Below are 115,343 nucleotides of genomic sequence, written 5' to 3'. Positions count from 1 at the left end.
AGCAAGGCCGCAGGAAGACTTCACGTCTTTCAAGGACTTGCGACAAAGTAGCCCGTGCAAATCAGGCCGACCATTGCGGCCATATTAATGGATCCTGACCCTAGGCATAACAGCGCCGCGCAGAGACCTGCGCGGCGGCATGCCGACTTGGCGGGCGCTATCTATTGATGGGCCAGGCCCTGCCCCTGATAGGCAGAAGGCGGGGGTGTCATGCGATGCAACTCACCCTGCAGAAGCTCGAAAATGTCCATAGCGAGCCGCAGGTTGAAACGCTTGTCGTCGAAGAACATGCCGTAGCGGATCTCGAGCCCGCCCGGAATGACCTCGACACAGTCTTCATGCAGCGCCGGATTGCCATCGAAAACGAAACCCGGCAGCGGTGAGACCGCAGCCCCGTTGGCGACCAGCTTCATGGCGTTGGTGATGTCATCCACCTCGCCGATCACGTCATAGGAAACACGGCGATGGCGGAGCCATTCGCGGGCGACAATGCCGAGCGGCGACTGCGGATTGGTCAGCACCACCGGTATGGAGCCGCTGTTTCGCTTGGTCTGTTCGGCCAGCTCGCGCGAGCCCATCCACCGCATCGCATATTCGCTGATCAGATCCGGCCCCATTTCATTCGGGTAGAGCGCGCGGAAAACGGCATCCACCTGCCCCAGATCGTACATCTCTTCAAGCCGCCTGGAATCGGCGATGCGCCAGCTCACGCTTTCCTTGATCTTGCCAAGCCGCCCGAGCCCGGCAAGCAGCAGCGGCGCGGTGTAGGTGCAGATACCGACCTTCAGCTTGGAAACATTCTTTTCATAGCCCACCGTGCGCAGCCGCCGCTCAAGATCGAGCATCTGGCGGATAAGCCGGGAAATCTCTTCCTTCACGATGATCCGGTTGCCGAGTTTCTTGATCAGCGGCGTGCCGATCGCCTTCTCAAGACGCCCAGATGCATACTCACTGCCGGCTGGCTGATGCCCAGCTTCTGCGCCGCGCCGGTCAGGCTGCGCGTGTCGATGACCGCTTCGGCAGCCCGCAAAGTTGCAAATGAAAGTCCATCCTGTCTGTGCATGCCCATATGCTCTACGCCTCGCTTCATAAGAGGTGGGAATCTGACCTGAAAGACGCTGCCGCGAACGCGGCACACAACGCTCCTGCAAGACGGCAATAACCGTCCGTCCGCATCACACGGTTCACCCGAGCGATGCAGTTTCACGATGCGCTCTGCACCGTTCTGCATCAGCCACGCCAAGCGCTGCCGATGCGACGCCAACTCATCAGCCCGGACCCGAATGACCCGGAAAACCGATCAAAGCGGCGCTACAAACATGTCCGCTGAAACATAAGTACCCCCGGAATTCCGACGTACCCTGCTCGATACAACTTCTGAACGATATCGGATTCAGATTACATATACAACCTGTAATGGATTATGTGGATATCTATGCAACCTTTGAGGAATCAATATCGGGAAAATCCATATTTTTCATAAGGATACTCGGTTATCAACATCGATAAGTGATAAACAAGAAATACAACTTATACACTAAATTCCACGTATAATTATGCGTATACAACCCCGTAAAAAAGCCGGCCACGAGGGCCGGCTTTTGCCGATTCTGAAGGGAGCGAAAAAGCGTCGAAGCCGACGGCTGCTCCACCAATATTCCAGACCGCCTCTTGAGCGCCCGAACGCTCGCAGGACGATCTAACGCTCCATGCGGAAGCCCAGAAGCCTCAGCGCATTCAGCGTCACCAGAACGGTCGCGCCGGTGTCTGCAAGGATTGCGATCCAGAGCCCCGTGACGCCCAGCACCGTGGTGACCAGGAACACCGCCTTGAGCCCCAGCGCGATGGCGATATTCTGATGGATATTGGCCATCGTCGCACGCGCCAGCCGCACCATGCCGGCGACATCACCCACACGGTTGCGCAGAAGCGCGCCATCGGCCGATTCGAGCGCCACATCGGTGCCCGAGCCCATGGCCACGCCAACATTGGCGGTGGCCAGCGCCGGCGCGTCGTTGATGCCGTCGCCAACCATCATCACCGTGTTCCGACCGGTCAGCTCACGGATCGCGGACACCTTGTCATCGGGCAGAAGCTCGGCGCGATACTCCATCGAAAGGCGTCCCGCGATGGCTTCCGCCGTGCGCGCATTGTCACCGGTGAGCATCATGGTGCGCACGCCGAGCGCCTTGAGCGCCTGCATGGCGGCGGCGGCATCCTCGCGCGGCTCGTCGCGCAGGGCGATCACGCCTGAAAGCGCACCGGCGCGGAAAACGGCGGCAACCGTCTTGCCCTCGGCCTCGAGAGCCTCAATGCGGCTCCTTGCCAGCGCGGTCATCGCGCCTTCTTCCTCGGCATGGCGCGGCGAACCAACGAACACGGTCTCACCACCCACGCGCGCTTCCACACCGCGGCCGGGAATGGCGCGCGCATCCCTGCCCGCCTCATAGGAAACGCCAAGGCTCTCGGCATGGGCCAGAACGGCCTCGGCCAGCGGATGGCTGGAACCGGCTTCAACGCCGGCAGCCAGCGCCAGAACACGCGCCTCATCGCCATCGGCCGCCCACACATCCGTCACCGCCGGACGGCCGACCGTGAGCGTGCCGGTCTTGTCGAAGGTCACGAGATCGGTCCGGGCGGCAGCCTCGATAACGGCTCCGCCCTTCAGAAGCAGGCCACGCCGCGCACCGGTGGAGAGTGCGGAGGCGATGGAAGCAGGAACGGAGATCACCAGCGCACAGGGGCAGCCGATCAGGAGCAGCGCCAGCGCGCGATAGATCCAGACATCCCAGGCAGCCCCCGCCGCAAGCGGCGGCACGATGGCGACCAGCAGGGCGAACCCCACCACTGCCGGCATGTAGTAACGGCTGAACCGGTCGATGAAACGCTCCGTTGGCGCACGCGCATCCTGCGCTTCCTCGACCAGACGAATGATGCGCGCAATGGTGTTGTCCTCCGGCGCGCGCGTCACGCGCACACGGATCGCCGCATCGGTGCTGATCGAACCGGCAAAGACGTCTTCGCCCTCGCCCTTCGTGCGCGGCACGGATTCGCCCGTCACCGGCGCTTCGTCGATGCCGGCAATGCCGTCGACGATCTCGCCATCGGCAGGAATCCGGTCACCCGGCCGCACCATGACGATCTGGCCGATTTTCAGCTCTGCGGCCTGCACCTTGCGGGTCTTGCCGTTTTCCTCAAGCAGCGCGGTCTTGGGCACCAGATCGCCCAGCGCCCGGATGCCGGCGCGCGCGCGGTTGGCCGCCACACCTTCCAGCACTTCGCCCACCGCGAACAGGAAGACGACAAGCGCCGCCTCCTCGGCAGCGCCAATGAACAGGGCACCGGCGGCGGCCACCGTCATCAGCATCTCGATGGTGAAGGGCATGCCTGCACTCAGCGCGGCAAAGGCCCGGCGGGCGATGGGCGCAACGCCGATCAGACAGGCCGCAACGAAGGCCCACATGCCGAGTTCACCCGGCAGCAGGAATTCCGCACCCCAGGCGGCGACCAGAAGAAGTCCGGTCAGGATCACGAGACGCCCCTTGCCGGTCTGATACCAGCTGCGGTCGCCATCATCCGCGCCGTGCACATGACCGGCAACGCCATGTCCCGGATCGGCGCGCTCAACTTTAGAACCCTGCCCATGCGTGTGGTCATGCCCACTACAACAGGACCTCTGCGCGACCGTAGCCGTTTCGGCCGCTTCCCCGCGCTGACGCGGTGCAATCGAATAGCCGAGTTTCTTGACCGCACGCTCCACCTTGTCGCGCCCGGTCTTGTTTTCATCCAGCGACAGGGCCAGCGTCTCGGACATCACCGAAACACTGACATCACTCACACCGGGAAAACGCTCCACGGCTGTGCGGATCTTGTTCGCACAGCTTCCACAATCCATACCGCCCACCTTCCAGGAATAGGGGTTTGCGGCGCTATCATCCTGTTTCAAGGACACGATGATTCTCCTTACAGACTTTCAACGCCTGCAAGGATAGGATCTCTAGTCACTAGAGCTTCAAGAGGGAAAATGCGCGAACTCGATCAACCGGCCTGATGCACGGGTTCGCCGCCGATCCAGGTGGAGACAACGCCGAGATCATCGTTCAGAACCACGAAATCGGCGTCCCTGCCAGCGCCAAGGCGGCCCTTGGCGTGATCGAGCCCGATGGCCTGCGCCGGATAGACGCTTACCATGCGAAGCGCTTCCTCGAGCGGCAGCCCGACCGTGCGGTGCAGATAGGCAACCGTCGCAATCATGTCGATATCGGCGCCGGCCAGCGTCCCGTCTTCCAGCGTCAGCCGGCCGTTTTCACGCATGATCGTGCGGCCGTTCAGCGTGAAGGATTTCAGATCGGTGCCGATGGTCGACATGGCGTCCGTCACCGCGAAAATGCGGGCCGGGCCATTCTTGCCGCGCAGGGCAACGCCAATCGCCACCGGATCGACGTGAACACCATCGGCAATGATGCCAACCCACAGACGGCCACTGTCGAGCGCAGCGCCAACGACACCCGGCTCGCGATGGGCAAGCGGGCTCATGGCATTGAAGAGATGGGTTATCAGCGATGCGCCCGCCTCGGCATAGGCCAGCGCCGTGCGGCAGCTCGTGTCCGTGTGCCCGAGGCTCACCTTCACACCGCCCCCGACCAGCGCCTTCACCTGTTCAGCCGTCGCATTTTCGGGCGCCAGCGTCACCATCAGCGCCGGCAGCTCCCGGCGCGCCTCGATCATGGCGGCGAGATCGCCATCCTCCAGCGGACGGATCAGCGCCGGATCATGCGCGCCCTTGCGCGCGATGGAAAGGTGCGGTCCTTCCAGATGCAGGCCGAGAAAGCCGGGCATCTTCATCCGCGCCGCTTCAACACCGGCGGCAATCGACGCTGCGGTCGATTCACGCGTATCGGTGATCAGCGTCGGCAGAAGCCCGGTCGTGCCGAATTTCGCATGCGCGCTGCAGATTTTCTGCAGTCCCCCGACCCCGCAATCGCCGTCGAACATCACGCCGCCGCCGCCATTGACCTGCAGATCGATGAAGCCCGGCACGACCATCGCACCGCCCGCCTCGCGCCGTTCGCAGTCGGGAGCAAGCGCGTCCAGCGGCTCGATCCCGGCAATCCGGCCGTTCTCGACGATCAGCGCCCGGTTATCCTGCCAGGCGTCTCCATCAAAGATGCGCGCGCCGACGAGTGCGAAAGAAGACATGTCTCGGTTCCGATTTTCTGGATTACATCAACGTTCCGGGATCTTCAGCTCGGCGACGAAATCATAGGCGTCGCCGCGATAGATCGAACGGGTGAATTCAATGACCCGGCCATTGGGCAGGTAGGAAACGCGCTCGATATAAAGCGCGGCCTCACCGGGCGCGACCTTGAGAAGCTTGGCCTCGCGCTCATCCACATTGCGCGCGGAAATGCGCTGCGTGGCGCGGCACGGCCGGGCAGAACGCATGTCCAGCGCATCATAGAGCGAATCCGTGACCGATGCCGGATCGGGAAGGAAGCTGCCGATGATGGATGCCCGCTCGATGGCCATGGGCACATCGTCGGCGATGCGCAGGCGCTCCAGCCGGGAGACCGTATCTCCCACCGAAAGCCCCAGCACCATCATTTCGTCAGGAGACGGCGCGACAACCACCCGCTCCAGCCACTCGGAGCGGGCAGACAGTCCGCGCCGCGCCATGTCCTCGGTGAACGAGGTCAGCAGCGAGAGAGACTGCTCGACGCGCGACACCGAGGGCGCAACGAACGTGCCGGAACCGTGGCGGCGAATGAGACGCCCCTGCTTCACCAGATCATCGACGGCGCGGCGCACCGTGACACGGCTCAAGCCCGTCAGTTCGGCAATGTCGCGCTCGGTCGGCAGGGCCGCGCCCTCGCCCAGCACGCCGCCGCTGATCGCATCTTCAAGAAGGCGACGCAGGCGCACATAAAGCGGGCCGGACCCCATGGCCGCAACGCTCTCTTCGGTGAAGAGTTTCGATACGCTCATCGTCGCACCTCCCCTTCCATGGCCGGCGGGAACGCGCGCAGCGCAAGCTGCACCGCACCACCCAGCGCGTCGGCCAGTGGCTCTTTCAGGATCGCCTGATGCCGCGGCTCAAGCCGCCCGGCATAGAGCGCCCCGAGACCACCCAGAAGGCAGAGGCGTTCGCATCCGTCAAAAACGACCGTGTCGAGCGTCTCGGTGATATCGCGCACCGTGTCGCGCAGGATGCGTCCGGCCAGAGGGTCGCCCTGATCGTCGTACTCGAAAACCATCGGCGCGAAGGAGCCATAATCGGCCGGCCGCGCATTCTGCTGCGCGAACTCCACCATCGCTTCCGGATTGTTCTGGAAATGCGCCATGACGGCGCGGCTGAGCGGCGTGTGTTCGCGAATGCCGTCATGGGCGAGCAGGGTCTGCTGAAGCAGCGTGCGGCCAAGAACCGCGCCACTGCCCTGATCGCCGATGGCGAAACCCCAGCCGCCCACATTGCGCAGCTTACCACCGGATCGCGCCACATAGGCGGAGCCGGTGCCCAGAATGGCCATGACGCCGTCATTGTCGCCCAGCGCGCCCTGAAGCGCGATCAGACCGTCATGCACGAATTGTGTGTCGGCAAATGGCAGTGCCCGGGCAAGCGCCCGCTGACGCTCACCCACATTGATGCCCGCAAGCCCCAGATAGGCCGGAATGCCGGAAAGATCGAGCGCATCGAGCCCTGCATCGTGGAGCGCCTCACGGGCGGCCATCACGATGTTCTCGCCAATCGCGTCCGACGCGGTAAAAATATTGGCGGAGCCGCGTTTTCCGCGCCCGAGAACATTGCCATGCCGGTCGGCCAATGCGGCCCGGCAGCTCGTTCCCCCACCATCGATTGCAATGACAAATTCGCTCATGATCACTCCTCGCAATCATGATACCAAAAAGATACCTCTAGGAAACAAGAAAAAACAGAGCGCCGATAATTTAACGCATCCATCTGTTTTTGCTTCATAAAAATCTGCGCTACTCAAAAAACCGTTCGAAGATGAAAGATTCACCTCTGGACAAATGGTATTTTTTTGGCCTTTAATTTCTCCATTGGAGGAGCAGAGGGGTCCGGGGAGCGGAGCGCACAAGGCACACAAAGAAGCGCCAGTGCGTGACCAGAAAACCGGAAATGCCGGCCGGGCTCAAGAGCCGGCTACCAAAAAGAACCTCCATAGGAACAGTTCAGCAGCGCTCCGGGCGCCGTTGCGACCTGTCGTGCAGGCGCGGCTGCGATGCCCCGGGGCAAACCAGGGAGAAGACCATGATGAAATCCACCAAACTGGCGTTACTCGCCGCAACCATGCTCGGCGCGTCCGGCGTGGCGATGGCGCAGGATGCCGAGCTCACCATCGAAAGCTGGCGCAATGACGACCTGACCATCTGGCAGGAAAAGCTCATCCCGGCTTTCGAAGCCAAGAATCCCGGCATCAAGGTCAAGTTCGCGCCGAGCGCGCCGACCGAGTACAACGCGGTCCTCAATTCCAAGCTGGACGCCGGCACGGCTGGCGACCTGATCACCTGCCGTCCGTTCGACGCATCGCTCAGCCTCTACCAGAAGGGTCACCTGTCGGCGATCCAGGATCTGGAGAACATGGCGAACTTCTCCGACGTGGCGAAGGCCGCATGGAGCACGGATGACGGCGCGGAAACCTTCTGCGTGCCGATGGCGTCCGTGATCCACGGCTTCATCTACAATGCCGACGCTTTCGAAGAGCTGGGCATCGAGCCGCCGAAGACCAATGAAGAGTTCTTCGCCGTTCTCGAGAAGATCAAGGAAGACGGCACCTACATTCCCATGGCCATGGGCGCCAAGGACCAGTGGGAAGCCGCCACGATGGGCTACACCAATATCGGCCCGAACTACTGGAAAGGCGAAGAAGGCCGTCTGGCGCTGATCAGCGGCGAGCAGAAGCTCACCGACGACCAGTGGGTCGAGCCCTTCCGCCAGCTCGCCGCATGGGCGCCCTATCTGGGCGACGGCTATGAGGCGCAGGCCTATCCCGACAGCCAGAACCTGTTCACGCTCGGCCGCGCGGCGATCTTCCCCGCCGGTTCGTGGGAAATCTCGATCTTCAACGACCAGGCCGACTTCAAGCTGGGCGCATTCGCACCGCCAGTGCAGAACGCCGGCGACGAGTGCTACATCTCCGATCACACGGATATCGGCATCGGCATGAACGCCAAGACCGAGAATGCGGAAGCCGCCCGCACCTTCCTGAACTGGGTCGGTTCGGCTGAGTTCGCCTCGCTCTACGCCAACTCGCTGCCGGGCTTCTTCTCGCTCTCCAGCGAAACGGTCGAGATGGAAGATCCGCTGGCGCAGGAATTCGTTTCCTGGCGCGAAACCTGCAAATCCACCATCCGTCCCGCGCATCAGATCATCTCGCGCGGCACGCCGAACCTCTGGAACGAGATGTGGAACGTCTCGGCCAATGTTCTGCGCGGCGCACAGTCGCCCGAGGATGGCGCGAAGCAGCTTCAGGACGGCCTGGCAGGCTGGTACGAGCCGCAGCAGTAAATCCTGATCCTTTGAACAGGAAGCCGGGTCCGCCACCTGCGCGGGCCCGGCGCCATAGAGCCTTTTCCGATCAGATGAAATCACCTGATCGGCAAGAAATGGCTCCAGATTCAATAAGTTGAGCAGTTCCTTTTCCATCGCATTGGTTCATTCCGAACGGGAAATGCTCTAGAGAGACGTTCCATGGCCCAAGCCACCAAGAAGCCCATACGCTGGCATATCGCCGTGTTTCTGGCGCCCGCCGTGCTGATCTACACGGCCATCATGATCATCCCGCTGTTCAGCACACTGCAGCTGGCCATGTACAGCGACGTGGAAAACAGCCAGGTCTATGTGGGCCTGCAAAATTTCCGCGCCCTGTTCGGCGATCCGCAATGGTCGGATCAGTTCTGGAACGCGCTCAAGAACAACATCTGGTTCTTCATCGTTCACATGATCGTGCAGAACCCGATCGGCATTCTTCTGGCTGCGCTGCTTTCAAGCCCGCGCCTGCGCATGCGCTCCTTCTATCGCACGGCCATCTTCATCCCGACGATCCTTTCCTTCGTCATTGCAGGCTTTGCGTGGAAACTCATCCTGAGCCCGTTATGGGGCGTGGCCCCCAACCTGCTCGACATGGTCGGCCTGAAAAGCCTTTTCCAGCCCTGGCTCGGCAAGGAAGCCTACGCGCTGACGACGCTGGCGCTGATTTCGGTGTGGCAGTTCGTCGGCATTCCGATGATGCTGATCTATGCCGCGCTGCTCTCCATCCCGGACGAGCTTCTGGAAGCCGCCGAGTGCGACGGCATCACCGGCATGGCGCAGTTCTGGAAGGTCAAACTGCCGCTTATCCTGCCCGCCATCGGCATCATCTCGATCCTCACCTTTGTCGGCAATTTCAACGCGTTCGACCTGATCTACGCCACGCAGGGCGCGCTGGCGGGACCAGATTTCTCGACCGACATTCTGGGCACGTTCATGTTCCGCACCTTCTTCGGCTTCCAGCTTCAGCTGGGTGACCCGAACCTGGGCGCGGCCATCGCCACCGCCATGTTCGTCATCATTCTCATCGGCGTGTCGATCTATCTGTTCGGCATCCAGCGGCGGCTGCGCCGCTACCAGTTCTGAGCGGGAGGACACAGACATGAGCATGGCAAGACACTCCCCCGCCCGCTCCATCGCCGCCCATGCGGTGCTGGCCACCTACACGATCATCGCACTGTTCCCGGTGTTCGTGATCGTCATCAACGCCTTCAAGTCGCGCAAGGCCATCTTCCGCACGCCGCTGGAGCTGCCCAATGCGGAAAGCTTCAGCTTGGTCGGCTTCGAAACCGTTCTGAAACAGGGCGACTTCCTGCTCTATTTCCAGAACAGCTTCATCGTCACCGTCGTGTCGCTGTTCATGGTGCTGCTGTTCGGCGCCATGGCCGCCTTCGCGCTTGCCGAATACCGCTTCAAGGGCAATTCGCTGATGGGCCTTTACCTGGCGCTCGGCATCATGATCCCGATCCGGCTCGGCACCGTGGCGATCCTGCAGATGATGGCCGCCTCCGGCCTCGTCAACACACTGACCTCGCTGATCCTCGTCTACACGGCGCAGGGCCTGCCGCTGGCCGTCTTCATCCTGTCGGAGTTCATGCGACAGGTATCCGACGACCTGAAGAACGCCGGTCGCATCGACGGGCTCAGCGAATACCGCATCTTCTTCCGCCTCGTCCTGCCGCTGGTGCGGCCGGCCATGGCCACGGTCGCGGTCTTCACCATGATCCCGATCTGGAACGATCTGTGGTTCCCCCTGATCCTCGCCCCTGCCGAGGAAACGAAAACCATCACGCTTGGCGCACAGGTCTTCATCGGCCAGTTCGTCACCAACTGGAACGCGGTTCTGGCGGCCCTCTCGCTCGCCATCCTGCCGGTGCTGATCCTCTATCTGATCTTCTCGCGCCAGCTCATCCGCGGCATCACCTCGGGAGCAGTGAAATGAGTGCGCAGGAGACGCCCGTGCGGGTGCTGGTCGCAGGCCTCGGCAATATGGGAATGAGCCACGCGCTCGCCTATCACGCCAATCCCGGTTTCGAGATCGTCGGCCTTGTCAGCCGCTCGAAGCCGGACCTGCCGGATGCGCTGAAAGCCTATCCGCACTTCACCGGCTATGAGGAAGCGCTGGCCGAAACCCGGCCGGATCTCGCCTCCGTCAACACCTATTCCGACAGCCATGCGGCCTACGCCATCGCCGCGATGGAAGCCGGCGCACATGTGTTCGTGGAAAAGCCGCTGGCCACCAATGTCGCAGATGCAAGGCGCGTGGTGGAAACGGCAAAGGCCCATGGCCGCAAGCTGGTCGTCGGCTACATTCTGCGTCACCACCCCTCCTGGGTGCGGCTGATCGAGGAAGCGCGCGGGCTCGGCGGGCCTTACGTGTTCCGGCTGAACCTGAACCAGCAGTCCTCCGGTCCGAGCTGGCACACACACAAGCAGCTGATGGAGACCACGCCGCCCATCGTCGACTGCGGCGTGCACTATGTGGACGTGATGTGCCAGATCACCGACGCCAAACCGGTGAAGGTGCGCGGCATGGGGGTCCGGCTTTCAGACGAAATCGCCCCGGATATGTACAATTACGGACATTTCCAGGTGATGTTCGAAGACGGTTCAGTCGGCTGGTATGAAGCCGGCTGGGGGCCGATGATGTCGGAAACCGCCTTCTTCGTGAAGGACATCGTGTCGCCGAATGGCTGCGTCTCCATCGTCATGGACGAGGGCGCGAAATCGGACGACATCGACGCCCACACGAAAACCTCACGCATCCGCATCCACAGGGCCGAAACCAATGCCCAGGGCCGCTTTGCCAATGAGGACACGCTCCTCTCCATGGAAGGCGAGCCGGGCCATCAGGAGCTGTGCGACCGCGAACAGGCCTTCGTTCTCAAAGCCATCCGCGAAGACATCGATCTCTCGCGGCACATGAACGATGCCGTGCAATCTCTCAACATCTGCCTCGCCGCCGACGAAAGCGTGCGAAGCGGCAAAGAAGTAGAACTGTAGGACGAAACCGTGGGCTCACTCGCACTCAAGAACATCACCAAGTCGTTCGGCCAGGTAGACGTCATCAAGGGCGTGGACCTGGAGGTTCAGGACGGCGAACTCGTCATCTTCGTCGGCCCGTCGGGCTGCGGAAAATCCACCCTTCTGCGCATCATCGCCGGGCTGGAGGACGCCAGCGGCGGCCATGTCGAAATCGACGGCGCCGAAGTCAACACAACGCCGCCCTCCAAGCGCGGCATCGCCATGGTGTTCCAGACCTACGCGCTCTATCCGCACCTCACCGTGCGCGACAATATGAGCCTCGGCCTGAAACAAGCGAAACACCCGGCCGCGCACATTGCCGAACGTGTCGATTTCGCTTCGAAAATGCTGTCGCTCGAGCCCTATCTCGACCGCCGGCCGGCAGAGCTTTCGGGCGGCCAGCGCCAGCGCGTCGCCATTGGTCGCGCGGTGGTGCGCAAGCCCAAGCTCTTCCTGTTCGATGAACCGCTTTCAAACCTCGATGCGGCGCTGCGCGTCAACACGCGTCTGGAGATCGCGCGTCTCCACCGCGAACTGGGCGCGACCATGGTCTACGTCACCCATGACCAGACCGAAGCCATGACGCTGGCCGACCGCATCGTCGTTCTGAATGCCGGCAGGATCGAGCAGGTCGGCACGCCGATGGAACTCTACAACGATCCGGCCAATCTGTTTGTCGCCGGCTTCATCGGGTCGCCGCAGATGAACTTCATCGAGGCTGCACGGCTTGGCCGCGACGATGCGAAAACCATCGGCATTCGTCCCGAACACATCTCCATTGTTGCCGAAGGCGGCGATATCGAAGGCCGTGTCTCTCACATCGAGCATCTGGGTGCAGACACCAATGTCTATCTGGACTGCGGCGAATCCGGCCTCGTCTGCGCGCGCCTGTTCGGCGAGCAGAACTTCGAGATCGACAGCACTCAGCAGGCAAAGTTCGACGAGAACCGCGTCTTCCGCTTCGACGACGAGGGCAAGGCCATCCGCCGGAACGGCTGAACAGGCTCCACTCAATATCGCAGGGGGCGCGGGCAGGTTTCATGTCTGCGCCCCTCCCTGCCCACTCCTGCCCTCCCTGTTCCCCCTGCGCCAAAACGCGCCGCAACCATTGCTTAGTCTATCCTTAACCCGTCCACCGGAAGCTGTTATCGTGCGTTTGATACGGACAGGAGGTTGGATTGGCCATGGATAGCGGATTTGTCCCGGTCTCCCGACGCGTCACCATTCAGGACGGCGTCTACCAGCAGCTTCGTCATGCGCTCATGGTCGGTCGTTTCGATCCCGGCCAGACACTCACAATTGCATCGCTCGCGGAGACTTTTGGCACCAGCCACATGCCGGTGCGCGAAGCCCTTCGCCGGCTTGCTGCCGAGAACGCGCTCGAAATCGCCTCAAACGGCTCCGCCCGCATCCCCGCCATCAGCATCGCAAGGCTCGATGATCTGTGCCGCGCCCGTGTCGCAGTGGAAGGACTTGCCGCAGAGCTCGCCTCCACCCAGGCGACGGACGAGGCCATCGGCACGCTCGAGCGCCTCACCACCGCACATGACGCCTCAAGCGGCGAGGAGAGCATCTACGAGATGCTCGTGAAAAACCGTGATTTCCATTTCACGCTTTATCGCTGTTCCGGTTCGGACGTGCTGCTGCAAATCGCGGAAACCTTATGGCTCCGTTTCGGCCCTTACATGCGCCTTCTCTCACGCCACCTGGAGCAAATTCTGCGCTCGCCGGAAGGCAAGAACTTCACCCGCCATCATCACGACGCCATCGCCGCCCTGCGCAGACAGGACGGCATTGGCCTGCGCCAGGCCATCAATGCCGACATTGGCGCAACACAGGCCCTGCTGCGTCCGCTCTGCAAGTGAGGTGCGATCCGCTTGGTGCCCCGCGCCCTCGTGGTTCGACAGGCTCACCATGAGGGCTGTTGGACTGCCGAGGGCGGTGTAATGCGCTGAATTGCGCTTTCTGAACATGTGAGGCAGAGCATTTTCAATGCCTTGCGCCGGCCTCCAGTATAGCCCTCATGGTGAGCCTGTCGAACCACGAGGGCGCTCGGCGCAACCGGCTGATACTCCCGGCTACTCCGTGGCAGGCGGCTTGTTCCAGTGAATGTGCTCCAGCGCCTGAATGCGGCTGCGCGCGGCGTCCCAGTCCCGGTGCGTCACACGGTCGACAATGGCTTCCGCCAGCGCCATCAGCACGACCCCGGAATCCCAGGTTCGGCCGGAATCGATGGCGCAGGGCAGAACCACCCGCGCGTAATGTGAGATCGGCGAAAGCCAGGTGTCGGTGATGAGCACAATGCGCGCCTTGCGTTCGCAAAGAAGCTCACTCAGATGCACGAGGTCGCGCTGGTAGCGGCGAATGTCGAACAGCACCACCACGTCCCCTGCCCTCACATCCAGCAACTGATCGTCCCAGGTGGAGGTCTGGTCCTGAAAGCGGCGCACATTGGGCCGCACGATGCGCAGATGCGCCGCCATGTAGCGCGCAATGGCATCGCTGAAGCGCCCGCCAAGCATGTAGCAGGCCGATTTGTGATCTGAAAGCAGCGCGCAGGCAGCCTCGAACTCGCTTTCGGGAATGGCGTCGAGCGTCGCCTGAATGTTGGCGGTCGCCCGTGCGAAGTATGACCCGAGCGCTGAGCCATCCGCGCTGCGCGCCGGCGAGGTGTCGCCTTTTTCCAGCGGCGAGAGAAGCTCCGCCTGGATCTCCGTGCGCAGCAGGCGCTGAAACTCCGGATACCCGGAGAAACCCAGCCGCGAGACGAAGCGCAGCACGGTCGGCGCGCTGGTTCCGGCAAGAGCGGCGAACTCGGCAACCGTCGACAGGCCGCTGCTCGGATAGTTGGCGAGAAACGCATGCGCCACTTTGCGCTCTGCGCCCGTCATCTGGCCGAGCGCTGCGTGAACCTGTTCTTTCATTCCCAAACGCGTTTCTCCAAAAGGCGCTGCCCCATTCCGTAACAAAAATTACACGATTGACAAATGAGCGGCAATGCTAATCAATATTACAGAGCCGTTTCAGGGGATCGTTCCACTCAAAAAACAACAAGGGAACGGACGGCTTGTGTGGAGGTTTGATGGTCAGGGCATTGCTTGCTCCATCCGAGGGACAGCCATTCGAGATCGAGCGCGCAGACGGGCAGTCGCCGGTCATTCTCGTGTGCGAGCACGCTTCGCGCTCCATCCCGCGCGCGCTTTCAACGCTTGGCGCAAAGCCGGAAACGCTGGCAAGCCACGCGGCCTGGGACATCGGTGCGCTGGCCACCGCGCGCAGGCTCTCGGCCCTGCTCGACGCGCCACTGATCCATCAGCGTTTTTCGCGCCTCGTCTATGACTGCAATCGCCCGCCGGAGGCGATGGACGCAATCCCGGAAATGAGCGAAGTCCACGCCATTCCAGGCAACCGCAACCTTTCCGACGATGCCCGGCGCGAGCGCGTCGCGGCAATCTACGAACCGTTTCGCGATGCGCTGGCGGAGCTGATCGCCAGCCGCACCGGCCCGGAGAAACTGCCGGTCATCGTCACGATCCACTCCTTCACGCGCGTCTATTTCGGCATCGCCCGCCATCGCGCCGTCGGCATTCTGCATGACCGCGACCGGCGGCTGGCCGACGCCATGCTTCAGCACGCCGAGGAGGAAGGCGTCGCCAATGCGATGCGCAACTATCCTTACGGGCCGGATGATGGCGTCACGCACACGCTGCGCCTCCACGCCATCCAGCACGGCCTCCTGAATGTCATGATCGAATATTGCAGCGACCTGATTGCCGACGAGGCGGGGCAACAGGAATGGGCGGAGCGCACTGCGCGGCTGCTCGAAGCAGCGCTGGAGCGCTTTCACATCGACATACACGCAGCCGGCCCAAAGCAGAACTGACAACAAAAACAGGGCTGGCGGCGAAACCAGAACGGGGAACGAGGGAGAGAGGAATGGGAGACAGGAGCCGATGCCAAACGCCATAAGGCGCTATGTGCGCCTGATCGACCGGACGAACCATTATGTCGGCCTGGTGGTCATGTACATGATCTTCCTGATGATCGGCATCCTGCTGTACTCGTCGATCATGAAGACCGTGTCCATTCCGCCGCTGTGGACGCTGGAAATGGCGCAGTTCGCCATGGTCGCCTACTACATGGTCGGCGGCGGATGGGCGCTGCAGAACGATTCCCACGTGCGGATGGACGTGATCTATGCGCGGTGGTCGCCGCGCACCAAGGCCATCGTCGATTCCATCACCATCCTGTTCCTGATCTTCTACCTGTCGCTGCTCCTTTACGGCGGCTTTTCCTCCACGTCCTACGCGCTGAAATACGGCGAAACCAGCTACTCGTCCTGGTCGCCCTACATGGCGCCCATCAAGATCATCATGTGCATCGGCATCGCGCTGACGCTGCTTCAGGCGGTGGCCCAGCTCTTCAAGGATCTGGCGCGGGTGCGCGGGGAGGAACTCACTTGAGCTACGAACTCACCGCCATCCTCATGTTCACGGGCATGATGGGCCTGCTTCTGACCGGCCAGCGCGTGTTTGGCGCCATCGGCTTCATCGCCGTGGTGTTCGCGCTTCTTCTGTGGGGCACGGGCGGCTCCGAGATCGCCTTCTCGGCCGCCATGAAGCTGATGAAATGGTACGCGCTGCTAACGCTGCCGCTGTTCATCTACATGGGCTACATGCTGTCGGAATCGGGCATCGCCGACGATCTCTACAAGATGTTCCATGTCTGGTTCGGGCCGGTGCGCGGCGGGCTTGCCATCGGCACCATCGCCCTGATGGTCGTGATCTCGGCCATGAACGGACTGTCGGTCGCCGGCATGGCCATCGGCGCGACCATCGCGCTGCCCGAGCTGCTCCGGCGCGGCTATGACAAGATCATGGTGACCGGCGTCATCCAGGCAGGCTCGTCACTGGGCATTCTCGTGCCGCCAAGCGTCGTGCTCGTGCTCTACGCAATGATCGCGCGCCAGCCGGTCGGCCAGCTTTGGCTTGCCGGCGTGTTTCCGGGTCTCCTGATGGCCGGCCTGTTCATCGTCTACATCGCCGTGCGCTGCTGGCTGCAGCCCAATCTCGGCCCCGTCCTTCCGGCGGAAGAGCGGCGCATTCCGATGTCGGAAAAGATCAAGCTCCTGTCGGCCGGCATCCTGCCCTTCATGATCTTCTTCCTGATGACCGGGCTCTTCGTCATGGGCATCACCAGCCTCGTGGAAAGCTCCGCCATCGGCGCGGTTTCGGCAACGGCGGCTGCCGCCATCCGTGGCCGGCTGACGCTGAAAGTGGTGCACGACACGGTGCGCAAGACGCTCTCCGTCTCATGCATGTTCATGTGGATCATTCTGGCCGCGCTCTGCTTCGGCGCGGTGTTCGACGGGCTCGGCGCGGTCAAGGCCATCGAGGGCTTCTTCCTCGACCAGCTCGGCCTGTCGCCCTGGGAGGTGCTGATCCTGATGCAGCTCTCCTATCTCATCATGGGCATGTTCCTGGACGACACGGCCATGCTGGTCATCGTCGCGCCGCTCTACGTGCCGCTGGTCAAGCTGCTCGGCTTCGACCTCATCTGGTACGGCGTGCTCTACACGATCACCTGCCAGATCGCCTACATGACCCCGCCCTTCGGCTACAATCTGTTCCTGATGCGCGCCATGGCGCCGCCGGAAATCAAGCTCGGAGACATCTACCGATCCATTGTGCCCTTCGTGGCGGTGATGGTGTTCGCGCTCATCATCGTCATGGTCTTCCCGCAGATCGCGCTGTGGCTTCCCCAGCACGTCTACCTTCGCTGACACGCCAAAAACCCAAGGAGGTCACGACCAGAAAAGCCTGCGCCAATGCCCGGCATCAACGACCGGGACAACAACCAGAGGAGTGAACAGAGATGCAAAACAGACGCGACTTTCTGAAGAAAGCGGGCATGGCATCGGCGGCGGCCGCTGGCACCACGGCCCTGGCAACGCCTTATGTTCGCGCGCAGAGCCCGATCCGCTGGCGGCTGCAGACCTATGCCGGACCGGCGCTCGCAGAGCATGTCGTCAAACCCGCCATCGACGCTTTCAACAAGGCGGCCAATGGCGAAATGGTGATCGAGCTCTACCACGCCGACCAGCTGGTTCCGACGGGCGAGCTTTTCCGCGCCATGCAGAACGGCACGATCGATGCCGTGCAGTCGGATGACGATTCCATGGCCGCTCCGGTCGATGTGTCGGTGTTCGGCGGCTACTTCCCCTTCGCCACGCGCTATTCGCTGGACGTGCAGGCGCTGTTCTACAAGCATGGCCTGGCCGAGATCTGGGAAGAGGCCTATGGCGAGGTGGAAGGCGTGACCTGGCTTTCCGCCGGCTCCTGGGATCCGTGCCACTTCAACACCAAGGAACCGATCAAGAGCCTGGAAGACCTGAAGGGCAAACGTGTCTTCACCTTCCCAACAGCCGGCAAGTTCCTTTCCCGCTTCGGCGTCGTGCCCGTCACCCTGCCCTGGGAAGACGTGGAAGTGGCGGTGCAGACGGGCGAGCTCGACGGCATCGCCTGGTCGGGCATCACCGAGGACTACACGGTGGGCTGGGCCGACGTCACGCCCTACCTGCTCACCAACAATATCTGCGGCGCGTGGGTTGGCTCCTTCTTCGCCAATTCCGACCGCTGGAACGAAGTGCCGGACCATCTCAAGCAACTCTTCCGGCTCGCCATGGACTCGTCGCACTATTACCGCCTGTACTGGTACTGGGCGGGCGAAGCAGATCTGCGCGTCAATGGCGGCAAGATGGAACTCACCACCATTCCCGATGCCGAATGGGCGACGGTGGAAGCCGAGGCCGAAAACTTCTGGGACGAGATCGCTGCCGAAGGCGGTCGCAAAGAGCGCGTGGTCGAGATCCTGCGCAACTACCGTTCCCTCATGCAGAAGGCCGGTCCGCCCTATCGCTACGGCTGAGCGCAACGCGACTTCATGGCCCCGGGGCGTTCGCGCCGGGGCCATATCCCGAAGCATCGGACAGAGCCGCGAAAGCGGTTTTCCTTTGTCCCGGTGCTCAATCCGCAAGTCAGATCACCGTTTGAGCGTCCGGATGACGCGCGGCGATCGGGAACCACCGACAGGACGAATTGAATGGCGGGCAAACTGACACTGGAAAGCCTCAGAGCAGCGGCAGAGGCCGGCGAGATCGACACCGTGCTCGTGGCGCTGGTCGACATGCAGGGGCGCCTGATGGGCAAACGCTTCCATGTGGAATATTTTTTGGAAAGCGCCTTTGAGGAAACCCATAGCTGCAACTATCTGCTCGCCACCGACATGGAGATGTTCACCGTCGAGGGCTACCACGCGACGAGCTGGTCGGCGGGCTATGGCGATTACACGATGAAGCCGGACCTCTCGACCATGCGCCGCATTCCCTGGCTGGAAGGCACAGCGCTGGTTCTGTGCGACGTGCTCGACCACCACACCCATGAGGACGTGCCGCACTCGCCCCGCGCCATCCTGAAAAAGCAGGTCGCGCGGCTGGAAGCCATGGGCATGAAGGCGATGATGGCCTCGGAACTGGAGTTCCACCTGTTCCGCGACACGTTTGAGGAAGCCGCCGCAAAGGGCTATCGCGGGCTGGAGCGCATCAGCGCCTACAACGAGGATTATCACATCTTCCAGACCACCAAGGAGGAGGATGTGATGCGGGCGATCCGCAACGGCCTCCATGGCGCGGATGTGCCGGTGGAGAACTCCAAGGGCGAGGCGGATGCCGGACAGGAAGAAATCAATGTCCGCTACACCGACGCGCTGACCATGGCCGACCGCCATTCAATCGTGAAGAATGGCTGCAAGGAGATCGCGTGGAAGGCCGGGCGCGCCGTCAGCTTCATGGCCAAGTGGGACGACAGCGCCGCCGGCAATTCCTCCCATGTCCACCAGTCTCTGTGGACGCTCGACGGCAAGCCGCTTTTCTTCGATCCGGCGGGCGAACACGGCATGTCCCCGCTCATGCGGCACTACATGGCCGGGCTTCTCGCCCATGCCGGCGAGATCACCTGTTTCCTCGCGCCTTATATCAATTCCTACAAGCGCTTTGCAGCCGGAACCTTCGCCCCCACCAAGGCGATCTGGTCGTTCGACAACCGCACGGCGGGCTACCGCGTCTGCGGTTCGGACACCAAGGCGGTGCGCGTGGAATGCCGGGTCGGCGGCGCCGACCTGAACCCCTATCTGGCCTTCGCCGCGCTGATTGCGGCGGGCATTCACGGCATCGAGAACAAGACCGGGCTGGAGCCGGCCTTCGTTGGCGATGCCTATGAAGGCCAGGGCGTGCGCGAAATACCGAAAACCCTGCGCGACGCCACCACCGCACTGGACGGTTCGGCCATGCTGCGTGAAGCCTTTGGCGACGCAGTGGTGGATCATTACGTCCACGCAGCCCGGTGGGAACAATCCGAGTATGATCGTCGCGTGACCGACTGGGAGGTCAGGCGCGGTTTTGAGAGAGCATGACATGACCAAGACACTGCAATGCATTTCCCCCATCGACGGCTCGGTCTATGCCGAGCGCGCCGTGATGGACCCCGACATGGCTTCTGCCCTTCTGGCGCGTGCGCGCCAGGCGCAAAAGGCCTGGGCCGCGCGTCCGCTTGATGAGCGCGTCGCGATGGTGAACGCCGGCGTCGCCCGCCTCAACGAGATGAAAGACGAGGTGGTGCCCGAGCTTGCCCACATGATGGGCCGCCCGGTGCGCTATGGCGGCGAGTTCGGCGGGATGAACGAGCGCTCCTCCTATATGGCCGGGGTCGCCGCTCGCGGCCTCGCCCCCATCGTTCTGGAGGATTCAGAGAATTTCGACCGCCGCATCGAACGCGTACCCCACGGGCTGGTCGGCGTCATCGCGCCGTGGAACTATCCCTACATGACGGCCATGAACACCATCGTTCCCGCCCTCATCGCGGGCAATGCCGTCGCCGTCAAACACGCCACGCAGACGCTGCTGGTGGGTGAGCGCATCGTGCGCGCCTTCCATGAGGCGGGCATTCCCGAAGAGCTGTTCGTCAACCTCTTCCTCGACCATGCCGGAACGGAAAAACTGATCGGCGAACGCTCTTTCGACTTCATCAACTTCACAGGCTCCGTCGGCGGCGGGCGCGCCATCGAGCGGGCGGCTGCCGGCACCTTCACCGGGCTCGGGCTTGAACTCGGCGGCAAGGATCCCGCCTATGTGATGGACGATGCGGATATCGACTGGGCGGTCGATGGCCTGATGGACGGCGCGATGTTCAATGCCGGCCAGTGCTGCTGCGGCATTGAGCGCATCTATGTGGCCGAGCGGCATTTCGACAGTTTCGTCGAGAAATCCGCCGAATGGGTCGGCAAGCTGAAGCTCGGCAACCCGTTCGATGCAGAAACCACCATCGGTCCCATGGCCAACCGCCGGTTTGCAGCCGAAGTGCGCAGCCAGACCGAAGATGCGCTGGCACAGGGCGCGAAAGCGCTGGTCGATCCGAAAGCCTTCCCCGAGGATGATGGCGGCACCTATCTCATGCCGCAGATCCTTGTGAACGTGAACCACCAGATGCGGGTGATGCGCGAGGAGAGTTTTGGCCCGGTCGTCGGCATCATGCCGGTGAAGAACGACGCCGAAGCCCTCGACCTCATGAACGATTGCGAATTCGGCCTCACCGCCTCGCTCTGGACCGCCGATCCGGACCGTGCGGCGTCACTCGGAGCCGAAATCGACACGGGCACCGTGTTCATGAACCGCGCCGATTATCTCGATCCCGCCCTGTGCTGGACCGGCTGCAAGAACACCGGGCGCGGCGGTGCATTGTCGGAAATCGGCTATCACAATCTGACCCGTCCGAAATCCTACCATCTGAGAAAGAAACAGGCATGAAGCTCGAAGGAAACTGGTCCTATCCCACCTCCGTGCGGTTCGGCGCGGGCCGCATCCGGGAACTGGCCGAGGCCTGCAAAGCGGCCGGCATCACAAGGCCCCTGCTCGTCACCGACCGGGGCCTCGCCGGCATGGAGATCACAAACAATGCCCTCGGCATTCTGGAGGAGGCAGGCCTTGGCCGCGCGCTCTTCTCGGAGGTCGACCCCAATCCCAATGAGAAGAACCTCGAAGCCGGCATCAGGGCGTTCGTGGATGGCGGACATGATGGCGTCGTCGCCTTTGGCGGCGGCTCGGGCCTTGATCTGGGAAAGCTGATCGCCTTCATGGCCGGTCAGACGCGGCCGGTCTGGGATTTCGAGGATATTGGCGACTGGTGGACCCGCGCCGACGCCTCGAAGATCGCCCCCAATGTGGCCGTGCCCACCACGGCAGGCACCGGCTCGGAAATGGGCCGCGCGGGCGTTCTCACCAATTCGCAGACCCATGTGAAGAAGATCATCTTCCATCCGAAAATTCTGCCCTCGGTGGTGATCTGCGATCCCGAACTGACCGTCGGCATGCCGAAGGCGATCACCGCGGGCACCGGCATGGACGCCTTTGCCCACTGTCTGGAAGCCTATTCATCGCCCTTCTATCACCCGATGAGCCAGGGCATTGCGCTGGAGGGGCTTCGGCTCGTGAAGGAAAACCTGCCGCGTGTCTATGAAAATGGCAGTGATCTGGAAGCCCGCGCGCACATGATGAGCGCTGCCGCCATGGGCGCGGTCGCCTTCCAGAAGGGGCTCGGCGCGATCCACGCGCTGTCGCATCCGGTCGGCGCGATCTACAACACCCATCACGGCACCACCAATGCCGTTGTCATGCCAGCGGTGCTGAAGCTCAATCGCCCGGAAATCGAGGACCGCATCGCCGCCGCTGCCGCTTATCTGAGCATTGCGGGCGGGTTCGACGGGTTCTTCGATTTCGTGATGCAGCTTCGGGCCGATCTCGGCATTCCCGACCGGCTGGGCGACATGGGCGTCGGCACGGATCGCATCGACGAGATGGTGGCGATGGCGCTGGAAGACCCAAGCGCCGGCGGCAACCCGGTCAAAATGACCGCCGCCAACACGAAAGCGCTGTTCGAAGCCTGCATCTGAGGTTCGGCGCACGCGCCCCTCATCCGCCTGCCGGCACCTTCTCCCCGTTCACGGGGAGAAGGACAGCGCGGCGATGACGGCGGAACCATTTCACCGATGCAGTGAAGGGCGCTAACACCAAAACTTCCTCCTTCTCCCCGCGCGCGGGGAGAAGGTGCCGGCAGGCGGATGAGGGGCCTGCGCCAACGCTACAAGTTTGCGCTCTCCATCCCGCCCCCGCCCTTCGCCTTTCGGCAAGCTCAAGAAGCTCAGGATGAGGGCTGTGGTTGTGCTGGCCAACAGCAAACTATGCCGCGTATGTCTGGCCTCTCCCATAATCAGGAACTCTCCAGCAGATCCCAGCTGCCCCCCCAGAAACGTCCTACCTTCGCCAATAACGAAGAGCGATACGGCTCACCCTTTGCTCACTGCCGCTTCGACCGCGTTGCCTTGCCTTTCCCTCATCCTGAGCTTGTCGAAGGGCGAGGGAAAGGGCACGCACGACCACCGCCACCGCCGCCCGCCTAGAGCTTCAGCAACATGGTGACGATCCCCGCCTCGCCGCTGTCCTTCACCACGAAACCGAAATCGCGGCACATTTTGAGCATCTTGATGTTGTCGCTCAGGACAATGCCCTCGATGGCCCCGATGCCCTCTTCCTTGCCGTAATCGATGAGCTGCTTCAGAAGCGCAAAGCCAAGCCCGTGGCCCTGAAGATCGGTGCGCACCAGAAGACCGTATTCGGCGATCTCCTTGTCCGGATCAGAGGAAAGACGGCCAATGCCCGCCATCTCGCCATCCTCCTCGCGCAGCGCGATGAAGGCCATGTCGCGCTCGTAATCGAGCTGGCTCAGCCGCTCCAGCATCTCGTCCGGGAAATGCTTGCGCGGGGCAAGGAAACGGAACCTGATGTCTTCGGGCGAAACGCGTGCGAGAAAATCAGGAAAAAGAGCCACATCCGCCGGCTTGATGGGGCGTAAATGATAGTGATGCCCCTCCAGGTCTACATCCTGTTCCCACCCGTCCGGATAGGGCCGGATGGCAAGGTCGGGGTTCGGTCCCCTGCGGTTGATCTCCGCCGGCTCGATCTCGATGCGCGCATCGAGCGCCACCACGCCGTCGGCATCGGCCAGCAGCGGGTTGATGTCCATGCCCTTGATGCAGGGAAAGTCGACGATCATCTGCGACACCGCATTGAGCGCGCCGGCAATCGCCTCGCGGTCTGCGGGGGCGCGGTCGCGATAGCCGGCAAGCAGCTTGCCGATCCGCGTCGAGGCCATCAGGTCGCCGGCCAGCACATCGTCGAGCGGCGGCAGCGCGATTGCCGTGTCCTCCATCACCTCGACAGCCGTGCCGCCCGCGCCGAACAGCACGACCGGCCCGAAAATCGGGTCCTGGCTGACGCCGAGGATCAGCTCGTGGGCATGCTTGCGCTCCACCATGGGCTGAACGACGAACCCTTCGAGTTCCTCGCGCGTGCCGGCATCCTCCAGCCGCTTGATGATGTTTTCGGCCGCCTTTTCCGCAGCCTCTCGCGTTTTCAGGCCCAGCACCACGCCGCCGACATCGGATTTGTGCGTGATGGTCTTGGAGAGAAGCTTGACGACCACCTTCTCGAATTTCTCGAAAAGCCGAGCGGCCGCCTCGCCCACATCCTGCGGCGTCTCCACGATCAGCGTCTCCGGCACGCGAATGCCGTAGGCAGCAATCGCCGCCTTGGCCTCCGGTTCCGTCAGCATGCGCCGGCCTTCGGCAGCCACTTTTTCGAGAATGGCGCGCAGGCCCTCACGGTCGCCCTGCACATCCTCGCTGCGGCTCGAAGGCACACGGGTCAGCGCCTTTTGCGCACGCGACCACTCGCCGAGATAAGACAGCGCCGCCGTGGCGCTGGACGGTGTGCTGAAATTGGCGATGCCGGATTCCTGCAAAATGCGCCGTCCCTCGCGCGCGGTCTCCTCGCCCAGCCAGCAGGTGATCAGCGGCTTGCCGTTGATCTTGCCCCGGTCGGCAAGGGCCGCAACCGCGCGGGCGGCATCGGAGGGCGAGGCAAGCCCCGTCGGGCAGTTGAAGACGAGAACGGCGTCCGTGTCTGCATCATCGGCGACCGCCAGAACCGCCTCGCTGTAACGCTCCGGCGGCGCATCACCGATAATGTCGGCGGGGTTCGAATGCGACCAGTTGGGCGGCAGCGCCCGGTCCATGCGGGCAATCGTTTCGGGCGAGAACTCGGCCATCGTGCCGCCCAGATCGTTGAGCCGGTCGACCGCCAGAACACCCGCGCCGCCGCCATTGCTGACAATGCCCACCTGCGCCCGCTGCAACGGGCGGAAGCGCGCCAGAACCTCGGCGGCGTCGAACAGTTCGCCCAGATCCAGAACCCGCAGAATGCCGGCGCGGCGCAGCGCCGCCTCGACCACGCGGTCCGCGCCTGAAAGCGCGCCGGTGTGGGTTGCCGCCGCCTGCGCCGCCTGCGCATGGCGCCCCGCCTTGATGGCGATCACCGGCTTCAGCCTTGCGGCCGCGCGCGCAGCCGTCATGAATTTGCGCGGGCTCGGGATCGTCTCGAGATACATGAGAATGCCGCGCGTGCGGCCGTCGCCCGCAAGCATTTCCAGATAGTCGCCCACATCCACGTCGGCCATGTCGCCCAGCGACACGATGTGCGAGAAGCCCACGCCCTCCGCCGCCGCCCAGTCGACCAGCGATGTGGCGATCGCGCCCGACTGCGACAGGAGCGCCAGCCCGCCGGGCTTTGCCTGCATATGCGCGAAACTGGCGTTGAAATTCATCGGCGGCACCATCAGCCCCACCGTGTTCGGCCCGATGATGCGGAAGAGATAGGGCCGCGCCGCGTCGAGCATGGCCTGCCGCAGACCGTTCTCGCGCGTCAGCCCGGCGGTGATGACAACCGCCGCACGCGTTCCCTTTTCGCCAAGCTCGGTGATGATGCCGGGCACGGTTTCCGGCGGCGTCACGATGACGGCGATGTCCGGCACACCGGGAATGTCTGCCGCGCTCCTGTAACAGGGACGGCCGTCGATCTCGCTGTATTTCGGATTGACCGCCCAGACCTCGCCGGCAAACCCGCCATCCTTCAGGTTTTGCATCACGATGTGGCCGACAGCGCCGGGCCTGCCCGATGCGCCGATCACGGCCACGGAGCGCGGGCGGGCGGCGAATTCGAGATTGCGGATCGTCATGGGCGATGACTCCGGGTTTTTCAGTGCGGAAATTTGCAGGGTCACTATAGCGGCATCCGGCAACGGAAATGCAACCCGCCACGGGCGGTTCCCCTCAGCCTATTTCGGTCAAATGCCCTAACACACAAGCCGTGGTGCGGCGGCCACGAGCGCCCGGCCCGCCTGCGACTGCGGATCTGCGATAATCTGCGGTGTCGCTCCCGTTTCGGCAATGCGGCCTGCCTCCATGATCGCCACCCGATGCGCGATGAGACGCACGACCGCCAGATCATGCGCGATGAAGAGGTAGGAGAGACCGTCGCTTTTCTGCAAATCAGCGATGAGTTCGAGAATATGGCCGCGCACCGACTGGTCGAGCGCAGAGACAGGCTCGTCGAACACGATCAGCGCGGGGCGCGCAGCCAGCGCACGGGCGATGGCGACCCGCTGGCGCTCGCCGCCCGACACTTCGTGAACGCCGCGCGCGGCATAGCCTGCGGGAAGCCCGACCCGCTCCAGCAGTGCGCCCACCCGCACCGGGCGCGCCGCACGATCCGCAAGGCCATGGATGCGCAACGGATCCGCCAGCACACCGCCGATGGTCGCGCGCGGATTGAAGGCCGCAAGCGGATCCTGAAACACCATCTGGATCGCGCGGCGGCGCGTGCGCAGCGCCCGCCCGCGAAGCTCAAGCCAGTCCTCGCCGAGAAGCCGCACCGCTCCCGCATCGGCCGGCAAAAGCCTGAGCAGCACCCGCGCGAGCGTCGACTTGCCGCTGCCCGACGCGCCCACCAGCCCCAGCGTTTCGCCCGGAGCAAGCGTCAGGCTGACATCATCAAGTGCGGTCACCCTGCGCCCCCGGCTGGTGAAGGTCTTGCAGAGGTTCTGCGCAACGAGAAGCGGCTCAGACATCGGCCACCCCGTCGATCAGGCGCGGTGTTGAAAAGTCGATCTGCGCGGCAAGAAGGCGCTTCGTACAGGCGTGCGCCGGCTGTGCGAGAACCGCCTGCGCCGCACCCTTTTCCACCAGCTGCGCCCGTTGAAACACGGCTATGTCGTCGGCAAAGCCGGAGGCGAGCGCAATGTCATGCGTGATGAAAACCAGCGTCATGCCCGCTTCGCGCACCAATTCGTCGAGCAGCGCCACGATCTCGGCCTGCACCACCATGTCGAGCGCGCTTGTGGGCTCGTCGGCGATCAGCAGCCCCGGCCGCGCCGCAATGGCGGCGGCAATGGCGATGCGCTGGCGCTGCCCGCCGGAAAACTGATGCGGATAGGCACGAAGCGCAGCCTGCGGATCTGGAATGCGCACCCGCTCAAGCAGGGCCAGCGCATGCGACCGCGCCGCGCGCCAGTCGAGCCCCAGATGACGCACCGCGCCTTCCGCCACCTGTTCGCCAATGGTCAGAACGGGGTTGAGGCTGCCGCCGGGATCCTGAAACACCATGCCGATATCGCGACCCGCAACCGGCGCTTTCGCAAGGCCCGGCCAGCCAATACTCCCCTCAATCCGCGCCTGCGGCGACAGCAGCCCGGCGAGCGCCAGCGCCAGCGTGCTCTTGCCCGATCCGCTCTCGCCGATCACCGCCAGCCGGCGGCCTTTCGCAATATCGAGATCGACGTCACGAAGCGCGAAACTTCGCGCATCATCACGCAAGTAGGAAACGGAAAGGCCCCGGATTTCGGCCAGCGGCGCGCTCATCCGCGCGCCTCACGGCCCGCCATCGCATCCGCCAGCCCCTCGCCCAGAAGATAGACGCCAAGCACGGTGGCCACGAGGCCCAGCCCCGGAACGATGGAAAGATGCGGCGCGGTGCGCAGCACATTGCGCCCCTCGGCGATCATCGAGCCCCAGGTCACCACATTGGGATCGCCAAGCCCGAGAAACGAAAGCGCGGCCTCCACCAGAACCGCCGTGGCGACGATCACCGCCGTAAGCGCCAGAACCGGCGGCAGCGCATTGGGCAGGACTTCGCGCAGAGCAATCTCGGCCGGATGCATGCCGATCACCCGCGCCGCCGCCACATAGTCGCGCTCGCGGATCGACAGGACTTCCGCCCGCACCAGCCGCGCCGGCCCGGTCCACGCACCAAGGGCAATGGCGAATATGATCACCGGAAGCGATGCCCCGGTGACGCTGACAAAAGCCAGCGCCAGAAGAAAGCCCGGCACGATCTGAAACGCATCGACCACCCGCATCAGCGCCTCGTCCACCAGCCCGCCGGCAAGCCCGGCAACCGTGCCGACAAGCGCCCCGGCGGCAAGTGCGCCCAGCGCCGTGGCGAGCCCGACCAGAAGCGATGTCTGCGCGCCATGCATCAGGCCCGCAGCCACATCCCGGCCCAACCGGTCCGTACCAAGCGGAAGCGCCGGATCGGTGAAGGGTGCAGTCATCGGCCGCCCGACAATCGTCAGCGGATCGCCCGGAAAAAGAAGCGGCGCGGCAAGCGCCATGGCGGCAAGCAGCACCAGAAGACAAAGCCCCGCCACCCCTTCGGGCGAGTGCAGGAGACGCCCTGCAACGCGGTTCATGACGACGCCTCCCCGCTGCCCACGCGCGGGTCGAGCGCCGCATAGGCAATGTCCACCAGAAGATTGACGACGATCACGAGCACCGCGCTGACGATGATGATGCCGGTCAGAAGCGGCGCATCGCGGCCTGAAACCGCTTCATGCGCAAGCCGTCCGAAACCCGGAATGGCGAACACGCTTTCCACCACCACACTGCCGCCCAGCATGGCCGCCGCCTGCAGGCCAAGCATGGTGACCAACGGCAGAAGCGCATTGCGCGCCACGTGGCGCAGCACGATGCGCCGCCGCGCCAACCCCTTGGCGCGCGCAAAAAGCACAAAATCCTGCCGCCAGGCTTCCGCCATGCCGGTTCGCATCATGCGCAGAAAAAGAGCCAGGTAAATGAAGCCGAGCGCGGAAACCGGCAGCACCAGATGCCAGGCAATGTCGGCCACGCGCGCCAGTCCGGTCTTGCCGGAAGCGATGGTTTCGATGCCGGCCGTGGGAAACCAGCGCAGATCGACCGCAAACACCAGAACCAGAACAAGGCCAAGCCAGAAGCTCGGAACCGCGTAAAGCGCCAGGGACCCGATGGAGAGCGCCCGGTCCGTCAGGCTTCCCGGCCGCGCGCCGGCAACAATGCCCAGAAACGAGCCAAGCGAGAAGGCAAGCGCCGTCGCCGCCCCCATGAGCCAGAGCGTGTTGGGCAACCGCTCCGCGATCAGATCGAGAACCGGCCGGTCGAACGTCACCGACCAGCCGAGATCGAACCGCAGCAAGGCCCCGACATAAAGCGTCAGACGTTTCAACAGCGATTGATCAAGCCCGTAGCTCTGGCGAAGCTCCGCCACGAGGCCCGCATCGCCGCCGCCCAGTGAAAGCAGATAGGCGTCCACCGCATCGCCGGGTGCTGCTTCCAGAAGCAGAAACGTGCCCACAATGACGATCAGCAGCACCGGGATGCTGCTGACGATACGCCGCCGCGTCAAAGTCAGGGCCCGGTGCATGCCAGTGCGTGTTCCTTGCGTTCTCAGGAAGCGAGTGCAGTATCAGTCCAGCTCGAAACCGGCCAGCGCGGATTGTTGCCCACATTGAGAACGGTGTCACTGGCAACCGTGGTAAAGCCCCACTCGGCCACATTGATCAGCGGCAGGTCTTCCACCACGATGCGCTGGAAATCGTTGTAGAGCGCGGTGCGCGCTTCCGTATCGATGGTCTCTGTCGCCTGATCGATGATCGTGTCGAGCTCGGCATTGGCATAACCACCCTGATTGGAAAACGGCACGCCATCCGGGATGCCCGACTGCACGAGGATCGTGGTCGAGATGGCCGGATCGCCGCGGAACACGGGCGAGCCAACGGCAATGTCGAAATCATGATCCGTGTAGACGGCCTTCAGATGCGCCGGCGTGTCGTTGTTCACCAGCGTCACGTCGATGCCCACCTTGCCAAGCGCCTGACGCAGATAGTCGCCGAACTGGCGCGTTTCGCTGAAGAAGGGCGCGGGCAGGAGGCGCAGCGAAAAGCGCTTGCCATCTTCGCCACGCGGATAGCCCGCCTCGTCGAGCAGCCTGTTCGCCCGCTCGATGTCGAAGGAGTAGGGTTTCACATCGGGATTGTAGAATTGCGGCGCGTTCTGCGGCACCGGGCCGGTGGCCGCCTGCGCATAGCCGAGAAACACCGTATCGACCACGAAATCCCGGTCGATGGCGTGCGAGATGGCCTGCCGCACCTTCTGGTCGGCGAGGATCTCGTTGCGATGGTTGATCTCCACCACAAGCTGATAGGTCAGCGCCTCATAGCCTTCCGTCACCACTTTCAGCCCCGGCACGCTGGCGATGCGTTCCAGATCCACCAGCGGCACCTGCGAGAAGGCGGCAAGCTGGATTTCGCCGGCCTCCAGCGCCGAAGCCGCCGCTGCCCGGTCGGGCAGAACGCGGAAGATGATCTCGTCCAGCTTCGGCAGCCCCTCGCCCCAATAGGCGTCATTGCGGGTCAGGCGATAATATTCGCCGGGCCTGTGCTCGGCGAATTTGAACGGCCCCGTTCCCACCGGCGCCTTGTTGGCAGGGTTGGCGGCAATGTCCGTGCCCTCATAGAGATGCTTTGGCAAAACGCTCGTCACCACCGGCAGCGCATTGCGAATGAGCTGGATGGGCGTGGGTGCGGAAAAGCGGAAAATGGCAGTGTGCGCATCGGGCGTTTCCACCGTGTCGAGATTGGCGAACACCACGCGGCCGAGATTTTGCAGCGGCTTCCAGACCTCCATCGCGGAAAAGGCCACATCCGCAGAGGTGAACGGCTCGCCATCGTGCCAGGTCACCCCCTCGCGCAGTTTGAAGGTGATGGAAAGCCCGTCTTCGGAGCCTTCCCAGCTTGTGGCCAGGCGTGGCGCAAGTCCGCCCTCGCCATCCATCATGGCTTCGGCCAGCGGCTCGATGACCTTGCTGGCGATGAAAAACACGCCATTCGACGCGACGATTGCCGGGTTCAGCGTGCGCGGCTCGGAATCAGCCGCCACAACCAGCCGTCCGCCGCGTGGCGCTTCTTCGGCCCCTGCCGCCCATGCCATGCGCAGCGGCCAGCCGGCCGCCGCCAGCGCCCCCGCGCCAAGAAGAAGATTGCGTCTCGAGATCAAAAGACCGGCCATCGGAAACCCTCGTTTTACGAGCCAACCATTTCCGGGCGGATCAGGTTCCCCGAAAACGTCATGCGCGAAGTTTAGAAGCAGCGCCTTGCACGAACAGGGCCATGAATGCGTTGCGTTGGTCCAGCCTGTTGAAGATGATCGCCTCAGAGATAAGGCGGCGTGCAGGCGGAAACGACGATGGTGCGCGTGTCGGACAGATTTTGGAAACGGTGCGGCTGGCGGCTGTCGAACAGATAGGCTTCGCCGGCCTTCAGAATGCGCATCTCATCCCCCACGGTGAGGGCGAGCTCACCCTCCACCACATAGCCGCCCTCGCTTGAGGCGTGCTGCAGCATGGTCTCGCCCGTGTCCGCCCCCGGCTCATAGACCTCGTGCAGGATCTGGAGATTGTGCAGGCGCGCATCGCCGATCTGCCGCAGGACCAGAAGCCCGCTCTCCGGCGCGCCCGCATTGATCGCCACACGCGACGTCAGGTCGATCAGCTCATCCCTGCCGAAAAAGGGACCGGGATTGTCCTCCCGCTCCGGCTCGAAGAAATCCGCCATGCTGACACCCATTCCCCCAAGCACCTTGCGCAGGGTGGAGATGGACGGGCTGATCTTGTTCTTCTCGATGTTGGAAATCTGTGCATGGGGCACGCCCGCCTGCTCGGCGAGCTGCCGCTGCGAGAGATTGCCGGCCGTACGCATGGCCTTCAGACGGGAGCCAATGTCGAAATCGTCCATAAATCCTTCGCCGCAACCTTTGCCCGTTCTGGTTTCCATCATCGCGCTCGCAGGGCCAAAACCGTGCAAACACGCTGCTATCCGCTCAAGATATTAGCCTTGAAGCGATTTCACAATGCGCAGATGCGTATAATTTTCAGTGCCTTCGAAGTCGCACCGAGAATGATCGCTCAAAATATTGAACAGAGAATTGCCTAGCTGCAAAATGAGTGCTACCGCTAGAAAAAGAGGAGAGAGGCGATGAGACAGCCTCATCCCGCAACAATACCTTCATTTCGACGCAGGACAAGCCGATGACCGACAAGCCAAATTCCCCAGAAGCGCGCGATATCGCCTATCACCTGCACCCCTATACGAACGCCAAGAAACACCTGCAGGACGGCCCGCTGATCATCGACCGCGGTGAAGGCGTGTTCGTCTACGACAACAATGGCAAGCAGTACATCGAGGGCATGGCCGGCCTGTGGAGCGTCGCGCTCGGCTTCAACGAGAAGCGCCTTGTGAAGGCCGCGACCGAGCAGATGGAAAAGCTGCCCTACTACCACACCTTCACGCACAAATCGCACGGGCCGGTGATCGAGCTTTCCGAAAAGCTGATCGGCATGGCCCCGGTGCCGATGAGCAAGGCGTTCTTCACCAATTCCGGCTCGGAAGCCATCGACACGGCGCTGAAGCTGATCTGGTACCGCTCCAACGCGCTTGGAAAGCCGGAAAAGAAGAAGATCATCGTCCGCAACCGCGCCTATCACGGCGTGACCATCGCCGGCGCATGCCTCACCAGCCTGCCGGCAAACCACAAATCCTTTGACCTGATCGTGCCGAACGTGCTGCGCATGACCGCGCCGCATTACTGGCGCGAGGCAATGCCGGGCGAGAGCGAAGAAGAATTCGCAACCCGCCTTGCCAGGGAACTGGAAGACACGATCCTGGCTGAAGGCCCGGAAACGATTGCCGCCTTCTTCGGCGAGCCGGTGCAGGGCGCCGGCGGCGTGGTCGTCCCGCCGGCCACCTACTGGGAAAAGGTGCAGGCCGTTCTGAACAAGTACGACATCCTGCTGGTCGCCGACGAAGTGATCTGCGGCTTCGGCCGCACGGGCACCATGTTCGGCTCCACCACCTATGACATCAAGCCGGACATCATGGTCATGTCCAAGCAGCTTTCGTCGTCCTACCTGCCGGCCTCGGCCCTGATGATCAACGACCGGGTGTTCGAGCCGATCATGGAAGAAAGCGGCCGCATCGGCACGCTCGGCCATGGCTACACGGCAAGCGGCCATCCGGTTGTCGCAGCCGTTGCACTTGAAAACCTCAAGATCATCGAGGAGCGCGATCTGGTGGGCAATGCCGCACGCATGGGCGAACGCCTGCGCAACGGCCTTGCCGCACTGGCCGATCATCCGCTGGTTGGCGAAGTGCGCGGCGTCGGCCTCATCGCCGCCGTCGAGCTCGTCACCGACAAGGCAAACAAGACGGCGCTCGAAACGCCCGGCGCGCTTGGCGCACTGGTCAACGCGCATCTCCAGGAAGCCGGCCTCATCAGCCGCGCCATGGCCGATGCCGTCGCGTTCTGCCCGCCGCTCATCATCACCGAGGGCGAGGTCGACGACCTGCTCGCCCGCTTCAAGACCGGCCTCGACAAGGCGCTCGCCGAACTGCCCAGGGAGGCAATGCCGGCATAACGGGCACCGCCAGCACATAATCGGAAAAGCACAATTGGAGGAGAATGCTTATGAAGATGAAGAACTGGCTTGCAATGACAGCACTTGCTGCGGTGGCGGGTTTCTCCGCCACCACGGCAAACGCACGCGACCTCACAGTCGTCTCGTGGGGCGGCACCTATCAGGACGCCCAGCGCGAGATCTACTTCAAGCCGTTTGCCGAAAAGGCCGGCAAACCGCTTCTCGACGAGGCATGGAACGGCGGCTACGGCGTTCTTCAGGCCAAGGTGAAGGCCGGCGCACCCAACTGGGATGTCGTTCAGGTCGAAGCCGAAGAGCTTGAGCTGGGCTGCGGCGACGGCCTCTTCGAGTATATCGACTGGGACAGGCTCGGCGGCGAGGACAAGTTCCTGGAAAGCGCCGTGCATGATTGCGGCGTCGGCGCAATCGTCTGGTCCACGGCAATCGCCTATGACGCCGACAAGCTGCCCGATGGCGGCCCGGCCTCATGGGCCGATTTCTGGGACACCGAAAAGTTCCCCGGCAAGCGTTCGCTGCGCAAGGGCCCGAAATACACGCTGGAGTTCGCGCTCCTTGCCGACGGCGTCGACAAGGACGAGATCTACGACGTGCTCGCCACGCCCGAGGGCATCGACCGCGCCTTCGCCAAGCTCGAAGAAATCCGCGACGATGTGGTCTGGTGGGAGGCCGGCGCGCAGCCGCTCCAGTTCCTGGCCTCCGGCGAAGTCGCCATGGCGTCCGCCTATAATGGCCGCATCACCGGCATCAACCGCACCGAAGATCGCAACTTCAAGGTCGTCTGGCCCGGCAGCATCTATGCCGTCGACAGCTGGGTGATCCTGAAGGACGCCGAGAACCGCGATGCGGGCATGGATTTCATCGCCTTCGCCAGCGAACCGGAAAACCAGAAGAAGCTGCCGGACTATGTGGCCTACGGCCTGCCCAACAACGAAGCCGCCAAAATGGTGAGCGACGCGCAGAAGGCAGAGCTGCCGACCACCGAGGAAAACCTCACCGACGCAATCGCGCTCGACGTCGATTTCTGGATCGACAATTCAGAAGCCCTGACCGAGCGTTTCAACGCCTGGCTGGCTCAATAAGAGCCAGTCGAGAGCCGCACCGGGCAAGGCGTCCATCGCCCTGACCGGTGCGGCTCTCATCGAAACGATCCATCGTTTCCGACAGCGCGACATCAAGCCAGCCGGGGGAGAGGCTCTTGAGCGAACTACGCATTCGATTTGACCGCGTGACCAAGTGTTTTGGTTCTCTTTGCGTGGTCGATGATCTTGAACTGGACATCGCGAAAGGCGAGTTCGTCAGCCTTCTTGGACCGTCCGGCTCCGGCAAGACCACGCTTTTGATGATGCTCGCCGGCTTCGAGCGCCCGACCAAGGGCCGCATCCTGGTCGATGGCGCGGTGGTGGACACGACCCCCACCTACAAGCGCGACATGGGCGTCGTCTTCCAGAATTACGCGCTCTTCCCGCATATGAGTGTCGGCGACAACATCGCCTTCCCGCTCCAGATGCGCGGCGTCGGCAAGGCCGAAATCGCCGAACGCGTCGCCAGAGCGCTCGACATGGTGCAGCTCAGCGCACTTGCAGACCGGTGGCCCGCCCAGCTCTCCGGCGGCCAACAGCAGCGCGTGGCGCTCGCCCGCGCCCTCGTTTTCGAACCCCGCGTCGTGCTGATGGACGAGCCGCTTGGCGCGCTCGACAAAAATCTGCGCGAGCAGATGCAGCTCGACATCCGCGCGCTGCACAACCGGCTCGGCCTGACCATCGTCTTCGTCACGCACGACCAGTCGGAAGCCCTCACCATGTCCGACCGGATCGCCGTCTTCAACAAGGGCAAGATCGAGCAGATCGGCACGCCTCGCGAGATCTACGACCATCCGCAGACGCGCTTCGTCGCCAATTTCATCGGCGAAACCAATCTTCTGGAAGGCACGGTCGCGGGCAGGTCCGCAGACGGTTTGCGCGTCCGCCTCGCCAATGGCGCGGAACTGACGGCCTCGGCTTCCGACAATTACACGCCTGGCGAAAACGTGCTCGTCTCCATCCGGCCGGAGCGCATTCGCCTCGACGCGCTGCATGGCGGCGACAACCAGTTTGCGGCAAAAGTTGCCGACAGCGTCTATCAGGGCAATCACCTGCGCATCCAGCTTGACGAGCAGGCGCACGACTTCGTCATCCATCTCGACCGCAAGGCCGAGCAGCATACGCCCGGCGCAGATGTCACCGCCCGCTTCCAGCCGGACGACTGCTGGGTGATCCGGCCATGAGCGGCACGGGCGGAAAAGGGCATCTGAGCGCGATCGCGCTGGTCGCGCCGCTCTTCCTCTTCATCGCGGTTTTCTTCCTGTGGCCGCTGGGCACGATGATGTCACAGGCCGTCTCCGACACCGCCGTCCTGCGCATCCTCCCGCAGACGGGGAAGGTCGCAGCCAACTGGGATCCGGAAACGCCACCGACGGCAGAGATGAAGGAGGCGCTCGCCGCCGATCTTCGCGCCGCCGATGACCGGCAGGCCGTTGGCGACATGACGCGCCGTCTCAACAGCGCCCAGCCCGGCTTCCGTACGCTGATGTCGCGCACCACGCGCGCGCTGCGCAAGGATGACGCGCCACCGCTCTCCGAGATTGACGAGCGCTGGGACGATCCCCGCTTCTGGCAGGCCATCACCGGCGCGCTTTCACCGACCACGGACCGCTATCTGCTCGCCGCCGTCGATCTGGAGCGCGATGTTTCCGGCAACATTGTCGCCATGCCCGAAGAGGCGTCCGCCAACCGCGACATCATGATCCGAACCTTCTGGATCGGCGCGCTCGTCACGCTTGCCTGCCTGGCCATCGGCTTTCCCTATGCGATGCTGATCGCCTCCACGGAAGGGTGGAAACGCCAGCTCCTGCTTGGCGCGGTGCTCCTGCCGCTGTGGACCTCGCTTCTGGTGCGCACCGCCGCGTGGTTCATCATCCTGCAGGACAACGGCCTCATAAATGCGGTCATCACCGGGCTTGGCATCTCCAGCGAACCTCTTGCCCTGATCTTCAACCGCACCGGCGTCGTGATCGCCATGACCCATGTGCTTCTGCCGCTCATGGTGCTGCCGATCTACAGCGTCCTGATCTCGATCCCGGGCAACCTGATGCCGGCAGCCGCCTCGCTCGGCGCAAATCCGCTGCGCGCTTTCGTACGGGTGCTTCTGCCGCTCAGCCTGCGTGGCGTCGCCTCCGGCTCGCTGCTCGTGTTCATGACCGCCATCGGCTACTACATCACACCGGCGCTCATCGGCGGCGCGGGCGACCAGATGATCAGTTCCGTCATCGCTTTCTACGCAACCGGTTCGGCGAACTGGGGCATGGCCGGCGCACTCGGCATCGTGCTGCTTGTCGTCACCCTCCTGCTCTACGCGGTCTACGGTCGTCTGTCGGCGGCCGAAGAAAGGAGAAGCTGACATGCTGTTGAAAAGCGCCCGGCTCACATTCGGCACGCTGGCAGTCATCTTCCTGCTCGCGCCGCTGATCGCCATCCTGCCGCTGGCCTTCACGTCCAGCCAGTTCCTCACCTATCCGATCCCGGAATTCTCGTTGCGCTGGTTCGACGAGCTGTTCACCGCCGCCGCCTGGCGTCGGGCGATCTTCAACAGCCTTGTCATCGGCGGCGGCACGACGGTGCTCGCCACCGTTCTGGGCACGCTTGCCGCGCTCGGCCTGCGCAACTGGAACCTGCCGTTCAAGGGCACGGTGCGCACCCTCTTTCTTCTGCCCATGGTGGTTCCCGCCGTGGTCATGGGCGTGGGCATGCAGGTGCTGTTCGTGCAGTTCGGCATTGCGTCCAGCTATTTCGGCGTCATCGTCGCCCACACCATCGTCGCCATCCCCTTCGTGGTGGTGAGCGTGATCGGCGGCCTCGGTGGCATCGACCGGCGTGTGGAACTGGCGGCGGCCAGCCTCGGCGCATCCCCGGTCACCGTGTTCCGGCGCGTGACCCTGCCGCTCGCCATGCCCGGCATCCTGTCCGGCGCGGTCTTGGCCTTCGCCACATCGCTGGACGAGGTGGTTCTCACGCTTTTCGTGGCAGGCCCCAACCAGCGCACGCTGGCGCGGCAGATGTTCGCCACGATCCGCGAGAACATCAGCCCGGCCATCGCCGCCGCAGCCTTCCTGTTCATTGTCGGCACCATCGCGCTCGCCATCATCGCATTGCTTGTGCGCCGGCAGATCGCCGCGCGACGGGGCGGCTAACCCCCGCAAACCAGCGCTTTCCAGCCCAAAAGCAGCCCGCAGCCGCATCCGGTTGCGGGCTGTTTTCACTCAGCAAAACAGGCTTATGTTTTTAAGTTATAATTGAGTCTGCAATTGCGATAGGACAGCGCACCTCCTGCGCTATAGGGTCGCGGAAAGCGTTCCCTATTGAGGTCCAACAGTGACAGATCAAATTCAGGAGACGCGGGAGGGTACAGGTGTGCCGATGTCCGCGCCCCAAGGAAATACGGAAAAATCAAGCCATATCAAATTCTTGATATGGGGCATTGTAGTCGCGGCCATTGTCGCCGTCTTTTTGCCGGCTCCATTGTTCGCCAGCAATCTCTCCTTCCTCTTCTACATGATGCTGTGGATCACCATGGCGACGTCGTTCAATTTCGTCGCTGGCCTGGCCGGATATATGCCTTTTGGTTATGTGGCGTTCTACGGCATCGGCGCTTACGCCACCGGCGTTCTGTACAAGACCTTCGGCCTGCCCATTCCCGTGGCGCTTGCCGGTGCGGCGCTGGCCGGTGTCACCATCGGTCTTCTGGTCGCGCCCACGCTGCGGCTCAAGGGTGTTTATTTCGGCATTGTCAGCCTCGCGCTCGCCATGGCCATGAAGCTCGTGATCTCGCTCATGCCGAGTGACATCACCGGCGGCAGCCTCGGCCTCATCCTGTCGGCGGCGAACGATCCCGTGGCCGCCTATTACGCCATGTTCGTGGTGCTGATGGGCGCTCTGGCAGCCGGCACCTGGCTTACCATGTCGCGCCTCGGCACGGCGCTGCGCGCCATCCGCGATGACAGCGAGGCCGCAGAGGTGGTCGGCGTCAACGTGGTGGGCACCCGCCTCAAGGCCTGGATCATGGCCACCATGTTCCCTGCCCTCGTGGGCGGCGTCGAGGCCTGGTACACCAATGCCATCGACCTCGATTCCTCCTTCAACCTGCTGGTGACGGCAAAGAGCATCGTCTACGCCATGGCCGGCGGCCTCGGCTTCCTGGTCGGCCCGATCATCGGCGCGTCCACGCTCTACGGCATCGACCAGCTGATCTGGCGGCATTTCCCGACCCTCAACCTGCTCATTCTCGGCGTGGTCATCATCGCACTGATGCTGCTCCTGCCGCGTGGCATCGTCGGGGCCTTCGCCCAGCGCTTCTCGCGCTTCCGGCGCTTCATTCCGTAAGACGTACAGGATTGAAACAAAGATGAACGAACTTCTGCTTCAAGGCCTCGTCAACGGCATCGTCGTCGGGCTGATCTACGCGCTGATCGGCGTCAGCCTCAACGTGATCTTCGGCGTCCTGCGCGTCGTCAACTTCGCCCATGGCGAATTCATCGTGCTGGGTGCCTATGGCGCCTATTTCGCCCAGGCCTGGCTCGGCCTGTCCCCGCTGCTCGCAATGCCGCTGATCTTTATCGTCTTCGGCATGATGGGCTACGGCCTCTATTTCGTGCTGGTTAAGCGTCTTGCGCGCTCCAACGATCCCGAGCACGCCTCGCTTCTGGTCATGTTCGGCCTGTCGCTCGTGCTGGGCGCGCTCATGCTGCTCGCCTTCGAGGCGGATGCACGCTCGCTCAACTTCACGCTCGACCCGCCCTTCCTGATGTTCGGCAACATCATCCTGCCGACCACCAAGCTGCTCGGCCTTGCGGTTGCGGTCGTCGTCACCGGTGCGCTGGCGTTCTTCCTCTACCGCACGCTGCCGGGCAAGGCGCTGCGCGCCATCATCATGAACCGTGACGCGATCCAGATCGTCGGCGTGGACCTGAACCACCTTTCGGCCCTGACCTTCGGTCTCGGCCTTGGTCTGGCGGGCATCACCGGCATCCTCGTGTCGATGATCTTCCCCTCCTTCTCCCCCTTCATCGGCCAGGATTACACCCTGATCGGCTTCATCGTGATCGTTCTGGGCGGCCTCGGCCATCCGATCGGCGCAGTCGCCGGCGGCATCCTGTTCGGCCTCGCCGAGCAGACGGCCATGGTGTTCTTCAGCGGAACCGTGGCGATGCTCCTCGGCTTCGTGCTCCTGATCGCCGTCATTCTCATTCGCCCCGCCGGCCTGTTCGGCGTGCAGAACTCGCGGTGACGTCATGTTGAAAGTCGACAAGCTCGTAAAGAAATTCGGTGGCATGACGGCGCTCGACGGCGTCAGCCTCACCCTCCCCGACCGGTCGATCCTTGGCGTTCTGGGCATGAACGGCTCCGGCAAGACCACGATGCTCAACTGCATCAACGGTCTCTATGACGCGACCGCCGGTGAAATCACGCTCGATGGCGTCAGCCTCATCGGCAAGGCCCCGCATGCGGTCTTCTCCGAAGGCGTGGGCCGCACCTTCCAGGTGCCGCGCATCTTCCCGCAGATGTCGCTCCTGGAAAATCTCTCGGTCGCACTCCTCAACAAGGGGATGAGCAACGCCGAGATCGCCGAAATCAGCGCCTACTGGCTGCAAAAGGTGGAGCTCTACCGGCTGCGCCACAACTATGCGGAAGAGCTTTCCGGCGGCCAGCAGAAGCTTCTGGAACTCGCCCGCATCATGGTGGCCAATCCGAAGCTGGTGCTGCTCGACGAGCCGTTCGCGGGCGTCAATCCGAGCCTCGCACTGCTGCTCATCAACATCATCCGCGAAATGCCGAAGGAGCTGGGCTGTTCGGTGCTTCTCGTCAGCCACGACCTCACCTCCGTCTACGAACTGTCCGACAACATTCTGGTCATGCATGAAGGCCGTGTCCTCGCTGAGGGCGACGCCGAAGCGATCCAGAAGAATCCGGACGTCATCGAAGCATACCTGGGAGCCTGACCATGCATGGCGTTGAACTGAGCATGGAGAACATCTCCGTCGCCTATAACGGAGACATCACGGTTCTCAAGGAAGTGGCATTGCGGGCAAAGCCCGGCGAGGTCACCGGCATTATCGGGCCGAACGGCGCGGGCAAGTCGACCGTGCTGAAGACCATCTTCGGCCTTCTGTCCACCAAGACCGGCACCATCACCATGGGCGGTCGCGACATCACCAATCTGAAGGCGTTCCAGCGCGCACTCGAAGGCGTGTCCTTCGTGCCGCAGAACCGCAGCGCCTTTGCGGGCCTGTCGGTCTACGACAATCTGCTTCTGGGTTGCTGGCCCTTCCGCAAGGACAAGGCCCGCATCGAACGCGCCATCGACGGCATTTTCGAGCGGTTCCCGATCCTCAAGGAAAAGCGCTCGACACTCGCCGGCTCCATGAGCGGCGGCCAGCAGCGCTTTCTGGAAATCGCCCGCGCGCTCGTCACCGAGCCGAAGGTGATCCTGCTTGATGAGCCCACGGCCATGATCGCGCCGAAGATTTCCAAGGATATCTACGCGCTCACCCGCGATCTCGCAGACCAGGGCGCCACCATCATTCTGGTGGACCAGAACGTGCGCCAGTGCGCCACGATTTCGGACCGCCTCTACATTCTGGAGCTTGGCCGCAACAAGGCGGAAGGCACCAGGGAGGATTTCGCCACCGACGGCCAGCTCAAGGAAATGGTCGCCGAGTGGATGAACTACAAGATCGACGTGTGAGGCGTCGTTTTTCCAAGATCAACAAAAGGGGAATGCCCATGTGGAATATGACCAAACGAAGCTTCATGGCAGGCACGCTGCTTGCCTGCTTTGCGCTGCCGGTCACCGGCCAGGCGCAGGAAAAGATCCGGATCGGCATGACGGTTTCGTCGTCCGGCAACTTCGCGCTCGCCTCGCAGTCGGGTGTGCGCGGCGTGGAAATCTGGGTCGATGAAGTCAACGCCAATGGCGGCCTGGAAGTGAATGGCGAGAAGCGCCTCGTCGAGCTCGTCAAGCGCGACGACCGCTCCGACAAGCAGATGGTGGCGCGCGTCTATGAAGACCTGATCGCCAATGAGAATGTCGACGTCCTGATGGCCCCGTTCGGCTCCACCCTGACGGCAGCCGCCGCCACGGTGACCGAGCGTCTCGGCAAGTTCATGGTCATCTGGTCCGCGGCCTCCGATGCACTGTATGACCAGGGCTTCAAGAACATCGTCTCGGCAACCCAGATGCCGGTGTCGCGCATGCCGTCGGCCGGTCTCGAAGCCGCCGCAGCACTTGGCAACAAGAAGGTCGCCATCGTCAATGTGGACGAGCCCTTCCCGGCCGGTCTCGCCGATGGCGCGGAAGCGATTGCCGAAAAGCTCGGCATGGAAGTGGTCCTGAAGGAAGACTATCCGAAGGGAACGAAGGATTTCAGCCTGCTCCTGCAGAAGGCGCGCGCGGCCGGGGCCGACGTGTTCTTCCCCACCAGCTATGAGGGCGATCTGATCTCCATGGTGCGGCAGATGCACCAGATGAACGTGAACTTCCCGTTCTCGTTCATGGTCTACGCCTCGACGCCGCAGTTCATCGAGATCGGCGACGATGCGCAGTACATCTACAGCCACACCAACTTCCACCCGACCATCAACTGGGAGGTCAATGCCGGCCTCGACCGTGAAGGCTTCCTGGCAGCTTACGAAAAGCTCTTCCCGGACGTCTCCTATGAGCCGGACTTCCAGACCGTTCTCGCCTATGGCGCCGCCGTCATCGCCGGCGAAATCATCGAGAACGCAGACAGCTTCGACGCCGCCGACATGAAGAAGGCGGCCATGGAACTCAGCGACAACCTGACGGTCCTCGCCGGTCCTTACGCGATCGACGAAACCGGCAAGCAGCTGAAAATGCCTTTCCCGGTCGTGCAGTTGCAGCCGGGCAAGGGGCTCGTGACCGTGTGGCCTGAAGAAGTCGCCGTTGCCGAGCCTGTGTACCCGATCCCCGGTTGGGATCAACGCGACTAGCCAACTTGCGCCCGGCTTCCGAAACGTCTCCCTCGGGGTCGGGCGCATTTTCTCAAGAAAAGAATATCATGGATCCGTCATTCGCGTCCCTCGCGGACCTCTCGAAAGCGCTGAGCGAAGGCTCGCTCACGTCCAGCACCATCACCCGGCATTTCCTGGAGCGCATCGCCAGGCATGACAAGGCTCTCGGCGCCTTCGTGCATGTCGATGCCGAGCGGGCAATGTCCATGGCGGAGGGGCTCGACAAGCTGCGCGCGTCTGGCGTGGTCTACGGCCCCCTTCACGGCCTGCCAATTGCCGTGAAGGACCTGGTCGACTGGCAGGACGAAACCTGTACGGTGGGCAGCGCCGCCTGGAAAGACCGGCGCTCAACCAGCGACGCCACCGTCATGCGCAAACTGCTTGCCGCCGGCATGATTCCGATCGGGCGCGCAGCAATGGTCGAATTCGCATTCGGAGGCTGGGGCACGAATCCGATATGCGGAACACCGCGCAACCCCTGGGACATGCAGACACATCGCATTCCCGGAGGCTCCTCCAGCGGCTCGGGCGTGGCCGTTGCCGCCGGCCTTGCGCCGGCGGCCATCGGCAGCGACACGGGCGGCTCCGTGCGCATTCCCGCCGCGCTCAACGGCATTGTGGGCCTGAAACCCACCTATGGACGGATCAGCCTGAAAGGCTGCTTCCCGCTTTCCAGCACACTCGATTCCATCGGCCCGATGACGCGCACCGTCGCCGACGCGGCCCTTCTGCTCGACGCGCTTTGCGGACCGGACGCCAGCGACCCGGCCACCCGTCTTGCACCGGCGCTGAAGCCGGGCGCATGGCAGGGCCTGCGCACGCAGGGCATGCGTGTCGCGGTTATGCGCGAAGAGGATTTCCCGATCCCGCTCGATGCCGAAAGCCAGGCCGCTTACGATCAGGCAAAGGAAGCGCTCATCAGCCTCGGCGTGACGCTGGTTCCCGCCGACCTGCCCTTCGCCTTCAACGAGCTGACGGAGAGCAACGGCCGCATCATCGCCGCCGAAGCCTATGCGATTCACCGCGATTACATCCACGACGAGAGCGTTCCCATCGGCCCCTATGTGCGCCAGCGCGTGCTCGCCGGAGCCAATGTCAGCGCCAACGACTATATCGAGACGCTCGCCGGCCACAGGCGCATGAAGGCGGTCTATGCCGATTTCATGAAGCCGTTCGACGCGCTGCTCACGCCGACGGTGCCCTTCCCCGCCATCCCCGTCTCGGAGGTGGATGAAACTGCGGTTCCGATGGCCGCCTATGGCCGCCCGGCAAACTATGTCGGCGCATGCGGCCTGGCGCTGCCGGCAGGCTTCACCGAAACGGGCCTGCCGCTCTCGGTGCAGCTCATGGGCGCAGCCTTCGCGGAGGAGCCGCTGCTTGCGCTCGGCGCAGCGCTTGAACAGCGCATCTCGACAACAGACCGGCTGCCGGACCTCACGGCAGGCTGACTCTCTACGGACAGCAAGGAGTTTCCGATGACGCAATCCACCTGCGACACGCTTTTGACAAACGCTTTGCTGTTCGATGGCCTGGGGGGGCAACCGACCCGCGGCGGCGTGGCACTCTGCAATGGCCGCATCGCCGCGGTCGGCGACGTTTCCGGCTGGCAGGCAAAAGAGACAATCGACCTCGACGGTCTCAGCCTCGCACCCGGCTTCATCGACGTTCACACCCATGACGATCTCGCCGTCCTGAACGACAGCGCGATGGAGCCCAAGATCACGCAGGGCGTGACCAGCGTGATCGTCGGCAATTGCGGCATCAGCCTCGCGCCATACGCAAAGCCCGCCGAACTGGTGCCCCCGCTCGGCCTTCTCGGCACGGCGGAAGACTATCGCTTCGGTTCCTTTGCCGCCTACCGCAAGGCGGTGGATGCAGCCGGCGTCGCCGTCAATGTGGCCGCCCTTGCCGGCCATGGCACGCTGCGCGCCATGACGCTCGAAGATACGGATGCGCCCGCCTCCGAAGGCCAGATCGTGGCCATGCGCCTCCTGCTCGAAGAAGCGCTGGAGGCAGGCGTTCTGGGCCTCAGCACCGGCCTTGCCTATCCGGTCGCCCGCCACGCACCGACCGATGAGGTCGTGGCGCTCTCACAGACACTCGCCGCCTTCCCCGGCGCGCTCTACGTCACCCATATGCGCGATGAACGCGACCGGGTGGAAGAATCCGTCGGCGAGACGATTGCCATCGGTCGGCGCGCCGGCGTCCCGGTGGTGATCTCGCACCACAAATGCATCGGCCGCCACAATTACGGGCGATCGAAGAAAACACTGTCAATGATCGACAGCGCGCTTCGCCATCAGGACATCGCCATGGATGTCTATCCCTATGAGGCAAGCTCGACCGTGCTCCTGCCGGAGCTGACCCGTCATGCGGAGCGCATTCTGGTCATCGATTCCACCGCCCATCCCGAATTCAACGGGCTGGAGCTTTCCAAAGTCGCGGAGAAAATGGGCTGTGATCAGGAAGAAGCGGCCCGCAGGCTTTCGCCCGCACGCGGCATCTATTTCCAGATGTCGCCTGAAGACATCAACCGCATCATGCAGCACCCGCGCACCATGATCGGCTCCGACGGCATCCCCGGCCCGCAGGCCCATCCGCGCCTCTGGGGCACCTTCCCCCGCGTGCTTGGCCGCTATGTGCGCGAAGATGGCGTGCTGCCGCTCGAAGAAGCCATCCGCAAGATGACATCCCTGCCCGCCCAGATCTTCGGCTTCGCCCGGCGCGGCAGGCTGCAGGAAGGCTTCCATGCCGATCTTGTCGCCTTCGATGCCGACACGGTTCTGGATCTTGCCGACTACGACACGCCAGACCGCCCGTCGGCCGGCATCGAGCATGTGTTCGTCAATGGCGTCGCGGTTCTCGCCAATGGCGCGGTCACCGGCGCGCGCGGCGGGCGTTTCGTGGCGCGTGGCGAGGCCTGACCGGCAGGAAAAGCGTCACCCCTCCCGGTGCAGTTCCTGGCAGGCCGATTTCAGAATCCTGATGAACATTTCCTCGGCGTTGGAGATCGCACGGTTCTCCGACGTCAGCGCCGTGATCGAGAATTGCAGGTTGGGCACCAGCGGGCGCAGCCGCACGCCGCGCGTGTAGCGCGCTGAAAATTCGTCCACGATGGCGCAGCCCACGCCCTGACTGACACAGGCCGCCGCCACTGAATAGGTGTGCACCGAAATCCGCGGCTCATAGGGCAGGCCCTCCTCGTCGAAGGCCGCCTTCAGGAACACGCCCACGGGCGATTCCTTCTCAAGCCCGACAAAGGATTGCATGTCGATTTCGCTCAGATGCACCGGCGAAGGATCGAACGACCTGGCGGGATCATCCGTCTCCAGATAGGTCAGGCTCATCGTGCCCACCGTGGTGGAGCTGATGCCCGGCGTTTCAACGATGTTGAAGGCCACCGCCAGATCGAGATCGAGCGCATGAAGGCGCTTCAAAAGCACGTCATAGTGATGGGTGAACAGCTCGATCTTGAAGCCTTCCCAGTGACGGGGCAGGTTCGACATCACTTTCGGCGCAAGCCCCACGCCAAGACTCGGCAGAAAGCCCACCCGCAGCACATCGTCGGGATTGCGCCCCAGATTGCGCGCGAGCGTGCGGAAACGCTCAAGCGCGCCATGCACATCCACGGCCTCGGCAAACAGAAGCTCCGCCTCGCGCGTCGGCACAAGCCGCTGCTTCACGCGATCGAACAGCTTGAAGCCGAGAAGCGATTCCGCGTGCTTCAGCGTCCGGCTGAGCGCCGGCTGCGAGACATTCAGCCTTTCAGCCGCAGCATTGATCGACCCGGCCAGACGGATCGCGTGAAAAACCTCTATGTGCCGTAGATTCATTAAGCCCGATTTGCTTCTGCGTGTTCCCATCCGCAGTCTTGTGGCTGCGCTTGCCGGCAATCATACACGCTCGCCGGAATGCCATGCACAAAAACTTTCCGGCGCAAAAGAATTCATAAACAACTTTAGGTCACACATTGGTCCCGAGTGTATTTGTATTCAACCGGGGCGCGTAATTGTCCGTGAGTGAAATCCGTCCATTGGAGCGTGATGACATTTCCGCCATTGCGGAGATGTTCCAGCGCATATTGCGCAAGGGACACGGCCCCGCGCCGCTTGGCGCGCGCGAATATCTCGAGACACTCTTTCTCGACCCGCCCTACCGCGACGACGACATCCAATCACTTGTGCATCTTCGCGAAGACGGCACGGTCAATGGTTTCATGGGTGTGCTTCCCATGCCCTTCGTCTATCAGGGCAAAACCCTGAGGAGCGCCATCGGCGGCAGCTTCATGGTGGATGGTCACGAACAGGATCCCTATGCCGGCGCGCGCCTTCTACGCGCCTTCCAGTCCGGCCCGCAGGATCTCTCACTGACCGAAACCGCCAATGATGTTTCCACGACCATGTGGCGCAAGCTGCGCGGCACGATCCTGCCGGATTACAGTCTCGAATGGCTGCGCATCCTGCGCCCGGCCGGCTTCATCGCCGCCATGGCCGCGTCCGCCTTCGCGCCTGCCGCCATCGCAAAACCGCTCGCACGGCCCTTCGACGCCCTGCTGCGGCGCCGGGGCGCACCGCCCCAATGGACCCATGTGTCGGATGCGGAATTTGCGGGCAAGACACTTGCCACCGAGGACGCCGATGCGGCTGAAACGGTGTCGCTGTTCCAGCAATTCGTCTCTGCCTTCACCCTGCATCCCCAATGGACGAAGAGCGCGCTTCAACGCATGGTGCATGAATCGCAACGCAAGGCGCATTACGGCGCGATGGTGCGCCGCAAGGTGCTCTCGCGCGGCGGCAAGCCGGTCGGCCTGTTCCTCTATTACGGCGATGCGGGCGGCATCGGACGCGTGATCCAGATCCTGTCTCTGCCCGGTCAGGAAGGCGCGGTCATCGACGCGATGCTGGCGGACGCGACCGAACGCGGGCTGGTGGCTCTGCGCGGGCGCGGACAGCCGACCCTGATCAACGCCATGCTCGGTCGCCGCTTCGCATTCATCCATGCGTCCTCCAGCATTGTTCATGCGAAAGACAAGACGCTGCTCGAACCGTTCATCAAGGGGCAGGCTTTTTTCAACGGCTTTGCGGGAGAATCTTGGACGCGGCTTCTTGGGGACCGTTTCGATTAAAGCAATTCCAGGAAAAGTGGGCACCGGTTTTCCGTCCGGAATTGCGGAAAAGCAAAAAACTGGAGCGCTTTCGCGATTCAACGAAAAGCTGCGAAAGCGGAACCGGGCCAAATGGCCCGCAGGGGTGGTTTGTAAATGTGCGGAATAGCGGGTTATTGCGGAGCGGGTCTTCACCCGCAGGAAGCTGAAAGGCTTCTTGCGGCCATGTCCGCCACAATCGCCCATCGCGGTCCGGACGAAGCCGGCATCCATGTGACAGAAGATATGGGCCTTGCCCATCGCCGCCTTTCCATTGTCGATCTGGCGGACGGCCAGCAGCCCATGACGAGCGCTGACGGGCAGCTCCACATCACCTATAATGGCGAGATCTTCAATCACGTCGAACTGCGCCGGGACCTTGAAAGCCGCGGTCATCGCTTTCGCACATCGAGCGACACCGAAGTCATTCTGCACCTCTACGAGGCGTTCGGGCCGGATTGCGTTGAGCAACTCAATGGCGACTTCGCCTTCGCGATCCATGATGCGCGCCGCAAGCGCCTTTTCCTAGCCCGCGACCGCATGGGCGTGCGCCCGCTATACTACACATGGCGTCAGGGCCGGTTCCATTTCGCGTCCGAGATCAAGGCGCTCCTGACCGTTCCCGGCATGGAGGCGCGGCTCGACCCCTTCGCGCTCGACCAGATTTTTACGCTCTGGGCTCCCATTCCACCGCGCACAGCGTTTGAAGGCGTCAGCGAACTGCCGCCAGCGCACTGGATGATCGTCGAGAATGGCGCGGCCCGCACGCAACGCTACTGGGATCTGAATTTCTCCGATGTCCGGCACGACCGTACCGGGGCAGAGCTGGCGGAGGAGACCCGTGCGCTTCTGGAAGAGGCAACGCGCATTCGTCTGCGCGCCGATGTGGAGGTGGGAACCTACCTGTCGGGCGGGCTCGATTCCTCCATCATCGCCGCACTCGCCAAGCGCATGGCGCCCGCCGGCCTGACCAGTTTCGCCGTCACCTTTTCCGATCCTGCCTTCGACGAAAGCGCATTCCAGAACGAGATGGTGCGTGCGCTCGGCACGGAGCATCACACTGTCGATTGCGACATGGACGAGATCGCCACCGTGTTTCCGCAGGTCATCCGCCACACGGAGCAGCCGATCCTGCGCACCGGTCCCGCACCACTCTACCGGCTGTCCGGTCTGGTGCGCTCGAAAGGCATCAAGGCGGTCCTTTCCGGCGAAGGAGCAGACGAGGTCTTTGCCGGTTACGACATTTTCAAGGAGGCGCGCATCCGGCGCTTCTGCGCGCGCCAGCCGGGCTCGCAATTGCGGCCGCACCTGTTCCGCCGCATCTATCCCTATCTCTCCAATCTGAAGCGCCAGACACCGGATTATCTCGCCGCCTTTTTCGGCGTTGCCAGCGACGATCTAAACGATCCGCTGTTCTCGCATCGTCCCCGCATGCGCAGCACCGCAGGCGCGAAGCTCTTCTTCTCCGATGCACTCAAGGCGACGCTCGGCGACTATGATGCGGCAGACGAACTCGCCGCCACACTGCCCGACGCCTTCAGCGAATGGCACCCGCTGCATCAGGCACAGTATCTGGAAACCCGCTTTCTCCTGCCCGGCTACATTCTCTCCAGCCAGGGCGACCGCATGGCGATGGCGCACGGGATCGAAACACGCTTTCCCTTCCTCGACCACCGGCTGGTCATGCATGCCGCGCAGATACCGGCAAGCATCAAGCTCAGAGGGCTCAGGGAGAAGCATCTTCTGCGCGAGGCAATGCGCGATGTCGTGCCGCCACAGATCGCCGACCGGCCCAAACAGCCCTATCGCGCGCCAGAGGCCAGCGCCTTCACCGATCACACGCAGGCCTATGTGGAAGAAGCATTCGAGAAATCGGCGCTGGAAGAAAACGGAAACTTCCACGTTGAAAAAACAGCCAGATTGTATAAAAAAAGCCGGCTAAATAGTTTCACCGGTTTTCGAGACAACGCAGCATTCGTCGGCATTCTGTCGACACAGCTTTGGTCCCAGCAGTTCGCCAGGCCGGTTCGGATAACGGATCAACCTCTGGCGGTTCGTGCCTGACCGTGAAAGGAAGCACCATGCCCCAGTCCATCAATGCCGATATCCGCGCCTTCATTATCGAGAACTTCCTGTTCGGCGATGAAGCAGACGCCCCGGAAGACGATGTATCTCTGATCGAGAACGACATTGTCGATTCCACCGGCATTCTGGAGATGGTCTCGTTTCTCGAGGAGCACTTCGCCATCGATGTCGCCGACCCGGAGATCGTGCCGGAAAACTTCGACACGATTGCCCGCTTAAGCGCCTTTGTCGCGGGCAAGAAGAAGGCCAGGGAGACCGCGCCAGCCGGCGCATAGGAGCGACGCAATGCGCGTTGAGACCTTACTGAAAGACCGTGCAGGGCTTGCCCCCTCCGCCACCGCGCTTGTCACGGGGCCGGACCGGTTAAGCTACGCCGATTTCGACCGTTTGGCCGACCGTCTGGCCGGGGCCTTATGCGCCCACGGGGTCGAGCCCGGCGACCGGGTTGCGCTTTGCATGGACAATTGCCGGGAGATGGCCATCGCCATATTTGCCGGTCTCAGGGCCGGCGCGACGGTCGTTCCGGTCAACCCCGGCGTCAGGGCCGAGGGCCTCGCCCAGATCTTAATGGACTGCACGCCAAAAGCCCTCATTCATGAGGCCAGGCATGGCGGCCTGTGCCATGAGGCGATTGCTGCGGCGGGCCACACGCCCCTTTCCATCGTCGCCCGGACGGACATCGTCACCCGGAAGGACAGGGCCACGCTCAGCGACGCCATCGCCTTCGACGCCTGCCTCGATTTAGAGGCGCCCTTACCCGCCCGGCAGGAAAACGACCGGGATCTCGCCTTTCTGATCTACACCTCCGGCTCATCCGGCAGGCCGAAGGGCGTGATGATGAGCCACCGCAATGTCGATGCGGCAGCGGCGATGATCGCCGATTATCTGGAAAACGACGACAGGGACGTGGTGCTTTCCGCACTGCCGCTGTCCTTCACCTACGGGCTGTATCAGCTTCTCGTAGCCGCGCGCAGCGGCGCAACGCTCGTTCTGGAAAAGAGCTTCGCCTTCCCCCACGCGGTTCTCGAAAAGGCGCATGCCGAAGGCGTTACCGGGTTTCCCCTCGTGCCAACCATGGCGGCCATGCTCGCCACGCTCGAAGGGCTCACGCCCGACCGGCTACCGCCGCTGCGCTACATCACCAATGCCGCAGCCCACCTGCCGCCCGCCCACATTCAGGCGCTGCGCGCCCTTTTCCCGGCAGCGCGCATCTACTCCATGTACGGTCTCACCGAATGCGCGCGGGCAAGCTTCCTTGCACCGGAAGAGCTCGACCGTCATCCCACCTCCGTCGGCAAGGCCCTGCCGGGCACCGAGGCCCTTGTCGTCGATGAAGACGGCAACGAAGCCGAGGCGGACGTCACGGGCGAACTCGTCATCCGCGGACCGCATGTCATGCAGGGCTACTGGAACAATCCGGAAGCAACCGCGCTTGCGCTGCGCAATGCGCCCGATGGCAGCGGTCGAAGGCTCCACACGGGCGACCTCTTCAAACGCGATGCGGAAGGCTTCCTCCATTTCGTCGGCCGCCGGGACGAGGTGGTGAAGATCCGCGGCGAAAAGGTTTCGCCCAGACAGGTGGACGCCGTTCTGGCCGCCTGTCCCGGCGTGCGCGAGGCGCTTTCCTTCACCACGCCCGATCCCGTCTTCGGCCACCGGCTCGACGCGCTGATCGTCGCCGACGATCCCGGTCTCACCGGACGCATGCTCGCCCGGCACTGCAAACACCGCTTACCGGACACGATGGTCCCGAAGTCATTCATTTTCCAGGCGGAACTGCCGAAAACGGCAAACGGAAAACCCAGCCGCCGCCTCGCCGCCATGGAGGCCCTGAAAGCATCATGAACGACATGAACATCAGCTTTTCCATCGACGATCTGAAGATCGATCCCGCCGCTGAAGCCCAGCGCATCGTCACGGCGCTGCGCAGCCAGCTGCGCAGCAGGCTGCGCAAGCGGGGATTAGTGCTCGGCCTGTCCGGCGGCATCGATTCCAGCGTCTGCGCGGCCCTTGCCGCCCGTGCGCTCGGGCCAGACCGCGTCTTCTGCCTGTTCATGCCGGAATATGATTCCGACCCGGAGAGCCTGCGGCTCGGCCAGGAAGTCGCAACGACGTTCGGTCTCTCCAGCGTGATCGAGGATATCGGCCCGTCGCTTGCCGCCATGGGCTGCTATGAGCGCCGCGACGCCTTCATTCGCCAGGTCGTGCCGGACTATGGCGCAGGCTGGTCGATGAAGATCGCCATCGCCAATGCGCTCACCACCAAGGCCTACAACATCTCCTATCTGGTGGTGCGGCGGCCCGACGGCACGGTCGAGAAGCACCGGCTCCCGCCAGAAGTCTATCTCGGCATCGTCGCCGCCACCAACATGAAGCAGCGCACCCGCAAACAGCTCGAATATTACCATGCCGACCGGCTGAACTATGCGGTCATCGGCACGCCCAACCGGCTGGAATATGATCAGGGTTTCTTCGTGAAGAACGGTGACGGCGCAGCCGATGTGAAGCCCATCGCTCACCTCTACAAGTCGCAGGTCTACCAGCTCGCGAAATATCTCGGCGTGCCCGCCGAAATCCGCCGCCGCATGCCCACGACAGACACCTATTCGCTCGCCCAGTCACAGGAGGAGTTCTATTTCGCGCTCCCCTATCGCGAGATGGATCTGTGCCTCTACGGGCTCGACCACGCCATTCCGGCCAAGAAGGTCGCCTGCGCCACCGGTCTCAGCGAGCGGCAGGTGGGGCTTGTGTGGCGCGACATTGCTGCAAAACGCAAGGTCGCCCACTATCTGCACCTGCCGCCGCAGTTGGTCGAGGAGATCGACGCCCCCTGATCAGCCAGTTTTTTTGGCCGCGAGCAGCGAAGAGCCGGGGAAACGCAGAAGCATGCCGAAGAGATCGCGCGGTTCATCGGGGTCGGCCAGAAGGTCGAGTTCGATGAAGTGATCGGTCTCGCGCACGCGGTCATAAACATAGCGCAGCGCCGAGAAATCCTCCGTCGCGAAACCGACGGAATCGAACAGCGTGATCTGGCGCGGCTCGCGACGCCCCTTCACCTTTCCGGCAATCACCTGCCACAGCTCTTCCACCGGGTGATCCTCCGCAAGCTGCTGGATCTCGCCCTCGATGCGGGTCTGCGGCGGATACTCCACGAAAATGTCGGAGCGGGTGAGAATGTCGCGATGCAGCTCGGTCTTGCCGGGACAGTCGCCGCCCACCGCGTTGATGTGCACGCCGGAGCCAACCATGTTGTCGGTCAGGATCGTCGCATATTGCTTGTCGGCGGTCGCGGTGGTGATGATGTCCGCGCCTTCCACCGCTTCTTCCGGCGTCTTGCAGGCGGTCAGCTCGAAACCCAGCCCTGAGAGATTGCGCAGGCACTTTTCCGTCGCGCCGCCATCAACGTCATAGAGCCGCAGCCGGTCGACGCCGAGTGCCGCCTTGAAGGCCATCGCCTGAAACTCGGACTGCGCGCCATTGCCGATAAGCGCCATGGTGCGCGAGCCCTCAGGCGCAAGATACTTCGCCGCCAGAGCAGATGTCGCCGCCGTGCGCAGCGCCGTCAGGATCGTCATTTCGGTGATCAAAAGCGGATAGCCATTGCCCACATCGGCATAGACGCCGAATGCCGTCACCGTCTGCCGTCCCTCGCGGGTGTTCTTGGGATGACCGTTCACATATTTGAAGCCGTAATGCTTGCCATCGCTCGTCGGCATCAGCTCGATCACGCCTTCGCGGCTGTGCGCGGCCACACGCGGCGTCTTGTCGAAATCCTCCCAGCGGAGAAAATCTTCCTCAATGTAATTCGTCAGTTCCGCCAGAAAGCGCTCCACGCCGATTTCCAGCACCAGCTCCATCATGTGATGCACACTGACGAAGGGAACGAGGTTCAGCTTGTCGATCGAAGGGGTATAGGTCATCGTCAATGGCTCCTGGTAGGCCGATCCATGATGCGCCGGCCAAGCAGACTGGCTGTGAGGTCGACAAGCAGGGTCGCCGTGCGACCGCGCTCATCGAGGAAAGGGTTGAGTTCCACGAGGTCGAGGCTGGTGACGAGACCGCTGTCGTGCAGCATCTCCATCGCCAGATGGGCCTCGCGGAAGGTTGCGCCACCGGGCACGGTGGTGCCCACCGCCGGCGCAATGGCGGGATCGAGAAAGTCCACGTCGAGGCTCACATGCAGGCGTCCGCCCTCGGCGGCCACCCGCTCCAGAAAAGCGCGCAGCAGCGGCGCAATCCCATGCTCATCGATGGCGCGCATGTCATGAACGGTTACGCCCGCCCCGCGCAGCGCGGTGTGCTCCGCCGGGTCCACGCTGCGCAGCCCAAGGGTGCAGATGCGGGTGGGTTCGATGGGTGTGTGAAGGCGCGGAAAGAAGCCGTCAAAACCCGCCTGCCCGCTGGCATAGGCGAGCGGCACGCCATGCAGATTGCCGCTGGCGGTGGTGTCGAGCGTGTGAAAGTCCGGATGCGCATCGAGCCAGAGAACGAAAAGCGGCCTGTCGGCCTCCGCCGCCCGGCGCGCCATCCCGGCAAGGGTGCCAGCCGCCATGCTGTGGTCGCCGCCAAGAAAGATCGGCATGCCGTCTTCGCCTGCGGCGTAAGAGGCCTCGCTGATCGCATCCGTCCAGGCGACGATCTCCGGCAGCGCCTTCAGCGCAGGATTTCCATGCGGCTTCACATCCTGCGGTTTTGGAACAACGGTTCCGAGATCGGAAACCTGATGGCCAAGCTCGCCAAGCGCCGCCACGAGACCGGCCGTGCGCAAGGCGCTCGGTCCCATTTCGCAACCCATGCGCCCGGCGCCATCCTGCACCGGAATACCCAAGATCTTGCAATGCATAGCGCCACCGACCCATCGAACAGTTCCCATTATTCGACCCCGGATCGTCGGCAGAATGAACAAACCAAATTGCCAAAAATTTCATAAGCATTTATCATTTTGCTAATTATGGATTTCATTTTGCACAATCATGGATGAACTCGACGAACGCCTGATCACCCTTCTGCGCCATGATGCGCGCCGCAGCATCTCGGATCTGGCGATGGATCTGGGCGTGTCGCGCGCCACGGTGCGCGCCCGTATGGAGCGGCTGGAAAAGGCCGGTCACATTGTCGGATACACGGTCATCCTGCGGGCCGACACGGTGGAAGCGCCCGTGCGCGGCATCACCATGGTGGAGATCGAAGGGCGCTCTGCCGACCGGGTGATCCACGCGCTTGAGGGTTTTCCGGAAGTTTCCGCCGTTCACACCACCAATGGCCGCTGGGACATCGTGGTGGAGCTCGGCGCATCCACACTGACCGATCTCGACGCGGTGCTGCGCCGCATTCGCCTCATTCCCGGCATCATGAACAGCGAAACAAGCCTGCTTCTGGCCACGCCCCACAGCACCCGCGCGCGGCTGTGATCGAGCACCGGCCTGCACCTGTCCGCACCGGGCTTATTCGGGCGTTAACCCGGCAAAGCTAACCTGCACTTCCCTGCCCCTTTCCAGAACCGACGAGCAAGCGACGATGCATTCAAGACCCTCAGAAACGATCCGCTGGGGCATCGTCGGCGCCGGCGTCATGGCCGAGCAGTTCGCCAGCGATCTGGCACTGACGGAAAAAGCCGCACTCACCGCCGTTTCCTCCCGCACGCCTGAAAAGGCCGCAGCCTTTGCCGCGCGGCATGGCAATGTCACGGCGCATGCCGCTTGTCAGGCACTTCTTGGCGACCCTTCAGTGGACGCGGTCTACATCGCCACCCCCAATGACACGCATTTCGAAATCGCCCGCGCCGCCATCGAGAGCGGCAAGGCGGTTCTGGTCGAGAAGCCGCTGGTGACCACCAGCCGGGATGCCGCCCGGTTGGCGACACTTGCCTCGGAGCGCGGTGTCTTTCTGATGGAGGCAATGTGGACGCGCTTCCTGCCGGCCATCGCCAAAACCAGGGCGCTGATCGGGGAAGGCGCAATTGGCGAGGTCACGCGCCTGCGCGGCAGCCTCGCCTTCCACCACCCCTACGATGCCGAAAGCCGCTTTTATTCCAGAGCCCATGGCGGCGGGGCCATGCTCGATCTCGGCATTTACGGCATCTCGCTCGCCCGCTTCCTGATGGGCGAGCCGCTGGAAGTTGATGGCGAATGGCGACAGGCCCCAAGCGGCGTCGACAAATCCGCATCGGTGACGCTTCTGTTCGACCGGGATGTCGAAGCGCACCTCTCCTGCTCCTTCGAGCATGAGGGCGACAACTGCTTCATCATCGAGGGCAGCGACGGGGCGCTGGTTTTGCAGCCCCCCTTCATTGCCGCAAACGCCGTCCTGCATTGCCGCAACCGGCTTGCAGCCCGCCTTGCCGCCTTTCCCGGTCAGTCGGCCCTGTCCCGCGCCATTCGCAAATTCGCGCGAGGCGCGCCATTGCCGGGCATCCACCGGCACGCTTTTCCCCGCGCGGGATACGGGCTTCAGTATGAAATCGCGGCGGTCGGCGACGCTCTCCGCGCCGGCCATACACATGACCGGCGCAGCGCCCCGCTCGACACGGCGCGCACTCTGGAAATCATCGAAACGGTTCTTGCCGAGCAGAACCGGAAGGGTTGAGGACCGCTCAGTCCTTCTGCGCCTCCGGCTTGAACGCAAAATGCGTTTTCGGCGTGTAATCATGCTCGCCGGCGCTCAGCGCCAGAACGAGCTCGGTCAGGTGCAGGGCCACCTTTCCTGAATAGAAGGGCATGCTGCCACCAGAGAGCGCCTTCGCCTGCTCTGCAACGCCCCGGACAAAATCGATCCGCGAGGGATAGGCAGGCAGGGCCTTGCCACCCTTCGGCGCGGTGCTCGCAACGCGCCGGCCGGGCGTGATGCGCAAAGGCAGGGTGCGCCCGATGCGGTTTTCGATCCCGTCGAGAACCTTCTGCAAAAGGCTGCGCTCACGCCCCGGCGCTGAAAGATGGATTGCGGAATTGTCGTCCCACAGGTCGCGCAGGATCATGCTTCCACGGTCGCCAAGCACGGTGAGCGAGCGGTCGCGCGGTGCTGCCAGCCCACAGGTGATCCGTGCCTTGACCCCGCTCTCGAAGGTCATGATGCCCACGGAGAAATCCGGGGCCAGCGCCTCGCCTTCAAGCTCCGGCCCCTTTTCGGCAAAGCAGAGGGCGGATGACGCCGACATATGCACAACGGGGCCGAACAGACCGACCAGCCAGCTCATGGCATAGCCGGCATGCTCCAGCGTGCACCCGACCTTGAACTCCTCGGCGCCCGGCCAGCGCGCGCCAGAGCGGCTGCGCCAGCTTCGCCAGTCGGCGCGAAACACGGGACCGTCTTCCATCTCGGCATAGACCAGCCGGGGCGCGCCGATGTCACCGCGCGCCAGGATCTGCGAGAATGTCCGGTAGGCCGAGCTCAATCCGTTGGCGGGCGCAGTGCAGAGAATGAGGCCGCGCTTTTCGGCCAGCGCTGCAAGCTCCATGGCCTCATCCAGCGACATCGCCAGCGGCTTCTCGCAATACACATGCTTTCCCGCTTCAAGGCAGGCGCGGTTGATCTCATAATGGCTTTCCGTGCTCGTCAGATTGACGACAATCGCAACATCAGGATCGCTCAGAAGTGCGGGCTGATCCTCATAGGCGCGCACACCATGAAAGGCGCAAAAGCGCTCCAGCCGCTCAGCCTTGCGGTCCCACACACCGGCAAGTTCAAGCCCGGGGTGGTTGGCCAGCGTGGTCATATAGTAATCGGCAACAAAACCGGTGCCGATGAATGCGATTTTTGTCATGGGAGCGCCTCAATTTGAGACGGCTTACAATTACCCGCCTAAGTTTTCCAGAGGACGCCAGTCTAGTTCTTCAGCTCCTCGACCATGCGCAGCACATCATCTTCTGCCCGATGTCCGCCGAATTCTTCAACAATTCCAAAGGCTCCGCCATAGCCCCAGATAGACCAGGAAAAGCCACGCTCCTCGGCCTGCGCGATCATGTCACGCATATAGGCCGCTCTCCATTCGGCGGGCATTACATCCGGGTTCTGATATTCCTGACGGATCATCCCGAACTCACCGAGAATGATGTTCGCAGGATCGACGCCATACTTCGCCGCCCAGTCGGCAACGATGTTGAAGGGGGCCGCCATTTCGGCTTCCAGTTCCTCCTTCGTGTCGACACCGGCGATCAGCTCGTCCAGATAGGCCAGCATGCCGGCGCGGCGCAGGAATGGCGCGTCGTTGCGAATGCGTTCGCGCGCCTTCTCAATGGCTTCGGCCAGTGCTTCCGGGTGCGCATGCGGAGGATAGGGAACGCGCGTCACATAGCGGATGAAATCGCCGGCCCACAGCGCCCCCTGCGAGGTCAGGACAAACGGCGCATAGGAGTGAAAGCCCCAGAGAATGTTGTCGTCGGGAATGGTGTTCGGGTTGAGCGCGGCAAGCCCTTCCGCCGTTCCCCAGCATGCGCCGGACAGTATCAGCGTCGTGCGTGGAGCCGACGAGCGCGCAGCGGCAAAGAGCCTGCCCAGTTGCTCGTCCCAGGCAGCGCCTTCCGCGCCCTCGCAGCCCGTCACCGGCTCGTTCAGAAGCTCGAACGCGACCATGGCCGGATCTTCTGCGGCGAGTGTCCGCCCCATCTCGCGCACCAGGTCCAGATAGCGCTCGAACAGGGCCTCGTCGCGCAGAATTTCCTCAACGCCGGCAAAGCGGTCCGCGCCGCGCGGAATGGGATGCAGATCGACGATGACCTTGAGGCCCGCCGCATTGATTGCGCGCGCGCCTTCGAGAACGGAAGCAAACAGCCTGTCGCGGAAGCCAGCCGATTTCGACGACAGGAACGGGATCGGATCGACCGGCATGCGCACGAAGTCGAAACCCGTCTCCTTCAGAAGCGCCAGATCTTCGGCGTCGATCTTGCGACGCCATTCGGGATAAGGCAGGAGCACGTCGTCCCGCGTCCACTCCGCTTCATCGGGCCATGTGTCCCAGATGTCGAGGTTGACGCCACGGGCAGGCGCAAACGTCGCCGCCTCAAGCGGTCCCGCGAAACAGGCCAGAAGGCCGGCAGCCGCAAGAAAGCCCCTGAACCGCATTGTTCTGCCCACCATGGCGGCGCTCCCCTCTCCGATCCTTCCGAGCGCGCATCAGCGCCCACGGCATACCAGTGGGTATCAGCCCCGGATTAACGAAATATAGCGATTTGCTTGCATACGGTGCACGCGCCGGTTGCGACCGGCAAAAGGCATTTGCGCAAGGGAAAGATGATGACGGTGACTGACCGATGGCGGCCTGAAACGGCGGCCGGGGGATTTACGCGCGATGACGAAGACATCGCTTTCTACACGCGCATCAACGCCCTTGTCCGCCCGGACATGGTGCTGGTCGACCTCGGTGCGGGACGCGGTTCGCGCTTCGATGAAGGCACCTCTCCCTTCCGCAAAGATTTCTGCAATTTCCAGGGCAAGGTGAAGCACGTGATCGGCCTCGACGTCGATCCGGTGGTCATGGAACACCCGCATCTGGACGAGGCGCATGTGATCGAGCCGGGCGGCAGGCTGCCGCTGGCGGATTCGAGTGTCGACATCATCGTGTGCGAATGGGTGATCGAGCATGTCGAGCATCCGCAGGAATTCGCCGACGAGATCCACCGGGTTTTAAAGCCCGGCGGCTGGTTCTGCGCCCTGACGCCAAACAGCTATGGCTATGTGGGCATCTCGAACCGCATCATCCCCGACAGCGTGAAAGACCGGCTGATGCGCCTTGTCTGGCCGGAGCGGCCGCATGAGGACGTGTTCCCCACCTTCTACCGCATGAACACGATGGGCAGTGTCCGTCGCGCCTTCGGCGAGGAGAAGTGGACGCATCACGGCTACACGGCCAATGGCACGCCGCGCTACCACGGCAACACCGCGATCGGCTTTGCTGCGGTCGCCTTCTTTCAGGCCATCATGCCGCCGCCGATGCGCACCAATCTTCTGGTGTTTTCGCAAAAGCGTCCAGACGCCGCATCAGCGCGCGCAGAGACTGCAAAGGCAGCCTGAAATTCCGGAAATTTCGCCCCAAATTTCGTCATTCCGGGCAAAATTTCCGAAAAAATCACCGAATGAAAGAATTCGGGCGGCCAGTGGGCCGCCCGTCAAAATCAGTGGATCGCCTGCGCCCGGAAGTCACCCGGCTGGCCGCCATTGGCGGCATCCTGTTCGGCCTGACTGGCAAGCCCGGCGGCAACCACCGAAACACGGAACGTGCCTTCCAGCTTGTCGTCAAAGATCGCGCCGACGATGATTTCGGCGTCGTCGCCGACCTCTTCGCGGATGCGGGTCGCGGCTTCGTCGACCTCGAACAGCGTCATGTCGCGGCCGCCGGAGATCGAGACCAGAACGCCGCGGGCGCCCTTCATGTTGGCCTCGTCCAGAAGCGGGTTGGCGATGGCGGCTTCGGCAGCCTTCATCGCGCGTGCGTCGCCCGTTGCCTCGCCCGTGCCCATCATCGCGCGGCCCATGTCACGCATGACGGAGCGGACGTCGGCGAAGTCGAGGTTGATCAGGCCTTCCTTGACGATCAGATCCGTGATGCAGCGCACGCCCGAATAGAGAACCTTGTCGGCCAGCTCGAACGCCTCGGCAAACGTGGTCTTGGCGTCGGCAATGCGGAACAGGTTCTGGTTGGGAATGACGATGACCGTATCGGCGGCCTGACGCAGAAGTTCGATACCCTGCTCGGCAATGGCCATGCGGCGATTGCCCTCGAAGGTGAACGGCTTCGTGACGACAGCCACGGTCAGGATGCCGGCATTGCGCGCGGCAGCGGCGATGACCGGCGCTGCACCCGTGCCGGTGCCGCCGCCCATGCCGGCGGTGACGAAGCACATATGGGTGCCCGACAGATGATCCATGATCTCGTCGATGGTTTCTTCGGCAGCGGCCTGACCGATCTCCGGCAGCGAGCCCGCGCCGAGACCCTCGGTCGAATTCGCGCCCAGCTGGATCAGCCGTTCGGCCTTGGACATGGTCAGCGCCTGCGCATCGGTGTTGGCGCCGATGAAGTCCACGCCCTGCAGATTGTGCGCGATCATGTTGTTGACGGCATTGCCGCCACCGCCGCCGACACCGATGATGGTGATCTTGGGGCGCATTTCAGAAATTTCGGGCTTCTTCTCGTCCGTCATTGGGCCTTGGTCCTTCCTGGGGGCAAGCGGCGACAGCGAATCGCTCCGCCCGCGCGTCCGCCTGAAGGAATCAGAGTGCGCCGGCTTGTTCAAGTGTGCGCTACGCCCTGAACACCCGGAGTTTACAGCTCTGATTCAAATGTGATGACGGCCTGTAACGCTTTCAATGGCGGCTCACGCATTATCCGCCTCGACACCCTCACGCAGCGTCCTCAAGACATCCGGGTCCGCCGACTGGACGCGGCTCCAGTTGGGGATGAAGGGCGTCTCCATGGGATGTTCGAGAAAGGTATGGCCCGCCTCGACGATGTTCGCGGCAAAAAGCTCCACAGCCTTTTCCTCCCTGTGACGGTCCACATGGAGCCCGTTCATCACCGCGTCGTTGTAGTAGCGCTCGATCAGGTCGAGCGCGAGGCGGTAATAGGTGGCTTTCAGGGTGCGGAAATGCTCCTGGCTGAAGACGACGCCATCGGTGGCGAGCTTGCGGAAGATCGCCTTGGAAATGTCGATGGACATGCGCGAGAGACCGCGTGCGGCATCCTGTGCCGAAAGCGGCTGATGCTTGTGGTCGTAACGGTCGCATATATCCACCTGACAGACCGCATGGCGGCCGAGATTGCGCCATGCCTCGGACAGGACACCGATCTCCAGCCCCCAGTCGGAGGGGATGCGGATATCCGGCAGAATGGAGGTGCGCATGGCGAATTCACCGGCCAGCGGGTAGCGGAACGCCTGCAGGTATTCGACATAGTCGCTGTGCCCGAAGGTGCGCTGAAGGGCGAGCAGCAGCGGCGCAATGAGGAGCCGGCTCACGCGGCCATTGAGCTTTCCGTCCGCAACGCGCGGATAATAGCCCTTGCAGAACTGATAGGGGAAGGTCGGATTGGCCAGCGGATAGACCAGCCGCATCAGCATTTCGCGCGTGTAGGTGATGATGTCGCAATCATGCAGGGCCACCACATCGCTGTCCTGGCAGGCGAGCGTATAGCCCATGCAGTACCAGACATTGCGCCCCTTTCCAGGCTCCTCGGGCGCAAGCCCCAATGAGGACAGACGCTTCTGGACCGCCTTCAGACGCGGCCCGTCATTCCAGAGGATCGAATGGCGCTGCGGCAGCCGGGCGAAATATTCCTGCGCGAAATGGAACTGCTCTTCACTGGCGCGGTCGAGGCCGATGACGATGTGATTGATGTAATCAACCTCACAGAGTTCATCGACGATCCGCCCCAGCGCCGGCGCTTCAAGCTCGGAGAAGAGCGACGGCAGGATGAGTGTGATCCTTCGCCGTTCGGCGAAAAGCCTGAGCTGGCGTTCCATCTCTTCCGGCGTGGTCGTGCCGAGATTGTGCAGCGTGGCCACGCTGCCGCTCTGCTGGAAATCCGACATGGCGCTCCTCCCTATACCGGTGCGTTCAACAGTGCGAGGATTTCCTCGTTCCAGCCTTCAGGTCCGGGAAGCCTTGCCCATCGTATCACCCCACCCTCTACCGGTGCGAACGGGGCGAGACCGGCATGGGCCGGATTGGGTATGACAATCCCGATATCGACGCTCTGCAGCATGGCGACATCATTGGGCGCATCGCCCAGCGCTACGCTGACCAGAGCTTCGTCTTCCGTGCGGTAGCGGGCAACAAGTTCGTCCACCCGCGCGCCCTTCGTTCCGCCGAAGGAGAGCGTGGCAAAGCGCCCGCCCTTTTGAACGGTGACGCCGTTCTCCTTCAACGCGGCACAGAAATCTGCGTAGCCCTCTTCCGTGCCGTTCCAGAGACCGGGTTCCGAAAAAGCGCGCTGTTTCGCGCGCGCGGCAGCCTCCATACTCAGGCCGGTGCGGGCCGCAACCTCTTCTGCGCTCCAGTCGGAAAAGCCGGTGAAATGCCGGCGCAATTCTGATGGAAGCGCATCCAGCGTGCGCATGAGGCGTTGATGTCCGGACGCCACGGGTTCGTCACCAGCCTCGTGCTCCGGCGGCAGAATGCCAGCACCGTTTTCCACGATTGCAGGACAGTCGGAAAAGCCGGCCGCCTGCCGGATCGGCGCGACCTCGGCTGCGGTCTTGCTGGATGCAAGGATGAGGCGGTGCCCTTCGGCCCGCAACCGCGCAAGCGCCGGGCGGGCTGCATCGAAATCATAGGTCTCGTGGTCGAGCAGCGTTCCGTCCAGATCGCTGAAGACGATGAAGGACCGCCGGGCGCTCATGAGACCTGCCGCCGGTTGGAGATCCAGCGCGTCTGGTAGGGGGCAAAGGCGATATCGCCGGCAAGCTGCGCCACCGGATCGCCGGTCAGGAGATCGTGCCAGTCATCACCCTCGATCAGGTTCAACGCCATGGACGGCACGCTGCGCTCCTCATTGGTGAGATTGGAAATGGCAAAAATACTCTGCGAGCGGTCGAGGCTCTGCCGCCAGAAGCCGAAGAAGGCGTCGCCGAGCTGGAGGGTGAACTGGGTGGCGTTGGGATGGAAGGCCGGCTGCGCGGAGCGCACACGCACCATGGCCCTGAGGCGCGAAAGGACACGCGCCGGTAAGGTCTGCGGATCGTCCAACTGCTCCCGTAACGCGGCATAGTCGAGTCGTCTGCGGTTGATCGCACGGTTGTAACCAAGCTTCTCGACCCCGTCATAATCGTTGCGGGTGGCGAGCAGCGCATGAATGTAGAAGGCTGGAACGCCCTCAAGCCCCATAACAATCGCCTGGCTGCATAAGAAGCGCTCGAGCTGGTGATCGTCGACGCCCTGATGTGTGCCGGCAAACGCGTCGAACAGCGCCACGTTCAATTCGTAGGGGCGCTCGCCATCCGGCCTTGCGTAATAGGATACGCGACCGCCAAAGCCCTGCACCGTTTCGATGACCCGTGCGATCTCGTCTTGCGGGATCAGCCCCTCTGCCGGGCGCAGGCCGATGCCGTCATGCGAGGCGGAGAAATTGAAATAGGTGCAGCCGAGCTGGGCCGGTGGCATGGCCATCTGCCAGGCGTTCAGATATTTCGACGTGCCGCCCAGAAGCGCATGCAAAAGAAGCGGCGGCAGCGCGAAATTGTAGATCATGTGCGCTTCGTTGCGATTGCCGAAATAGCTGAGATTCTCGACATTCGGGACGTTGGTCTCGGTGATGAGAACGATCGGCTCTTCGCGGTAATCGCACAGGAGACGGATCAGCCGGATGATCTCGTGCGTCTGGCGCAGATGGATGCAGGGCGTGCCGACCTCCTTCCAGAGAAAGGCCACCGCATCGAGGCGGATGGTGCGCACGCCATGCTCGATATGCCCGCGCATGATGTCGAGAAACTCCAGCAGGACACGCGGATTGGCAAAGTCGAAATCCACCTGATCGTGACTGAACGTGCACCAGACATAACGGCTGCCGCTTTCGGTCCTGAATTCACGCAGCAGCGGATGCGTGCGCGGCCGCACCACAGCGCTCAGGTCGTCGTCGGGGCTTGCTTCCTTGAAAAAGCCGTTCCACGGCTCGTGGCCCTGAAGAAAATCGGAAAACATGCGGGCCTGGCTCGAACAGTGGTTCATCACCAGATCGGACATGAGGCGGAAATGCCCGGCGATGCGGGCGATGTCCGCCCAGTCGCCCAGCTGGCTGTTCACCTGACGATAATCCGTGACGGCAAATCCATCGTCGGAGGTGAAAGGGAAGAAGGGCAGGATGTGAATGCCGGTGAAGACGCCCGCCAGATAACGGTCGGAGAAATCGTGGAGCAGATCGAGCGGCTTGTGCTCGCCATCGACGAGCGTGTTGCCATAGGTGATGACGTAGTTGTCCTTCTCGCTCCACAGTGCGTTTGCGGGAAGACGGCCGCGCCTGCGCGGCGCACTGGCCGCGCCGAAGAAAGCCCTTTCGGCGCTGGCTGCCAGTTCGACGGGATCGTGATCCGGATAGATGGAGGCGAGAAGCTGGCGCAGACCGTTTCGCAGTCTGGCGGGCGCGGCCGCCCGGGGCTGGCGCGCTGCTTCTCTCACAGTCATGGGCTGAACCGGCCATGTTGCATTGCAGCATGATGACGCGGGACGGCGACGATGACAAGAGGCCGCACGGGAAGCGACTGCAATTGCGGATGCGTCACCGGCTGAAGCCGTTTATAGAATGGCCTCATGCGCATTCTCGATATCAAGACATTCGTAGCGCTCGCCCGCAACCGGCATTTCGGCCGCACGGCGGAAGAGCTGAACACGACACAGCCGGCGATTTCGAGCCGGCTTGCGGCCATTGAGGCCGAACTGGAAAGCCGGCTGATCAACCGCGGCGATGGCAGCTTTGCGCTGACCGCCGATGGCGAGCGCGTGCTCCAGAGTTTTGAGGCGATCCTTGGCGATATCGACCAGTTGCGGGGCACGCTTCAAGGCGACGCCGTGCCGGCGCTGGAGCCGCTGCGGATCGGGGCAATCGATTCCGTGTCATCCACCTGGATGCCGCATCTGATCGACTCGCTGCACCGGAGCTTTCCGAACCTGAAGATCGAACTGACGGTCGACGGCACGAAACATCTCGTTCAGGGCATGACCAAGGGCGAGTTTGACGTGATCTTCTCGCTGCACCCGGTGCTGGATGACGGTTTCCGAAGCTTCACTTCCTGCGTGCTGCAGATGGTGTGGGCGGGTTCGCCCAAGCTGATCGACCCGAACAGGACCTATAGCGTGGCGGAGCTGGCGAGCCTGCCGATCATCAGCTTTCCGAAGAATTCGCCGCCCTACCAGATGATCGCACCCTATTTTCACGACGAGCAGGCACTGGCCTCCAAGCTGACCACCTGCAACTCGCTCTATGCGATCATCAACCTGATCATTGACGGGTTCGGCGTGGGCGCGATCCCCGCCGTGACCATCAGGCGCGAGTTGAGCATGGGGCTCCTGCATCAGGTGCAGGTGTCGAAGCGCTTTCCTCCCATGCACATCGTGGCCAGCTATCAGGCCTCGACCCATCAGGACTTCATCCGCAAGGTCATCAGCCAGGCGCGCATCAGCGCCGCGCGGTTCTGCGCCAGTGTGGAACCGGACATGGCCTGGATCGACTGATCCCGGCAGGAAACAAAAAAGCCCGGCATCGCTGCCGGGCTTTTTCATATCCGTGCCGTTGCGGCTCAGGCCACCATGATGTGGCGGGCCTGCGTGTATTCCAGCAGTGACTGCATGGAGAGATCCGAGCCATAGCCGGAGTTCTTCATGCCGCCATGCGGCATCTCGGTGGCGAAGACGCCATGGGTGTTGACCCAGGTGACGCCGTATTCGAGATCGTTGGCAAGACGCAGCGCGGCGCCGGTGTCACGCGACCAGACCGACGAGGCAAGGCCGTATTCCGAAGCGTTCGCCCAGCTCAGCGCCGTGTCCGGTTCATCAAACTCGGTGAGCGTGACGACGGGGCCGAACACCTCTTTCTGCACGATCTCGGCGCCGATGGGCGCACGCACAAGCGTCGGCTCGTGGAAGAAGCCTGCGCCGTCCGGCTTGTTGCCGCCAGCGACGATGTCCGCACCCGATGCGCGGGCGCGCTCGACGAAGCCGGCAACGCGCTCCTGCTGGGCGGCGCTGATCAACGGGCCGAACTCCACATCCTCACGCTCCGGCGCGCCGTAAACGAGGCTGCCGATCATGGCGGACAGCTTGTCCGTCAGTTCATCGGCAATCGCCTTGTCAGCGAAGACGCGGCAGGCTGCGGTGCAGTCCTGACCGGCATTGTAGAAGCTGGCCTCGCGCATCGTGTCGACAACGCTGTCGAGATCGGCGTCCTTCATCACAATGACCGGGGCCTTGCCGCCTAGCTCGAGATGGGTGCGCTTGATCTGCTCGCCGGCAGCCGCCTTGAGGATGGCGCGACCGGTGCGCACATCGCCGGTCAGCGAGATCATGCGCACGAGCGGATGGGTGATGAGCGGCTGGCCGACATCCGGGCCGTTGCCGCAGATGACATTGACGACGCCGGCGGGCAGAACCTCGTTGAGGATCGCGGCCAGACGCAGAAGGCTGAGCGGCGTGTTTTCCGATGGCTTGATGACCACGGTGTTGCCCGCGCCGATGGCCGGGGCAAGCTTCCATGCGGCCATGAGCAGCGGATAGTTCCACGGCGCGATGGACGCGATGACGCCAAGCGGATCACGGCGCAGCATGCTTGTCATGGTGTGGGCGCGATAGCCGTCTGCGGCGACGCCCGGCATGTTGCGCACAGCGGTCGCGTAGAAGCGGAACACGTCGGCCACATTGGCGAGTTCACCGGCCTCGACGAAGCGGCGCGGCTTGCCGGCGTTCAGCGATTCAACCTCGGCGAGACGGGCTGCGTTTTCCTCGATCTTGTCGGCGACGGCCCACAGCATGCGGCTGCGTTCCTTCGGCGTCGTGCGGCGCCAGCGCTGGAACGCGCGGTAGGCGGACTGCACGGCGGTGTCGATCTGGCCTGCGCTGGCCGAGGCGACACGGGCGAGCTCGGTCCCGCGTGCGGGATCGAATGCGGTTTCCTCCGCGCCCTCACCGGCGACGAACTCACCATCGATGAAAAGACGTGTTTCAAGGCTGCTCATGCGTGTCTCCATTCGCTCAAGGGCGATCGGTTTTCAAAACTGTATGTGAATGCGTCCGGCAGAACGCGGCCGAAGCCGCTATTCCCCTTCGGACAGAACGCGCAGGCGCGCCGGATCGATCGCGAGGCCAACCGTCTCGCCGCGCTCGAAATCGAGATCGTGCGGGGCCAGAACGCGGATTTCTTCCTTGCCGATCTGGATCACGTAGCGATTGCGCGCGCCAAGATAGACGCGGGTGCGCACCTTGCCCTCGATGACGCCCTCGCCCTTCGGCTTGATGGCCACATCTTCCTGACGCAGTGCGACGACGGCCGGACCTCGGCGCGTTTCGTCCTTGCCGACCGGCAGGTTCTGCCCGTCGGCAAGTGTTGCCACCGGCCCGCCAGCTTCTTCGGTAATGTTGGCCGACACGAGGTTGGCCGCACCAAGGAAGCTCGAAGCGTAGCCGGTGGCGGGTTGGGCGTAGATCTCGCGGGGAGCCCCCTCCTGCTCGATCTTGCCCTTGTTCAGAAGAATGATGCGGTCCGAGAGGCTGAGCGCCTCTTCCTGATCGTGCGTGACGAACAGGGTGGTGAGGCCGAGACGCTTGTGGATCTCGATGAGCTCGACCTGCATGTCTTCGCGAAGCCGCGCGTCGAGATTGGACAGCGGCTCGTCGAGAAGCAGGATCTGCGGACGCGAAACGATGGCGCGGGCGAGCGCCACGCGCTGCTGCTGGCCACCGGAGAGCTGGTTGGGCCGGCGGTCGGCCAGATGGCCGAGCTGCACGGTCTCCAGCGCATCACGCACCTTGTCGCGCTGCTCGTCAAGCGTGCCGATGCGGCGCATGCGCAGCGGGAAGCGGACATTCTCGGCAACGCTCAGATGCGGCAGAAGCGCGTAGGACTGGAACATCATCGCGATGTCGCGCTTCTCGGGCGGCAGGTCGGTGACGTCGCGCCCGCCGATCTCGACAGTGCCGGAAGTGACGCTTTCGAGACCCGCAACGATGCGCAGAAGCGTGGTCTTGCCGCAGCCGGAGGAGCCCAGAAGGCTGACGAACTCGCCGGATGCGATATCGATGGAGATGCCGTGAAGAACCTCGACGGGGCCGAAGGATTTCTTGATGGCGTTGAGACGGACTTCAGCCATGGATCAGGTGCTCGCGAAACGGTGCAGGCCAAGCATCCGGTCGATCACGAAGATCAGAAGGACGGTCAGGCCGATCATGATGGAGGAAACGGCAGCCACCGACGGGTCGGGGCTGAATTCGAGCTGGCCGTAGATCTGCACGGGCAGCGTGGTCATGCCGGGCTTGCGCAGGAACAGCGCCAGAACGGCCTCATCGAAGGAGATGTTGAAGGCGAAGAAGGTGCCTGCCGCAAGGCCGGGAAGGCACTGCGGAAGAACCACCAGCCGAAGCCGCTGGAAACGGCTCGCACCCATGGTCTGCGCCGCTTCCTCGAGGAAGGGATTGGATTCCGACAGAACCGCCAGCGTGGTGCGGATGACATAGGGCGTGGTGATGATCGTGTGGCTGACCCACAGGGTGAGCACCGACACCGGCCCGAAGATCGCGCTCCACAGCATCAGCATGCCGATGGCGTAGATGATGGTGGGCAGAACCAGCGGCGACAGAAACAGCGTCGAAAGCAGGCCCGAGAAGGGCAGCTTGCGCCGGTGGAGCGCGATGGCCGCCGCACCGCCCACGAGACAGGAGGTGACGGTGACCAGAAGCGCCACCTGGATGCTGATCCAGGCCGCATTGAGATAGGCGTCGGACGACAGGACCGCCTCGTACCAGCGCAGCGAGAAGCCCGTTGGCGGGAACGAGATGAACTGGCTTTCCGAAACGGACACACCAACGATCACGACCAGCGGGGCGAGAAGGAAGATGCCCGTCAGGACGACGAAGGCGACAGCGCCGATGCGCAGCGGAGTGGAAACGGCTCTAACCATTGGAGCGCCCCGAAAGTCTGGCATAGGGCATCAGGAGAACGATGATGCCGAGGAACAGGATGACAGCCTGGGCTGCGGCGAAGGGCCAGTCGAGCGTCTGCGTGACCGAACGGTAGATGGACGCGGCCAGAACCTGAATGCGGGCGCCGCCCAGAAGGTTCGGCGTGACGAACGAGCTTGCCGAAAGCGTGAAAACCAGAAGCGAACCGGCGACGATGCCCGGCACCGAAAGCGGCAGGACGACCGTGCGCAGGGTCTTCAGGAAGGAACAGCCCATGGTGCGCGCCGCCTCTTCGAGCCGGCTGTCGATGCGGGTGATGACGCCGAGGATCGACAGGGTCATGAAGGGCAGAAGCACCTGCACCATGCCGATGACGATGGCGGTCTCGGTCTGCATCAGGCTGAAATTGCGGCCGACTAGGCCAAGGTCACGCAGGACCTCGGGCACGAGGCCGCTGCGGCTCAGAAGCACCATCCAGCCGAAGGTACGCACGACCACGGAGGTCATCAGCGGCAGGATCACCATGATGACCAGCCAGAGCCGCAGCTTCGGGCTGACATGCGCCATGATATAGGCCATCGGGAAACCGATCAGCGCGCAGATGAGCGTGATGATCGCCGACAGGCGCACGGTGCGCCACAGCACATTGAGATAATAGGGGTCGCTCAGGAAGCGGGTGAAATGGGCCAGGGTCAGCCCGTTCTCGCCCGAGACAGACAGCATCAGCATCTGTGCAATCGGCACGAAGAAGGCGAGCACCAGGAGCAAGAGGCCCGGCAGGATCAGAAGCGAGTTTTCCGCGCGGTCTGTCATGGTCGTCCTTGTTTCAGCTTGCATTGGACCGGTGAAGGCCCAGCGGGTTTGGCCGCGCGAATGTGCAGGCGCAAGGCGCGGCGCCGCAAGGGGATGCGACGCCGCAATTCAAGGTTTCGCCTTGGCGGGCGCCTTAGCGGGCGCCTTAACGGGCGATGGTGCGGTTCCAGGCATCGACCCAGGCCGAACGGTTGGCCTCGATCTTGACCGGGTCAAAACGGATGAGGCCCTTCACACCTTCTTCGCCATAGGCGACGTCGGCGGCGACTTCACCGGCAAGCTCGGTCTTCGCGTTGGTCGGCGAGTAGCGCAGCTTCTCTGCGAAGCAGGCCTGCGCCTCAGGCGAGATCGACATGTCGATCAGCTGGACGGCGAGATCCTGGTTCGGACGGCCTGCCACAAGGTTTGCCGTGATGAAGCTTGCCGGCGTGCCTTCTGCACCCTGGGTGAAGGCGGTCGGCAGACCGGCCTTGCGCAGCGTGTAGGCATAATCGGAAGCGTAGGCCGCGATCCAGGCGTCGTTCTGGGCGAACTCCTGCTGGATTTCCGGCGAGGTGGAAACAACGATTGCGCCATTTTCGAGCAGCTTGGTGACTGCATCGAGACCCGGCTGGATGTTGTCGAGATCGCCACCATTGACCTGGTTGATCATGAGGAAGCCGAGCATGCCGTAACCGTTGGAAATGTCGGTCAGGACGATGTGGTCGGCATAGGCCTCGTTGGAAAGATCCTTCCAGGCGGTCGGCTTGGGATCGGCAGCTTCGTCGTTGTAGAGAAGGCCGATCGCAGCAAGCGAGTAGGCCGGACCTTCACCCTTGGCGAGGTTGGCGCGCGCGAAGTCATAGACATCGGCGGCGTTGGTCAGCTTGGCTTCGTCGATGGGCGACAGGAGGCCTTCTTCGGCAGCCACGATTTCCTGACCACCGGAGAAGTGGATGACATCGAACTGCGGAGCGTTCTTCTGCGCGCGAAGCTGGGCGAAAGCGTCGGCGGAATAGGCCGTCACCACGCGCACCTGAGCGCCGGTCTTTTTCTCGAACGGGGTGAGAATGCATTCACGATGCGCTTCTTCGTAAGCACCGCCGAAGGAGTTGATCGTGAGCGTTTCGGCCTGGGCAAGCGCCGTGCCTGCCATCAGAGCGCCAACGCCGGCGACCGTGATCTTGGAAATCGTCTTCATGGCTGTTCCCTTGCTGTCTTTATGTTTGATCTTCTGGAAATTGGGCAGCCGGCCCCGAGAAGGGCCGGCTGCCGGATCATCAAACGATGCGGCCGATCTCGACCGTCTTCAGGCCTTCCTTGCGGATCAGGCGGCACTGCTCGGCGATTGCGTCGAGCCCTTCGGACATGTTGCCGAAGTAGGTGCACGGGATCCAGCCGGTCGGGCCGAACGTGCGGCCACCAACACCGTAGAACATGCCGATCTCCCAGAACTCGTCCGGATCGATCTTGAAGAAGTTCTTCGGCTGATAGAACCAAAGCATATCACCAGGCTCCGGGAGAACCGTCTGGTTTTCCGGCGGCAGGCTGGTCGGATCGAAGTTGCGGGCCTCTTCCGGCAGACCCATCATGATTTCCGGGCCGGAGAAGATGGCATGGCTGGCAGGAACCTGAATCGGCTTCTCCAGTGCACCCCAGATCGCTTCGCAGGTCTTGGGCGCGGTATCCCAATAAAGAGAAATGATACCCTTTACGTCTGCCTCGACGAATTTCAGATAGATATTCTTGTCAGTCATGAACCTAAACCCGTTTGTTACGCCCATATTTCAAGGCAAGGCCGGGTGCATGTCCAATCGCAATGCGGAATTCTGCCTATAAAGAAATTTTATCGCCAGTCAGATCAGAGCGCGCTTACGCCTGTGACAATCCCGCCGCACGACGCGCCGCCTCTCCGACGTAACGCCAAAACGCCAGATCATGCGGCCGTTTTTCCGCTTCCCACTCGGGATGCCACTGCACGGCGAAGACCGGAGCCTTTGTCCCGGCGGCTGCGACAGCCTCGACAACACCGTCATGTGAACGAACGGCGGCGGAAAGCCCCTCGCCCAGCTCACCAATGCGCTGATAGTGAACGCTGTTGATCTTCAGGGGACCGGAGACGGCGAGCGCCTTCTCATAGGCCGCACCCGGAACCACCTCGGCGTCATGCCCATAGGCGAACATGGCATCGAGATCGACGCCATCAGGCGCATGGTGCGAGAACTCCGGCGTGCCGGCATCACGCTCGTCGACAAGCGTGCCGCCAAAAGCGACATTGATTTCCTGAAGGCCACGGCAGATGCCGAACAGCGGCGTGCCGCCTTCTACCGCTGCATCGATGAGACGCGCGGTTGCGCTGTCACGCGCAGCATCCAGCATGCCGCGCTGCGCATGGGGCGAGCGATAGCGTGCGGGCGAGATGTTGGAATTGCTGCCAGTCAGAAGCAGGGCATCCATTCTGGGCAGGAGTGCTGCAACATCATCCGCATCGAGATTGCTGGGAAGGATGAGAGGCAGCGCGTCCGCGTGCTGCCGCACGGCGTTCAGGTAACGCTCCTTGACGATCTGGGCATTCTCTCCCTCCACCGCGCGGGTGCAGGCGATGACGCCGATGACAGGCAAAGCGGACATGAATTTCTTCCTTTCGGGAACTGGAAAACGGCAAATAGCGGCGAGGCTCATAACGCCCCGGACAACGCTACGAGAATAAGACAGCCGCGAAAAGCTTCTGGACCAAACGACCAGTCCAGAAATAAATCAACCCGCTATTCGGTCGCAGCCGGTTGTTCCGGCAGCCACCCGCCTTCGGGCGTTGGCGCAAGGGCCGGCGTTTCGAACACACCGACAACGCGGTCGCAGATGCCATCGCTCTCGGCCGAAAGCGCCTCGCGCCAGCGGCGCGTCTGCAACATGGCCGCACCGACGGCGACGGGCTCGATATTGCACAGTTTGAGGAGTTTCAGACCGGCGAGAATGGAGCTGCCGGTGCTGATGACATCATCCACCAGAAGCACGCGGCGCCCTTCGATGAGGGGCAGCATGCGGGGGTCCACATAAAGGCGCTTCTGCTGATCGGGGCTGGTGACGGAGCGCAGCGGAACCGAGCGCTCTTCCTCGTACCAGAACTTGCGCGACGTGCTGAGCGGCACATAGCGGCTGTGACCGAGTGCGCGGGCGACCTGCGAGGCGAGCGTCAGACCGAGAGTGGGCAGACCGACGACAACATCCGGTCTGAAGGCGGACGCCTTTTCAGCGAGCGCCTTCGCCAGCGCGTCGGAGACGGAGAAGCTCGCCTGGTTGACGATCAGCGAAGCCAGCGCCCGCTCCCCGCCTGAAAGAACGCGGATCGGGAGTCCGAGCTGACGCCCATCGGGCAGCTCTGCGGGGAAGAACCCCTTATGGCCGCCGCGCGGGGCGCGCTCGTAGGTTCCTGCCGGTTCGAGCTCCTGCCAGAATGCCTGGGGATCGATCTGGAAATCGGAATGCGTCATTGTCTGCCGAAAGGCCCCGCGTTAAGAATGAGCTGTTTTCACCTGGATTTCTGTTCCCGGACAGAGCGTATATCTCCACGCCGGCCGCCTTGTTGCGGAAGGCACCTTTTATCCGGGCAGACGCATAAATGGAAAGGGCGTATTGATGGCTGTTAACGAGGATGTTCGCGCGGAGATGGATTTTCTCGTCGCATTGCGGCGCGATCTGCACGCACATCCCGAGCTGGGCTTCGAGGAAGAGCGGACCAGCCAGATTGTCGCCGAGCATCTGACAGAGACCGGCATGAAGGTGCATCGCGGCCTTGGCGGCACCGGCGTGGTGGGCACGCTGACGGTGGGCAATGGGCCGCGCACGATCGGCCTGCGCGCGGACATGGACGCGCTCGCCATGCCCGAAACCGCCGACCGCCCCTACAAATCGACCGTGCCCGGCAAGATGCATGCCTGCGGGCATGACGGACACACGACGCTGCTTCTGGGCGCGGCGCGCGAACTGGCGCGGACACGCAATTTCTCCGGCACGGTGCACTTCATCTTTCAGCCGGCGGAAGAAGGCCGTGGTGGCGCAAAGCGCATGGTGGAAGACGGCCTGTTCGAGATGTTTCCCTGCGATGCGGTCTATGGCCTGCACAACATGCCCGGCCTCGACACCGACGAGATGGCCGTGGTGGCCGGCCCGCAGCTTGCCTCCTCCGACAGCTGGCAAGTGCGTTTTCGCGGCGTCGGCACCCATGGCGCAAAACCGCATCTGGGCAAGGACCCGGTGACGGCGGGCGGACATTTTCTCGCAAGCCTGCAGACGATTGTCGGCCGCGTGGTGGACCCGTTGCAGCCAGCCGTGGTGAGCGCCTGCTCGGTGCAGGCGGGCGATCCCAATGCGCTCAACGTGATCCCCGATTTCATCGACATTGCAGGAACCGCCCGCGCCTACACGCCGCGTGTGCGCGACCAGCTGGAAGAAGAGATCGGCCGGCTTGCGAATGGTGTTGCTGCGATGTTCGGCATCGAGGCGGAATACCGCTTCATCCGCCGCATTCCGCCCGTGGTGAACAATGCGGATGCGACGGCGCGCGCGCTGGCGGCGGCGCAGGCCGTGTGCGGCGACAAGGTGCGCACCGACTTTCCGCCCTCGACGGCGGGCGACGACTTCGCCTTCTTCTCGCAGGACGTGCCGGGGGCCTATGTGTGGCTCGGCAATGGACCGGCCGTGGATGGCGCGCTGCACCACAACACGGCTTATGACTTCAATGACGGGGCAATCGGCACCGGCGTGAAGTTCTGGACGACGCTGGTGGAGCAGGAACTGGCGGCCTGATTTTTGATGTGGGGCGCGCGCCCCTCATCCGCCTGCCGGCACCTTCTCCCCGCCTGCGGAGAGAAGGAAAGCGCGGATTTTCTCTCGCTCAAAAACCAAGATGCGGCTTCTATGCCCCCTTCTCCCCGTTCACGGGGAGAAGGTGAGGATGAGGGGCGAGCGCCGACTTCTAAAACCTATCCCAGAACCTCGAGAACCGGCGTTTCCAGAACGGCGGGGCGGGCATTGTCGGCAATGCCGAGATCGGTCTGGTGTGGGCCGGCATTGCAGGCGAGCGTCGCGCCGAAACAGGCCTTGAACACCAGATAGGGCGGCTCCCAGTCGACAATGCCGTCCATGGCGGAGCGCAGGGCCGCAAAGCCCGCCGCCACATCGGCCAGCGGCTCATCGGAAACGAGGCCCGACAGGGGCAGCGCCAAAGAGGCGACGATGCGACCGCCCTGCGCAACGGCCATGCCGCCGCCAGCCTCGATCACCCAGTTGGCCGCTGCCGCCACATCTTCCTCATTGCCGCCGAAGACCGTGACGTTGTGGCTGTCATGGGAAACCGTGGTGCAGAACGCGCCACGCCACGCCCCCCAGCCGGTGAGATAGCCCACACGGGGAATCGCCGGCGCGCGGCCATGACGGTGGATGACGCTGATCAGCGTCGCGCCCTCGGGCGGCACGACGAAGCCATCGCGCACCGTTGTTTCGGCCTCGCCCCACTCGGTGAAGCGGGGCCGGTGAATGGTGGCGACGCGGACACGCTCCCCTTCCGCCCGGACGCGAAAATCATCCGGCGTGAAGGCGGGGCATTTGATCGAGCCTTTGAGCGGTGCGGTGGAATGCGCCTTCACCGGGGCGGTCAAAGCGCCATCGCGCGCGACCACAACGCCATTGGCGATGACGGCGGCGGCGCGGAAATTCTCCAGATCGTCAAACAGCGCGATGTCGGCGCGGCGACCGGCGGCGACAAGGCCGAGATCGGGGCGCGCGAGCCGGTGCGCGGCATTGAGCGTTGCGGCCTGAATGGCCCAGCTCGCCGGCATGCCGTAGCGCACCAGGCGGCGCACCACATCGTCAAGCCCGCCTTCGTTCAGAAGCGAGTCGGGAAACACGTCGTCGGTGCACAGCGTGACCGTGGAAGGCAGCCGCCCGAGCGCGTTCAGCGCTTCGACGAATTCCGGCAGGAGGTGGTCGTGCGAGCCGCGCATCTCGATGGCGAGGCCGGCGCGCAGCTTGGCCATCAGATCATCGCCGGAGACGAGTTCGTGATCGGAGCTGACGCCGGCGGCCATGAAGGCGTTGAGGTCTGCGCCTGCGAGGCTGCGGGCGTGGCCGAAGACGGGCTTGCCGCTTTCAAGGCCGGCCTGCACCACATCGCGCATGGGCGCGGTGCGGTCGATGACGCCGCGCATGTTCATGACCTCGGCAACGCCGCCAATGCCAGGACGCGCCAGCATGTCGGCAAGCTCGGCTCCGCCGAAATCGGCGGCGGACATTTCAAAACCCGGTGCTGCGGGAACGCAGGACGGCGCGAGCACGATCATGCGCAGCGGCAGACCGGCTGCCGCCTCCAGCGCCCATGAAACGCCGTCGAGCCCGTGCACATTGGCGAATTCGTGCGGGTCCCACTGAACGGTGGTGACGCCGCGCGGCAGGACGGCCTCTGCATAAGCGGCAGGCGTGATCATGGAGCTTTCCACATGCATGTGCATGTCGATCAGGCCGGGCGTGATGGTGAGCCCTTCCGCCTCGATAATCTCGGCGGCGTCGTCGCGCGCGCCCCGTTCGTGGACGCTGGCGATGAGCGCGCCGACAATGCCGATATCGGCGGGGCGCAGTTCGCCGGTCACCGCATCGAGCAGCGTGCCGCCGCGAATGAGAAGATCAAACGGCGCATCGCCGCGTGCGGCTGCAACGGCGCGGTCGCGCAGGGCGGCATTGTCGAGATCGCGGGGTTCGACGGTCATGAGCGGGCAGCCTCCACGAGGGCGTCGAGCGCCAGCGCGCGAACGCGGGCGGCATCGGCGCGCATGCCCCACAGGGCGTTGGGTTTCACATGCGGGCGCTGGTCGACAATGGTGCGGCCGCGCGTGTGTGCGCCGGCAAGCTCCATTGTCACCTCCGCTTCTTCGAAGACGAAGGCGTCAGGCGCGACGAAGGCGGCGGCGGCGGTGGGATCGTAAAGCGCCATGGCGGGACGGCCGCGCGTGAGCGCGATGTCGACATAAGCGCCAAGAAGATCGGCCAGAACGTCGCCAGGCGGCGTGCCGGCGGCGCGCACGACATCGACATCTTCGGGACCGACGAGTACCTGGCGGCACAGGTCGAGATCGGCGACGCGCAGCGAAATGCCGCTTGCCAGAACGATGGCGACGGCCTCGGGATCAGCGAAGGCGTTGAACTCGGCGGACGCCGTGTGATTGCCGCGCGTTGCGCCGCCGCCCATCCAGGTCACGCTCTCAATCTTTGAAAGCAGATCCGGGCGGGCGAGCGACAGGATCGCGATGTTGGTGAGCGGCCCGAGCGCCAGGATCTCGCCCGGCGCATCAAGCCCTTCAAGCCATGCAGTCAGGGCCGCAAGCGCATCGGTGCGCGGCAGCGCCTCGGCTTGAGGAAGGCTGCGCCCACGGGTCGGAATGCCGGTGGGGCCGAGAACATGGGCGGGGGTTTCCACCCCGCCCAGGATCGCCCGTTCCGCGCCGGTGTGGATCGGGAACCGCCAGCCAAGCAGCGATGCGGCTCCGGCGGCATTGGCGCGCACCGCATCCATCGGCGCGTTGCCGAACACCAGCGAGACGCCAGCGACCGGCTTCGACGAGGCGGCGACCATCATCACCGCCAGAATGTCGTCGAAGCCCATATCCGTGTCGATCCAGACCAAGGCGGACACTCCCTTTCTACATGCGTTCGAGAACGGCAGCGCGTTCCGGCGGCAGGTCGAAGGCGACCCGGCTGCCCGGCTCGAAAGCGGGTGCGGCGGCATCCATCTCGGCCTTGATGGGGCCGAGCGGGCTCTTCAGAAGGTATTCACGCGAGCCGCCGGCAAAGGCAGCGCCAAGCACCTCGCCCTCAAAGCGCCCCTCGCCGAGGGTCACCATGTTGGGACGCCAGGCAAGACCGGATGCGCCGGCGGCGGGCTTTGCGGAAAGCTGCATCGCGCCGGCTTCGGTGCGAATGCCGTCGCCTTCCACCGGGAAGATGTTCTCGAAGCCGACGAAGTCCGCGACGAAGCGGGACTGCGGCCGGTTGTAGACATCCTCGGGCGAACCGACCTGCTCGATTGCGCCTTCCTTCATGACGACGATGCGGTCGGCCAGCGCCAGCGCCTCGTTCTGGTCATGCGTGACGAAGACCATGGTGACGCCGCTCTCGCGCTGAACGCGCTGCAGCTCGGTGCGCATTTCCAGACGCAGGCGCGCATCAAGGTTGGACAGCGGCTCATCGAGCAGCAGAACCTTGGGCTCCATGACCAGCGAGCGGGCAAGCGCAACGCGCTGCTGCTGACCGCCTGAGAGTTCCGCCGGCTTGCGGCTGTGGAACTTGGAAAGTCCGACCATGGCGAGGCCGGCCTCGACCCGCTGGTTGATCTCCACCGTGGGAAGCTTTTTCAGGCGCAGGCCGAAGGCGACGTTCTCGAACACGGTCAGGTGCGGGAACAGCGCGTAGGACTGGAACACCAGACCGACATGACGCTTGTTGGCCGGCACATAGGTGATGTCCGCGCCATCCAGCGTGATCTTGCCGGACGCCGGACGCAGAAGGCCGGTGATGGCGCGCATGGTGGTGGTCTTGCCGCAACCGGAGGGGCCGAGCAGTGCAATCAGCTCGCCCTTGCGGATGGACAGGTTGAGGCTTTCGACCGCGACGGTCTTGCCGTAGGCGAGCGTCAGATTGCTCAGATCGAGATAGGTTTCATCAGACATAGCGGGAGAACCCCAGGAAACGTTCCGCGAGGAAAACGATGGAAATGGAGAGGAAGGCGAGCAGCGCGGCAAGAGCGGCCACCGACGGATCATAGGTGATTTCCATGTACCAGATCATGTCGATGGGCAGCGTGCGCACGCCCGGTCCTGAAAGGAAGAGCGACACCGGCACCTGATTGAAGCTGGTGACGAAGCCCAGAATGAAGGCCGCCAGAATGCCGCTCTGAATGTTGGGCAGCACGATCCGGAAGAAAGTGGCGACCCGCGAAGAGCCGAGGATGACCGCAGCCTCCTCGATGTCGCTGCGCAGATTGTCGAGCGAGGCCGAAACCACGCGCACCGCATAGGGCAGGATCAGCGCCGTGTGGGCGATGAACAGCGCCACGCCGACGCTGACATCAAGCGGGATCACCAGATAGCGCAGCAGCGCCAGACCGACGATGATGCCCGGCACGATGATCGGCGCGGAGACGATGGTGCGGATGGTCTCGCCGAAAGGCAGACGATAGCGCGAGGCGGCATAGGCCACCGGCACGCCAAGCACGAGTGCAGCGAGCGTGCCAAAGATGGCGAGGAACATGGAAAGCGCGAAGCTTGCCCTGAAACTCTCCACCTCGAACACTTTCATCACCCATTTGAGCGACAGGCCCTGTGGCGGGAAGGCGAGCGTTTCGCCGCCCGAAAGGGCCGCCGCGACGATGATGACGAACGGCCCGAGCAGGAAGATGAGGACGAGCGTCAGCGTGACGTAGGACAGAAGGCGGGAGGTCATCGCTTGTTCCTCGCGGTGGCCAGGCGTTTCAGAAGCAGGTTGGCGGAAAAGCTCATGACCATGAGGATCATGGCGATGATGCTTGCCGAGGCGAAGTCATTGGCGACGGTGACGCGCTGATAGAGCAGCGTTTCCAGCATCAGCACCTTGGAGCCACCGAGAATGGCGGGGGTGATGTAGGCCGTGAGCGAGCCGGTGAAGACCAGCGTGCCGCCGATGACGAGCCCTTCCTTGGTCAGCGGAAGGATGACCTTGACGAAGACCTGCAGCCAGTTTGCCCCCAGAACGCGCGCTGCGGGTACGGCATCCTTGGGCATGTTTTCCAGCGCACTGATGAGCGACAGGATCATGAGCGGCAGGAAGAGCTGCAGAAGACCGATGAAGACGGCCGTCTCGGTGAACAGGAACCGGATGGGCGTGTCGGAAAGACCGAGCCAGACAATGGTTTCGTTGACGAAGCCGGTGCGGCCCAGAATGACGATCCAGGCATAGGTGCGGGCGACGGGCGAAATCATCAGCGGCATGACGACGAGGCCGATCATGCGGCCACGCGCGGTGGGCGGCAGCGTGACGATGGAATAGGCCGTGGCATAGCCGATGACCGCCGACACGGCAGTCACGATCGCGCCGAGCTTCAGCGTGCGCCAGAAGACGGTGCGGTTCAGGTCGCTTTCAAAGAAGCTGGCATAGGACGCCAGGGTCCAGCTTCCCTCGGCGCGAAAGCCCTCGGAAAGCAGGATGCCCACGGGAACGAGAAAAACGATCGCCGCGAAGACCGCCGCAGGCAACGCCAGCGCCAGTCCTTCCATCCGATTCTGAAACATGTGTTGGAACCTTGTGTTGGGTTCAGGGGCGGGTCCTCCACCCGCCCCCGGACCATCGCATCAGCGTATCGGCTTACTGGCCGATCTGAGCATTCCACTCCGAGAGCCAGGTCTCGCGGTTGTCGAGGATGACAGCCGGGTCGAGCAGCTGAAGGCTCTCAACGGTCTCGGCGCCATAGGTGAGGTTTTCGGCGATCTCCTCGGAGACCTTCACTTCCGAATTGGCGGGGCTGTCCACCAGCGCCTCGGCAAGCTTGGTCTGGACCTCGGTGGAGAGCCAGAAATCCATGAACTCATAGGCGAGATCTTCGTTCTTCGCGCCCTTGGTCAGGATCATGACGTTCATGCCGCCGGTCTGGCCTTCCTTCGGGGTGGCCCAGGCCATGTCGAAGCCCATCTTGGCGTATGCGCCCCAGGCAAAACGGCCAATGGGTGCTGCCAGGATCTCTTCCTGCTGCATGAGCTGTGCGACCTGCGAGGAACGCTCGTAGAAGGTGACGATGTCGTCCTTGTTCTTGGCGACTTCGGCAATGGCGGCCTTCAGGTCTGCGGAATCGTCACCGATGGCCTTGCCGACCATGTAGAGCGCGGGCGGGCCCTGATTGGTGCTGACATTCGGGAACGCAACGCGGCCCTTCAGCTTGTCCTGGAACAGGTCGGCCCAGCTTTCAATCGTCACCTCGTCGGCGCGGTAGGCGATGGAGGTGGCGTAGAAGGTGTAGCCGACAGCCAGATTGTCGCCGAGCGGGTCCTTGGCGATGTCATAGAGCTTGTCGTAGTTCGACAGGCGGCTGACGTCGATGGACTGGGTGATGCCCTTGCGCGATGCCGAAAGCGCGTCGTGCGTGGACATGACGGCCATGTCGATTTCCGGATCGTCCTTGCGGGCTTCCAGCTTTGCCAGACGCTCCACGGAGTTGCCGGTCTCGACCACCAGCTCACAGCCGCACTGGGCCTCGAACGGATCGTAGACGATCTCCTTGAAGGCGTCCTGGGCGAAACCATAGACGGAGATGACGAGGGTCTTGTCGGCTGCCTGTGCTGCGCCGCTGAGTGCGGCCAGCGCGACGCCGGAGGCCATGAGTTTCTTGAACATGTCTAATCGCTTCCTTCTCTGGTGGTGCTTTTCTAGACTGGGTCCGTGGCGGATGATGACGCGGGCCAGCGATGGACCGACGTCCTGTCACCAGGAGCGGCCCGACCCAACACCGGGCCGCTTGACTGGCGTATGATGAGCTCCATCGGGATGGAACTCTGGCCCTTAAGGGCCGGCAGATCGGACGACGCATCGCGCGCGCCGCCTTGGTCGATCTGGGAAATGAGGTCGGCAATGGCGATCTCGGCAATGCGCTCCATATCCATGCGCATGGTGGTGAGGCTCGGCGCGATGACGCCGGCCCAGATGAGATCGTCAAAACCGGTGACGCTGACATCGTCGGGAATGGAGACGCCGCCCTGCTGCAGCTCGGTGATGGCGCGCAGGGCATGAAGATCGGACACGGCGGCGAAGGCCGTAACGCCCTCCTCCACCAGACCCACAAGACCGAGCGGGCAGCCGGAACCATGGCTGCGTTCCATTTCGCCGATCCAGATCAGGCGGGCTTCGCCCTTGCCGGCGAAGGCTTCGCGAATGCCGGCAATGCGGTCGTTCTGAACGTTGGAATCGGAATGAAGGCCGATGATCGCCACGGAGCGGTGGCCGAGCTCCAGCAGGTGCCGGCCCATTTCGAGGCCGCCATTGCGGTGATCTGCGGCGACCGTGTTGCCCGGCGTGGAAGGGGAATCGATGACCGCAACGGGACGGCCAATATCGGCAATGCAGGTGCCGTGGCGCGGGACGACGACGATGCCATCCGCGCCGCGCTCGATCAGCCGGTTGATGGCGCGGGACTGGGCTTCGATATCGCCGCGACTGTCGCCGATGAGAACGCCATAGCCGGCCTCGGAGGCGGCGTGCTCGATGGCCTGCGCAAACTGGGGAAAGAGCGGGTGACCGATATCGGCCAGAACGAGGCCGAGCACATGGCTGCGCCCGGTGCTCAGCGCCCGGCCTGCAAGGCTGGGCACATAGCCCAGCTCCTTTGCCTTTTCGCGGATCGCCCGGCCGAGCTCCTTCGACACGCGGCCCTTTCCGGACATCGCGTTTGAAACGGTCGCAACCGATACGCCAAGAGCTTTGGCAATATCGGATAGATTGGCGCGAGAAGCCATCAAAGCCCGATTCAAATGAAGGTTAAGCGTTTAAGCATTATGCCCGGCAAGAACCATCATGTCGAATCGGATTTTGAAAATCCCCAGAAATAGCAGTCAGGACATATCAGTATCATGACCGCTATGGCGATCAGGCGGACGCCGTGACCGCCCTCGCCTCGCCGACCTGCGCTCCCTCCTGCCCGGCGGACCGGGCAGGAAGCGGCGCCTGAAAGCGCTTGAGGCGCAGGGCATTGCCCAGCACGAAGACACTGGAGAGCGCCATCGCACCGGCAGCGAGCATGGGCGACAGGAGCGTGCCCGTGGCCGGATATAGCACGCCGGCAGCAACCGGAATGAGACTCACATTGTAGGCGAAGGCCCAGAACAGGTTCTGCCTGATGTTGGTCATGGTCGCCTGCGAGAGGCCGATTGCATTGGCAACACCGGTCACATCGCCCGCCATGAGAACCACGTCGGCGCTTTCGATGGCGACATCCGTTCCGGTGCCGATGGCGATGCCGACATCGGCTTCTGCCAGTGCAGGAGCATCGTTGATGCCGTCACCGACGAAGGAGACCGGACCTGCCAGACTGCGCAGGCGCTTGAGCGCCTCGACCTTGCCCTCGGGAAGAACCTCCGCCTCGACCCGGTCGATGCCCAGCTTTGCGGCAATGGCTTCGGCGGTGTGGCGGTTGTCGCCGGTGATCATGGCCACTTCGAGCCCCAGCGCATGCAGTGCAGCGATGGCGCGCGGCGTCGATTCCTTGACCGGATCGGCAACGGCGACCACGGCGGCAAGCCGACCATCGACCGCCGCATAAAGCGGCGTCTTGGCGTCGGTTGCGAGCCTGTCGGCATCGGCGGATGCGCTGCCGATCTCGACACCCTGCTGGCGCATGTAGCGGTCCGCACCGATGTGGAGTTTGCGACCGTCAACGGTGGCTGCGATGCCGAAGCCCGGAACCGCATCGAACGCGGCGACCGGCTTGAGGGTGAGCCCTTCGGCGCGTGCGGCCTCGACAATGGCTTCTGCCACCGGGTGTTCGGACATGGCTTCCGCCGATGCTACGAGCGAAAGGATATCGGCGCGCTCGAACCCATTCTGCATCACGAAATCGGTGAGTGCGGGGCGACCGAGCGTCAGCGTGCCGGTCTTGTCGAAGGCGACGACACTTGTGTTGCGCAGGCTCTGCAGCGCCTCGCCATTGCGGAACAGAACGCCGAGCTGTGCAGCGCGGCCGGTGCCGACCATGATGGAGGTGGGCGTGGCGAGCCCCATGGCGCACGGGCAGGCGATGATGAGCACCGCGACCGCATTGACCAGCGCGAAGGCGAATGCGGGATCGGGACCGAACACCATCCACACGACGAAGGTGAGTGCTGCGGCAAGCATCACGGCCGGCACGAACCAGGCCGTGACCCGGTCGACCACCGCCTGAATGGGCAGCTTGGCCCCTTGCGCGTTTTCAACCATGCGGATGATCTGCGCCAGCACCGTGTCGGAGCCGACCTTGGTGGCGCGGTAGACGAAGCTGCCGGTCTTGTTGATCGTTCCGCCGATCACCTCGTCGCCTTCGGCCTTGGAGACAGGCACCGGCTCGCCGGAGATCATGGCTTCATCGACATAGGAAGAACCGCTTTCGACCAGACCGTCGACCGGCACCTTGTCGCCGGGGCGCACCTGAAGCCGGTCGCCCACAACCACGTCCTCAAGCGGCACCTCGACAAAGGCATCGTCGCGGAGAACGCGCGCGCTTTTGGCGCGCAGACCCATCAGCCGCTTGATGGCTTCGCCGGTGCGGCCCTTGGCGCGCGCCTCCAGAAGCCGGCCGAGCAGGATGAGCGTGACGATGACGGCGGACGCCTCGAAATAGACGTTGACCGTGCCGGACGGGAGAACGCCGGGCGCGAAAGTCGCCACGACCGAATAGGCCCAGGCAGCGGTGGAACCGAGCATGACAAGCGAGTTCATGTCCGGCGCAAAGCGCATCAGCGCCGGGAAGCCCTTGCGATAAAAGCGCAGGCCCGGCCCGAACTGCACGATGGTCGCCAGCACGAAATAGAGGAGGTAAAGCGTCTTGCGGTCGGCGATCCCCATCAGCCAGGCATGCATGCCCGGTATGAAATGGCTGCCCATCTCGAGAATGAAGATCGGAAGGGTGAAGATTGCAGCCAGCGTGAAATCGCGCTTGAGCGAACGAAACTCGGCGGCCTTTGCCTCCTCATGCGCATCACGGGCGGCAGCGCCATCGGAACGGGCAACCGGCGTGTAACCGGACTTGCGGATCGCCTCTTCAACGCCGCGGCGCGCTTCATCGTTCAGAAGTTCGACGGATGCGCTTTCGGTGGCGAGGTTCACCGCGACCTTTGAAACGCCGGGCACGGCGGCAATCGCCTGCTCCACACGCCGCACGCAGGATGCGCAGGTCATGCCCTCGATGCCGATATCGAGATGGCTCTCCGGCACGCCATAGCCGGCACGTTCCACCGCACTGACGATGCTGGAAAAATCAACGCCGGGATGCACCGCCACATCGGCCGTCTCGGTCGCCAGATTGACCGAGGCGCTTTCAACGCCATCGACGGCGGCAATCGCCTTCTCCGCGCGTTTGACGCAGGAAGCGCAGCTCAGCCCCTCGATGCGGAAGCGTTTTACATTGGCCGAAGACGTGCCGGCAGGAAGGGTATTCATCGCTTTCACCCTGAATGACTATTGTTCAGGATTGCGCTTCTAAACCTTCCAGTCAATGGAAGGTCAAGTGAGAATATCACTGCATCGTTTTGGAGCCGGAAAAGGCGCTCAGGAGCAGGCGCAGATACTGCACTTCCGGATGGTTCGGCAGCCGCCTGTCGATCTCGGCAAGCTGACGGCGCGCCGCATATTCGATATCGGCATGAGGCGGGAGGCTCAAAAGCCACTCCATGAAAGCGCGCTGCTGCGCGGGGATCGACCCCGCGCGCAACAGCTTCATTCTGGTTGCGTCATACGCCATCAATCAGTCCCAGCTCAGCGCGCCGCCGTTCTGATATTCGATGACGCGGGTCTCGAAGAAGTTCTTCTCCTTCTTCAGGTCCATCGCCTCGCTCATCCACGGGAACGGGTTTTCGGTTTCGGCGAAGACCGGAGCCAGACCGAGCTGGGCGCAGCGGCGGTTTGCGATGAAGTGCATGTACTGCTCGCACAGCGCCGCGTTGAGACCGAGAAAGCCGCGCGGCATCGTATCCCGCCCGTAGGATGCTTCCAGTTCGGCGGCATGCACGATCATGCCCCGCACCTCGTCCTGAAAGGCGGGCGTCCAAAGATGCGGGTTCTCGATGCGGATCTGGTTGATGACGTCGATGCCGAAGTTCAGATGGATCGATTCATCGCGCAGGATGTATTGATACTGCTCGGCGACGCCGACCATCTTGTTGCGGCGGCCAAGCGACAGGATCTGTGCGAAGCCGGTGTAGAACCACATGCCCTCGAAGATGACGTAGAAGGCCACGAGGTCACGCAGGAACGCCTGATCGGCCTCCGGCGTGCCGGTCCTGAATTCGGGATCGTCCAGATGCTGCGTGAAGTCGAGCGCCCATGCCGCCTTGTCGGTGATGGAGGGCACTTCGCGATACATGTTGAACAGCTCGCCCTCGTCCAGCGACAGGCTTTCCACGATGTACTGGAAAGTGTGCGTGTGGATCGCCTCCTCGAAGGCCTGACGCAGCAGATATTGCCGGCATTCGGGATTGGTGAGGTGCCGGTAGATCGCCAGAACGATGTTGTTGGCGACAAGGGATTCGGAGGCGGCGAAGAAACCGAGATTGCGCTTGATCATGCGCCGCTCGTCTTCGGTCAGGCCATCGCGCGACTTCCAGAGCGCAATGTCGGCCTGCATGGAGACCTCGGTGGGCATCCAGTGATTGTTGCAGCCGGCGAGATATTTCTCCCAGGCCCAGCGATATTTGAGCGGCAGGAGCTGGTTGACGTCGGCACGGGCGTTGATCATGCGCTTGTCATCCACCGAGACGCGGGCCGCCCCGCGCTCGATCTCGCCGAGGCCCGTGGCGTCGGCCTCGTCAGCGGCAGGATTTGCGGCAGCGGCGGGCCGCGATTGTTCGTTCCAGTTCAGCATTTTTTTGTCTTCCGATTGGGTTTGCATCCAGCGCCCCCCCCCTCGTCCTTCGACAGGCTCAGGATGAGGGGGGGGCTCAGGATGAAGGGGGCTCAGGCTCACGATGAGGGTTGGGGCGCGGAGCGGGAGATGCGAAGGCCGGGCTACTGGCAGGCTTCGCACTCGGGGTCGTCGATGGCGCAGGCCCTGCCCCATGCGGCGTTCGGATCGATGGCGATGGGCGCGGCGGAAACGCTCGTGGCGGAGACGGCGTTGAGTTTGCCGTCGGTTCCCTTGAGCGTGGATTTCTCCACATGGGTGGCCGAGCGCGAGCGCAGGTAATAGGTCGTCTTCAGGCCCTTACGCCACGCCAGCCGGTAGAGTTCATCCAGCTTCTTTCCGCTCGGATTGGCGATGTAGAGATTGAGCGACTGGGCCTGATCGATCCATTTCTGGCGGCGCGAGGCGGCCTCGATCAGCCAGGCGGGTGCGATCTCGAACGCGGTCGCATAGAGCGCCTTCAGATCATCCGGCACGCGGTCGATCTGACCGACGGACCCATCGAAATATTTGAGGTCCGACATCATGACCTCATCCCACAGGCCGCGCTCTTTCAGATCGTGGATCAGCGCCGCGTTCACCACGGTGAAATCGCCCGACATGTTCGATTTGACGAACAGATTCTGGTAGGCGGGCTCGATGGACTGGGACACGCCGCAGATATTGGAAATGGTGGCGGTGGGCGCGATGGCCATGCAGTTGGAATTGCGCATGCCGGTTTTCTTCACCCGCTTGCGCAGGCTCTCCCAGTCAAGCGTTGCCGCACTATCCATCTCAACGCCCGGTCGCGCTTCTTCCAGAAGCCGGATGGAATCGATCGGCAGAACGCCCTTCGACCAGAGCGAACCGTCGAAGCTGGCATAGCGCCCGCGCTCGGCGGCAAGTTCCACCGAAGCCGCAATCGCATGATAGCCGATTGCCTCCATGCTCATATCGGCAAAGGCGACCGCCTGTTCACTCTGATAGGGAATGCGCAGCTTTTGCAGGGCATCCTGAAAGCCCATCAGGCCGAGACCGACCGGGCGATGGCGCAGATTGGAATGGCGCGCCTCGGGAATGGTGTAGAAATTGATGTCGATGACATTGTCGAGCATGCGCATGGCGGTGCCGACCGTGCGCGCCAGCCGCGCCAGATCGAGCGCGCCATCGGCAATGTGATTGACGAGGTTCACCGAACCCAGATTGCAGACGGCCACCTCGTCCCTGGACGTATTGAGCGTGATTTCCGTGCACAGATTGGACGAATGAACGACACCCACATGGCCCTGCGGCGAACGGATGTTGCACGGGTCCTTGAAGGTGATCCAGGGATGGCCGGTCTCGAACAGCATGGTGAGCATGCGCCGCCACAGATCGACCGCGCGCACGGTCTTGAAGACACGCAGTTCACCGGCTTCCGCCTTTGCCTCATAGGCCTCGTAGGCAGCGCGAAACGCCTTGCCATAAAGGTCGTGCAGGTCGGGCGTCTCGTCAGGCGAAAACAGCGTCCACGAACCGTCCGCCTCGACGCGTTCCATGAACAGGTCGGGCACCCAGTTGGCCGTGTTCATGTCGTGCGTGCGGCGGCGGTCATCGCCCGTGTTCTTGCGCAGATCGAGGAACTCCTCGATGTCGATGTGCCAGCTCTCCAGATAGGCGCAGACGGCGCCCTTGCGCTTGCCGCCCTGATTGACGGCGATGGCCGTGTCATTGGCGACCTTGAGGAACGGCACGACGCCCTGGCTCTCGCCATTGGTGCCCTTGATATGCGCGCCGAGACCGCGCACCGGCGTCCAGTCATTGCCGAGACCGCCGGAATATTTGGCAAGCAGCGCATTGTCCTTCACCGCCTTGAAGATGCCGTCGAGATCGTCAGCCACCGTGGTGAGGAAGCAGGAAGAAAGCTGCGGGCGCAGCGTGCCGGAATTGAACAGGGTGGGCGTGGAGGCCATGAAGTCGAAGGACGACAGAAGGTCATAGAACTCGATGGCGCGCGCCTCACGGTCGATCTCGCGCACGGCAAGCCCCATGGCGACACGCATGAAGAACGCCTGCGGCAACTCGAACCGAATGCCCCCGGCATGCAGGAAATAGCGGTCGTAGAGCGTCTGGAGGCCAAGGAACTGGAAGTTCAGATCACGCTCGGGCCTGAGCGCCGCGCCAAGGCGCGCCAGATCGAAACGGGCAAGCTCGGGGTCGATGAGCTCGCTTGCAATGCCGCTCGCGATAAAGTCAGGGAAATAGCTTGCATAGCGCTCCGCCATTTCGGCCTGCGTCGCCTGCTCGGACCTGCCGGCCACAAAGGTAAGCGCCTCGCGCCGCAATTTGTCGAGCAGAAGACGCGCGGAGACGAACGCATAGTCAGGCTCCTGCTCCACCAGCGTGCGGGCGGCAAGGATGGGCGCAAGCGACAGCTCGTCCTGACGGATGCCGTCATAGAGATTGCGGCGGGTTTCCGTGAGGATCGGTTCGGCGGAAACGGTCTTGAGGCCGGCACAGGCTTCTTCGACGATTGCGGCAAGCCGCGCCTCGTCCAGCGGAACCAGCGTTCCGTCATCCGCCGTCATCTGCAGGGCGGATTGCGGGGCTTCCACACTGGCCGTCCCGGCGGCGCGTTCGCGGGCGCGCTCCTCGCGATAGAGCACATAGGCGCGGGCAACCCGATGATGCTCGCCGCGCATGAGGGCGAGTTCCACCTGATCCTGAATTTCCTCGATGTGGAACAGACGGTCGGCATCGGCCCGGCGCGTGAGCGCGGACACGATCTGTACGGCAAGCTCCTCGACAATTTCATGGACACGGCGCGAGCCAGCGGCGGTGGAACCCTCAACCGCCAGAAACGCCTTGGTCAGCGCCACCGCGATCTTGGCGGGATCGAACGGCGTGACGCCGCCACTACGGCGGATGACGCGGTAACCCGGTTCAGACGATGCGGTTTCGGTGTTTGCAGTGGAATGCGGAACCGTGGCGGTTCCATTGGTGTTTTGTGCTTCAGTCGCCGGCATGTAGACCCCCGTGGCGGTTGGACGGGGGCGCGGAGACATGCGGCGCGACGGCATTGCCGTGGCGACACACGCACCACCGGGACACCCCGCCCGTGGACGTTTATTTCGTCATGGCAGGTCTCCTGGCTCGCAGGTCATCACCGCTTTCCGGCCTTCCCGATGCGCTGGGGCATCAGTGACACAGAGTGAAAGCGGCTCGCTGCTTACAGTTGCGGGGGCAGCGCCGGCCTTGCCCAGAGGCGCACCGGCTTCCCTTTTCACTTCCGATCCCACGAGGAATCGAAAGAACCATAACCCCTACAGTTGGTATCTTCTGGATATATGAAGTCAATATATTGTTTCCGGGGAAAGCAGAAACAAACTGCTGGATTATTCGCAACGCCGCTTTGGGCATGGCTCTACGGCGCGCGTGTGATCTCCTCCAGAACGGAAAAAATCCGTTCATCGTCGCATTGAGCAACGTTGAAACGCAGGAACCCGCAGGCGGAGCCTGACAGGCTGAAGGCGTTTCCTGGCGCGAGCACCACGTCCCTCTCAAGCGCATGGCGGGCAAGCGTGGCCGCATCCAGCCCGTCGGTCACTGCCGCCATCATTCTGTGCGTGGCAGGCGCCAGATTTTCCGCCGGGCGCTCAGGCGCGCCGGCGGCAGTTGGTCAAGATCTCAGGCGAAACTCGACGTCTTGAGGAATTCGGCAAGGCGTTCGGTCTGCGGCTTCAGGAACATCACCTTCGGATCCCCCTCCTCGCCGATTACCCCCTGATTCATGAAGATGACGCGGGAGGAAACCTCGAAAGCGAAGCGCATTTCGTGGGTGACCAGAAGCATGCTCATGCCATCGGCAGCCAGATCCTTGATCACCTGAAGCACTTCGCCCACCAGTTCGGGATCAAGCGCAGACGTTACCTCATCAAAGAGCATGAGGCGCGGGTTCATGGCGATGGCGCGGGCGATGGCCACGCGCTGCTGCTGACCGCCGGACAGCTGGCCGGGGTAGTGATCCGCGCGCTGGCCGAGACCGACGCGCTCGAGCCATTTCTCCGCGACGCTGCGCGCCTCGTCGCGCGCCATCTTCTTCACCTTGATCAGGCCGAGCATGACATTGGATGCTGCGGTCATGTGCGGGAACAGGTTGAACTGCTGGAAGGCCATGCCCGTCAGCGCGCGCTGGCGGGCGATTTCCTTCTCGCTCTTGCGAACGCGCACGCCGTTGCGCTCTTCATAGCCGATGGGTTCACCATCGATGAGGATGCGGCCGGCCAGGAAATAGAACTCCAGGCTCATGAAATTGCGGGAGATGATCTCCTGCGTGCGGAGCAGAAGCTCGGCCACGCCGATGACGGACAGAAGCGTGGACGCCTTGACCATCTCCGCAGCCGTGTTCACCCAGGTGGGCAGCATCTGGCGCAGCGCCTGCGGCCACAGAACCGAAGTGAAGGTCTGGCTGAAGGTGAGGCCGATGGCCTTGGCCGCTTCTGTCTGCCCGGCCGGAATGGCCTGCAGCGCGCCGCGCACGATTTCACCCACATGCGAGGAACAGAAGACCGCCAGCGCAAACACACCCGCCTGAAACGCGTTCAGCTCAATGCCGATCGTGGACAGGATGTAGAAGCTGGCGAGCACCAGAACGAGCACGGGCGTGCCACGAATGAAATCCGTATAGGCGCGCACGACAAAACGCAGCGGCCTGTTTCCATAGGTCAGCGCAAGCCCGACCATAACGCCCAGCACGGAGCCCAGGGCGATGGCCAGAAGCGAGATTGAAACGGTCAGGCCAAGGCCGCGCAGGATCACGAAACGGGCAAGCCAGACCTGATCGAGAAATGCGAGAAACTCGTTCATCGGCTCACCTCGAAATCACAAGACGGCGCTCGACCATGCGCATAAGCGCGGCCAGCACCGTGCAGGTGGCGACATAGAGACAGGAAGCGACGATCCAGGTCTCGACCACACGGAAGGTTTCGACATTGATCTTGCGCGCCTCGAAGGTGAGTTCCGGCACCGCGATGGCTGCGGCCAGAGACGTATCCTTGAAAAGCGAGATCAGCGTGGATGAAAGCGACGGCAGCACGTTTCTGAACATCAGCGGTATGACGATGGAGGTGCGGATCTGCATCGGCGTCAGACCGATGGCGAGGCCCGCCTCCTTCAGACCGTTGGGGATGGACAGAAGGCCCGCGCGAAACACCTCCGCCAGATAGGCGCCGGAATAGATGGCGAGCGTTGCCACGAAGCTTTCGATCTTGCCCAGACGGACACCCATCTGCGGCAGCGCGAAATAGGAAAACAGGATCAGAACGAGAATCGGCAGATTGCGGATCACCGTGACGTAAAGCGCTGCCGGACGGCGCGCCCAGCCGCTTTTGGAGATGAGGCCAAAGGCGGTTACGAGGCCGATGACGGCGCCGATCAGGATCGCGCCAATCGCCAGTTCAAGGCTGAGCAGCAGCCCCCAGAGAAGCTGATCGAAGCTGCGCCAGACGGCGGAAAAATTGAGTGTATAGCCCATATCGGGTCCCAGCCATGCAGGAAGGCCGGCGGATGACGCACCCGGTCACCCGCCGCCCTCATGCAGATGCGATGCTTACTTGTATTCGACCGGGAAGCCGATCTGCGGCGGCTGCAGATCCTTGCCGAACCAGGTCTTGAAGGAGTCCGCATAGAAGTTGAACTCAACGCCCGTCATCGCCTCATGCAGGGCGGTGTTGACGAAGTTGAGCCAGTCCTGGTCGCCGCGCGCGACGGCGCAGGAATAGGACTGCGGGTTCCAGCCATAACCGGCATCGCGGTAACGGTCGGGGTTCTGCGTCATGTACCAGGCAAGCGACGACTGGTCGGTGGCGACGGCGTCAGAGCGGCCGGATTCCAGCGCCTGATAGATGAGATCGACGGACTCATACTGGTCGACGCTCGCCTCGGGCAGCGCCGCGTGCACCATGTCTTCCGCGTAGACATTCTGAAGAACGGACACGGTGACGGAAGAACCGGCCTCCTTGAGCGCCTCGTAATCCGCATAATCACCATCGGCCTTCAGCATGAGGCCGACGCCCTCGCGGTAATACGGGATGGTGAAGGCGACCTGCTGGGCGCGCTCACCGGTGACGGTCATGAACTGGCAGGTGACATCGACCTTGCCGGTGGTGATGTTCGGAATGCGCGCATCCGAGGACTGCGTCACATATTCGATCTTGTCGGGATCACCGAACAGCGACTTGGCGATGATGCGGCCCATGTCGACATCGAAGCCCTGAAGCTTGTCGTCGACGCTCTTGAAGTGCCAGGGCGCGTTGGTGCTGCCGGTGCCAAGAACGAGGTGACCGCGTTCCAGAACCTCGTCGAGCTTGCTCTTGTCCTGCGCGACCGCCGGTGCGGCCGCGACCATCATTGCGGTGGTGAGCAGAAGCGCATGTGCGCGAAACGGAATAGCCATGCTGAGTTCCCCTTTCCCAAATTTGTCAGTTCCACTATTATGGACATATATCCATATTAGTGGACTTCCACATCAAGCCGTATAGCCGGCTTGTTGTCAAGGAATGCCGTCAGCGCTTTTTTGAAACTGCACAGGCCCGGGCAATGCGGAAAACCCGCATGCCAGCGGGCGCCGCGCACAGACATGTGGCGGCGTCTGACACCTCGCGAAATGGCGCTGTCTTACGCCAGGCGGTCGGTGGCGGTGCGCACCCAGTCGAGGCGCTTTTCCGGGATCAGGCCGTAATTGTAGAAATTCACACCATCAGCACCGGCGGCGATGGCGGCCTGCGCCCGCTCGGCAAGGTCGTCGCCGTTTTCCATCTCCGGGTAGAAGACGCGCAGCCCGACGCCCAGGAATTTTTCTGGTCCGACGATGCCACGCGCTTTTTCGAATAGCGCACTCACGGCCTGCGGCTCCATGCAGTAGCAGCAGAGGATCACGCCATCGCAGGCCCCTGCCGCTTCTTCAAGTTCGACCCCGCCCAGCCATCCGTCGGCAAGGTCGATCAGGACCACCTTTGTTTCAGGATGTGCGGCCTCACGGATCTCGGCAATCAGCGACGTGACCGGCTCGCTGCGCCAGGCGAGGTAGGCGCGCAGGTCTTCATGAGCGTTGAACGCATCGAGGCCCGCTTCCGGGAAATCCGGGAACTGCTTTTCCGGAATTTCACGCGCGCACATTTCTGCGATGAAGCGGCCAACCGTCTCGCGCGCGCCCTTTGCATTGACGCCAGCCGCCCCGGCACGCGCCATGCAATGGTCGCAGAAGCAGAGCGACAGGAGGAAATCATCCTCCGCATTGAGGCCGACGCCGTCCTTCTCGTGGTGATATTCGTGCGCGAAGCCCATGAAGTTGGGGCTTTCAAGCTCGATCATGTCCGGCCGGTAGCGAGTGCTTACATCCTGAACGAGCGTCGTGACATAGGCGCGGGCAGCAGGGCTGGACGGGCAGAGATTGTAATAGTTCGGATTGCCGAACGCGTTGCGGGTGACGTGGTCTGGATGCTCCATGCCCAGACGCGTGTTGTGCAGGCAGACGGTCCAGCAGGAGACTTTCATGCCGGTCTGTGCGCGCGCGTCTGTGAGCGCCTTCAGCATGTCGCCACGCTCGGCAACATTGCGCGCCTTTAGCGGCTTGATCTCCCGGTCCGCCCAGAGCGCTTCGTCCGGCTCGAAATAGACCGTTCCATCCTCGGGAAAATAGGCTTTCTGATGCGGGCTGCGCGGCTGGAGAAAGCGACCGGCGTGATAGGACGTGGCGAGGCTGACCGTGTTGAGCCCGGCGCGGTCGCGCAGATCGGCGACAAGCCGCTCCAGCCCCTGATCCTGAACATCCCAGGGGTAAGTCCACATCGACAGATGCATGGCGGGCACTCCTTTGAAATCAAACATTATCGGGCCGCCGGGGGGCGGCGGAATTGGTTAGAGAACGCGACCGGGACGCGCGCCCGTCTCGCGGCCATCCTCGATGACCATGCCCCCATTGACGAACAGGTGGCTGACACCGGAGGGCAGTTGCGATGAATCGTCGAAGGTCGCGCGGTCTGTGATGCTCTCCTCGAAAAGCACGACATCGCCGGCCATGCCGGGGCGCAGAAGCCCGCGATCCGTGAGCGAAAAGCGCTGCGCGGCCATGGACGTCATGCGGCGCACGGCATCTTCCAGCGAGAACCAGTTCTGGTCGCGGACAAGCGGTCCGGCGATGCGCGGAAAGGTGCCGAAGGCGCGCGGATGCGGCTTGGAGCCCGGTCGCGGAAGCCCATCGGACCCGGCCATGTAGAGGCGGTTGCAACAGGCGGCGTGCAAATCTTCTTCGGCAAGCTGGAACAGGATGATGCCGGTCTGCCCGTCATCTTCTTCTATGAAGCGCAGCATGAGATCGAACGGATCGACAGCCAGTTTCGCTGCCGCGGCCTGCATGTCGAGCCCTTCAAGATGCTTGAGCGCATCAACGCCCACGGCGGAGAGACGAACATTCTCCCAGCCGATGAGCGACACCTTGCTCTGGCCGGGGAATTCCGGGCCACCCTCATTGACCCAGCGACGCAGGAGCGCCTGCTGGGCGGGATCGGCCAGACGCCGGCGCAGCCCGGCAAGCCCGCCTTCCATGACAGCGGCGGGCAGGAGCTGGAGTATCCATGTGCTGCCGGCGGGATAGGGGTACATGTCGAAGCTGACATCGATGCCGTCCCGGCGCATCGTCTCCAGAAGCGCGATGGCATCGGGAATGCGGCCCCAATTGGGACGGCCGGCAGACTGAAGATGCGAGAGCAGGCCTGCTGCACCTGACGCACCAAGCACACGCCCGAACTCCTCGGTAGCGTCGATCAGCCCTGCCTCGTAGGAACGGATATGCGCGGCGAGCACCCGACCGTGACGCCCGACGACACGCCCGAGCGCAATCAGCTCCGCCTCGTCGGCAAAGGCGCTTGGCGGATAGACAAGGCCGAGCGACAGGCCTGCGGCGCCCTGCGCAAGCTGGGCTTCCAGAAGGTCGCACATGGCCTGCGTTTCTTCCGGCGTAGCCGGGCGGTCGTCATGCCCCATGACGGCAAGGCGAAGTGCGGCATGCCCTACGAGCGACACGAGATTGAGCGCGATGCCAGCGCCCTCTGCCCCGCACAGTGCGTGACGGTAGCCATCGAGATCGGCGAAGATTTCTTCATGCGCCGTTTCGCCGAGAAGGCCGGAAAAGTGCCGGCGCAGATCCTCGTGGGATCCGGGCGTGGCGGGATACAGCGAGAAAGAACAGTTTCCGACAACAATGCTGGTGACGCCCTGAAACGCCTTTTCCGGACGCCCGCGCTCGCGCAGGAAGATCAGGTCATCATGACAATGCGCATCGATGAAGCCGGGTGCGGCGTAGCGCTCTTCGGCATCCACCACATGCGCGCCGGAAACGGGCAGATCGCGCCCGATGCGGGCGATGCGCCCGCCGGATAAGAGAATATCGCCGCGATACCAGGGCGCACCGGTTCCATCGATGATGCGCGCCCCGCGGATGAGCGTGTCGGTCATTCAGGTCCTCTCAGGCTTCAATCGGCTCGGCCACTTGTATCAGGCAATCGCCGGACTGGCTGTCGCAATGAAGGCGATGCGAGATGACGATGCCACCCTCGGCGAAGTGCAGTGCTTCCTCGGGTGCGTCGATGCGTTCAAGATCGTGATACCAGCCGGCGAGATCGCCAGCGGCAACGCGGTCGCCCAGACGGGCGGCGGGCTCGAACCAGCCGCGCCGGGTGGCGTAGATGCCCTGACTGTGGCGCGACAGCGAAAGGAGCTGGAGCGGCGGAGCCTTGTCATCAAGCGCGGCGGAGAGCACCGGTGCGGACACGATGCCCAGCGCAACAAGCAGGCGATCGATTGCGCCCGCCGTGAAAGCCATGCTGTCGGGCGTGACCGTGCCGCCGCCACCAAACTCGCCGGAAAGACCGATTGCGCCAGCGCGGCCGACAGCGCCCATCGAGGTCGGCGCTGTCGGCCCATTGTCGGCGATGAAGGCGTGGGCGGCACCCATCTGGCGCATGAGATCAAGCGTGCGCTCGAAGCGCGCCGGCTCCGCCTGACGCTCGATCAGCGTGCAGGGCAGATGCGCCATGGAGGTTCCACCCGAATGAAGGTCGAGCACCACATCGTGGCGCGGGAACAGCTCATGTTCCAGAAAATGGGCGATGCGCTCGGTCGGCGTTCCGGCAGGGTTGCCGGGAAAGGCGCGGTTGAGATTTCCGCCATCAAAGGGGGAGCAGCGGCGGGCCGCCATGACTGCCGGCTGGTTGATGATCGGCAGGACCGTGACCGTTCCGCTGATGTCGAGCGTCTTCAGGCGGCGCATGAGCCGGGCAAGCTGAAGTTCGCCCTCATACTCGTCGCCGTGATTGCCCGCCATCAAAAGGAGGCTCGGCCCCTCGCCATTGCGGACCCGCAGCCAGGGGATGCGGATCTGGTAATAGGGCGACCGGTCCACCGAATAGGGAATTGCCAGGAAGCCGGACTGAACGCCCCCGGCCTCGAAATCAATGGAATGAACAATGCCCGTATGCATGGCAGAACTCCGGTCGCCAGAAGAAGAGCCGGTGCGCGGGGCACCGGCCAGGTGTCAGACTGCGGCAATAGCCGTCATTTCGACGCGCAGGTCCGGATCGGCAAGGCGCGCCTCGACGCAGGCGCGGGCCGGCGGGTTCTCCGGGTCAATCCAGGCATCATAGACGCTGTTCATCGCGTCAAAATCGATGATGGCCGGCAGGAAGACGTTGACGGCCACGAGCTTGGAGCGGTCGGTGCCGGCTTCGGCCAGGAGAGCGTCGATCTTGCGCAGAACATCTGCCGTCTGATCCTCGATGCTCGCCTTGCGGTCATCGGGAACCTGCCCCGCAATGTGGACGAGACCGCCATAGACGACGGCCTGGCTCATTCGGGAACCCTTCTGGTAGCGCATGATCATTTTCCAAAATTCCTTTTGCTTGGGTAGGGGGTGGGGTGGGGTTGGAACAGTTTCAGCCGAAGCTGGTGAGATAGGCCGAGACAACGCGATGATCGTCGTCCAGACCGTAGAGGATCGCGTGCCGGTCGAGGCAGGTGCAGGGATGCGAGATGCCGAACTCCACCACATCACCGACACGCAGATCGACGCCCTCGCCCAGTGAGACGAAGGCATGCTGATCGTTCAACGCGGTGACGCGAACCGTCTTAGAAAGAGCGGTGCGCACGCCATCGCGATAGAACGCAAGCGGGCGCGGCAGGCCCTGATCGGCCGCCACATCGCGCAGGCCCATGCCGCAAACGGCAAGCCCCGGCTCCGGCCTCGAAAGAACCTCGGCCCAGACGCGAAGCGCGGGGCGGAACCCGGTGGCCGCCGAAACCGCTTTTCCGCCGATCACGAAACCGGACCGGTTGTCGAGGCCGGTGAGACCGCGCTCATAGATGCCGTGATCATGAAAGAAGATCGCGCCGCTGCGCAGGACCAGAACCGCGTTTTGATCTGCCGCGACCACCGCCTTCAGACCGCGAACCACCATGTCGAAATAAACCGAGCCGCCGGCGGTGACGATCATCGGACGCTCCGGCCCAAGCCGCTGGCGCAGCGCAGAGAAAAGCGTTGCCGTGCGTTCGACCAGAGCAGAAATGCGCAGCGCCGTCTCAGCCGCATCGGGCGTTGCGGCTGCACCTTCGTAAGCCGCGACGCCGGCGAGCCGGAAAGTGTCGGTCTCGCGTTCAAGAATGGCCTCGGCGAGCTGTAACGCGGCTTCACCGGAGCGGAGCCCGCCACGGGCAGCGCCCAGCTCGACCAGAAGCCCGAGCGGCGGCAGATCAGCGGAAGCAGACCACGCGGAAGCGAGCGACTCCATCATCTCGCGTGAATCGACGAAGATCGAGAGATCGGCATCGGGATAGGCAGAGACCAGGCGGGCAAGCCGTCTCGCTGCCGCCGGGCCACCGATCTCGTTTGCGAGGATCAGGCGGCGGAAGCCCGCGCGCAGCATGACGGAAGCCTGACGAATGTCGGCCACCGTGACGCCCCATGCCCCGGCCTCGACGAGACGGGCGGCGATGGCCGGCGACATCGGCGTCTTGGCGTGTGGTGCGATCTCGACGCCCTGCTCGCGCACATAGGTCATCATCAGATCGACATTGTTGGCGAACGCCGTTTCATCGAGCGAGATCAATGGCAGGGACATGGCGCCATCAAAGGGCTTCCACCCCTGATCGCCAATGGCGCCGAGGCCAAGGGCTGCATGGCCTGCGGGAAAACCGCGAACGCGGTCATCGATGACGGGATCGCTCGCAGTGGTGAGCGTGGCGTCAGACATGGGAAGCATCCTGTGATGTTTGCGAAGGCGACAGGCCAAGGCGGTAAATGCGGTTCGCCGTCGAGAAGAACAGGGCCTCCTGCTCATCATGCGAATGGCTGGCGGCTATGGTTCTGAACGCGCCATAAAGCGCATCGAAATCCGCGTGCAGACCGGCAACGGGAAAATCGCTGGCAAACATGGCGCGCTGCGGCCCGAAACAGGCGATGCAGTGGTCGATCACCATGCGCAGACTGTCGACTGTCCAGTGGTGATCATAGGCCACGGGATCGGAGATCTTGATGGCGATGTTGGGCGCACTGGAAAGCTCCGAAAGCCCGTTGCGCCAAAGCGCCAAGCTTTCCTCGCTGCGGTCAACCGGGCTGCCGCAATGGTTGAGCACGAACTGGGTGTCGGGATGATCGGCGACAAGGCGCGCCGCCTCCCCCATCTGCCAGGGAAAGAGCATGAGATCGAAGCTGAGGCCGAGTTCGGTGGCGCGCGAAAGCCCCTCGCGCCAGCGCGGGTCGCTCATCATGCCTTCGCGGGAGGCAAAGCTCTTTGCCGGGTCGGGATGCCAGCTGACGATATCGCGAATGCCGACCACAGCGGGATTTGCAGCCTCGCGCTCAACGAGACGCTGCGCATCCGCACCGGCAAGCGGCACGCGCGCCACATAGCGCGCGGCAACGCCAAAACGCCTGTCGAGACTGTCGAGCCAGCGCGTTTCCTCCAGCGGGAAATCATCCGACCAGCCGGCCTCGACATGGACGGTGGCGACGATGTTCTGGCGGGCCGCGTCCCACAGATATTCACCCACGCCATAGTCGCGGCGGATCGGCGCGATGCTGCCGAACACCATCTCCTCATCAGCGGCTCCAGGCGGCGCAAGCCAGGGGTGCCTGCCAAGCGACAGGTCCCACAGATGGTGGTGCGGGTCGATGACCGGACCCGCATAGGCAGAACTCATCGTCGCGCCTCACGCCCCGAGATCAGGAGCAGCGCCAGAATGAGCGATCCGAACATGATGGACCGCCAGCCGGGCGACGCGTTGACCACGGTGATCAGCGCCGTGGTGGTGACGAGAAGGATCGCGCCGGGAATGGTGCCGGCATAGGTGCCGCGCCCGCCCAGAATGGAGGTGCCCCCCAGAACCACGGCGGCGATGGACGTCAGAAGATAGGGATCGCCGATGCCCACATAGCCCTGACGGTTCATGCCGAGGATCAGGATGCCGGCAAGACCGGCGAAGAAGCCCGAAAGCGTGAACAGGAGCAGCGTGTTGCGTTTGACGCTGACGCCCGAAAGCTCGGTTGCCATCGGGTTGGCCCCCAGCGCCAGAAAGCGCGCGCCGGCCGGCATGCGGTGGATGATGAGCAGCACCACGATCGACACGGCCACCCACAGGAGAACGCCGGCGGGAATTCCGAAGGGCCGCGCCTGGCCGAGCCAGATGACGGTTGCGTTCGTGACGGAGACGGCGCTGCCGCCGGCGACGATGACCAGCATGCCCTGCAGGAAGGTCGCCATGGCCAGTGTCATGATGATGGGCGGCACTTTGAGATATGCCGCGCCAACGCCATTGAGAAAGCCGATGCTGGACGCGATGCCCAGCGCAAGCACGATGCCCACGAGGCCGGTGGGATCGATGTCGGGCGAGATGAGTGGCAGGAGAATGGCCGTGACCGTGATGACCGCGCCGACCGAAAGGTCGATGCCGCCCATCAGGATCACGAGCGTCTGGCCGGCGGCGACGATGCCGATGACTGCGGAGAGTTCCAGCAGGTAGCGCAGATGGCCGAAGGCTCCGAAGCCACGCAGCGTGAGGCTGGCGACGATCCAGACGAGGATCACCAGGATCAGCGTCAGAAGCGGCGGATTGCGGAAGGCCGACTTGAGAGCGTTCATGGCTTTGCCCTCCACTGGCTGGTCAATTGCGGGATCGCGACGGCGCCGACGATGATGAGGCCCTGCGCCACATATTGAGCGACCGGCGGGAAGCCGAGGAAGAACATGACGTTGATCATGACCGAGAGAAGCAGGCTGCCGCAGATGACGCCGCGCATCGTGCCCTTGCCGCCGAGAAAGGCGACGCCGCCAAGCACCGCGCCGGCGATGGAGTTGAGCGTGAAGGGCGTGCCGATGACCGGATCGCCAGAGCCGGTCTGGGCTGCAACGAAGAGGCCGGCAAGGGCTGCCAGCAGACCCGACAGCGCGAAGGCTAACACCTTGACGCGCTCGACGGGAACGCCCGAGCGGAACGCGCCGACGGGATTGTTTCCGGCGGCATAGATGCCAAGGCCGAGCGGCGTTGCCAGATAGAGTTTCCAGCCGATCAGAAGCAGGACCAGAAGGCCAAACGCAACCGGCGTGTGGCCGGCAAGCAGGTCGGAAAACCAGTCGGGGATGTAGCCGCCGGGACGCGGCAGGAGAATGAGCGCGATGCCGGTGATGATGAACGATCCGGCCAGCGTGACGATGATGGCCGGCAGGCGCAGATAGGCGACGATGCCGCCCGTTACCGCACCGATGAACAGGCCGGCGACCGAGACGGCGATCAGCCCGCCCAGAACACCCAGCGGACCGCCCATGGTGACGGCGGCAATGACCGCGCCGAGGCTGACCATCGGACCGATGGCAAGCGAGATGCCGCCATTCAGCATCATCAGGGCCTGCGCCATGGTGACGAGCGCCAGCGGGAACCAGTTCTGCGTGAACTTGGAAAAACCGCCAACGCTGAGAAGGCCCGGAAACAGAATGGCGTAGACCACGAGAAACGCGGCGACGACCAGATAAAGGCCCGTCAGGCCGCGATTGCGGCGCTTCTGGACGGCGGCATAGAGATTTGCCGGAACGGTGGTGGCACTCATGCCGCAGCCCCCTTCGCTGAGACGCCCATGGCGGCGCCGACGATCGCTTCTTCGGAGATGTCTGCGCGCGGCAGCGTGGCCACGACGCGCCCCTCGCGGAACACGGCGACACGATCACAAAGATGGACGAGTTCAGGTGTGTCGGAACTCAGAAGAATGACCAGCTTTCCCTCGCGCGCGAAGGATTGCAGCATCAGATAGATTTCCCGCTTGGTCTCGATATCGACGCCGCGCGTGGGGTCGTTGAGGAGCAGTACCGAAGGATCGAGCGGCAGCCATTTGGCCAGCGCCACCTTCTGCTGGTTGCCACCGGAAAGCGCCTGAACCGGACGGGTCACATCGCCCTTGATCGTCAGGCGCTTGGCGAGGTCGGCAACCAGATTGCGCTCGGCCGCGCGGTCGCGCAGACCATGTTTCACCAGATTGCCAAGCGAGGGCAGAAGGAGATTCGACGCAATGGAATGCGGCAGAACGAGCCCCTCATGCTTGCGGTCAGCCGGCACATAGGCAAGGCCGGCCTGATTGGCCGCCTCGACGCTTTTCAGCGGGCGGTGACTTCCCGAGATTTCCGCCTTCTCTGCGGAAGCGGGAATTGCGCCGTACAGGCCGAGCAGGAAATCCTCCTGTCCCTGCCCCACCAGACCGCCGATGCCAATAATCTCGCCGGCGGATGCCTGGAAATCGACATCAAGGGCCGTGCCTGCGGAAAATTTCTTCAGATGGATGAGTTCGGCGCCGGCGGGATGGTCCTGCCAGGCGGGGAACAGGTCGCCCGCATCGCGGCCCACCATCAGGCGCACGAGACCTTCATCATCGACGCCGGCCAGCGGCTGGTCGGCGGTCACCACGCCATCTTTCAGCACCGTGACATGCGAGCACAGCGCCTGAACCTCGTTGAGGCGATGGGAGATGTAGAGAAGCGCGATGCCTTCATCACGCAGCTTGCGGATGAGGCCTGCCAGAATGCCCGCCTCATGCGCGGACAGGGAGGATGTCGGCTCGTCCAGAATGAGCACGCGCGGCTTGCGGAAAAGCGCCTTGGCAATTTCCACCATCTGCCGGCGGCCAAGCGAGAGATCGCCGACGGGCATGTCGAGCGGTTCGGTCAGGCCGACCCGCTCGCAGACCTCCGCGACGGAGGCGGAAAGCGCCTTGTAGTCGATGAGACCAAAGCGCCGTGGCAGAGCGCCAAGGCCGATATTCTCGGCAATGGACAGCTCGGCGGCAAGGCTCAGCTCCTGTTGAACGACGGCAATGCCCGCCTCTCGCGCAGCAGCAGGGCTGAAACGCGAGACGGGCTTGCCGTCCACGACAATGTCGCCCTTGTCGGGCTGCAAAGCGCCCGAGAGCAGATTGATCAGTGTCGATTTTCCAGCACCGTTCTCGCCCAGAAGAGCGTGAACGCGTCCGGGCTCAAGGGCGATGTCCACGCCCTTGAGCACCGGATTGCCGAAAAACCCCTTGAACACCTGCCTGGCTTCGAGCAGGGGCTTGGTTTTCGTCATCAGGAACCGGCCTTTTCGTCTTCGTGTCTTACTGCGCCAGCAGCTTGTCGAAGAGCGCGCGGTCGTAATCGGAGTAGATGTATCCGTCGGCCGGGAACTGATCGGCGCGTGCGAGATAACCGTCGATCGTGTCGTCGCCGATGACCGGCAGCGGCACCTTGATGAAAGCCGGAACGTCCTTGCCCTCAAGCGCCTGAACCGCCGCGTAGACAGACAGGGCGCCCAGCCAGTTCGGCTGCATGGTTGCCCAGCCTTCCAGACCCTTCTCTTTCCAGAGCTCAAGGAACTGACGTGCGTTTTCACCGGTGGTCGGAACCTGCTCGCGGCCCTGACGGTCGAAGGCGAGAACGGAACCGGCCGAAAGCGCGCCGCCGAGCGAAAGAACGCCGTCGATTTCCGGGTTGGCGAACAGAAGGCTGGTCATGGCCTCCTGCGCGGGCGCGACATTGTATTCGGTGTTGGTCTCGGTCAGGATCTCGATGCCGGGATTGGCGTCCAGAACCGGCTGCGCGCCCTTGCGGCGGTCATCGCTGACGGAAATGCCTGCCGGGCCGTTCATGACGATGATCTTGCCTTCACCGCCGAGCTGATCGACCATCCACTGTGCGGCAGCCGCACCCCATTCACCGGAATCGGTGTTGATCTTCGCGGTCACCTTGTCGGTGTTGACCAGGCTGTCGAAGTTGACGACGGCGATGCCCTTGTCACAGGCGTCCGAGATCACGCGGTCAAGCGCGTTGGACGAACCGGCGATGACGACGATGGCGTCGACATTGGCGTCGATCATGGACTGGATGTGCTGGATCTGCGTCTGGGCATTGCCCTGGGCGTCGGTGATCATGAGATCGTCGACCAGACCGGCCTTCTTCAGCTCTTCGACCTCGGCAGCGATGGTGCCTTCGGTCTGCTTCATCCAGGTCGGTACGGAATAGATGTTCGCCCAGCCGATCGTATAGGGCGCTTCGCGGTCTCCCTGAATGCAGTTTGCCGCAGCCGAAGCAGCACCGCTGCCGGCAACCAGCATGGATGTCGCCGCAACGCCCATGAGCAGGCCGCGACGACGCCTGGAATTTTCAGAACCCGATAAATGCATGTCTTCCTCCCTCAACAAGATGCGGCGCCCCAAAAGGCTTGCCGCCAATCAATGTCCGCTATAATGTACAAGTGATCTTTATAGTGGAAGTGCATATTATCCGGTTTTGACGCCCCTGCAAGTGGCGGTCGAAAAATCACGGCGAACAGCCCTTCGACTCCGGGTGTGACGCCAAGAGCATTGACAGGCTGCAACGAGTTCAGAAGAAGGACAGAGCCAGAAGCGATGGAGACGAGGCCGTTGGATACCGCCGCACCGACCAGCACTGCCAAGCGCGCACGTGGTCTCGACCGCGCATTCGAGATACTGGATTTTCTGCGCGATCAGAAAAGCCCGATGCGCCCCAACGAAATCGCGGTCCAGATCGGCGCGCCGCGCTCTTCGGTCTACGAGCTGGTGAACCTTCTCCTGCGCAACGAGATCCTTGAACTCGCCGGCGGCGACGGGCGGGTTTTCCTCGGGCGCAAGCTCTATTTCCTGGGCGCGGCCTATGAAGAGCAGTTCGATTTCACCCGCGAGTGCGAAGCAGCCCTTGAGATGATCGCGCATGAAACGCGCGAGACCTCGCAGTTCTGCATGCTGGACGGCAACAAATACATCGTCGTTCGCATGAAGGAGGGCGCGCGCCCGTTCCGCATCTCATCGGATGTAGGGCAGTCGGTGCCGATCCCCTGGACGGCGTCCGGCCGCCTGCTGGTCGCGCATCTTTCGGATCAGGAAATCATCGACTTCATCCCGCCGCAGGACTTTCAGCTGCCCAATGGCGAATGGCTGGAACCGGCGGTCTTCATTCGCGAAGTGCGCGAAGCATGGCTCAAGGGCGAGTTCACCTTCGACAGCATCGTGGACAGCTTCACCCATTGTTTCGCGGTTCCCGTTCTCGATGCGAACCGCCGCTGCGTGGCGACGCTCTGCCTTGTCGCGCCACGGGAAGACGGGATCGAGAACAGGGAAGAATATCTGCTCTGTCTCAAGCGCGCCTCGCAGCGCCTGAGCGGACAGACAAGCGTTCCGCCACTCAGCCGATAGACACCCGGAAATGAAAACGGGCGGCTTTGGCCGCCCGTTTCAGTTTCACGATCAGATATCCGCCGGACGCGGCTGTAGCGGCGGCTGCACATCTTCCGGGATCGGACAGGTGTAGGGCGTCGCGGCCGTGCGGGCGGCGTGGTCTTCCCTGGCCTTCGCCAGCAGATCGGCGTCGCCGATCAAATCGAGCGCGGTTCCCGCCATCACCTTTGCGGCGTAGACCATGCCCTTGTGGGCTGCGGGCATTTTGCCCTGCGCGGTGATCTGCCAGGAGTGCCCAGGTGTGCCGATTGCATGGGTCGCAACACGCGCCTGAACGGTCGGAACCACCCAGCTCACATCGCCCACATCGGTGGAGCCGATCATCGGAACACCCTCGAGATCGCGCGGCACCACGCAATCGCACAGCGGTGTGTTGTCCTTCACCGGCAGGCCGATGCGAAGATAGTCGTTGTGAATATCCTCGTCCGACAGCGTGTCCTGAATCTTGGCGGCAAAAGCGCGGTCCTCATCGTCGAAGGCGACGGGCCCGAGACGGTCCATCTGACGCTGCATGGCTTCTTCGAGCGGCGTGTTGCCAAGCAGATTGGCCACCGCACTCATGATGGAGATGTCGACCTTCGTTTCGGTCATCATCGCCGCGCCACGCGCCACCTTCTGCACGCGCTCATTGAGAGCGAACATGCCCGGCAGGCTGGTGGACCGGATCGCATAACGAACCTTGGCTTTTGCCTGCACCACGTTCGGCGCGATGCCGCCGGCGTCGAGAAGGGCGTAGTGGATGCGGCTGTCGGCCGGCACATGCTCACGCAGGTAATTGACGCCGACGCTCATGAGCTCGACGGCATCGAGCGCGCTGCGGCCCAGATGCGGTGCGGCGGCAGCGTGGGACGAACGGCCCGTGAACGCGAAGTCCATGCGCGTGTTGGCCAGCGACATGGCCTCGTCAACACGGGTGAAGGACGCCGGGTGCCAGGTGATGGCCGCATCGACATCTTCGAACGCGCCGGCGCGCGCCATGAAGCTCTTCGCAGCGCCACCCTCTTCCGCCGGGCAGCCATAATAGCGCACGCGGCCCGGACGGCCGGTCTCTTCCAGCCAGTCCTTGATTGCCGTGGCGGCCAGAAGTGCGGCGCTGCCAAGCAGGTTGTGGCCACAGCCGTGACCATGGCCATTGCCAGGCAGGGGACGCGGCTCGGCGATGCCGGCCTCCTGGCTCAGGCCCGGAAGCGCATCATATTCGCCGAGGATGGCGATGACGGGACCGCCCTCGCCTGCCTCGCCCATGACGGCGGTGGGAATGCCGGCAACGTCCTCAACCACCCGGAACCCCTGCTCGCGCAGCATGGCGGTGTGCTCGGCGCAGGAGCGGTACTCGGTGTAGGCGATTTCCGGCATACCCCAGACACGATCGCTCAACGCCTCGAAACCGGCCTTCTTTGCATCAACGAGATCCCAGATCTCATCGCTGTTCTTCATTGTTGCCTCTCCTTGTCGGATGAATGATCGTGCGTCGAATGATGGTCGTGGCCGGGATGGGCCACATATGCGTCAGGCGTTGAAGCCACCGGTGCCAGCGCCGAGCTGGTCGCCGGCCGGCAGAGCGCCTTCGAACCAGAGACCGGCAGCGGCAACCGACATGGCGCAGCCATCGTGAGCGACGCCGGGAACCTCGGTCATCTGCCAGTTGAACGGGACGCCCAGCTCTTCAGCCTTCGCCTTGCCCCTGGCAAAGTAATTGCGGGCGCGGTGAAGACGTCCCGGCCCCTGGGCGATGGCCTCGGGCTGGGTCGGCAGGTTGTCGGCGTTGGACTCGCAGTCGTTCAGGCCGGCCATGATGTGCAGCGGCGTGGCGAGCAGCGCCACCAGATCCTGCTGCCCGTAGCCCAGACCGCCAAGACCGGCGGGGAAATTCGCTTCCAGATCGGGGAGAGAATACCAGCCGGCATTGGCCGCGCCGACGGCCTCGAACGGCCCCATGCCGAACAGCGACACCATGCGGTGCAGGAACTGACCACCGGCGGAGTGACCGAAAATCTTCGGCTTCACGCCCTTCATGACGCCGGCCTCTTCAAGGGCCTCGGCGATCAGCGCCGGAGCGCGGTAGATCCAGCTTTCACGCGGGGTCGGCTTTCCCTCGGCATCGAGAACCATGCCGTTGTTGTAGTTTTCCGGCTCGGGAAAATCGCCATTCGGGAAGGTCGGAGCAACGATCAGGAGATCATGCCTGTCGGCAGCCGCAATCCAGAAATCGCGATAGTCGTCACCATTGCGCAGCATGCCGTGCTGGACGAACACGACCGGCTTGCCCGGCTCATATCCGGCAGCCTTGTAGGTGTTCAGGATGACGGTCTTTTCCGGCTGACCAGAGAAGATGAAAGGCAGGGCGTTGGAGCCATTGCCGTCGAGCAGGCGTTGCAGTTCCATGAAGTCCTCAAGAAGGTTCGTGCAGATGACAGGCGACCGTGCGGCCCGGCGCGATCGTCCGGCTGATCGGGCGTTCGCTGCGGCACCGGTCGGTGGCCATGGGGCAGCGGGGATGGAAGGTGCAGCCGGATGGCGGGTTGAGCGGCGAAGGCAACTCGCCCTTGACCGGCTGGAAGGCGCGGCGACGGCGCTTCACCGAGGGGATCTCGGCAAGCAGCGTCTGCGTGTAGGGATGGGCCGGGCTGTCGAACAGCTCCGTTGTCGGCGCGAGTTCGACGATCTCGCCCAGATACATGATCGCAACCCGGTCGGCGATGTGCCAGACGACCGACAGGTCATGGCTGATGAAGAGATAGGTCAGCGCACGCTGCGCCCGCAGCTCCAGGAACAGGTTGATGACCTGCGCCTGAATGGACACGTCGAGCGCGGCAATGGGCTCGTCGCAGACCAGAAATTCGGGATCGACAATCAGGGCGCGGGCAATGCCGATACGCTGACGCTGACCACCGGAGAACTGATGCGGATAGCGATCCCTATAGGACGGGTCGAGCCCAACCTCATTGAGCGCCGCATCGACACGTTCGCTGATTTCCGCCCGGTTCTTGCATCGATTGTGCACGCGCAGCGGCTCGGAAAGGATCTCGCCGACCGTCTGTCGCGGGTTGAGCGACGCATACGGGTCCTGAAAGACCATCTGCACGGCGAGCGTATAGGCGAGCCGTTCCTGACGGCTCATCTCATCCGTGCCCTTGCCATTGTAGAGGATCTCGCCTTCCGATGGCGGGTTGATGCCCGTCATCATGCGGCCAAGCGTGGACTTGCCGCAGCCGGACTCGCCGACAAGGCCCAGAACCTCACCACGCCGCACGGTCAGATCGAGCGACTTGACGGCCGTGAGAACCGGAATTTCCGGCGCTTTTCCAACCAGACCGAGAAGCTGCTCGGCCAGTACGGGCTTGCGCGAAAAGCGGCGGGAGAGCCTGCGAACCTCAAGGATCGCGTCTTCGTCCCTGTCCGGAGCGCTCGTGATGTCGTTGCGCGGGCTCATGGCGTCTTCTCCGGATCAAGCGGATGGTGACAGCGCCAGCTGTGATCGCCGGCCTCCGCCAGCGGCGGCTCCTCGGTGCGACACAGATCGCTGGCGCGGAAACAGCGGGGATGGAAGGGACAGCCGAGCGGCCTTGCCGTGAGCGACGGGGCCGCGCCCTCGATCTGGCGCAGCGCCTCGCCGCGTGGCGTGTCGCCGGGAACGGAGTTGAGCAGGCCAAGCGTATAGGGATGGCGGGGCGTATCGAGCACGTCATCGACCTGCCCGATCTCGACAATGCCGCCCGCATACATCACGGCAATGCGGTCAGCCAGTTCCGAAACCACGCCCAGATCATGCGTGATCCAGATGAGCGCCGTCCCGGTTTCCTTCTGCAGCGTCTGCATCTCGGCCAGAATCTGGCCCTGAATGGTGACGTCGAGCGCGGTGGTCGGCTCGTCCGCGATGATCAGTTCGGGCTGGTTGAGCAACGCCGTGGCAATGGCGACGCGCTGGCGCATGCCGCCGGAAAGCTCGTGCGGATACTGGTCGACACGCGTTTGCGGCGAGGTGATGCCCACCTTGGTGAGCGTATCGATGCAGCGCTGGCGCGCGGTGGCCGGATCGACCGTTTCGTGCTCGCTGATCGCCTCCATCATCTGCTCGCCGATGGTGAGCACGGGATTGAGCGTGGTCAGCGGGTCCTGAAAGATCATGGAGACGGATTTGCCACGCACGCGGCGCAGCTCCTCGTCGCTCAGCTTGCGCAGATCACGTCCCTTGAAGCGGACCTCGCCGGAGACGATCTCGCCGGGCGCATCCACCAGACCGATCAGGGAGAACCCGGCGACGGACTTGCCGGAGCCGGATTCGCCCACAAGCCCCAGAACCTCACCGGCCCTGAGTTCGAAGGAAAGACTGTCGATGGCGGGATAGGCGCCATCGGCGAAGTGAAACACGGTGCGCAGATTCTCGACCGCGAGCAACGGAGATGAAGACTGATCAGACATCATGAACGCTTTGGATCGAGGGCCGTGCGCAGGCGGTCGCCGGCCAGGTTGAGGGAAAAGATCAACACCAGAAGGGCAAGGCCCGGAAAAAAGCTGATCCAGTAATCGCCGCTCATCAGGAAGTCGAAGCCATTGGCGACCAGAAGCCCGAGCGAAGGCTCGGTGACAGGCACGCCGACACCCAGGAAAGAGAGCGTCGCTTCAAGCGTGATGGCGGAGGCAACCTGAATGGTCGCCACGACGAGCACGGCGCTCAGGCTGTTGGGCATGATGTGGCGGAACATGATGCGCAGGCGCGAATAGCCGAGATTGTAGGCAGCCTCGACATATTCCTTCTTGCGCTCGACCAGCGCGGCTGACCGCATGATGCGCGCGTAGTTCGCCCATTGCACCACGACGATGGCCAGAATGACCTTGTCGACGCCGCGCCCGATGACAGCGAGCATCACCAGCGCCACCAGAATGGTGGGAAAGCCGAGAATGAAGTCGACCAGCCGCATGAGCAGCGTTTCGACCCGACCGCCGAACACAGCGGCGGCAAGACCCACCGTGACGCCGATGATGAGCGCGATGGCCGTGGCGACAAGACCGACCAGAAGACTGATGCGCAGGCCATAGAAGATGGCCGAGAGCATGTCGCGCCCCTGGGAATCGGTGCCCAGCCAGAAGATCTCGCCATTCATGCCCTCGCTGCCGGGCGGCAGGCGGTTGTCCATGACGCTGAAGGAGGCGAGATCATAAGGGTTCTGCGGCGCGAAGAAGGGCAGGAGAAGCCCTGTCGCCACCACGATGCCCAGAAGGAGGAGCGCCTTCCTGACGCTCGGCCGGCGCTTGATGCGGCGCAGATTGGCCGCGCGCTGCGGTGTGTCGGCCAGAGGCGGGCGCGTTTGAGAAGACATGTTCTGCATCTCGCTCATGACATGCGCTCCGACAGGCTGACGCGCGGATCGAGCAGCGCGTAGGTGAAGTCGACCAGCAGATTGACGACGACGAAGATGAAGGTGACGAGCATCACGTAGGCAACCACGACCGGGCGGTCGAGCTGATAGATGCTGGTGATGAGCAGCTTGCCCATGCCCGGCCATGCGAACACGGTTTCCGTGATCGTGGAGAAGGCGATCAGGGAGCCGAACTCGACGCCCAGCACCGTGATGATGGGAATGAGAATGTTGCGCAGGATGTGACGGCGCACGATGCGCTTTTCGCGCACGCCCTTGGCGCGGGCGAATTTCACGTAATCCTGCATGCGCGCTTCGGAAGCGCCGGCGGCCGTCAGCCTTGTGATCAGCGCGATGTTGGGAATGGCCAGGTTGATGACCGGCATGGCCAGATGGCGCAGGCCGTCAACGGTGAGGAAGCTGAACGGAATGCCGAAGACGGAAACCGTTTCGCCACGACCGGAAGCCGGCAGCCACTGAAGCCAGACGGCAAAGAAAAGAATGAGGACCATGCCCTTCCAGAAACTCGGGATCGAGTAGCCGAAAATGGAGCCGGTCATGATCGCGCGGGCGATGCGGTTTTCCTCTTTCAGCCCCACATAGAGACCGAGCGGAATGCCGATGATGCTGGCGACGAGCATGGCGAGAAACACCAGCTCGAAGGTCGCCGGCATGCGGCTCAGAATGAGCTGAAGCGCGGGTTCGGCATGCACGAAGGAGGTGCCCATATCGCCCTGAACGGCGTTGGACAGAAAGGTGAAGTATTGCATCCAGACGGGCTGATCGAGGCCCAGACGGGAAACCATCGCCTCACGCTCAAGCTGCGTGGCTTCGGGATTGACCAGAAGCTCGACGGGATCGCCGACCGCGTAGACGGCAAGAAACACCGCAACCGACACGGCAAGAAGAACAGCGATGCTTTGCAGCATCCTTTGCAGGGTAAACAATAGCACCGGAAGCGCTCCCGCCCGTTAATGACCATCGGCGCGAAGACGCGCCGATGGATGGTTCAGACTGTGTGAAGTGGCTACTTGGCCGGGCGGATGTCCTTGGCCATGGTGTACTGGTCCATGCGGCCATCGAACTCCAGACCATCGCGGTAGGCCCACAGCGTGCTCTCGAAATGCACGGGGATCAGGCCCAGCTTGTCGAGCGCCATCTGGCCTGCCTGCTGCAGCATCTCTGCGCGCTTCCCGGCATCGACGGTCTCGATGGCTTCGAGAATGACTGCATCGAACTCGGGATCGGACCAGCCGCCATAGTTCGAACCGCCAACACCACGCTCCTTGTCGCCGGTCGTCACATACTGGCGCAGGAAGGATGCCGCGCCGCCGGAGGTGGAGCCCCAGCCGCCCATGGAGAAGCTGAACTCACGCTTGCTGCGGCGGGAGAAGAAGATCGAGCGGGTCATCGCGTCGAGGTCGGTCTCGATGCCAACGCGCGTCAGGAACTGCGCGATGGCCTGAGCCACCTGCGAGTCGTTGATGTAGCGGTCGTTGGTCGCAGAAAGCGTGACCTTGAAGCCATCGGGATAGCCGGCCTCTGCAAGCAGCGCCTTCGCCTTCTCCGGGTCATAGGTCAGCGGAACCGGGTCCGTCTGTGCGCCGAACATTTCGGACGGAACAAACTGGCTGGCCGGCTCTGCGAAACCGTCCATGATGCGCTCGACGATCGCTTCGCGGTTGATGGCGTGCGCAACGGCGCGGCGAACGCGCTCGTCCTGGAACGGGTTCTTGCCGCCTTCAGCCTCGATGAACGGGCTGTCATCGCGGGCAACGTCCATCTGCAGGAAGATGACGCGGCTCGACGGCTTGGCCGTGTAACCGAACTCTTCGCCAAGCTGCTTCACGTCGCGGGCAGCCGGGCTTTCGATGAAGTCGTAATCGCCGGCGAGAAGGCCTGCCAGACGCGGACCTGCGGAGGGAACGGGCACGAGTTCGACCTTTTCCCAGGCCGGAGCCTCACCCCAATAGGCGTCGTTGCGGCTCATCTTGATCTTCGAACCCTTGGTGAAATCATCAAGGACGAAGGGGCCGGTGCCGATGGTCATGGAACCATTGTTGAAGCTGTCGACGCTCGGCCATTCGCCAGTGACGCCGCAGCCATTGGCCGGGTCGAAGGACAGGTCGCCATGCTCGAGAATGCCGTCGCTGAGAATGTAGATCTGCGACAGGAGTTCCGGCAGAAGCGGCTCGACCTGCTTGGTGGTGATCTTCACCGTGTAGGGATCGCTCACTTCGACGCTGGCGAAGTTTTCAACGTCCGGCGCAAACGAGCCCGAAACGTTGTTCTCGTTGTTCAGAACGCGGCAGAAGGTGAAGAGGACGTCATCGGCATTGAAGTCGCTTCCATCGGAGAACTTCACACCCTCACGCAGCTTGAAAACCCAGGTGTTGTCGTCCACGCCTTCCCAGGATTCAGCGAGCGAAGGCCCGACATTCTGGTTGGCGTCGGTCGCCGTCAGCGCTTCGAAAATGTGCTGAACGAACGCGTTGTTGGTCGACAGATTGTGGTAGTGCGGATCGGCAGCCGTGGGCTCCGAGGACAACGCGATCTTCAGTTCTTCAGCGTGGCTCGACATTGTTGCCGACGCCAGAATGGCTGCCGTGCCTGCAAAGAGAAACGACTTCATTTTCACCAGTTCACCCTCCCGGTTCATGCGCGCAAAAGCGCTCCATTGAATTTCTGCATCTGATATGCTGAAACGATGAAAGAAAATTTTCATCGAAATGAAAAACATGAAAATTCATTAGGGTCAAGGGGGCTGACATGGACACGATGTACCACTCGGAAGTGGCCAGTCGCATCGGCAGGGCGTATCAGGATCTGAGCCTTGGCCACCGCCGGATTGCGGACTTTATCCTGCGCTCCCCGGCCGAAGCGGCGATGATGACCAATGTGGAACTGGCATCGCGCTGCAATGTCTCCAACGCGACCGCGAATCGCTTCGCCAAGGCTATCGGTTTCAAGGGGTTTCCCGAGTTTCGCGCAAGCCAGATGGACGCGCTGCGCATGGATATGGCAGCCGTGGAGAAACTGCGCACGGAAATCGACGATGATGCGAGCAATATCGACATCATGCGCAACGGGCTCACGCAGGATCTGGACAATCTGCAGAACACGCTCGACGGTCTCGATGAGGCCAGCTGCAGCCACGCGGTCGAGCTTATTCTCGACGCGCAGCGCATTTTCACCTTCGGTTCCGGCATCAGCTACTACATCGCCGGCATGCTGACACACGGGCTGGAGCCCTTCTGCCGCGGCAACGTCACGATGATGGGCGCAACGGGCGGCGCCAATTCAGCCTATCGGCGGCTGGTTCACTGCAATGAAAACGATCTCGCCGTGTTCATCTCGTTCCCGCGCTATTCTCCCAACACGGTGGAGCTGTGTGGTGTTGCCAAGCGCCGCGGCGCGCGCATTCTGTGCATCACCGACAGCCCGACCAGCCCGGTCGCACGCGACGCAGACGTGGTTCTGTTCGCCGAGGCAAAGAGACGCCTGCTCCCCAACTCAGCCACATCAGCCTTCGCGCTTGTCGACGCGCTCGTGGCGGCAATCGCCAATCAGAGCACGGACGGCGCGGACGTTCAGCTCCGCCTGGCAGAACGCTACATGCCCGACATCGGAAAGGTTTCGGGCAAGGACCCTGACGGTTCTTGAAGACAGCTACCGCTTGGACCTGGGTTTCCTGGGGGGCACGCCCAGGTGTTTTCTGAGCGACGTCGCCAGATGGCTCTGGCATGAAAACCTGGAAAGACGGGCGATCTCGCGTATCTGCCCGGGTATCTGCATGTCTCCTTCGGTGAGAAGACACCGGGCATAATCGAGCCGAAGGTTGATCAGATACCGATGCGGGCGCTCACCAGACGTGTTTGTGAACGCCACGATGAAAGGCCCCGGTGAAGGTCGCAGACGCCGACCGGGTCAGCTACACTGAGCTTGCGTCTGAAATTCTCGGCCAGGTGCTCCCGTATCCTTTTCCATTGCGAAACGAAAGCCCGCCCGTCGCGCTCTTCTTCGGGCGCGCGGCATCGTCGTATCTCCGCAACACCTCGACCCCGAACTTGGTGAGCAGTGCATCGACATAGAGTTCGTTGACGCCATTGCCGCCCGCTAGCTCATCCCGAAACATGCGCGCCGTCTGCAGGGCCCGACGATCGGGAGACGCGGCCTTTGTGAGCCGGATATGCGGACGCCCGCCTTTGCACTCTTGTTCGGCAAGGGCGGCAAGGTGATCGGGTGAAATAACGATGGCGGCGGCCTCGCGGGAAACCGGCAAGGAGAACAGAGCGCCCGCATCGCTTCAAGCAGATATCAGTTTCACCTCTATCACGAAGCAATGCGTATCGACCAAGAACACCTATCAAGTGCGACTGTCTTACAATTTTCAGCGGTTGAGAACGCCCGAACTGATCTGGGGAACCGCCACCTTCCCTGAGCGCCAACGCGCCCCGCCCGAAGGGATGGACAGATAAAGCACACCAGCTGCCGTTTTTATGCGATTGAGACTGGTTTGTGGGGCGGTCCTTTGGATGCTTTGATTGTTCGTACGATCATCA

The 115,343-nt window shown here is 63.1% G+C and carries 100 protein-coding genes, 3 pseudogenes and 1 riboswitch; of the genes and pseudogenes, 37 read left to right on the top strand and 66 right to left on the bottom strand.

The genetic code is table 11. The annotated features are described in order from the left end of the window. Nucleotides 1–161: 161 nt before the first annotated feature. From NDI72_RS04650 to NDI72_RS04625, 6 genes are all read right to left on the bottom strand, one after another. Entirely contained in the window at nt 162–878 is a 717-nt protein-coding gene (locus NDI72_RS04650; RefSeq protein WP_283799812.1) for a LysR substrate-binding domain-containing protein, read from the bottom strand. A gap of 26 nt (nt 879–904) precedes the next feature. Beyond that, nucleotides 905–1,063: a helix-turn-helix domain-containing protein gene (locus NDI72_RS04645; protein ID WP_283799811.1), complete on the bottom strand. Its 159-nt coding sequence runs from the start codon at nt 1,061–1,063 to the stop codon at nt 905–907. Nucleotides 1,064–1,699: 636 nt separating this feature from the next. Beyond that, nucleotides 1,700–3,895: a heavy metal translocating P-type ATPase gene (locus tag NDI72_RS04640; protein WP_502888373.1), complete on the bottom strand. Its 2,196-nt coding sequence runs from the start codon at nt 3,893–3,895 to the stop codon at nt 1,700–1,702. A gap of 143 nt (nt 3,896–4,038) precedes the next feature. After that, nucleotides 4,039–5,199 carry an N-acetylglucosamine-6-phosphate deacetylase gene (gene nagA, locus NDI72_RS04635; protein WP_283799809.1) on the bottom strand — a complete coding sequence of 387 codons (1,161 nt, stop codon included), beginning with the start codon at nt 5,197–5,199 and terminating at the stop codon, nt 4,039–4,041. A gap of 27 nt (nt 5,200–5,226) precedes the next feature. Beyond that, nucleotides 5,227–5,985, bottom strand: a complete 759-nt coding sequence (locus NDI72_RS04630) for a GntR family transcriptional regulator (protein ID WP_206547859.1) — start codon at nt 5,983–5,985, stop codon at nt 5,227–5,229. Further along, entirely contained in the window at nt 5,982–6,875 is an 894-nt protein-coding gene (locus tag NDI72_RS04625) for a glucosamine kinase nucleotide-binding domain-containing protein (protein ID WP_283799808.1), read from the bottom strand. Before NDI72_RS04625 ends, NDI72_RS04630 begins: the two co-directional genes overlap by 4 nt. 395 nt (nt 6,876–7,270) lie before the next feature. On the opposite strand from NDI72_RS04625, the gene NDI72_RS04620 reads away from it, so the two are divergent. From NDI72_RS04620 to NDI72_RS04595, 6 genes are all read left to right on the top strand, one after another. Continuing rightward, entirely contained in the window at nt 7,271–8,527 is a 1,257-nt protein-coding gene (locus tag NDI72_RS04620; protein WP_283799807.1) for an ABC transporter substrate-binding protein, read from the top strand. 183 nt (nt 8,528–8,710) lie between these two features. Then, nucleotides 8,711–9,634, top strand: a complete 924-nt coding sequence (locus NDI72_RS04615; RefSeq protein WP_283799806.1) for a carbohydrate ABC transporter permease — start codon at nt 8,711–8,713, stop codon at nt 9,632–9,634. A 16-nt stretch (nt 9,635–9,650) separates the two neighbouring features. Further along, nucleotides 9,651–10,490 carry a carbohydrate ABC transporter permease gene (locus NDI72_RS04610; protein WP_113153017.1) on the top strand — a complete coding sequence of 280 codons (840 nt, stop codon included), beginning with the start codon at nt 9,651–9,653 and terminating at the stop codon, nt 10,488–10,490. After that, on the top strand, nt 10,487–11,551 hold the full coding sequence (locus tag NDI72_RS04605) for a Gfo/Idh/MocA family protein (RefSeq protein WP_206544244.1): 1,065 nt from the start codon (nt 10,487–10,489) through the stop codon (nt 11,549–11,551). The genes NDI72_RS04610 and NDI72_RS04605 overlap by 4 nt, the downstream gene beginning before the upstream one ends. A 9-nt stretch (nt 11,552–11,560) precedes the next feature. Beyond that, the gene (locus tag NDI72_RS04600; RefSeq protein ID WP_113153019.1) at nt 11,561–12,571 is read left to right on the top strand and encodes an ABC transporter ATP-binding protein; all 1,011 of its coding nucleotides are present in this window, start codon (nt 11,561–11,563) and stop codon (nt 12,569–12,571) included. A gap of 185 nt (nt 12,572–12,756) precedes the next feature. Continuing rightward, complete coding sequence (locus NDI72_RS04595) at nt 12,757–13,437, top strand: GntR family transcriptional regulator (protein WP_283799805.1); 681 nt, start codon at nt 12,757–12,759, stop codon at nt 13,435–13,437. Nucleotides 13,438–13,650: 213 nt separating this feature from the next. Here the strand turns inward: NDI72_RS04595 and NDI72_RS04590 are convergent, their stop codons facing one another. Then, nucleotides 13,651–14,496 (bottom strand): MurR/RpiR family transcriptional regulator, encoded by an 846-nt coding sequence (locus NDI72_RS04590; protein ID WP_113153021.1) that lies wholly within the window; start codon nt 14,494–14,496, stop codon nt 13,651–13,653. A 158-nt stretch (nt 14,497–14,654) separates the two neighbouring features. On the opposite strand from NDI72_RS04590, the gene NDI72_RS04585 reads away from it, so the two are divergent. From NDI72_RS04585 to NDI72_RS04555, 7 genes are all read left to right on the top strand, one after another. Continuing rightward, on the top strand, nt 14,655–15,455 hold the full coding sequence (locus NDI72_RS04585) for an N-formylglutamate amidohydrolase (protein WP_283799804.1): 801 nt from the start codon (nt 14,655–14,657) through the stop codon (nt 15,453–15,455). Between the two features lie 70 nt (nt 15,456–15,525). Continuing rightward, a complete protein-coding gene (locus NDI72_RS04580) occupies nt 15,526–16,035 on the top strand; it encodes a TRAP transporter small permease subunit (protein WP_283799803.1) in 510 nt (169 codons plus the stop codon). Beyond that, nucleotides 16,032–17,354, top strand: a complete 1,323-nt coding sequence (locus tag NDI72_RS04575) for a TRAP transporter large permease (protein ID WP_283799802.1) — start codon at nt 16,032–16,034, stop codon at nt 17,352–17,354. The genes NDI72_RS04580 and NDI72_RS04575 overlap by 4 nt, the downstream gene beginning before the upstream one ends. Nucleotides 17,355–17,446: 92 nt before the next feature. Then, nucleotides 17,447–18,499, top strand: a complete 1,053-nt coding sequence (locus NDI72_RS04570; RefSeq protein WP_283799801.1) for a TRAP transporter substrate-binding protein — start codon at nt 17,447–17,449, stop codon at nt 18,497–18,499. Between the two features lie 174 nt (nt 18,500–18,673). Then, entirely contained in the window at nt 18,674–20,041 is a 1,368-nt protein-coding gene (locus NDI72_RS04565) for a glutamine synthetase family protein (protein ID WP_206994745.1), read from the top strand. 1 nt (nt 20,042) lies between these two features. Then, complete coding sequence (locus tag NDI72_RS04560; RefSeq protein ID WP_283799800.1) at nt 20,043–21,431, top strand: aldehyde dehydrogenase family protein; 1,389 nt, start codon at nt 20,043–20,045, stop codon at nt 21,429–21,431. Beyond that, nucleotides 21,428–22,573 (top strand): iron-containing alcohol dehydrogenase, encoded by a 1,146-nt coding sequence (locus NDI72_RS04555; RefSeq protein ID WP_283799799.1) that lies wholly within the window; start codon nt 21,428–21,430, stop codon nt 22,571–22,573. Before NDI72_RS04560 ends, NDI72_RS04555 begins: the two co-directional genes overlap by 4 nt. Nucleotides 22,574–23,076: 503 nt before the next feature. Here NDI72_RS04555 and NDI72_RS04550 read toward each other — a convergent pair. From NDI72_RS04550 to NDI72_RS04520, 7 genes are all read right to left on the bottom strand, one after another. Continuing rightward, the gene (locus NDI72_RS04550; RefSeq protein ID WP_283799798.1) at nt 23,077–25,752 is read right to left on the bottom strand and encodes a bifunctional acetate--CoA ligase family protein/GNAT family N-acetyltransferase; all 2,676 of its coding nucleotides are present in this window, start codon (nt 25,750–25,752) and stop codon (nt 23,077–23,079) included. Nucleotides 25,753–25,869: 117 nt separating this feature from the next. Continuing rightward, complete coding sequence (locus tag NDI72_RS04545; RefSeq protein ID WP_283799797.1) at nt 25,870–26,643, bottom strand: ABC transporter ATP-binding protein; 774 nt, start codon at nt 26,641–26,643, stop codon at nt 25,870–25,872. Continuing rightward, complete coding sequence (locus tag NDI72_RS04540) at nt 26,636–27,433, bottom strand: ATP-binding cassette domain-containing protein (protein WP_283799796.1); 798 nt, start codon at nt 27,431–27,433, stop codon at nt 26,636–26,638. The genes NDI72_RS04545 and NDI72_RS04540 overlap by 8 nt, the downstream gene beginning before the upstream one ends. Further along, nucleotides 27,430–28,263 carry an ABC transporter permease gene (locus NDI72_RS04535; RefSeq protein WP_283799795.1) on the bottom strand — a complete coding sequence of 278 codons (834 nt, stop codon included), beginning with the start codon at nt 28,261–28,263 and terminating at the stop codon, nt 27,430–27,432. Before NDI72_RS04535 ends, NDI72_RS04540 begins: the two co-directional genes overlap by 4 nt. Next, nucleotides 28,260–29,249, bottom strand: a complete 990-nt coding sequence (locus NDI72_RS04530; RefSeq protein ID WP_283799794.1) for an ABC transporter permease — start codon at nt 29,247–29,249, stop codon at nt 28,260–28,262. Before NDI72_RS04530 ends, NDI72_RS04535 begins: the two co-directional genes overlap by 4 nt. A 23-nt stretch (nt 29,250–29,272) precedes the next feature. Then, nucleotides 29,273–30,892: an ABC transporter substrate-binding protein gene (locus NDI72_RS04525; protein WP_283799793.1), complete on the bottom strand. Its 1,620-nt coding sequence runs from the start codon at nt 30,890–30,892 to the stop codon at nt 29,273–29,275. Between the two features lie 143 nt (nt 30,893–31,035). Further along, nucleotides 31,036–31,617 carry a cupin domain-containing protein gene (locus NDI72_RS04520; RefSeq protein ID WP_113156016.1) on the bottom strand — a complete coding sequence of 194 codons (582 nt, stop codon included), beginning with the start codon at nt 31,615–31,617 and terminating at the stop codon, nt 31,036–31,038. Nucleotides 31,618–31,910: 293 nt separating this feature from the next. Between NDI72_RS04520 and NDI72_RS04515 the strand changes: the two genes are divergently transcribed. The 12 genes from NDI72_RS04515 (at nt 31,911) to NDI72_RS04460 (ending at nt 45,303) form a co-directional block, all read left to right on the top strand. Beyond that, the gene (locus NDI72_RS04515) at nt 31,911–33,296 is read left to right on the top strand and encodes an aspartate aminotransferase family protein (RefSeq protein ID WP_113153034.1); all 1,386 of its coding nucleotides are present in this window, start codon (nt 31,911–31,913) and stop codon (nt 33,294–33,296) included. Nucleotides 33,297–33,352: 56 nt separating this feature from the next. Beyond that, complete coding sequence (locus tag NDI72_RS04510; protein WP_502888372.1) at nt 33,353–34,396, top strand: ABC transporter substrate-binding protein; 1,044 nt, start codon at nt 33,353–33,355, stop codon at nt 34,394–34,396. Nucleotides 34,397–34,512: 116 nt separating this feature from the next. Further along, nucleotides 34,513–35,580 carry an ABC transporter ATP-binding protein gene (locus NDI72_RS04505; protein ID WP_283799792.1) on the top strand — a complete coding sequence of 356 codons (1,068 nt, stop codon included), beginning with the start codon at nt 34,513–34,515 and terminating at the stop codon, nt 35,578–35,580. Further along, the gene (locus NDI72_RS04500) at nt 35,577–36,752 is read left to right on the top strand and encodes an ABC transporter permease (RefSeq protein ID WP_283799791.1); all 1,176 of its coding nucleotides are present in this window, start codon (nt 35,577–35,579) and stop codon (nt 36,750–36,752) included. Before NDI72_RS04505 ends, NDI72_RS04500 begins: the two co-directional genes overlap by 4 nt. Nucleotide 36,753: 1 nt before the next feature. Continuing rightward, the gene (locus tag NDI72_RS04495) at nt 36,754–37,542 is read left to right on the top strand and encodes an ABC transporter permease (protein ID WP_113153038.1); all 789 of its coding nucleotides are present in this window, start codon (nt 36,754–36,756) and stop codon (nt 37,540–37,542) included. Between the two features lie 328 nt (nt 37,543–37,870). Continuing rightward, complete coding sequence (locus NDI72_RS04490; RefSeq protein WP_224924528.1) at nt 37,871–38,731, top strand: branched-chain amino acid ABC transporter permease; 861 nt, start codon at nt 37,871–37,873, stop codon at nt 38,729–38,731. A gap of 22 nt (nt 38,732–38,753) precedes the next feature. Then, entirely contained in the window at nt 38,754–39,635 is an 882-nt protein-coding gene (locus tag NDI72_RS04485) for a branched-chain amino acid ABC transporter permease (RefSeq protein WP_113153040.1), read from the top strand. A 4-nt stretch (nt 39,636–39,639) separates the two neighbouring features. After that, the gene (locus tag NDI72_RS04480; RefSeq protein WP_113153041.1) at nt 39,640–40,347 is read left to right on the top strand and encodes an ABC transporter ATP-binding protein; all 708 of its coding nucleotides are present in this window, start codon (nt 39,640–39,642) and stop codon (nt 40,345–40,347) included. Nucleotides 40,348–40,349: 2 nt separating this feature from the next. Further along, nucleotides 40,350–41,093, top strand: coding sequence for an ABC transporter ATP-binding protein (locus NDI72_RS04475; RefSeq protein ID WP_065815876.1), 744 nt, complete (start codon nt 40,350–40,352; stop codon nt 41,091–41,093). Between the two features lie 47 nt (nt 41,094–41,140). Next, a complete protein-coding gene (locus NDI72_RS04470; RefSeq protein ID WP_222473982.1) occupies nt 41,141–42,358 on the top strand; it encodes an amino acid ABC transporter substrate-binding protein in 1,218 nt (405 codons plus the stop codon). Between the two features lie 68 nt (nt 42,359–42,426). Then, complete coding sequence (locus tag NDI72_RS04465; RefSeq protein WP_283799789.1) at nt 42,427–43,827, top strand: amidase; 1,401 nt, start codon at nt 42,427–42,429, stop codon at nt 43,825–43,827. 27 nt (nt 43,828–43,854) lie between these two features. Beyond that, complete coding sequence (locus NDI72_RS04460) at nt 43,855–45,303, top strand: N-acyl-D-amino-acid deacylase family protein (protein ID WP_206544263.1); 1,449 nt, start codon at nt 43,855–43,857, stop codon at nt 45,301–45,303. 15 nt (nt 45,304–45,318) lie between these two features. Here NDI72_RS04460 and NDI72_RS04455 read toward each other — a convergent pair whose 3' ends face one another. Further along, complete coding sequence (locus tag NDI72_RS04455; RefSeq protein ID WP_283799787.1) at nt 45,319–46,212, bottom strand: LysR family transcriptional regulator; 894 nt, start codon at nt 46,210–46,212, stop codon at nt 45,319–45,321. Nucleotides 46,213–46,394: 182 nt separating this feature from the next. Between NDI72_RS04455 and NDI72_RS04450 the strand changes: the two genes are divergently transcribed. The 5 genes from NDI72_RS04450 to nadE all read left to right on the top strand — a co-directional run bounded on the left by NDI72_RS04450 (nt 46,395) and on the right by nadE (nt 52,441). Then, nucleotides 46,395–47,504 carry a hypothetical protein gene (locus NDI72_RS04450; protein WP_283799785.1) on the top strand — a complete coding sequence of 370 codons (1,110 nt, stop codon included), beginning with the start codon at nt 46,395–46,397 and terminating at the stop codon, nt 47,502–47,504. Nucleotides 47,505–47,639: 135 nt separating this feature from the next. Further along, nucleotides 47,640–49,586, top strand: a complete 1,947-nt coding sequence (gene asnB / locus NDI72_RS04445) for an asparagine synthase (glutamine-hydrolyzing) (protein WP_283799784.1) — start codon at nt 47,640–47,642, stop codon at nt 49,584–49,586. Between the two features lie 17 nt (nt 49,587–49,603). Further along, complete coding sequence (locus NDI72_RS04440; protein ID WP_113153047.1) at nt 49,604–49,882, top strand: acyl carrier protein; 279 nt, start codon at nt 49,604–49,606, stop codon at nt 49,880–49,882. A 10-nt stretch (nt 49,883–49,892) separates the two neighbouring features. Continuing rightward, complete coding sequence (locus NDI72_RS04435) at nt 49,893–51,452, top strand: class I adenylate-forming enzyme family protein (RefSeq protein WP_283799779.1); 1,560 nt, start codon at nt 49,893–49,895, stop codon at nt 51,450–51,452. Continuing rightward, nucleotides 51,449–52,441: an NAD(+) synthase gene (gene nadE, locus NDI72_RS04430; RefSeq protein ID WP_206547882.1), complete on the top strand. Its 993-nt coding sequence runs from the start codon at nt 51,449–51,451 to the stop codon at nt 52,439–52,441. The genes NDI72_RS04435 and nadE overlap by 4 nt, the downstream gene beginning before the upstream one ends. Here nadE and ocd read toward each other — a convergent pair whose 3' ends face one another. Both ocd and rocF read right to left on the bottom strand, forming a co-directional pair. Beyond that, the gene (gene ocd / locus NDI72_RS04425) at nt 52,442–53,527 is read right to left on the bottom strand and encodes an ornithine cyclodeaminase (protein WP_283799777.1); all 1,086 of its coding nucleotides are present in this window, start codon (nt 53,525–53,527) and stop codon (nt 52,442–52,444) included. Between the two features lie 2 nt (nt 53,528–53,529). After that, nucleotides 53,530–54,450 (bottom strand): arginase, encoded by a 921-nt coding sequence (gene rocF / locus NDI72_RS04420; protein ID WP_283799776.1) that lies wholly within the window; start codon nt 54,448–54,450, stop codon nt 53,530–53,532. Between the two features lie 130 nt (nt 54,451–54,580). On the opposite strand from rocF, the gene NDI72_RS04415 reads away from it, so the two are divergent. Together NDI72_RS04415 and NDI72_RS04410 are read left to right on the top strand one after the other, a co-directional pair. After that, entirely contained in the window at nt 54,581–55,018 is a 438-nt protein-coding gene (locus NDI72_RS04415) for an Lrp/AsnC family transcriptional regulator (protein ID WP_113153052.1), read from the top strand. 106 nt (nt 55,019–55,124) lie between these two features. Then, entirely contained in the window at nt 55,125–56,192 is a 1,068-nt protein-coding gene (locus NDI72_RS04410) for a Gfo/Idh/MocA family protein (protein WP_283799774.1), read from the top strand. Between the two features lie 7 nt (nt 56,193–56,199). Here the strand turns inward: NDI72_RS04410 and NDI72_RS04405 are convergent, their stop codons facing one another. Beyond that, nucleotides 56,200–57,366, bottom strand: coding sequence for a Gfo/Idh/MocA family protein (locus tag NDI72_RS04405; protein ID WP_283799771.1), 1,167 nt, complete (start codon nt 57,364–57,366; stop codon nt 56,200–56,202). Nucleotides 57,367–57,428: 62 nt separating this feature from the next. Next, nucleotides 57,429–58,679, bottom strand: a complete 1,251-nt coding sequence (locus NDI72_RS04400; protein WP_283799769.1) for a glycoside hydrolase family 5 protein — start codon at nt 58,677–58,679, stop codon at nt 57,429–57,431. 156 nt (nt 58,680–58,835) lie between these two features. On the opposite strand from NDI72_RS04400, the gene NDI72_RS04395 reads away from it, so the two are divergent. Continuing rightward, nucleotides 58,836–59,612, top strand: a complete 777-nt coding sequence (locus NDI72_RS04395) for a class I SAM-dependent methyltransferase (protein WP_206544340.1) — start codon at nt 58,836–58,838, stop codon at nt 59,610–59,612. A gap of 101 nt (nt 59,613–59,713) precedes the next feature. Here the strand turns inward: NDI72_RS04395 and ftsZ are convergent, their stop codons facing one another. From ftsZ to NDI72_RS04375, 4 genes are all read right to left on the bottom strand, one after another. Beyond that, the gene (gene ftsZ / locus NDI72_RS04390; RefSeq protein ID WP_206544271.1) at nt 59,714–60,739 is read right to left on the bottom strand and encodes a cell division protein FtsZ; all 1,026 of its coding nucleotides are present in this window, start codon (nt 60,737–60,739) and stop codon (nt 59,714–59,716) included. Between the two features lie 174 nt (nt 60,740–60,913). Next, the gene (locus NDI72_RS04385; protein ID WP_283799767.1) at nt 60,914–62,125 is read right to left on the bottom strand and encodes a glycosyltransferase family protein; all 1,212 of its coding nucleotides are present in this window, start codon (nt 62,123–62,125) and stop codon (nt 60,914–60,916) included. An 11-nt stretch (nt 62,126–62,136) separates the two neighbouring features. After that, entirely contained in the window at nt 62,137–62,934 is a 798-nt protein-coding gene (locus tag NDI72_RS04380) for an HAD-IIB family hydrolase (protein ID WP_283799765.1), read from the bottom strand. Then, nucleotides 62,931–64,712: a sugar phosphorylase gene (locus tag NDI72_RS04375; RefSeq protein WP_283799763.1), complete on the bottom strand. Its 1,782-nt coding sequence runs from the start codon at nt 64,710–64,712 to the stop codon at nt 62,931–62,933. The genes NDI72_RS04380 and NDI72_RS04375 overlap by 4 nt, the downstream gene beginning before the upstream one ends. Before the next feature lie 126 nt (nt 64,713–64,838). Between NDI72_RS04375 and NDI72_RS04370 the strand changes: the two genes are divergently transcribed. After that, nucleotides 64,839–65,759: a LysR family transcriptional regulator gene (locus NDI72_RS04370; protein ID WP_113153060.1), complete on the top strand. Its 921-nt coding sequence runs from the start codon at nt 64,839–64,841 to the stop codon at nt 65,757–65,759. Between the two features lie 65 nt (nt 65,760–65,824). On the opposite strand, the gene NDI72_RS04365 is transcribed toward NDI72_RS04370, so the two are convergent. The 8 genes from NDI72_RS04365 to NDI72_RS04330 all read right to left on the bottom strand — a co-directional run bounded on the left by NDI72_RS04365 (nt 65,825) and on the right by NDI72_RS04330 (nt 73,477). Continuing rightward, a complete protein-coding gene (locus NDI72_RS04365; protein WP_206547891.1) occupies nt 65,825–67,255 on the bottom strand; it encodes an aminobutyraldehyde dehydrogenase in 1,431 nt (476 codons plus the stop codon). 78 nt (nt 67,256–67,333) lie between these two features. Then, the gene (locus NDI72_RS04360; protein WP_283799761.1) at nt 67,334–68,386 is read right to left on the bottom strand and encodes an ABC transporter ATP-binding protein; all 1,053 of its coding nucleotides are present in this window, start codon (nt 68,384–68,386) and stop codon (nt 67,334–67,336) included. Between the two features lie 3 nt (nt 68,387–68,389). Next, complete coding sequence (locus NDI72_RS04355; protein ID WP_113153063.1) at nt 68,390–69,193, bottom strand: ABC transporter permease; 804 nt, start codon at nt 69,191–69,193, stop codon at nt 68,390–68,392. Then, nucleotides 69,186–70,007 carry an ABC transporter permease gene (locus NDI72_RS04350; protein WP_113153064.1) on the bottom strand — a complete coding sequence of 274 codons (822 nt, stop codon included), beginning with the start codon at nt 70,005–70,007 and terminating at the stop codon, nt 69,186–69,188. The genes NDI72_RS04355 and NDI72_RS04350 overlap by 8 nt, the downstream gene beginning before the upstream one ends. Nucleotides 70,008–70,152: 145 nt before the next feature. Beyond that, nucleotides 70,153–71,187, bottom strand: a complete 1,035-nt coding sequence (locus NDI72_RS04345; protein ID WP_283799758.1) for an ABC transporter substrate-binding protein — start codon at nt 71,185–71,187, stop codon at nt 70,153–70,155. Between the two features lie 79 nt (nt 71,188–71,266). After that, nucleotides 71,267–71,743: a DUF3830 family protein gene (locus NDI72_RS04340; protein ID WP_113153066.1), complete on the bottom strand. Its 477-nt coding sequence runs from the start codon at nt 71,741–71,743 to the stop codon at nt 71,267–71,269. Nucleotides 71,744–71,858: 115 nt separating this feature from the next. Continuing rightward, nucleotides 71,859–72,617: a gamma-glutamyl-gamma-aminobutyrate hydrolase family protein gene (locus tag NDI72_RS04335; RefSeq protein WP_283799757.1), complete on the bottom strand. Its 759-nt coding sequence runs from the start codon at nt 72,615–72,617 to the stop codon at nt 71,859–71,861. 134 nt (nt 72,618–72,751) lie between these two features. Then, nucleotides 72,752–73,477: a phosphoribosyltransferase gene (locus NDI72_RS04330; RefSeq protein WP_206547893.1), complete on the bottom strand. Its 726-nt coding sequence runs from the start codon at nt 73,475–73,477 to the stop codon at nt 72,752–72,754. Between the two features lie 145 nt (nt 73,478–73,622). Between NDI72_RS04330 and NDI72_RS04325 the strand changes: the two genes are divergently transcribed. Continuing rightward, complete coding sequence (locus tag NDI72_RS04325; protein WP_113153068.1) at nt 73,623–74,792, top strand: M20 aminoacylase family protein; 1,170 nt, start codon at nt 73,623–73,625, stop codon at nt 74,790–74,792. Between the two features lie 176 nt (nt 74,793–74,968). Here the strand turns inward: NDI72_RS04325 and NDI72_RS04320 are convergent, their stop codons facing one another. From NDI72_RS04320 to NDI72_RS04195, 26 genes and pseudogenes are all read right to left on the bottom strand, one after another. Further along, nucleotides 74,969–76,747: an adenine deaminase gene (locus tag NDI72_RS04320; protein WP_283799755.1), complete on the bottom strand. Its 1,779-nt coding sequence runs from the start codon at nt 76,745–76,747 to the stop codon at nt 74,969–74,971. Continuing rightward, the gene (locus NDI72_RS04315; RefSeq protein ID WP_283799754.1) at nt 76,744–77,661 is read right to left on the bottom strand and encodes a nucleoside hydrolase; all 918 of its coding nucleotides are present in this window, start codon (nt 77,659–77,661) and stop codon (nt 76,744–76,746) included. The genes NDI72_RS04320 and NDI72_RS04315 overlap by 4 nt, the downstream gene beginning before the upstream one ends. Nucleotides 77,662–77,677: 16 nt before the next feature. Continuing rightward, nucleotides 77,678–78,703 (bottom strand): ABC transporter ATP-binding protein, encoded by a 1,026-nt coding sequence (locus NDI72_RS04310; protein ID WP_206544281.1) that lies wholly within the window; start codon nt 78,701–78,703, stop codon nt 77,678–77,680. Continuing rightward, nucleotides 78,696–79,475, bottom strand: coding sequence for an ABC transporter permease (locus NDI72_RS04305; RefSeq protein ID WP_025030355.1), 780 nt, complete (start codon nt 79,473–79,475; stop codon nt 78,696–78,698). Before NDI72_RS04305 ends, NDI72_RS04310 begins: the two co-directional genes overlap by 8 nt. Further along, nucleotides 79,472–80,299 carry an ABC transporter permease gene (locus NDI72_RS04300; protein WP_113153071.1) on the bottom strand — a complete coding sequence of 276 codons (828 nt, stop codon included), beginning with the start codon at nt 80,297–80,299 and terminating at the stop codon, nt 79,472–79,474. Before NDI72_RS04300 ends, NDI72_RS04305 begins: the two co-directional genes overlap by 4 nt. 73 nt (nt 80,300–80,372) lie before the next feature. Next, nucleotides 80,373–81,395 carry a polyamine ABC transporter substrate-binding protein gene (locus NDI72_RS04295; RefSeq protein ID WP_206544282.1) on the bottom strand — a complete coding sequence of 341 codons (1,023 nt, stop codon included), beginning with the start codon at nt 81,393–81,395 and terminating at the stop codon, nt 80,373–80,375. Between the two features lie 32 nt (nt 81,396–81,427). Beyond that, the gene (locus NDI72_RS04290) at nt 81,428–82,510 is read right to left on the bottom strand and encodes a LacI family DNA-binding transcriptional regulator (RefSeq protein ID WP_206544283.1); all 1,083 of its coding nucleotides are present in this window, start codon (nt 82,508–82,510) and stop codon (nt 81,428–81,430) included. A gap of 130 nt (nt 82,511–82,640) precedes the next feature. Next, the gene (locus tag NDI72_RS04285; protein ID WP_283799753.1) at nt 82,641–85,184 is read right to left on the bottom strand and encodes a heavy metal translocating P-type ATPase; all 2,544 of its coding nucleotides are present in this window, start codon (nt 85,182–85,184) and stop codon (nt 82,641–82,643) included. A gap of 76 nt (nt 85,185–85,260) precedes the next feature. Next, nucleotides 85,261–85,485, bottom strand: coding sequence for a hypothetical protein (locus NDI72_RS04280; RefSeq protein ID WP_283799752.1), 225 nt, complete (start codon nt 85,483–85,485; stop codon nt 85,261–85,263). 3 nt (nt 85,486–85,488) lie between these two features. Continuing rightward, the gene (locus NDI72_RS04275; RefSeq protein WP_283799751.1) at nt 85,489–86,604 is read right to left on the bottom strand and encodes a ribonucleotide-diphosphate reductase subunit beta; all 1,116 of its coding nucleotides are present in this window, start codon (nt 86,602–86,604) and stop codon (nt 85,489–85,491) included. Nucleotides 86,605–86,747: 143 nt separating this feature from the next. Continuing rightward, nucleotides 86,748–89,627 (bottom strand): ribonucleoside-diphosphate reductase subunit alpha, encoded by a 2,880-nt coding sequence (locus NDI72_RS04270; protein WP_283799750.1) that lies wholly within the window; start codon nt 89,625–89,627, stop codon nt 86,748–86,750. A 95-nt stretch (nt 89,628–89,722) separates the two neighbouring features. Next, nucleotides 89,723–89,935, bottom strand: a riboswitch (cobalamin riboswitch). A 90-nt stretch (nt 89,936–90,025) separates the two neighbouring features. After that, nucleotides 90,026–90,202: pseudogene (locus tag NDI72_RS04265) on the bottom strand (PLP-dependent aminotransferase family protein); the annotation flags it as partial. An 86-nt stretch (nt 90,203–90,288) separates the two neighbouring features. Next, nucleotides 90,289–90,891 (bottom strand): annotated as a pseudogene (locus NDI72_RS04260) (amino acid ABC transporter ATP-binding protein); the annotation flags it as partial. Beyond that, a pseudogene (locus NDI72_RS04255) lies at nt 90,880–91,467 on the bottom strand (amino acid ABC transporter permease); the annotation flags it as partial. The pseudogenes NDI72_RS04260 and NDI72_RS04255, both read right to left, overlap by 12 nt. A gap of 4 nt (nt 91,468–91,471) precedes the next feature. Beyond that, on the bottom strand, nt 91,472–92,134 hold the full coding sequence (locus NDI72_RS04250) for an amino acid ABC transporter permease (protein ID WP_025031477.1): 663 nt from the start codon (nt 92,132–92,134) through the stop codon (nt 91,472–91,474). Nucleotides 92,135–92,209: 75 nt separating this feature from the next. After that, complete coding sequence (locus NDI72_RS04245; RefSeq protein WP_371685972.1) at nt 92,210–93,010, bottom strand: transporter substrate-binding protein; 801 nt, start codon at nt 93,008–93,010, stop codon at nt 92,210–92,212. A gap of 266 nt (nt 93,011–93,276) precedes the next feature. Beyond that, nucleotides 93,277–94,461, bottom strand: coding sequence for a glycoside hydrolase family protein (locus NDI72_RS04240; protein ID WP_283799747.1), 1,185 nt, complete (start codon nt 94,459–94,461; stop codon nt 93,277–93,279). A gap of 57 nt (nt 94,462–94,518) precedes the next feature. Further along, the gene (locus NDI72_RS04235) at nt 94,519–96,114 is read right to left on the bottom strand and encodes an N-acyl-D-amino-acid deacylase family protein (protein WP_283799746.1); all 1,596 of its coding nucleotides are present in this window, start codon (nt 96,112–96,114) and stop codon (nt 94,519–94,521) included. Between the two features lie 10 nt (nt 96,115–96,124). Beyond that, nucleotides 96,125–97,138: a succinylglutamate desuccinylase/aspartoacylase family protein gene (locus NDI72_RS04230; protein WP_283799745.1), complete on the bottom strand. Its 1,014-nt coding sequence runs from the start codon at nt 97,136–97,138 to the stop codon at nt 96,125–96,127. Nucleotides 97,139–97,192: 54 nt separating this feature from the next. Continuing rightward, nucleotides 97,193–97,537 carry a RidA family protein gene (locus tag NDI72_RS04225; RefSeq protein ID WP_206547905.1) on the bottom strand — a complete coding sequence of 115 codons (345 nt, stop codon included), beginning with the start codon at nt 97,535–97,537 and terminating at the stop codon, nt 97,193–97,195. A gap of 52 nt (nt 97,538–97,589) precedes the next feature. Beyond that, entirely contained in the window at nt 97,590–98,903 is a 1,314-nt protein-coding gene (locus NDI72_RS04220) for an alanine racemase (protein ID WP_283799743.1), read from the bottom strand. After that, nucleotides 98,896–99,852, bottom strand: a complete 957-nt coding sequence (locus NDI72_RS04215) for an amidohydrolase family protein (protein ID WP_283799742.1) — start codon at nt 99,850–99,852, stop codon at nt 98,896–98,898. The genes NDI72_RS04220 and NDI72_RS04215 overlap by 8 nt, the downstream gene beginning before the upstream one ends. Beyond that, entirely contained in the window at nt 99,849–100,790 is a 942-nt protein-coding gene (locus tag NDI72_RS04210; protein WP_206544293.1) for an ABC transporter permease, read from the bottom strand. The genes NDI72_RS04215 and NDI72_RS04210 overlap by 4 nt, the downstream gene beginning before the upstream one ends. Further along, the gene (locus NDI72_RS04205) at nt 100,787–101,752 is read right to left on the bottom strand and encodes an ABC transporter permease (RefSeq protein ID WP_283799741.1); all 966 of its coding nucleotides are present in this window, start codon (nt 101,750–101,752) and stop codon (nt 100,787–100,789) included. The genes NDI72_RS04210 and NDI72_RS04205 overlap by 4 nt, the downstream gene beginning before the upstream one ends. Further along, on the bottom strand, nt 101,749–103,257 hold the full coding sequence (locus NDI72_RS04200; RefSeq protein ID WP_206544295.1) for a sugar ABC transporter ATP-binding protein: 1,509 nt from the start codon (nt 103,255–103,257) through the stop codon (nt 101,749–101,751). The genes NDI72_RS04205 and NDI72_RS04200 overlap by 4 nt, the downstream gene beginning before the upstream one ends. Nucleotides 103,258–103,285: 28 nt before the next feature. Further along, nucleotides 103,286–104,350, bottom strand: coding sequence for an ABC transporter substrate-binding protein (locus NDI72_RS04195; protein WP_283799740.1), 1,065 nt, complete (start codon nt 104,348–104,350; stop codon nt 103,286–103,288). A 240-nt stretch (nt 104,351–104,590) separates the two neighbouring features. Between NDI72_RS04195 and NDI72_RS04190 the strand changes: the two genes are divergently transcribed. After that, nucleotides 104,591–105,379 (top strand): IclR family transcriptional regulator, encoded by a 789-nt coding sequence (locus NDI72_RS04190; RefSeq protein WP_222473977.1) that lies wholly within the window; start codon nt 104,591–104,593, stop codon nt 105,377–105,379. A 51-nt stretch (nt 105,380–105,430) separates the two neighbouring features. Here the strand turns inward: NDI72_RS04190 and NDI72_RS04185 are convergent, their stop codons facing one another. From NDI72_RS04185 to NDI72_RS04155, 7 genes are all read right to left on the bottom strand, one after another. Next, nucleotides 105,431–106,858 carry a M20 family metallopeptidase gene (locus NDI72_RS04185; RefSeq protein ID WP_283799737.1) on the bottom strand — a complete coding sequence of 476 codons (1,428 nt, stop codon included), beginning with the start codon at nt 106,856–106,858 and terminating at the stop codon, nt 105,431–105,433. 72 nt (nt 106,859–106,930) lie between these two features. Further along, a complete protein-coding gene (locus tag NDI72_RS04180) occupies nt 106,931–107,806 on the bottom strand; it encodes an alpha/beta hydrolase family protein (protein WP_224873341.1) in 876 nt (291 codons plus the stop codon). Nucleotides 107,807–107,813: 7 nt separating this feature from the next. After that, nucleotides 107,814–108,854: an ABC transporter ATP-binding protein gene (locus NDI72_RS04175; protein ID WP_206994708.1), complete on the bottom strand. Its 1,041-nt coding sequence runs from the start codon at nt 108,852–108,854 to the stop codon at nt 107,814–107,816. Next, on the bottom strand, nt 108,851–109,846 hold the full coding sequence (locus tag NDI72_RS04170) for an ABC transporter ATP-binding protein (protein WP_283799734.1): 996 nt from the start codon (nt 109,844–109,846) through the stop codon (nt 108,851–108,853). The genes NDI72_RS04175 and NDI72_RS04170 overlap by 4 nt, the downstream gene beginning before the upstream one ends. After that, nucleotides 109,843–110,751 (bottom strand): ABC transporter permease, encoded by a 909-nt coding sequence (locus NDI72_RS04165; RefSeq protein ID WP_394374065.1) that lies wholly within the window; start codon nt 110,749–110,751, stop codon nt 109,843–109,845. The genes NDI72_RS04170 and NDI72_RS04165 overlap by 4 nt, the downstream gene beginning before the upstream one ends. A gap of 5 nt (nt 110,752–110,756) precedes the next feature. Beyond that, nucleotides 110,757–111,734 carry an ABC transporter permease gene (locus tag NDI72_RS04160; protein WP_113153095.1) on the bottom strand — a complete coding sequence of 326 codons (978 nt, stop codon included), beginning with the start codon at nt 111,732–111,734 and terminating at the stop codon, nt 110,757–110,759. Between the two features lie 74 nt (nt 111,735–111,808). After that, complete coding sequence (locus NDI72_RS04155; RefSeq protein WP_283799731.1) at nt 111,809–113,413, bottom strand: ABC transporter substrate-binding protein; 1,605 nt, start codon at nt 113,411–113,413, stop codon at nt 111,809–111,811. A gap of 137 nt (nt 113,414–113,550) precedes the next feature. On the opposite strand from NDI72_RS04155, the gene NDI72_RS04150 reads away from it, so the two are divergent. After that, nucleotides 113,551–114,444: a MurR/RpiR family transcriptional regulator gene (locus NDI72_RS04150; RefSeq protein WP_206544300.1), complete on the top strand. Its 894-nt coding sequence runs from the start codon at nt 113,551–113,553 to the stop codon at nt 114,442–114,444. A gap of 6 nt (nt 114,445–114,450) precedes the next feature. Here the strand turns inward: NDI72_RS04150 and NDI72_RS22050 are convergent, their stop codons facing one another. After that, nucleotides 114,451–114,669, bottom strand: a complete 219-nt coding sequence (locus NDI72_RS22050; RefSeq protein ID WP_502888371.1) for a helix-turn-helix domain-containing protein — start codon at nt 114,667–114,669, stop codon at nt 114,451–114,453. A gap of 43 nt (nt 114,670–114,712) precedes the next feature. Then, nucleotides 114,713–115,063, bottom strand: coding sequence for a hypothetical protein (locus NDI72_RS04145; protein ID WP_283799729.1), 351 nt, complete (start codon nt 115,061–115,063; stop codon nt 114,713–114,715). Nucleotides 115,064–115,343: the final 280 nt, after the last annotated feature.

Origin of the sequence: Nitratireductor sp. GZWM139, assembly GCF_030068685.1 — a bacterium.
Classification (GTDB): domain Bacteria; phylum Pseudomonadota; class Alphaproteobacteria; order Rhizobiales; family Rhizobiaceae; genus Nitratireductor; species Nitratireductor aquimarinus.
This window is presented reverse-complemented; position numbering and strand designations above follow the sequence as displayed.

Coding starts and splice junctions, on each gene's coding strand:
- NDI72_RS04645 (WP_283799811.1), bottom strand. CDS start 1,063: ATGCACAGACAGGATGGACTTTCATTTGCAACTTTGCGGGCTGCCGAA.
- NDI72_RS04640 (WP_502888373.1), bottom strand. CDS start 3,895: ATGGATTGTGGAAGCTGTGCGAACAAGATCCGCACAGCCGTGGAGCGT.
- nagA (WP_283799809.1), bottom strand. CDS start 5,199: ATGTCTTCTTTCGCACTCGTCGGCGCGCGCATCTTTGATGGAGACGCC.
- NDI72_RS04630 (WP_206547859.1), bottom strand. CDS start 5,985: ATGAGCGTATCGAAACTCTTCACCGAAGAGAGCGTTGCGGCCATGGGG.
- NDI72_RS04625 (WP_283799808.1), bottom strand. CDS start 6,875: ATGAGCGAATTTGTCATTGCAATCGATGGTGGGGGAACGAGCTGCCGG.
- NDI72_RS04620 (WP_283799807.1), top strand. CDS start 7,271: ATGATGAAATCCACCAAACTGGCGTTACTCGCCGCAACCATGCTCGGC.
- NDI72_RS04615 (WP_283799806.1), top strand. CDS start 8,711: ATGGCCCAAGCCACCAAGAAGCCCATACGCTGGCATATCGCCGTGTTT.
- NDI72_RS04610 (WP_113153017.1), top strand. CDS start 9,651: ATGAGCATGGCAAGACACTCCCCCGCCCGCTCCATCGCCGCCCATGCG.
- NDI72_RS04605 (WP_206544244.1), top strand. CDS start 10,487: ATGAGTGCGCAGGAGACGCCCGTGCGGGTGCTGGTCGCAGGCCTCGGC.
- NDI72_RS04595 (WP_283799805.1), top strand. CDS start 12,757: ATGGATAGCGGATTTGTCCCGGTCTCCCGACGCGTCACCATTCAGGAC.
- NDI72_RS04590 (WP_113153021.1), bottom strand. CDS start 14,496: ATGAAAGAACAGGTTCACGCAGCGCTCGGCCAGATGACGGGCGCAGAG.
- NDI72_RS04585 (WP_283799804.1), top strand. CDS start 14,655: ATGGTCAGGGCATTGCTTGCTCCATCCGAGGGACAGCCATTCGAGATC.
- NDI72_RS04580 (WP_283799803.1), top strand. CDS start 15,526: ATGCCAAACGCCATAAGGCGCTATGTGCGCCTGATCGACCGGACGAAC.
- NDI72_RS04570 (WP_283799801.1), top strand. CDS start 17,447: ATGCAAAACAGACGCGACTTTCTGAAGAAAGCGGGCATGGCATCGGCG.
- NDI72_RS04565 (WP_206994745.1), top strand. CDS start 18,674: ATGGCGGGCAAACTGACACTGGAAAGCCTCAGAGCAGCGGCAGAGGCC.
- NDI72_RS04560 (WP_283799800.1), top strand. CDS start 20,043: ATGACCAAGACACTGCAATGCATTTCCCCCATCGACGGCTCGGTCTAT.
- NDI72_RS04555 (WP_283799799.1), top strand. CDS start 21,428: ATGAAGCTCGAAGGAAACTGGTCCTATCCCACCTCCGTGCGGTTCGGC.
- NDI72_RS04550 (WP_283799798.1), bottom strand. CDS start 25,752: ATGACGATCCGCAATCTCGAATTCGCCGCCCGCCCGCGCTCCGTGGCC.
- NDI72_RS04545 (WP_283799797.1), bottom strand. CDS start 26,643: ATGTCTGAGCCGCTTCTCGTTGCGCAGAACCTCTGCAAGACCTTCACC.
- NDI72_RS04540 (WP_283799796.1), bottom strand. CDS start 27,433: ATGAGCGCGCCGCTGGCCGAAATCCGGGGCCTTTCCGTTTCCTACTTG.
- NDI72_RS04535 (WP_283799795.1), bottom strand. CDS start 28,263: ATGAACCGCGTTGCAGGGCGTCTCCTGCACTCGCCCGAAGGGGTGGCG.
- NDI72_RS04530 (WP_283799794.1), bottom strand. CDS start 29,249: ATGCACCGGGCCCTGACTTTGACGCGGCGGCGTATCGTCAGCAGCATC.
- NDI72_RS04525 (WP_283799793.1), bottom strand. CDS start 30,892: ATGGCCGGTCTTTTGATCTCGAGACGCAATCTTCTTCTTGGCGCGGGG.
- NDI72_RS04520 (WP_113156016.1), bottom strand. CDS start 31,617: ATGGACGATTTCGACATTGGCTCCCGTCTGAAGGCCATGCGTACGGCC.
- NDI72_RS04515 (WP_113153034.1), top strand. CDS start 31,911: ATGACCGACAAGCCAAATTCCCCAGAAGCGCGCGATATCGCCTATCAC.
- NDI72_RS04510 (WP_502888372.1), top strand. CDS start 33,353: ATGAAGAACTGGCTTGCAATGACAGCACTTGCTGCGGTGGCGGGTTTC.
- NDI72_RS04500 (WP_283799791.1), top strand. CDS start 35,577: ATGAGCGGCACGGGCGGAAAAGGGCATCTGAGCGCGATCGCGCTGGTC.
- NDI72_RS04495 (WP_113153038.1), top strand. CDS start 36,754: ATGCTGTTGAAAAGCGCCCGGCTCACATTCGGCACGCTGGCAGTCATC.
- NDI72_RS04485 (WP_113153040.1), top strand. CDS start 38,754: ATGAACGAACTTCTGCTTCAAGGCCTCGTCAACGGCATCGTCGTCGGG.
- NDI72_RS04480 (WP_113153041.1), top strand. CDS start 39,640: ATGTTGAAAGTCGACAAGCTCGTAAAGAAATTCGGTGGCATGACGGCG.
- NDI72_RS04475 (WP_065815876.1), top strand. CDS start 40,350: ATGCATGGCGTTGAACTGAGCATGGAGAACATCTCCGTCGCCTATAAC.
- NDI72_RS04470 (WP_222473982.1), top strand. CDS start 41,141: ATGACCAAACGAAGCTTCATGGCAGGCACGCTGCTTGCCTGCTTTGCG.
- NDI72_RS04465 (WP_283799789.1), top strand. CDS start 42,427: ATGGATCCGTCATTCGCGTCCCTCGCGGACCTCTCGAAAGCGCTGAGC.
- NDI72_RS04460 (WP_206544263.1), top strand. CDS start 43,855: ATGACGCAATCCACCTGCGACACGCTTTTGACAAACGCTTTGCTGTTC.
- NDI72_RS04455 (WP_283799787.1), bottom strand. CDS start 46,212: ATGAATCTACGGCACATAGAGGTTTTTCACGCGATCCGTCTGGCCGGG.
- asnB (WP_283799784.1), top strand. CDS start 47,640: ATGTGCGGAATAGCGGGTTATTGCGGAGCGGGTCTTCACCCGCAGGAA.
- NDI72_RS04440 (WP_113153047.1), top strand. CDS start 49,604: ATGCCCCAGTCCATCAATGCCGATATCCGCGCCTTCATTATCGAGAAC.
- NDI72_RS04435 (WP_283799779.1), top strand. CDS start 49,893: ATGCGCGTTGAGACCTTACTGAAAGACCGTGCAGGGCTTGCCCCCTCC.
- nadE (WP_206547882.1), top strand. CDS start 51,449: ATGAACGACATGAACATCAGCTTTTCCATCGACGATCTGAAGATCGAT.
- ocd (WP_283799777.1), bottom strand. CDS start 53,527: ATGACCTATACCCCTTCGATCGACAAGCTGAACCTCGTTCCCTTCGTC.
- rocF (WP_283799776.1), bottom strand. CDS start 54,450: ATGCATTGCAAGATCTTGGGTATTCCGGTGCAGGATGGCGCCGGGCGC.
- NDI72_RS04415 (WP_113153052.1), top strand. CDS start 54,581: ATGGATGAACTCGACGAACGCCTGATCACCCTTCTGCGCCATGATGCG.
- NDI72_RS04410 (WP_283799774.1), top strand. CDS start 55,125: ATGCATTCAAGACCCTCAGAAACGATCCGCTGGGGCATCGTCGGCGCC.
- NDI72_RS04405 (WP_283799771.1), bottom strand. CDS start 57,366: ATGACAAAAATCGCATTCATCGGCACCGGTTTTGTTGCCGATTACTAT.
- NDI72_RS04400 (WP_283799769.1), bottom strand. CDS start 58,679: ATGGTGGGCAGAACAATGCGGTTCAGGGGCTTTCTTGCGGCTGCCGGC.
- NDI72_RS04395 (WP_206544340.1), top strand. CDS start 58,836: ATGACGGTGACTGACCGATGGCGGCCTGAAACGGCGGCCGGGGGATTT.
- ftsZ (WP_206544271.1), bottom strand. CDS start 60,739: ATGACGGACGAGAAGAAGCCCGAAATTTCTGAAATGCGCCCCAAGATC.
- NDI72_RS04385 (WP_283799767.1), bottom strand. CDS start 62,125: ATGTCGGATTTCCAGCAGAGCGGCAGCGTGGCCACGCTGCACAATCTC.
- NDI72_RS04380 (WP_283799765.1), bottom strand. CDS start 62,934: ATGAGCGCCCGGCGGTCCTTCATCGTCTTCAGCGATCTGGACGGAACG.
- NDI72_RS04375 (WP_283799763.1), bottom strand. CDS start 64,712: ATGACTGTGAGAGAAGCAGCGCGCCAGCCCCGGGCGGCCGCGCCCGCC.
- NDI72_RS04370 (WP_113153060.1), top strand. CDS start 64,839: ATGCGCATTCTCGATATCAAGACATTCGTAGCGCTCGCCCGCAACCGG.
- NDI72_RS04365 (WP_206547891.1), bottom strand. CDS start 67,255: ATGAGCAGCCTTGAAACACGTCTTTTCATCGATGGTGAGTTCGTCGCC.
- NDI72_RS04360 (WP_283799761.1), bottom strand. CDS start 68,386: ATGGCTGAAGTCCGTCTCAACGCCATCAAGAAATCCTTCGGCCCCGTC.
- NDI72_RS04355 (WP_113153063.1), bottom strand. CDS start 69,193: ATGGTTAGAGCCGTTTCCACTCCGCTGCGCATCGGCGCTGTCGCCTTC.
- NDI72_RS04350 (WP_113153064.1), bottom strand. CDS start 70,007: ATGACAGACCGCGCGGAAAACTCGCTTCTGATCCTGCCGGGCCTCTTG.
- NDI72_RS04345 (WP_283799758.1), bottom strand. CDS start 71,187: ATGAAGACGATTTCCAAGATCACGGTCGCCGGCGTTGGCGCTCTGATG.
- NDI72_RS04340 (WP_113153066.1), bottom strand. CDS start 71,743: ATGACTGACAAGAATATCTATCTGAAATTCGTCGAGGCAGACGTAAAG.
- NDI72_RS04335 (WP_283799757.1), bottom strand. CDS start 72,617: ATGTCCGCTTTGCCTGTCATCGGCGTCATCGCCTGCACCCGCGCGGTG.
- NDI72_RS04330 (WP_206547893.1), bottom strand. CDS start 73,477: ATGACGCATTCCGATTTCCAGATCGATCCCCAGGCATTCTGGCAGGAG.
- NDI72_RS04325 (WP_113153068.1), top strand. CDS start 73,623: ATGGCTGTTAACGAGGATGTTCGCGCGGAGATGGATTTTCTCGTCGCA.
- NDI72_RS04320 (WP_283799755.1), bottom strand. CDS start 76,747: ATGACCGTCGAACCCCGCGATCTCGACAATGCCGCCCTGCGCGACCGC.
- NDI72_RS04310 (WP_206544281.1), bottom strand. CDS start 78,703: ATGTCTGATGAAACCTATCTCGATCTGAGCAATCTGACGCTCGCCTAC.
- NDI72_RS04305 (WP_025030355.1), bottom strand. CDS start 79,475: ATGACCTCCCGCCTTCTGTCCTACGTCACGCTGACGCTCGTCCTCATC.
- NDI72_RS04300 (WP_113153071.1), bottom strand. CDS start 80,299: ATGTTTCAGAATCGGATGGAAGGACTGGCGCTGGCGTTGCCTGCGGCG.
- NDI72_RS04295 (WP_206544282.1), bottom strand. CDS start 81,395: ATGTTCAAGAAACTCATGGCCTCCGGCGTCGCGCTGGCCGCACTCAGC.
- NDI72_RS04290 (WP_206544283.1), bottom strand. CDS start 82,510: ATGGCTTCTCGCGCCAATCTATCCGATATTGCCAAAGCTCTTGGCGTA.
- NDI72_RS04285 (WP_283799753.1), bottom strand. CDS start 85,184: ATGAATACCCTTCCTGCCGGCACGTCTTCGGCCAATGTAAAACGCTTC.
- NDI72_RS04280 (WP_283799752.1), bottom strand. CDS start 85,485: ATGGCGTATGACGCAACCAGAATGAAGCTGTTGCGCGCGGGGTCGATC.
- NDI72_RS04275 (WP_283799751.1), bottom strand. CDS start 86,604: ATGCTGAACTGGAACGAACAATCGCGGCCCGCCGCTGCCGCAAATCCT.
- NDI72_RS04270 (WP_283799750.1), bottom strand. CDS start 89,627: ATGCCGGCGACTGAAGCACAAAACACCAATGGAACCGCCACGGTTCCG.
- NDI72_RS04250 (WP_025031477.1), bottom strand. CDS start 92,134: ATGGGCTATACACTCAATTTTTCCGCCGTCTGGCGCAGCTTCGATCAG.
- NDI72_RS04245 (WP_371685972.1), bottom strand. CDS start 93,010: ATGATGGTCGCGGCCGCACCGGCGGTCGCGCAGGACAAGAGCAAGCTC.
- NDI72_RS04240 (WP_283799747.1), bottom strand. CDS start 94,461: ATGCATCTGTCGATGTGGACTTACCCCTGGGATGTTCAGGATCAGGGG.
- NDI72_RS04235 (WP_283799746.1), bottom strand. CDS start 96,114: ATGACCGACACGCTCATCCGCGGGGCGCGCATCATCGATGGAACCGGT.
- NDI72_RS04230 (WP_283799745.1), bottom strand. CDS start 97,138: ATGCATACGGGCATTGTTCATTCCATTGATTTCGAGGCCGGGGGCGTT.
- NDI72_RS04225 (WP_206547905.1), bottom strand. CDS start 97,537: ATGATCATGCGCTACCAGAAGGGTTCCCGAATGAGCCAGGCCGTCGTC.
- NDI72_RS04220 (WP_283799743.1), bottom strand. CDS start 98,903: ATGTCTGACGCCACGCTCACCACTGCGAGCGATCCCGTCATCGATGAC.
- NDI72_RS04215 (WP_283799742.1), bottom strand. CDS start 99,852: ATGAGTTCTGCCTATGCGGGTCCGGTCATCGACCCGCACCACCATCTG.
- NDI72_RS04210 (WP_206544293.1), bottom strand. CDS start 100,790: ATGAACGCTCTCAAGTCGGCCTTCCGCAATCCGCCGCTTCTGACGCTG.
- NDI72_RS04205 (WP_283799741.1), bottom strand. CDS start 101,752: ATGAGTGCCACCACCGTTCCGGCAAATCTCTATGCCGCCGTCCAGAAG.
- NDI72_RS04200 (WP_206544295.1), bottom strand. CDS start 103,257: ATGACGAAAACCAAGCCCCTGCTCGAAGCCAGGCAGGTGTTCAAGGGG.
- NDI72_RS04195 (WP_283799740.1), bottom strand. CDS start 104,350: ATGCATTTATCGGGTTCTGAAAATTCCAGGCGTCGTCGCGGCCTGCTC.
- NDI72_RS04185 (WP_283799737.1), bottom strand. CDS start 106,858: ATGAAGAACAGCGATGAGATCTGGGATCTCGTTGATGCAAAGAAGGCC.
- NDI72_RS04180 (WP_224873341.1), bottom strand. CDS start 107,806: ATGGAACTGCAACGCCTGCTCGACGGCAATGGCTCCAACGCCCTGCCT.
- NDI72_RS04175 (WP_206994708.1), bottom strand. CDS start 108,854: ATGAGCCCGCGCAACGACATCACGAGCGCTCCGGACAGGGACGAAGAC.
- NDI72_RS04170 (WP_283799734.1), bottom strand. CDS start 109,846: ATGATGTCTGATCAGTCTTCATCTCCGTTGCTCGCGGTCGAGAATCTG.
- NDI72_RS04165 (WP_394374065.1), bottom strand. CDS start 110,751: ATGCAGAACATGTCTTCTCAAACGCGCCCGCCTCTGGCCGACACACCG.
- NDI72_RS04155 (WP_283799731.1), bottom strand. CDS start 113,413: ATGAAGTCGTTTCTCTTTGCAGGCACGGCAGCCATTCTGGCGTCGGCA.
- NDI72_RS04150 (WP_206544300.1), top strand. CDS start 113,551: ATGGACACGATGTACCACTCGGAAGTGGCCAGTCGCATCGGCAGGGCG.